Here is a 113,864-nt window from a genome sequence, read left to right on the forward strand (position 1 = left end):
CCGATGTATTCGGCCTGTTCCTTGGAGAGCTCGGAGAGGTGGGCGCCGATCTTGTCGAGATGCAGCTTGGCGACCTTCTCGTCCAGGTGCTTGGGCAGCACATAGACCTGACGCTCGTAGTTCTCGTGGTTCTTCCACAGCTCCATCTGGGCCAGCACCTGGTTGGTGAAGGATGCGCTCATCACGAAGCTGGGATGGCCCGTGCCGCAGCCCAGGTTCACCAGACGGCCCTCGGCCAACAGGATGATCTTGTGCCCGTCCGGGAACTCGATCTGGTCCACCTGCGGCTTGATCGACTGCCACTTCAGGTTCTTCAGCCCCTCGACCTGGATCTCGTTGTCGAAGTGCCCGATGTTGCAGACAATCGCACGGTCCTTCATGGCCCGCATGTGGTCCACCGTGATGACATCGGCGTTGCCCGTGGCGGTGACGAAGACGTCCGCCTTGGGGGCAGCCTCTTCCATGGTCACCACCTCGAAGCCTTCCATCGCCGCCTGCAGGGCGCAGATCGGATCGATCTCGGTGACCATCACGCGCGCCCCGGCATGACGCAGGGACTCCGCCGAGCCCTTGCCCACGTCGCCGAAGCCGGCCACGACAGCGGTCTTGCCCGCCATCATCACGTCGGTGGCGCGGCGAATGCCGTCCACAAGGCTCTCGCGGCAGCCGTACTTGTTGTCAAACTTCGACTTGGTCACCGAGTCGTTCACGTTGATCGCCGGGCACTTCAGCGTGCCCGCCTTGGCCATCTCGTAGAGACGCAAGACACCCGTGGTGGTCTCCTCCGAGATGCCCTTCACATCGTCCATGATCTCAACATACTCAGGCCGGTGCAGCATCTCGGTCAGGTCGCCGCCGTCGTCCAGAACCATGTTCGGGCGCCAGCCGTTCGGGCCCTCGATGGTCTGCTTGATGCACCACTCGTATTCCTCCTCGCTCATGCCCTTCCAGGCAAAGACCGGAACGCCAGAGGCCGCAATCGCCGCCGCCGCCTGGTCCTGCGTCGAGAAGATGTTGCACGACGACCAGCGCACCTCGGCGCCCAGCGCCGTCAGGGTCTCGATCAGAACACCCGTCTGGATCGTCATGTGAAGACAACCGGCAATCCGCGCGCCCTTCAGCGGCTGCGATGCCGCATACTCCTCGCGCGTCGCCATCAGGCCCGGCATCTCCGTCTCCGCTATCTCAAGCTCAAGACGACCCCAGTCCGCCAGGCTGATGTCCTTTACCTTGTAGTCGTCGAAGTTGGCTTCTTTCTTTACAGTACTCATGTGTAAGTCTCTTTATCCCTTGATTAATCCGTTTGCCTGGGTGCACCGAAGCGGCGGCCGGATTGCCCGACCACCGCTTCAGGAGTGCATGCCTCTACGGCCTTACTCGGCGGCCATCAGGCCGGCGTCGTTGGCCAGGGCTTCAGCCTTGTCGGTGCGCTCCCAGGTGAAGTCCGGATCGTTGCGGCCAAAGTGGCCGTTAGATGCGGTCTTGCGGAAGATCGGACGACGCAGGTCCAGATCTTCGACAATGGCCTTCGGACGCAGGTCGAAGTGCTCGCGAATGAGCTTTTCGATCTGGGTCTCATCGATGCGGCCGGTACCGAAGGTGTTCACGTGAATGGACATCGGCTCGGCCACGCCAATGGCATAGGCGATCTGGACCTCGCACTTGTCGGCCAGGCCAGCAGCGACGACGTTCTTGGCGACGTAGCGGGTGGCGTAGGCGGCCGAACGGTCAACCTTGGTGGAGTCCTTTCCGGAGAAGGCACCGCCGCCGTGACGGCCCATGCCGCCATAGGTGTCGACGATGATCTTGCGACCGGTCAGGCCACAGTCGCCAACCGGGCCACCGATCACGAAACGACCGGTCGGGTTGACCAGATAGCGAGTCTTGTCGCTGATCATGTGCTTCGGCAGGGCCGGCTTGATGATCTCTTCGACCACGGCTTCCTCGAGGTCCTTGTACTCGACATCGGGGTCATGCTGCGTCGAGAGAACCACCGTATCGATATGTGTCGGCTTGTCGTTCTCGTAGGCCACGGAGACCTGGGACTTCACGTCCGGGCGCAGCCAGCTGATCTTGCCTTCCTTGCGCACGATGCTCTGACGCTCGGTCAGCTTGTGCGACAGCAGGATGGGCAGCGGCATAAGCTCGTCGCTTTCGCGGCAGGCATAGCCGAACATCATGCCCTGGTCGCCAGCACCCTGGCTGCGATCCAGGCCGGCGCCCTCGTCGACACCCTGGGCAATGTCCGGGCTCTGCTTGTCGATGGACAGCAGGACGCCGCAGGTGTTGCCGTCATAGCCCAGCTCGCTGCGGTCATAACCGATGTCGAGAATGGTATCGCGTGCGATCTGGGTGTAATCGACTGTCGCATTCGCGGTGATTTCCCCGGAGAGAATGCAAAGGCCGGTGTTCACCAGCGTTTCGCAGGCGACGCGAGCGGCCGGGTCCTGCTTCAGAATTTCATCCAGAACGGCGTCGGAGATGTTATCGGCCAACTTGTCCGGATGGCCGGCACCGACGGATTCAGAAGAAAAGATATATTCCTTGGGCATCAGGGATCCCCTTTCTGTAGTTGCACTATGTTGTTCGCGATGAACCGCGATAAAAAATCGTCCGGGCCGCACAAACCTGGCAGCCCGGACGTGTTGTCTGGGCAATCAACCTCAGTGAGGTTTGGTTGCCAGGAAGAATTCCCAACCAATCTTGTTCGCGTTGCCGGAATCGACCCAGAACTTCAGGGCATCGGATGTCTTGTCGACGACCTGCTTGCCGATGCGGCGCTCGAATTCCTTGCGGCGAGTCTCGAGCTGAGTGCGGACCCAGTCATATGTCGGGGCTACATTCTCGGACCAATCGGCGTGGTGGGCCAGTGAAAAACCGGCCTTCTTCAACGCATTCATGTAGTCATCTGTATCCCACATGTCGGGCGATTTGACACGGTCATAAATCTTCTCGCGGTCCTCCTGGGGCGTGCCGTTACGAACCAAAAGGTCCGTGAAGACAAGCGTACCGCCGGGTTTGAGCACTCTATAAGCTTCCTCGATCACGCGCCCCTTGTCGACGGCATGCAGGAAGGCTTCCTGGGACCAGTAGCTTTCGAAGCTGTTGTCCTCGTACTGGAGATCGTGGAAATCGGCCCATTCAAAGGATACGAGCTCGTCGAGTCCTTCCTTGGCGGTCAACTCGCGGCCGTGGGCGAGTTCACGATCGGAAATGTTCGTCGCCAGAACTTCGCAGCTGAAGCGACGCGCCAGGAAGCGGGCGAGTGCTCCATAGCCGCAGCCCACGTCCAGGACCCGATCATTCGGACCAAGTGTGACGCGCTCTGCCATCTGCTCGTTTGAGCGGACCATCGCGTCGATCAGGCTATCATCGGGGCTTTCAAAGTAGCCGATGTGGATGTTCTCACCCCAGATGTCGCGGTAGATCTCATCCGCGGCGCCGTCATAGTAGGCTTTCGTTTCGCGAACGATCTTACCAATATCGGTATCCATAAATACCTCCGTTATTCAGGCTTCAGTGACGCAGTTCAAAAATGCGTCTTACTTGGCCTTGATGGCGACCTGCTGAATGAAGTCGACTTCATTCGTCTTGTAGGGTTTTGTGAAGTCGCCGTAGCTTTCCACATCCTTGAACCCGGCTTCCTTCATGGTTTTCACCATGTAGTTGTAGCGCAGCGGGAACAGGTTCAGGTGGTACTTGCTCTTGTCGGGGTAGGTATATTCGAAGCGCATAACCTGCGGAGAAATCTCCACCGGACGGGCGTCGACATTATCACCAGTGTAATAGAACTCGTGCTTGGTGGAGAAGCCTTCGTCCAGGATGCGATCATAATTACGGTGGTCCAACACCAGGATTCCACCTGGACGCAGGGCCTTGAACATGGCCTCCAGGGCTTCCACGCGCGCTTCATGCTCGAACAGGTGCGAGAAGGCGTTGCCCAGGCAGAGCAGGGCGTCGAAGGATTCCTCGCCATAGTGATCGGCAAGTTCGCGCCAGTCGACGACAGCGATGTCTTCCAGATCGGCATTGTGTTGCTTGGCGTTGCGCTTGGTCTGCTCGATCATGTTGGCAGAACCGTCGGTGGCGACAACATCCAGGTCGGTGTTCAGCGCCAGGGTCACGGCATGATAGCCGGTGCCGGTCGCAATGTCTGCCACGCGCTGGCAATTGTGTTGTTCGAGAAGCTTTTCAAAGAAACCGGCTTCCCCTTCCTGACGGCCTTCCCAGCCAATCAGGTCATCCCAACGCGATGCGAATTCCTCTGTATACTCGTGCTTGTAGTGTTCGTTATGCATGATTGCTCCCTCGGTCTTGTGCGTCCCGATAATGGGCGCACTTCTCAAAGCTCACGGTCGTGAGCATTACGATAAATTTTGCGCAAAACCGGAATCGTCGCTGATAAAACCAGTTAAATCAGCGGTTCAATTTCTACTCGAATAAGTAAAAACCTGTTCAACGATTTCCTAGTCGAGTCCTCTGAACTCTAAAAGCGAGTGTTTCAATAGAGCAGTGATTGCCTAAGTCGCTTCGAGGATATGTACGTCGTTCATAAGACATAGATGATTTTCGGTGATACTTGCAACCCCCTAGCCGAAGTTTTTTTGCTTAAAGCGTCATCCGTGTCGCAAACAGACATGTTTTCGGGCTGCACAAGCGCTTGTCATCTCTGGTGAATCTCTTGACCTTCCAGTTGGTGGAAGGGGCATATGCTGTGCAGTTCATTCATCGACGACGTCGCGAGCGCCAGGATTTTTGTTTCCACTGCGACATCCTTCATCAAGGAGCGACGTCGTTTAGAAAGAGAGCATGAAGCCATGATCTGCCCACACAGTCACAGAAACGACAGGGAATCGATGGAAACCGTACATTCACATGAGAATTGCTGTCGTGAAAGCGACAATGGGGTTTCTGGAAGCGACGTGACCGACCCGGTTTGCGAAATGTCCGTGAATCCCGAAACAGCGAAACACAGTTCCAGCTATCAGGGGGTAACCTACTATTTCTGCTCTGGGCGCTGCCTGGAAAAATTCCAGGCCGCTCCGGAAGACTATCTTGATCCCGACAAGCGCCGGAAGCGGGAGGAAGCCGTGCCGGCTGGTACGATCTATACCTGTCCGATGCATCCGGAAGTTCGGCAAGAGGGGCCGGGCAACTGTCCTGAATGCGGCATGGCGTTGGAGCCGGAAACGGTCAGCCTGGATGATGGTCCGAATCCCGAGCTCATCGACATGTCGCGTCGTTTCTGGGTGGCCTTTGCGCTGACCCTGCCTCTGGCGGTGGTAGAGATGAGTGCACACCTGCTTGGCCTGGAACTTTTAGCGCCACAGCTTTCGATCTGGATGCAGGTCGTATTGGCGACACCGGTGGTGCTGTGGGCAGGGTGGCCTTTCTTCCTGCGTGGCTGGCAGTCGATCAAGGCACGCAGTCTGAACATGTTCACGTTGATTGCCATGGGAACGGGTGTGGCCTGGCTCTACTCAATGGTGGCGGCTTTCCTGCCCGGCCTCTTCCCCGAGGTCTTCCGCAATGAACACGGCTTGGTGGCCGTCTATTTCGAGGCGGCAGCCATGATCATCACGCTGGTGCTGCTGGGGCAGGTGCTTGAGCTCAAGGCGCGTGAGCGAACTTCTGGAGCTCTGAAAGCCTTGCTGGGACTGGCTCCCAAGACGGCGCGCCGTGTCAGGGATGGACAGGACGAGGAGGTCGACCTGGAAGACATCCAGGTGGGCGATCATCTGCGGGTTCGACCCGGTGAAAAGGTTCCGGTCGACGGGCGCATTCTGGAAGGTACAGCGACACTGGATGAATCCATGGTTACCGGCGAGTCGCAGCCGGTCAGCAAGCAACCCGGCGACCCTCTGGTAGGCGGTACTGTGAATCGAAGCGGCTCACTGGTCATGGAGGCCGAAAAGATCGGGCGTGATACCCTGCTGTCGCGAATCGTACAGATGGTGGCCGATGCCCAGCGCAGCCAGGCACCAATCCAGAGGCTGGCAGACAAGGTTTCCGCCTGGTTCGTGCCCACCGTCATCGCAGTTGCGGTGGTTGCCTTTGTCGCCTGGTTCCTGGTCGGACCTTCCCCCGCCTTCTCGCATGGCCTGATTGCAGCAGTCAGCGTGCTGATCATTGCTTGCCCCTGCGCCCTGGGCCTGGCCACACCCATGTCCATCATGGTCGGTGTGGGGCATGGCGCCGGTGCTGGCGTGCTGATACGCAACGCAGAGGCGCTCGAGCGCTTCGAAAAGGTGGATACGCTCGTCGTGGACAAGACAGGCACTCTGACCGAAGGGCGCCCGCGTGTGACGCATGTCGAGGCTCTTTCCGAGGCGAGCGAGGAAGAGATCCTGGCCCTGGCGGCAGGATTGGAGCGTGCCAGTGAGCACCCCCTGGCTTTGGCGATCCTCCAGGCGGCACAGGATCGCGGCCTGGACACCCAGGAGCCGAAAGCCGTGGATGCGCCTTCCGGACGGGGAATCGTGGGCGAGCTTGCCGGCAGGCGGGTTGCCCTCGGCAATCGCATGCTGATGCAGGACGAGGAGGTCAGTCTTGGGGAAGCAGAACCGCGCGCGGACTCCCTGAGAGCCGATGGAGCAACCGTCATCTACATGGCTCGCGATGGACAGCTGCTTGGCTTGCTGGCCATAGCCGATCCGATCAAGGAGACTACGGCGGAGGCCATAAGCACCCTACGCCAGGCCGGCCTGCGGATTGTCATGCTGACGGGCGACAACACGCGGACGGCACAGGCGGTCGCACGGCAACTGAATATCGATGAAGTGAAAGCCGAAGTCCTGCCTGAACAGAAGAGCGAAGTCGTCGCGCAATTGCGCCAGGAAGGCCGTATCGTCGCCATGGCGGGCGACGGCGTGAACGACGCACCGGCCCTGGCCATGGCAGATGTCGGTATTGCCATGGGAAGCGGCACGGATGTGGCCATGGAAAGTGCCGGTGTGACACTGGTGAAGGGGGATCTGAGGGGCATTGTGCGGGCACGCCAACTCTCACTGGCGACCATGCGCAATATCCGCCAGAATCTGTTCTTTGCCTTCGTCTACAACTCTCTGGGCGTGCCGATTGCGGCCGGGGTGCTCTACCCCTTCATCGGGCTGTTGCTCAGTCCGATCTTCGCCGCGGCGGCCATGGCGCTCTCTTCGGCTTCGGTCATTGCCAACGCGCTGCGGCTCAGACGTCTGCGTTTCGAGTGAAAGCGGCCGAGTGACTCCGTCCGGAGATCCCGGGCGGGGTCACTCGAAGGCTTCTTCCCAAGTGCCGCGCGTGGCCGCCTTGGAATATTCAGTGGCCCTGTTCTCGAAGAAGTTGGTGTGCTCCATGCCGTTCAGCATTGCGTCCAGCCAGGGCAGGGGGTTCTGCTCGATGCGGTAGATGGGCTGCAGGCCAAGCTGGGAGAGCCGGCGGTCGGCAATGTAGCGGATATAGCGCTTCACCTCATCGGCCGTCAGTCCCTCGATATCATCCAGTTCGAAGGCCAGGTCGATGAAGGCATCTTCGTGGGTGACGATGGTCTCGCAGGCGCGATAGAGCTCGCGTTCCAAGCCCCCTTCCCAGACTTCCGGGTTTTCCTCCACGAAGGTGCGGAACAGCTGGATGATGGAAGCGGTGTGCAGGGATTCATCGCGTACCGACCAGGAGACAATCTGGCCCATTCCCTTCATCTTGTTGAAGCGTGGGAAGTTGAGCAGGATCGCAAAGCTGGCAAAGAGCTGGAGACCTTCCGTGAAGCCGCCGAAGACGGCGAGAGTCAACGCAATGTCCCGATTCGTCTCCACCCCGAAGTGCTGCATATAGTCGTACTTGTCGCGCATCTCCTTGTAATGAAGGAAGGCGCTGTACTCCGTCTCCGGCATGCCAATGGTGTCGAGCAGGTGACTGTAGGCTGCAATATGGATGGTTTCCATGTTCGAGAAGGCCGCCAGCATCATCTGCACTTCCGTCGGCTGAAAGACACGCGAATAGTGCTTCATGTAGCAGTTGTTCACTTCCACGTCGGACTGCGTGAAGAAGCGGAATATCTGGGTCAGGAGGTTGCGCTCGGCCTGGGTCAGGTTGCGCTGCCAGTCCTTGACGTCGTCAGCCAGCGGTACTTCCTCTGGCAGCCAGTGGATGCGCTGTTGGGTCAGCCAGGCGTCATAGGCCCAAGGATAGCGGAAGGGTTTGTAGATCGGGTCGGATTTCAGAAGCGACATGGAATGACTTTCCCGGTTCGGCTTTGCAAGTGGCCGTATGATGAGAGGGCGTGGCCTGCTATTGGCAGGACAGGCATTCCTCGTAATCGATGTTGCCGTCCTGGGCGGCCGGCTTATCCTCTCCATTCACCTTGCCCTGCAGGGGAACCATTGCGCCAGACATCAGGCCCATGGCCGATTCCGCGCGCTGAACCGAGCGCGAGCGGCAGTAGTAGAGGCTCTTAACGCCCCGCTTCCAGGCCATGAGGTGTATCTGGTGCAGATCGCGCTTGTGCACGTCGCCCGGCAGGAAAAGATTCAGCGACTGGGCCTGGCAGATATAGGGCGCCCGGTCACCGGCCAGTTCGATCAGCCAGCGCTGGTCCAGTTCGAAAGCGGTCTTGAAGACGTCCTTCTCGTGATCGTCCAGGCGGTCGAGATGCTGGACCGAGCCGTTGTTCAGCGTGATCGAGCTCCAGGTTTCCTCGTCGTTGAGCCCGCGTTCTTCCAGCAAGGCCATGAGGTGCGGATTTCGGACATTGAAGGAGCCGGACAGCGTCTTGTGGGTGAAGGAATTGCCGGCTGTGGGTTCGATGCCCGGAGACGCGCCGCCGCAAATGATGGAGATGGATGCTGTCGGCGCGATGGCCATCTTGTTCGAGAAGCGTTCTATGATCCTGTGTTCGGCCGCGTCGGGGCAGGGGCCGCGCTCTTCGGCCAGCTTGCGGGAAGCGGTGTCGGCCTGTTGCCGGATGTGCTTGAAGATGCGCTCGTTCCACACCTTGGCCATGACGCTTTCCCAGGGGATGCGGTTCTTCTGCAGGAAGGAGTGGAAGCCCATCACCCCCAGACCTACGGAACGTTCGCGCTGGGCTGAGTAGCGCGCACGGGCCATGCTGTCCGGTGCATTCTGGATATAATCTTCCAGGACATTGTCCAGGAACCGCATGACGTCCTCGATGAATCCCTCCTGGGTATTCCATTCCTCCCAGGTCTCCAGATTCAGCGAGGACAGGCAGCAGACGGCTGTGCGGTCGTTGCCCAGGTGGTCGATGCCCGTGGGCAGGGTGATCTCGCTGCAGAGATTGGACATCTTCACGCTGAGACCTGAGCGCTTCTGGTGCTCGGGAATCGCGCGATTCACGTGGTCGGAATAGATGATGTAGGGCTCGCCCGTTTCGACCCGGGCGGTCAGGATGCGGATCCAGAGCTGGCGCGCGGATATCCTGCGGATCACGGATCCGTCCTTCGGACTCTTCAGGGCCCAGTCCTCGTCGTCCGTGACCGCGCGCATGAAGGCGTCGGGAATGGTGATACCGTGATGCAGGTTGAGCGCCTTGCGGTTGGGGTCGCCGCCGGTGGGGCGGCGCAGTTCCACGAATTCCTCGATCTCCGGATGGTCCACAGGCATGTAGACGGCTGCCGAGCCACGGCGCAGGGAGCCCTGGCTGATGGCAAGAGTCAGGGAGTCCATGACGCGGATGAAAGGGATGACGCCGCTGGTCTTGCCGTTCATGCCGACCTTCTCGCCGATGGAGCGCAGGTTGCCCCAATAGCTTCCGATTCCGCCGCCTCGGGCAGCCAGCCAGACGTTCTCGTTCCACAGGTCGACGATACCGTCCAGGGAATCGCCGGCTTCGTTCAGGAAGCAGGAGATCGGCAGGCCGCGCTTCGTGCCTCCGTTGGAGAGCACCGGCGTGGCCGGCATGAACCAGAGTTTCGAGATGTAATCATAAAGCCTCTGGGCATGGGGGGAGTCGTCCGCATAATGGGCAGCCACGCGGGCGAAGAGATCCTGGTACGATTCGCCGGGCAGCAGGTAGCGATCCACCAACGTTGCCTTGCCGAAAGCGGTCAGGCGGGCATCGCGGTCGCGTTCCATCTCCACAGTGATACCCCGGTCGTTCTGAAAGCGATCGCGAATGGAATCATCCGGAAGAAGCTCCTCGGTGGTGGAATGGACGGCGTCCTCGACTGGCCCCCGGGGACTTTCGTCGTGGGAGGTGTTCCCTGCGGCGGCCCCTGCGCTTGCATCTGTCCCCATCTTGTCCACAGGTTCGGCGGACTCCGTGTTTGCCCGTCTCGCCTGCAATACTGCCGCGCCGTCCATTCCAGTCTCCATTTGTCCACAAGCTGTGAAAAGTTGACCTGTGCGCAAAATATTGCGCATTCCCCCAGCCAACCCACCAAATCTAGCAGAAGCGTATTTTCTGTCTATTGGAACATATCAGGAACATATTTTCGAGGGCAAGCCTGTGGCCAAGAGGGAACAGTCCAACTTGAGGCGACTCGTCACGGCGCCGTAAGCAGAGTGGTATGTGTGGACGTTACTTTCTTCTTTCCCCTGCGGAGCGTCTGCGAGAGCTTTTTCGCTTGGCAGATTTGCCGCAGCTTCGTCCCAGGGCCAATATTGCGCCGGGGAGCACCATTCCAGCTTTTCGCAATGAAGAGGGCCAGGGGCTGTCCTTCTTCGCGCCACAGTGGGGTCTTGTTCCCGACTGGGCAAAGGACGGGGAAATGGCCTTGCGCCTGAAGAACGCGCGCTGCGAAACGGCGCCTGAGAAACCGGCCTTTCGGGAGGCCTGGCAGCGGCGTCGTTGTCTGATCCCGGCGGACGGTTTTCTGGAATGGTCCGAAGGGCGTGGCCCGAAACAGCCCTATGGCGTGCGTCATTGCGCAGGCGACTTGCTGGTTTTTGCGGGGCTCTGGGAGCGCTGGTACGATCCTGCGGAAACGGCGCCGCGTGCCCTGGAAAGCTGTACCATCCTGACGACCGCCGCACGCGGGGCATTGCGAACGGTCCACCATCGCATGCCGGTCATACTCCAGCCCCGTGAGTTTGAACACTGGCTCGACCCGGCAACTTCAAGTGCGCACTTGATGCAATTGGTGGATCGTTATCCCGAGGATGAGCTTGTGATCGACGCCTTTCCGCAGGCACTCAACGATTCACGCGTGGAGGACCCTTCACTGCTGCGGCCGGTTCCACAGGAAGACACGGTCCCATTGCAGGGATCACTCTTTTAGATTGACCGGCTGATAGTCGGTTTGATCCGGGCGTCCCGGGGCGAAAAGCCAAACCGGGCGGCGTGGTGCCTCAACACTGTCGAGGCGAATGTCGGGCAGGGCCAGCAACGAACTGGAAAGCGTACCGAACCCATTCTCCAGAGAAAAGCACATTGCGGCTGAGTCCTTCTCGCCGGAAGAGACCTCGGTAGCGGCCAGGAGGCTTTGCCAGTCCTGCCAATCGTTGTTCTCCGGCTCGGGCCGGGTGGCGGCACGGAAACGAGGCAGGTAACGGCGGATTCGTCCACTGGAGGTGTCGTTCAGATCAAAAGCGCTCAGCATCGACAGGCCCGGTGGAAGTGGAAAAACCTCGATATCGGCATCCTCGGCGTCACTGTGACGTATCCAGAAGGCGTCCAGTGCATCGGCCACCACCAGATTGAAACTGCGGTAAGCGCGCGGGTCCAGATCGGCAAGGGCATCCGCAGCGGCAGTAGCTTCGGCATGATCCAGGGCCTCCAGGACCAGTTCGCCGCGGCTGCGCCGGTCCGGGGAAGGGCCGAGACTGCCATAGCGATTGAGCACGGCCGCCATCAGGCCGTCGTCGTTCACTCCCATCCAGGCGCCATCGGACTGCAGATCCTGTCCGGCAACCACGTGAGGACGGTCGGGCCAGTGGCGGCCAGGGGGCTTCCAGGGGCGGTCCTGCATCTCGTCGCGGTTGGCTGCGACCAGGATGGGCCAGTCGTGGCCCGGTGCGCGATCGATGACGAGAGTGCACATAGTCGAAAATCCATTTTCTGCTGGCTATTCACCTATCGGGTCCGAAACGCTATAACGGCGCTTCCAGATACATAAAGCGGGAAGGCCGTGATTTCGACAGCTTCCCCGGCCCGCAACAGTGAAAGGCAGACATTCATGAGTTTCAGTGACCGCCAGAAGGCTTTCGAGGACAAGTACAAGCATGATCAGGAGCTTCAGTTCAAGGTTATGGTGCGCCGGAACAAGCTTCTTGGCCTTTTCATCGCGGAATTGTTGGGCCTGACCGGGGAGAAAGCGGAAACCTATGCCCGCGATGTGATCAGCACGGATTTCGAGGAGCCGGGCGACGAGGATGTCGTGCGCAAGGTCATGGCCGATATCCAGAACAGTGACGTCGATTTTTCCGAGCATCGCCTGCGCAAGAAGATCGATGAACTGACGTCTGTGGCCAAGCAGCAGATCATGTCCGAATAGGCAACTTCGGCGGCCGATCAGGCATGAGAAAGGGGCGGATCCAAACGGGGTCCGCCCCTTTTTGTCGAATCCTCCTCAGCAAAACAGGGGTTATGCTTCGTCGAAAACCCGTCGAAAGATCGTGTCCACATGCTTGGTGTGGTAGGCAGGGTCGAACAGGGATTCCAGGTCATCATCGGAAATGGCGACCTCGGGGTCTGCTTTCAGCAGATCCAGGAAGTCTGCCTGCTCTTCCCATACCTTCATGGCATTGCGCTGGACCACGGCGTAAGCATCCTCACGGCTGAGTCCGGCCTGGGTCAGGCCCAGCAGAACCCGCTGTGAGTTCACGAGACCGCCCAGCAGGTCCAGATTGCGCTGCATGTTTTCCGGATAGACTAGAAGTTTCTCGATGACCCCGGCCATGCGGTTGAGGGCAAAGTCCAGGGTGACCGTGGCATCCGGGCCGATCATGCGCTCGACGGAAGAGTGCGAGATATCCCGTTCGTGCCAGAGGGCCACATTCTCCATGGCGGGTGTAACGGCCGAGCGCACAATCCGGGCCAGGCCCGTAAGGTTCTCGGTCAGGACGGGGTTGCGCTTGTGCGGCATGGCCGAAGAGCCCTTCTGGCCCGGCGAGAAGAATTCCTCGGCTTCTCGGACTTCAGTGCGCTGCAGGTGGCGGATTTCCACCGCCAGGTTTTCCATGGACGAGGCAATCACGCCCAGCGTCGCGAAAAAGGCGGCATGGCGATCACGCGGTATGATCTGTGTGGAGACAGGTTCGGGCACCAATCCCATCTTCTTCGCCACATACTCCTCCACAAAGGGATCGATATTGGCAAAGCTGCCAACGGCGCCGGATATGGCGCAGGTGGCGATTTCGCTGCGGGCCTGTTCCAGGCGCGCGCGATTGCGGGCAAAAGCGGCATAGTGACTGGCCAGTTTCAGGCCAAAGGTCACAGGTTCGGCATGGATGCCATGGCTGCGGCCCAGGCAGACGGTGTGCTTGAATTCGTAGGCCCGCTTCTTGAGGGCCTCCAGCAAGCGGTCCAGGTCGGCCAGCAGGATGTCCGTTGCGCGGGCAAGCTGGATGGCCAGACAGGTATCCAGCACGTCCGATGAAGTCATGCCCTGGTGCAGGAAGCGGGCCGGCTCACCCACGTGTTCGGCGACGTTGGTCAGGAAGGCAATGACATCGTGCTTGGTTTCTTGCTCGATCTCGTCAATGCGCTGCACTTCGAAAGCGCCCTTGTCCCAGATGGCTTTCGCGGCCTCCTGGGGAATGATGCCCAGCTCTGCCATTGCATCACAGGCATGGGCCTCGATCTCGAACCAGATGCGGAACTTGGCTTCAGGTTCCCAAAGGGCGGTCATTTCCGGGCGGCTGTAGCGGGGGATCATGGTTGCGTGTCCTGCTGCAAATGGGGATGGACGTCACTGCAGGGGCGGTAGCCGAGACCGCCCCAAAGGTCAAGCTGCTGCCTGTTCTTTGAGAGTAGCGGGCAGGAGAGGTGGATCAGTAGTCCCACTGCCAGCGGATACCCACCTGGCTGCCGCCATCCGAGCCAGTCTTACTGTTCACCTTGATGTTATCGGTGACATCCAGTTCCACGTTCAGTTCGGTGCTACCGGCCTGTGTACCCTGTTCCACACCGACAAATACGCCGTCCGCCAGGTAGCGACCGACGGTGACGCTGCCCAGGCCCTCACCCTCTTCTTCGCTTGGAGTGAAGGAAACCACATCAGCACCCAGCAGGTTGCGGGCAATATCCGTGATGCCCGGGCCACCGCTGGTCAGGGTGGCTGCAGTGTTGGCCAGCATCAGTGCTTCACCAGGAGACAGGCGGCTGCTGTTCTTGTTGAAAAGCACGCGCGAAAGCACCTCGTCCTCGGGGAGGATCGGGTTGGAGGTAAGATTGATTTTGGGTGAAGAGGCCGAGCCGGTCACCTTGATGATGGCCTGAATATCTCCGGCCTGTGTTGCCGCGGAAAGGTCCAGGCTCGGATCGAGGTTGTTTCCGGGCGGCAGGGATACACTGCCTTCCTGAAGCTGGAAGGACTTGCCCGCAATGGAGAAGCTGCCGCGTTGCGGCTCCAGGCTGCCTACAACACGTGGCGCGGAGGCCGTTCCTGAAACGGAGAAGTGGCCGCCCCATTCCGAGTCCAGGCCGCGCCCCCGAACGAAGACACGACGTGGCAGGTCGATCTCGACATCCAGGCTGATGACCGGGCCGCTCGAAGCTGTTTCCTCCTGTTGCTCGCTGTCCTCTGAGCTTTCTTCGCTGTCGTCCTGATCCTGCCCCAGTATAGTAACGTTATCCAGTTCGGTGACCGAGGGCGGCAGTTCGTCGACCAGACGGATCTCGATGGAGTCGTTGCGAATCTGCCCCGTCAGTTCGGATTGGCCGAGCAGGTCTCCCTGAAGGGATAGATTTCCGGAGAGATGGGCTGTTACGTCATCCCGATGCACAAAGCCCATGTTGTTGAATTCCAGGGAGAGGTCACTCAGCAGCTCCTCGCCGTCCCGAAATTGTACTGACCCCTGCCCACTGAACGTGCCATTGCCGCCATCGCCGGCTTCCAGCTTTGTTACTTCCAGGCGATCCCTGCGCCCCTCTATGATCAGGTCGAGTGGTTGCAGCCGGGTGCCGGAGAAGAAGTTTTCATAGACGGCATCGTTCAACTCGATGCGTCCACCCAAATCAGGTTCGGCAAGCGTGCCGGCAAGAGTGATATCGATCTCGCCGGCACCAGTGAGTTGAATGGTGTCAACTGGAAACAGACCGACTACGTTCTCGACGTTTCCGCTCCAGCTGAGCCGACCGTCCAGCGGTGCCGTATCAGCCAGTACGAAGGCAAAGGGCTGGAGTGACACCTGCACAGGCAGGTTGCCACGAAGCTGCAAGGCTTCCTCGGCAAAGCCCGAGAGATCGCCATTGATACTAAGTTGGCCATCCTGCAGCTGTGCGATGATCTGTCCCGACAGTTCAGGAATGCTGCCCAGTTGTTCTTCTTCCTGTCGCGTGACCTCGCTCAGGCGCAATTCGAAACGGCCCTGGGGATTGCGCGAGGCGCCTTGCAGCCTGAGGTCGGCAGAAGCCTGGCCGCGCAATGGAAATTCCGGATCCAGGGCTTCCAGTATTTCAAGTCGCAGGTCACGCAGGGCGAACTCCATGTCCGTACTTTCCGGACCAAGGGTGCCTCCGCCGGTCAGGCGTCCATCGCCGATGCCAAGTGCAAGGTCACGGATCTCCAGACTCTGGCCATAGGTGACACCAAGGGGTCTCTGAAGGCGAAGCGGTATATCCCCATAGTCTGCTTCCAGACTTTGAACGCGAACAGTCGGGGCTTCGGACGTGAGATCGCCTTCCGCATCGACCGTAAAGGAAAGTGGCTGGTCCAGCTCTCCGGAACCCGAAAGGGACAGGCGGATGGCCTCCAGGGGTCCCTGGACTCGGGCCTCAAGGCGGTCCATAGCTGCGCCGCCGGCTGCGACTTGCGTCAGGGAGAGCGTTCCGTCCATCGTGGGAGTGGCAAGGGCATCTGATATGGACAGTTGAAGCCGTGTTTGCTGCACGGCCAGCTCCGGGGCTGCTCTCGCGCCAACACGCAAGTCATCCAACTGACTTTCCACGACGATACGCTGCTGGCTTTCGGCCTTGTCCAGGGTGATATCCAGGTTGAGGGCTCCGCTCAATTGCTGACCGGCCAGTTCGGACAGGCTGGAAAGCTGTATTCCCTGTCCTTGCAGGCTGCCTTCAGCCGGCGTCCCGTCCAGTGGTAGTCCAATAGAGCCGGTCAGGCGCGTATCCTCACCCTGTGTCAGGGACAGGTTGCGCAGGTCCAGAATCCCATTCTCCTGCAGGTCGAAGTCGGTTTGCGCCGCAAGCGCACCATAGTCGGTCTGTGCCTGGAGTTGAAAGTTGCCACCCGGTCGACCGTCCGAGAGTGCCAGTTCCAGATTGCTCTCCAAGTCCTTGAAGCTATTGCCGACAAGATCGAGGCTTGGACTGGTCAAGGTTGCCGTTATCGTCGGCGCGGTGAAATTGCCTTCGGCTCTTCCTTTCAGGGCAAGTGCCCCATCCAGGGGCATGCCAAGACTGTTGCTCAAGGGATTCAGGGAAGGCAGGTCCAGGTTGTAGTCGAGCGCAAATGTTTCGGCCTGAAGGTCGCCGTTCCCTTCGATTGTGGCAGAGAGGCCCTGGCTGACCAGCATCATCTTGCCAGACAGGTTTTCACCTTCGGGAGGTTTTTCGACACGGCCGGCGAGGCGCAGCTCCTTGCCCAAAAGGCTGTCTGCCAGCGGTTGCCCGCTGGAGAAGTCTGTAAGGTCCAACTGAAGCTTTGCAACGAGTGGATCACCAGGGCGCTGGCGTGCGGTCAGTCGACCGTTAACACCCCCCGATATGTCCGGTGTTGCCAAAAGGCCGGAGAAATTGGCCAAGTCTGGGTGTGAAAGCGTGATCTCAAGGTCGGACTGTTCACTTGCCAGGTCGATGCCACCCTGGCCCTCCAGTTTGAAAACGCCGAAATCTCCCTGGAGGCTGTTCAAGCGAAAAGCCTGTCCGGAGGCTGTCGCACGGCCCGAGGCGACCAGTCTGGCTTCATCGGACAGTGTCCGGCTCATTTCTTCGGATCTGTAGTCAATACCGGTGGCCTCGAGATCCAGTTCGAAGTCAACCTTGGCTTCGGGATCGCTCAAGGGGCGGTCCGGTAGCAGGTTCATGGAGACCCGAGTTGCGGAGATCTCGGCCTCGCTCGTCGCAAGGTCGGACAGCTGTCCGTTCAGTTTGATGTTCGGTTCAGCTATGGTGCCGCTGACGTCCAGTTTCAGCCGCCCCTCGGCAAGGCTGGCCGGCGCGATGAAGGGCTCGATCAACCCGGTGTCGCGACTCTGCAATTCGGCCTGCGCGGTGATTTCCTGCCCATCATGGCCCAGAGTTCCCTGGAAGGTCAGCTGTGCCGCCTGGCTTTGAAGGTTTCCGTTCCTCAATGACAAGGTGCCATCGGACTGCCGTGTGGCACTGAGTGAGAGCTGGAGGTTCGGCCTTGCCAATGGCCGCAGGTTGTCGGGCAGGAGGCCGGAAAGATTCGCCGTGCTGTCCAGGTCGATACGCAGTGGGTCGAGGCCAACCACTGCCAGCCGGGATTCAATCCTGACGTTGCTGCCGGCCTCGGCCGTCAGATGCCCGCTCCATGCCTCGATTGGCCCCTTTCCCTCAAGTGACAAGTTGACCTCGGGATGGCCGTCAATCTGAAGGGCGCGGGCGATCAGACCGCCTTGTGGCTCTTCAGCCTTAACACTGGCTGTCAGCTCACGGCTTTCCGGCTGATAGAGCAGGTCAGCCTGAACCAGGCCGCGCGTTCCATCTATGCGCTCGACTGTCAGGTTGCTCTGCAGACTTCCTCCACGCTCAGCGTTGGCATCGCCGTTCACACGCAAGACGGCAGGCGTGCCCAGGACTGCGCGACCCAGGCTTATGCGTTCGGCGGCCAACCGCTCCAGCCGCAGCGACAACGGCAGTTCCGGCAAGTTGAGATCGATTTTCTCGGGCGGTTGGGCGGCCTCGTCCGTTGTCGTTTCCTCTGGTTGTGGCAGTCGTTCAATCTCCAGGTGACCCACCTCGACAAGGTCCAGTTTCAACCTTCGTTCCAGCAGCTTGAGTGGTTGCCAGCGCAGCTCGGCCTGGTCCAGGGAAAGCCAGAGTCCCTCGTCGTCGCTGATTCGAAGGTCACTCACCTGCAGACGCTGGGGCAGGGGGCCTCCGATCTCGCCAATGGTGATTTCCATGCGGCCCGGCTGGGAGGCCAGCTGTTCAATCGTCTCGCCCAGCAAGTCACGGCCGGCATCCGTTTGCAGCCCAAGCAGCAGGACAGCCAGCAACAGCACCGGCAGCAGGATGACGGTGGCAAGCGAAGCCAGCAAAAGGCGAAGCAGGAAGAACCTGCGCCGCTTCGGGCGGTCGGGCGTCTGCGCTTTGGCCTGGGTCATGATTCAGAAAGACTGCCCGATGGAGACATAGAACTGGAAAGGATCATCCACCTCGGGACGGCGGTTGAGCGGCACGGCAACATCCAGGCGCAGGGGGCCGATACCGGTATAGTAGCGTAACCCCAGGCCAGCGGCCCAACGGAGGTTATCAATTGTCGGCCAGGAGGTGTCATAGACCTGCCCTGCATCGATGAAGGGGACCACACCGATGGACTCCGTCACCCGGAAACGGGCTTCCAGGCTCATTTCAAACAGGGCACGGCCACCTTCCGGGTCATCATCCTCGTCCAGTGGGCCAATGGCCTGGTAAGGATAACCACGCACGGAACCGCCGCCGCCGGCGTAGAAACGCTGGTTTGCAGGTACGTCGCCGTGCGAGGAACCGACAATGCTGCCCAGGCGAACGCGTCCGGCCAGGACAAGGCGGTCCTCGTCCAGGACGGAAAGATAACTGGAAGCCGAGGCATCATTGATAATGTAGCGCGTGCTGTCGCCATAGAGGCTCATGAGCGGTGTCATGCTGTAGCTGAACCGCAGTCCCTTTGTCGGATTGAGCGGGTCATCCCGATTGTCGAAGATGGCCGAACCGGTCACTCCCGCGAGGAAGAACTGTTTATCCTCCTCGTTGTCCTCTTCGACCTGGGTCAAGGTCAGCCGCGGGCCAAATCGCGCCGTCCAGTTTTCGCCAATTGAACGTTCCAGGCCCAGGAACTGGTCAAAGGTCAACTCGTCATAGGCGTCGCTTGTTTCGCGGCGGAATGTGTTCTCGAACAGGAGGGCCTGGTCGCGTTGCAGGAAGTTGGGTTTGCGAAAATTGCCTTCCGCTTGCTGGCGCGATCGTGAAATGGATGCTTCCAGGCGCAGTTTCTCGTTTTCGCCGAAAAGATTGCGGTGTTCCCAGAAGGCATCGGCGCCCGGCCCATCGTCCGTGGAGTAGTTCACGCCAGCCCCAATGGACCTATGCGGGGCCTCGATCACTTCGGCAGAGACGGGAACTTCCTCGCCTTCCTTCTCATCTTCCTGCTTTCCAGGCTGCGGCTGTTCACTGCCATCCTGTGCCTGACTGCTGTCCTGCTCTTCGTCCTGCTTGCGATCGACAATTACGGAGGAGAACAGGCCTGTTTGGCCAAGTTCCTGCCGCACACGCTCCACCTCGCGGGAATCATAGGTGGCGCCTTCAGGCCAGTTTACGAGTTCACGAATATAGGACTCGCGGACGTCTTCCAAACCGCTGAGCTCCAAGCGTCCGAAGCGCGCACGCGCGCCGGTGTTTACCGTGATTTCGGCACGCAGCGTTTCATCTTCCGGATCTGCCAGATATCGCGCCTCCGCCAGTTCTGCATCCGGATAACCGTGCCGGGAGAGCAGACGGGTGATGCGTGTTTCTGCCTGCTTCAGGCTTTCGGCACGGGCCGGCTGACCGATTTCCAGCCCCAGGTCACTGGCGGTGCGGGGGACCTTGTCTCCCTCCGGTACGGTTGGATGGTAACTCAGGTCGTACTCGGACAGGGTGAACTGTTTGCCTGGATCGATTTCTATGGTGATCTGGATGGGCTGGGCTTCCTGATCGACCGAGGTCTCAACCGTCCCGTTGTAGTAACCTTCAGATCGCAGAATGCGTCGGAAGCGCCCAACATCATCCTCCATCCGTCGGCGCAACGCAGCTGGCGTTGCGGGCTGCCGTTCGCTCTGGTTCAAGAGGGCCGAGCTTTCATCGATCAGGTTGCGCAGGCGCGTGTTCAATTCGCCGGTGATGTCCGTATCGTAATCCATCCCCTGAATCAGGTTCTCGCGGGGTGGTGGAACATCGCTGCTTTCCGCACCAGGCCAGATATCATCCAGGATCGAGCAGCCACTGAGCGAAAGCGTGATCAATGCAGCGCATCCCCATCGCACTACGGACAGGATCTGTTTGTTCCTACGCATGCTGGCGGATGCACTCACTTGGTACTCACTGTCTGGGTCTTCTTCCCCTGATAGTTTTCAATAAAGAAATCCCGGAAGTCATGCATCTGCATAATGGCAGCAGACTTCTTCGGGTGCATGCCTTGTGTGAAGCCGTGATGATCGAAAGGTTCCAAAAGCTCTTCCCGGTTAGACAGAATGTGTACGGGAACCTCGCTGGCTGCATCGGGACCAGAAGCGATCGCCCCGGCCTCATGATCGCCGAGAACGACCATCAGGAAAGGATCCTTTTCAATCGAAACGTTCCGGATATAGCTTGCCAGCGTTCTGAGGACGTAGTCTATGGACTGTGCATAGTGTTCGCGCACGCGCCCCGGATCTTGCCAGAGTGAGGCCGGGCTTTCGCCCTGGTCTGCCCACCGGGAGAATATGGTCCCATCACCGATGTTCGTCCAGTCATCCAATACGGGTGCAATCGGGGTCCAGGGAGCGTGGCTGCTGATCAGGGCAAGCATGGCGAAGAAGGGTTGCGCCCCTTTGCGAACGGCCTGATCGAAATGCGACAGGGTGTATTGGTCGGGCATGGTGACCCAGTTATAGGGCTTGCCGGCATAGCCCATGTCTCGGGCAAAGATGTAACGGTCGAACCCCATGAACCCGGCTTCTGGCCAGGCTCTCGTAATGGCAGGCATGACAAGCGCGCTTTCGTGTCCACTGTCGGAAAAGGCCTTGGCCAGTGTCAGGCGTTCACTTTCGCTGAGCAGTTGGTACTTGATCTGGTTGTCGACCCAGAGGCCACTGAGGAAGCTTGCATGCGACAGCCAGGACTGCCCCCCGATGGTCGGTGCCTGCGCCCAGCCCGAAACGCTTTTAATCTCCTTGGCATCTGTTGCGTGCTGCAGGTCCTTGAGGGCGGCTGCAGTGGTCTCTGCATAGCCTGTATTCTCCAGCGCCTGCCGGCCATAGGATTCAACAAAGATCAGTATGACGTTGGTGTCGGACAGTGCACCCAGGGCATTCTCTGGAATGCCATCGTCATAGCGCTCACGTGCAAGAGCGGCTTTGAATTGTGGGCGTTCCCGGATGACAGCGGCCACCCTTTGTACCTGTCCCGTCAGGCTGTGTGTCAGTTCCGCCGTTATCGGTAGCTGGTGCCTCTGTGTGGCCGGCAGGTGACCAGCAACCAGGACCAGGGCAAGCACGCAAATGGCCATCCTTGGGGCCCGCACGGGTTCAAGGATCGAGAGTGCGCGCGAGCAGACGTAAAGGACGAGCAATAGAGCTGTGGCCAAGGCCAACAACAACAGACCTGACAGCAATGGGCCGGTTGCTCCCCACAGCAGTTCCAGTCCCGGCTGCAGAAGGTTGATGTCGAACATCAGGTTCAGAGGCCGCCCGAAGAAAACGCGCAAGGCCTGGTCAAGGAAGAGGACCAGGGCCGCAGAGAAAATCAGCAGGGCCAACGGCCAGCGAAGGTAACGGCTTGTGGATCGGGGCAACAAGGCATAGCCGGCCACGATCACCACGACCTCCAAGGGCAATCGGAAGGTGCGCCAATTCCAGCCATGAAGAAGCCCCGGCAAACTGAAGAGCAGCCAGAAAAAGCATATGGCCATCAGGAAGACGGGCAGGCCACCATTTTGCCCGGCGTCAGAAGACGCTGGCGCGGTCTCTCTCTCTAAGGTAGCCTTCTTGAAAAGTTTCATTTTCTCAACAGCTTCCGGATCTATGCATGTCGCATCCCATGGCTTCAGCTTATTGGATCACGGCGCCCCGCCGTGGCGAAATACGTGCCCAGGCCCTGCCAGCTTTGCGTCCGGGAGAGGTTCTTGTGAAAACCCTCTATGGCGCAATCAGCCGTGGCACCGAAAGTCTGGTCTTCAATAACCTGATCCCGGAAAGCCAGTATGATGCCATGGCCGCGCCCTTTCAGGAGGGGTCCTTACCCTTTCCTGTAAAATATGGCTACATTTCGGTCGGTAAAGTCCTGGAAGGATCCGGCGACCTGCTGGGGCGGACGGTATTCTGTCTGTATCCACACCAGTCGACCTATGTGGTGCCAGGCGAACATGTGGTTCCCTTGCCGCCCGGATTGCCTCCAAAACGTGCGGTTCTGGCCGCAAACATGGAGACGGCCCTGAACGGACTGTGGGATGCCACGCCCTGTCTCGGAGACCGGATTGCCGTCTTTGGGGCCGGCACGGTCGGCTTTCTTCTGGCCTGGTTGAGCCAGTCCATCCCGGGAACGGAAGTCACACTGGTCGATCCGGATACGGCCAAGGCTGAAGTGGCACAGCGCCTTGGCCTGTCACTCGTGCCTCCCGAAGAGGCCCCAAAAGAGTGCGACCTGGTTATTCATGCCAGTGGCGTTCCCGAAGCCTTGACGATGGCGCTGAGGTCGGCTGGCTATGAAGCCACTGTCCTGGAGATGAGTTGGTTCGGTGAGCGTAAGGTCACACTCCCCCTGGGGGAGGCCTTCCATTCCCGTCGCATCACTCTACGTTCCTCTCAGGTGGGCGGTGTTTCGCCGGCCAGGAACGCCAGGAAGGGATATCGCAGGCGAATGGAAATTGCCCTGGGCCTGCTCCGTTCGAGTGAACTGGATGCCTTGATTACCGGGGAAAGTACTTTTGAGGAGCTTCCGGCCGTGATGGAACGGCTTGCTGACAACGGGCGCGGGGTACTCTGTCACCGTATTCGCCATGAGAGCAACGAGTGAAGGATCGGGAAAAAGCCATGTATAGCCTGACCGTGCGGGACCATTTCATGATTGCGCACAGCTTCACCGGCGAGGTTTTCGGACCGGCGCGCAACCTGCATGGAGCAACCTATGTTGTGGATGCGGAGTTTCGGCGCCCGGAACTGGATGATGACGGCCTGGTCGTGGATATCGGGCTGGCCAGCGAGACCCTGAAGCACATTCTGGGCACCCTGAACTATCGCAATCTCGATGAAGAGGAGACGTTCCAGGGGCGAAATACCACCACCGAATTCCTGGCAGGCGAAATCCACCGCCGCCTGGCCGCGGCCATTGCGGAAGAACGTCTGGGAGACAGTGCCATGGGACTTCACGCGTTGAAGGTCACATTGCATGAGTCCCACATTGCCTGGGCGTCCTATGAGGGGCCTGTTGCCGCAGGGCGGGATTGAAGCGCCATGGCCTGTGTTTGCTTTGTGATTCCCGGCGATCCGGAGACCCGGACAGGTGGTTATCACTATGACAGGCAGATCATGAATGGCCTCAGAGAACGAGGTCTGGATGTACGCCTCACAAGCCTGAGCGCAGATTTCCCCTTTCCCAACCTTGAAGCCCTGGCCCGTGCAGAGGAAACCATTTCACGCCTGCCTTCGGGAGAGCCAGTTGTCATCGATGGTCTTGCATTCGGCGCCTTTTCCGAGCGCTTGGCTTCACTACTGGCACAGGGCCGACGATTGATTGCGCTGGTCCATCATCCGCTTGCCAGGGAAACGGGCTTGACGCGAACGCAACGTGAGCGGCTTCACTTCAGCGAACAACAGGCACTGGCTTTCGCAGATCATGTGGTGGTGACCGGGCCCGCAACGGCGCGGGAGCTCCATTCCGACTACCAGGTTCCTGAACCGCGCTTGCAGGTCATTCTGCCGGGAACAGAGCATCAGAAACCAGCCTCTGGAGGAAAAGGAGGCTGTTGCAACCTGCTTGCCGTCGCGACTCTGACCCCCCGGAAGAACCAGCTGCAGCTTCTGGAAGCCCTGGCATTATTGCAGCCGGTAGACAACTGGAAATTGACTTTGGCCGGCTCCGATCAGCGAGACAAGGCTTATGCCTCAGAAGTGCTGAAGGGGGTACGCAATCTGGGGATTGAGGACCGCGTGGTCGTGACGGGTGAGCTTGATCCTGTCGAACTGGACAGGTGCTACCAGGAAGCGGATGTCTTCGTTCTGCCGTCCCTGATGGAAGGGTACGGGATGGTTTTTGCTGAAGCCCTTGCGCGCGGACTGCCGATCGTGGCGCCGAAGTCGGCCGGCATCGTGGAAACCCTGCCTGACAATTGCGGCCTTTTTGTTGAACCGGGTGATCTGGCCGACTTGAGGCTGGCCCTGGGCAGGATATTGAGCGATGAGGGCTATGTTTCCTCTTTGCGACGGGGTGCCCTGGAGGCAAGGGAAACCTTGCCGCGCTGGGACAAGGCCATAGATCGGTTTCTACTCCTGCTCGAACCGAATCAGGATAGAGCAGAGAAATGAGTGGGCACTTCAATGCCGATTGGCTGGATCTGCGGGAGCCGGTGGACCTGGCAGCCCGCAGTGTTCCGCTTCAGAAGCATCTTGCCAGCATTCTTGCTTCGCTATCTGCTGAAGAATGCGTGATCCATGATCTGGGGGCCGGGACGGGCGCCAATTTGCGTGCGTTGGCCCCCATACTTGGCGGTATGCAGCGCTGGTTCCTGCTGGATCATGATGCCCAGTTGCTCAAGCTCGCCTCTGAGCGACTCGTGGACTGGTGTATCGAGTCCGGCGGAGAGGTTCGGGAAGCCAGAGCTGGACTTTCGTTGGCCACGGAAAACTGGACAGCAGAGGTGTCGATGATCCAGCAGGACCTGTCGAGCACGTTGTCCGAGGGAATGTCCAGGGCAGATCTGGTCACAGGGGCGGCGCTTCTGGACCTGGTTTCCGCCAAATGGCTGGAACAGTTGGCCGACTCAAGCGGCGGAGCCGTGTTGTATTTCCCCTTGAATTACAATGGGTCTATGCAGTTTCGGCCCGCGCTGGAAGCGGACAGTAAGATCACGGAGCTGTTCAATCGCCACCAGAGTGGGAACAAGGGGTTCGGGCCGGCTCTGGGGGGGCAGGCACCACGACGTTCAAGAGAAATCCTGACGTCCTATGGCTTTGAGTGCCGCCTTGATGAAAGCCCCTGGCACCTGAGCATCGAAGAGGAGCGACTGCAGCAGGAACTGCTCAAGGGCATAGCCAATGCCGCCTCGGAACTCAGTGACGCGCCGGGGCAGGTGGATGGCTGGCTTGCGCAACGTATGGCTAGCCTGGACCGGGGTCAGAGCCATTTGATCATCGGCCATGAAGACATCCTTGCCGTGCCGAAAGGATACTTGCCGTGATGCTCCGCGTTGCCCAGAAGATTCTTCCCTGGATCGTGACGCCGGGTCTCCTGATCTTCTTGTGGCTGCGGGTCGATGGCGAGCAGGCCTTGGCACGCCTGGGTGACCTGCATATAGGCTGGATGATTGCAGGCGTGCTGCTCGCCAGTGGGCAGGTTGTGCTGTCTGCCCTGCGTTGGCGCCTGACGGCCCACCATGTGGGAATCGTGATCCCACGGTTCTGGTCGATCAGGGAGTATTTCCTGGGCACATTACTGAATCAGCTGTTGCCGGGAGGCGTTGGCGGCGATGTGTTCCGTGCCTGGCGTCACGGTCGCAATGGCCATGAGAAACAGATGCGCACCGGATTCTTGCCAAGCCTGAGGATCGTCATGATCGAGCGGGGTGCCGGCTATCTGGCCTTGTTGCCCTTTGCGGCGGTCGGAGCTTACCTGTGGGTTCCGGAACCATGGAATCTGGTGGCAGGAACCCTGTTGCTGACGATCCTTGCCCTTCTGGTGATTCTACCTTTCCAGGCCAGGCATGTTCCATTGTTTCACAGCCTCAGGGTTTTCCTCATGGAGCTGCGGACTGCCTTGCTGGTGCGGGGGGTATGGGAAAAGCAGCTGCTGCTGTCACTTCTGATCCTGGGCAGTTATGTGCTTGTCTTTGCGTGCAGTGCACGTGCCCTGCAGGTCCAGTTGGCGCCACTGTTCCTGATAACAGCCGTGCCGCTTGTCCTTCTGTCGATGGCCATTCCCTTCACGATAGCCGGCTGGGGGTTGCGCGAGGCTGCCACCGTGGGGTTGTGGGGGATGACCGGGCATTCCATCGAAGAAGGCCTCGCTGTTTCTATCGGCTATGGTCTTCTGGTCCTGCTGGGCGCCTTGCCGGGTGTGCTCGTGCTTTTGCTCGATGCCGCCGGACGGCTTCAGGAGCGGAGGTCCAGATCGAACAAGACGTCCGCGCCCATCTCATAGTGTCGGGTCGGCGGGCGCAGGGCTTGGTCCATGTGCTCGCAGCCGGGCAGGTCTATGCCGCGTATACCCTCACCGATGATGACCGGTGCGATGCAGATATGAAGCCTGTCCAGGCAATCGGTCTGCAGGAAACGTGAAACCGTAATTCCACCACCTTCAATGAACAGGCGCCTGAGATCGCGCTCATGCAAAAGGGTAATGACGTCAGCAGGACGGAAGTGCCGCGCCCCTGATGCTTTGGGCAGGAACACTGTCTGGGCACAGGCAGTGGAGACGGCATGATCCGAAACACCGCTGACGAGAAGCGTTTCCGCCAACCCGTCCGTGAAGACGCCATGTGAAGCTTCCAGGCGCCCGTTCGGGTCAAGTATCACCCGCAAGGGGTTGGGGCCCTCGACACGCCGCACGGTCAGGCGCGGATTATCGTGTTCGACCGTTCCGGCCCCTACCACAATGGCATCCGCCAAGGCCCGCATGCGGTGCAGGTGATCCAGATTCTCGGCGGCCGTTACATAGCAGGACGCGCCGCTGAGTGTTGCAATACGTCCGTCCAGGCTCTGGCCTAGATGCCCCGTTACCCATGAGCCTGATTGTTCCAGTGGTGCGTAGAGTTCCGCCAAATGGTCGGGGGGTGGGGCGAAGGGCAGGGTCATCATTCAGGTCTTTGTAAGGTCTCGAGCAGAGCCGTTTCGCTCGACCGCACGGCATAGATATCACCGAAGGATTGACCTTCGGCGCCGGCGTCCAGCCAGGCCGTCATTTCCGTTGCAGACAGCCAAGATGCAAAGTGGAACGTCATGCTTTCACCGGGAGAAGCATTGTAGCGATAGTCGGCCAGTTCCTGCAGCCGCGTCAGTGCCTTTATGGCAGGCTGTGGGGTTTGGCCGAGATACTCTATGGAGAGGATTGTCAGAGGAACCGATAGGCCTTCGAGCACTTCGGCTTCATATCCCTCGACGTCGATCTTGCAGAAACGTGGCTGGCCATGCTGGGTGATCAATTGGTCCAGTGTCGTCTGGGGGACGATCAGGCGCTCTGTCCAGCGAACCTGGCGAAAGCCATCATTGTGCGTTGCGGCTTGTACGAACGCCTTGGAGGCAGTTGTCGTGGTTGGCGTGCGGGGACTGATATTCAGTTCCACTTCTCCTAGGTTTGCGCCAACAGCCCAAGGAATCACTGTAACAGACACCTGGTTGCGAAAGTACCAGGAGAGAAAACGTGCAAAAGGCGGCTGAGGTTCCAGAGCGACCACCTGTGCTCCCAAATGAGCCAAGCTTCTTGTTCGGTTGCCGGCATGGGCGCCGATATCGAAACAGAGGTCACCTGCCTTAATCAGAGATTCCAGAAGTGCCGTTTCACGTTTCAGTCGTCCAGGGCGGGCAAGATAGATCGCCAGCGAGCGCAGGAAGCCCGTAAGGCGCGTTAAGCGCTGCAGCACCACGGACTTGCCTGCTTCACCGGAGTTGTAATTATTGTCGGATTGCCTCGATTTCGATTTCGATATCGATGCTGTCGCCGATCATTCCGCCTTCGATCCCGTAGTTCATTCCAAAATCACTGCGATCAATGCTGGTGCTGGCAGAAGCGCCGGTCACGTAGTTGTCGCCGAAAGGATAGGGTTCACTGGCGTTCCAGGTTACGTCCAGAGTGACCTCCCGGGTTGTATCCAGGATTGTCAGGTCGCCCGTGATGGTGCCTGTTTGTTCGTCAATCTGTTCCGAACCGGTCATCACGAAGGTGATCTCGGGATAATTCTCCACATCCAGAAAATCGCCGCCTCGCAGATGCTCGTCCCGTTCATCGTGATTGGTGTCCACGGAGTCCGCCTGGATGGACACCTTCAGGTCTGAGATGCTGGGTTCTTCCTCATCGAAGACAAAGCTGCCGTCGACTTCGTTGAAGCGGCCGATGGCCTGATTGTAGCCGACATGGTCCACCTTGAAGATCACATAGGTGTGCGCCGGATCCAGCTTGTATTCCTCGGGTGCAGCCAGGGCTTCCAGGCTGAAAGCAGCGGTGGCAGCAAAGGCGGCCATTGCTGTGGCAGGCAGGGTTGCTCTCGTCAGGGTTTCCATTTGGGTGTCCTTTCCTTTTGGGTGTTCCTGTAAAGCCATGAGATGTCGATCATGAATGAGATCACAAGACCGGCGACGGCAACGGCGGCGATCACATGACTGAAGGGTGCTGTTACAACGGGTGCGAGTGCAAGGGTAACACCGCATGTCGATACGACGTAGAGCGCTTTCCGCCTGAAGCTTTCGGGCAGGGTGCCTTTCATCCATGGCAGCAGTCCCGTGCCAGCCAGAAAAAGGTAACGCAGGCCGCCGGCCAGCAGGACCCACGGCCCGGCCTTGTCCATCAACAGCACAGTGGCACAGAGCAGGAGGACGAGGAGGCTGTCCATCTCGATGTCAAAACGTGCACCGAAGGCCGAGGCCTGGCCTGTTCTGCGCGCCGCCCAACCATCCAGTCCGTCAAGCAACAGGATGGTGAGTGCTGCGGCAAGGGGCAGCCACCCAAGGCGTTCAGGCTCTGTCAGGGCAACCAGGCCGGCCAGCAGACAGGTCAAGACGGCACGTAGGAGGGTGATGCCATTTGCCAGACCGAAGCTACGCTGGGGCAGGTGCGCTGCCAGGCCCAACCAGACACTGCAGGCAATGCCAAGGTAGAGGGTGGCGGACAGGACCAGGCCTCCCGCCGGAATGCCAAACAGGAGATTAAGTAGGCTCTGGCCAAGCACCAGGCACACAGCGCCGGCAAGCAGCCACACCAGGCTACTCTGGCGCAATACCTTCAGTTCTTGACCCTGTTGCAGGGTGGGATTGTCGAAATCCGCCATTGTAACTGCTTTCTGACCAGGTGGCTGGATTCGTGCACCGGCCATAGATAATAATCTGTTTCAGATTTTCCGGTTGTCGAGGGGAGTCATGCTGCCTGTGCCATCCGGTTGGCTGCATTCTCCGTCAATTCTCTCATGGGAGCGAAAAGAAGCTGCAATGCCTCGGGACTGGAGAGGAAGGCATTCTCCTCTTGCCGTTCCAGTTCTTCACCTGCGCTGTATTTTTGCAGTGCACGGTTCAGGACTGTCTTGTCCGGTTGTTCCCGCACTGTGGCTGCCAACACGGCCTTGTGCAGGAAACATAGCTTCTGATCCTGACTCAAGGCCTGCAAAGCGCTTTCCGGAGGCGAGACAAGCGGGTGGGCGGCGAGCTCCCTGGCGCGCAGGACAACCTGTTCCGGGTGGATTTCGGCCGGACTGCGGAAGAGACTCAGTTGGTGGCTGATTCGTCCTGCAATCGGATGCGATGTCAGCCAGGTCAATAAAGGCGCAAGCAGCAATCCAGCCAAGATCGGTGAAAACCAGTAGGCGACCTGTAGCGGCAAGGCAAGCAGAGCTGCAGCCGCGAGCATGCCGACAAAGAGCTGCAGGCGACAGGCCTTGAAAGCCTGACGCAACGGAACGGGTTGCATCTCGTTTCGCTGCTGAGGGTTCCAGCCACTGTCGCGGCCCAACAGGACCTCCAGGATGAAGCGGCTGTGCAGGATCATCATCATGGGGGCCAGCAGGGCTGAGAACAGCATTTCAAGCCCCAGGCTCAACAGGGCCCTTGTGCGTCCACCGTAGGCCTGGGCCGAGATGGCAGTTCGAAGCACCCAGGCCAGTCCCAGCAGGCGCGGCGTGAAGAGCATGATCAGGATAAGGCCAATCAGGACAGTCATGAGCTCGCTTGACGCCAATCCAACTGCGGACAATGAAGATCCGGAAAGCCCCTGTCCGTCACCCTGCAGTGCAGCTCCGAGCCCAAGTACCAGAAAGCCTAGCCAGAGTGGCGAAGCGATATAGGAAAAGATACCTTGGAGCAGGTGGAAGCGGCTGACCCAGTGCAGACCCTTGGCGGGCAGGACCTTAAGGTGCTGCAGGTTCCCCTGGCACCATCGGCGGTCACGCAGCGCATGGTCCATGATGGAGGGCGGTGGCTCCTCGTAGCTACCCTCCAGATCCGGCAGCATCCAGACCTGCCAGCCGGCGCGACGCAGTAAGGCGGCTTCAACGAAATCGTGACTGAGAACCGTCCCGCCAAAGGGCTTGCGGCCTGACAACTCCGGCAAGCCACAGCTCTCCGTGAAGGCGCGAACCCTTATGATGGCATTGTGCCCCCAGAAATTCCCCTCGCTGCGGCTGAAGAGTGCCAGGCCGTGCGCAAGGATCGGTGTGGCCAATGCGCTGGAAAACTGCTGTATGCGGGCGAAGAGGCTGTGACGGTTTATGAGGACGGGGGGTACCTGCATGAGGCCGGCACGTGGATTGGCATCCATCCGGCGCACCATCTGCAGGAGTGTGTTGGCCGACATCAAGCTGTCGGCATCAAGCACGACCATATAGTCGTAATGATGGCCCCAGCGCTGGCAGAATTCGGCAATATTGCCCGCCTTGCGTCCGCTGTTGGACAATCGCTTGCGATAGTGGATCTGCCCGCCCCCCTTCAGCAGGCGCCGCACCATGTACCAGGCGGCTTCTTCAGCAATCCAAAGGCGTGGTTCGGTGGTGTCACTGAGGACGAAGAAGTCGAACTGTCGCCCCTGTGGGCTGCGGGCCAGATCTTCATACATGGCCGCCAGGTTGGCGTAGACGGGGTTGGGGTCTTCGTTATAGACGGGGATCAGTATGGCAGTGCGGCTGCGCAATGGCTGACTGGTGTCAGGTGGCGACAAGCCAGTTCCAGAACGGCCGGTGGCAAGGGAGGCAAACCCTGCGAGGCTGGTCCAGAAGGACAGGGTGATCCAGAACAGCAGAAGCGTGAAAAGCAAGAGCAGGGTCGCGCTTGCTGCTGGTGAAGCCTGCTCCTGGATCAGATTCAGGAATATCCAGCTACCCAGTCCTGTCATCACCAGGCTTGCAATCATGATCGACATGCGCGCTGACAGGGGCAGGCGCGAATTGCGATATGAAGTGGCGCTGGTCATGACCTGAAAGATCCTTCTGGATCAGTTGTTCGCTGTGGCTGGTCTCGGTGTCCCGAATGGTCTGTCCAACCAGTCTGATACGGAGACAGGCTCCAGGGACTGGGTGGGCATGGCTGACTGTTGTTCTTGCGGAACCGCGCTGGGCAGGGAAAGGCGCAACTCGTCGACCAATGCACGCGCAGGACGTTCACTGCGCGACAGGAAACGCTCCGGATCCCTTGCGGCAATATCGCTGAGCAGAATTGCAGCTTCGGCCATGGATAGACCCGCTTCATCCCGTGGCAGCTTCAGGTAACAAGTATCCTCGACCCAACCAGCCACAGCCTTGCGCAGCGCCTGCAGGGAGCCGAATTTCCATGCCACCTGACGCGACAGGTTTTCGAGGCGGCTTTCGTCATGCAGACCCAGTTGCTGTAGGTATCGTCTTGCCTGACTGGCAAGTTCGTAATCGAATGATGTTCGCTTCATTTTCTGATCTGGACTCCGGCCTTGGCCTGTCAAAAAGTCCTGCTTCAACCATGCAGGGGTGCAAAATCCTGAATTCACGGATTCTTAGCTAATACGCTTGCTGCAACTTTCCAGATCAGGTGGCTGGCAGGATCGGAGACAATTTTTGGACCCAGACGGATGGATTGGCGGTACCACCAATGATTCAGGTGACACGTGGTGCGGCGGCGCGCTGCAAACGGTCGTTGATCGCCTGGCCCAATCCCGTGTCGGGGATGGGCGCCACCGCGATCATTGAAATACCGGAGCGGTCCAGTTCCCTGAGTGCTGCAAAGAGGTTCGCGGCCGCTTCCCGCAGGTCGCCCGCAGGGCTCAGGTTGAAACAGGCTTTCCCTTTATCTTCGGGCTCACTTCCAAAAGCCAGATAAGCCTCTTCAGCTCCAACAGAGGTCGCGTTCAGACGCAGGATCGCTTGAGGGGCATAGTGACTCCTGAGCATGCCGGGAGAAGCCACCGGACTATCTGCAACCGGCAGTTCCAAGGGGGCGCCCAGGAGGTTCTCGAGTTCTTCGCGCGCCAGGCCTCCGGGCCGCAGCAAGGACGGCCTTTCATCAGCCAGGGAAACGACAGTCGATTCGACCCCAATCGTGCAGGCGCCGTCATCCAGGACGGCCGCAATGCGTCTGGAAAGTTCGTCCATGACATGTTCGGCCCGGGTCGGACTTATCTTGCCGGCCCTGTTCGCGCTTGGGGCTGCAACGGGACAGTCAGCCATTCTGAGAAGGGTTCTAGCTGTTTCAGGCGCCGGGACCCGAACGGCCAGGGTATCGAGTCCGGCCGAGCAAAGCAGGGATATCCGGCTGTCCTCCCGTCGCGGCAGGACCAACGTCAGGGGACCGGGCCAGAAGGCCTCCGCAAGCTCGAGGGCCATTGGCGAGAACAAGACTTCCTGGGCCGCGGCCTGCCGATCCGGGAAGTGTACGATCAGTGGATTGAACCTGGGGCGCCCCTTGGCCTCGAAAATGCCTGCCACGGCCTGATCGTCGCGGGCATTTCCACCAAGGCCATAGACGGTTTCGGTGGCAAAGGACACCAGTTCGCCTTGCTGAAGCAGCTCTGCCGCCTTTGCGATATCCTGGGGGCTGTTCGAAAGATGAAGTGTCATGATGTTTAACGTACCGAGGTTGGCGCAGGATTGTTGGCTTTGCCCGGAGCGTCAACGCCTTATCCTCTTCCGCGCAGTCTTCGCATGTGCAACAATTCACCTCTTGGAATAGGACAGGTTTCCCGATGACAGCGCATATTATCACTGTTGCACAGCAAAAAGGCGGCGCAGGCAAGACGACTCTGGCAGCCCACCTCGCGGTGGCCCTGACTTCGGGAAAGCGCAAGGTGGCCGTTGTGGATATCGACCCTCAGCAATCCCTGACTTACTGGTACCATCAGCGCCAGGCCTTGCTGGGAGATGCCGGAGCCGGCCTGCTGGTCAACCAGATCAATGGCTGGCGCCTGCGCAACGAGGTCCAGAAGCTGGCGGAAGACCATGATGTGGTCCTGATCGATTCGCCGCCCCATGCAGAAACCGAAGCACGCATTGCTGTTCGCAGCGCAGACTTGGTTATTGTGCCTGTCCAGCCGTCCCCCATGGATATCTGGGCTACGCGTCCCACACTGGAACTTGCAAAGGCAGAAGGCACACCTGCACTTGCGGTCTTGAACCGGGTTCCCCCGCGGGCACGCCTGACGGAGGAAATGCTGAACGCTTTGAAGGACCTTGGTGCCGATGTGGCCAAGAGCAGGATCGGCAATCGCGTAATTTTCGCGTCTGCTCTTTCCGAAGGACGTTCCGTTGGAGAAGTTCAGCCAAAAGGCAAGGCCGCTCAGGAAATGGCCAGTCTTAGTCGAGAGATTCTGCGACACGCGCGAAAGACAAAGTAACGAACGGACCTGCCGTATCAGATCCGATCAATAGGTCTCAGCTTGCTTCGCCGGCCTCTTCGTCCAGCAGGCTGTTGAAAGCGGCAACGGCCGCCTCCGGCCCATCAGTGTGTTGCCAGATCGCTTCGCCAACTGCGATGAAGTCAGCCCCGGCCCTTGCGGCCGCGGAGGCAGCCTCCAGATTATCCACGCCACCTGCGACCGAAGGCACCTCCATCAATTCTGCCCACCAGGCGATAAGATCAGCGTCGCTGGAGGCAAGCATGACGTAGTCCGCCGAGAGTTCACCGGCTTCCATTGCAGCATGCCGCGAGGGGCCGCAGTCAATTCCCAGAATCCTGTCGTCACCTAGCTTGCGCCGCAGTGTGCGCTGGTTATTCGGATCTGCGGTTATCTGGACGCCATCGCAGTCGGTTTCGATGGCCAGGCTGGGATCGCCCTCCAGAACCGCTGCCGCTTCGGCTTTCTGTATGATCGACACCAAGGCTTCCAGGGCTTCTCGGAACAGTGGGGGGCCATTCTCGTCGGAATGCAACAAGACGGCGGCCACATCACCGCCAGACAGTGCCCTTTCCAATTGCGAGCAGGCGTCAGGAATCTCGACGCCGCCCGCAAGGAACGCGGGCGGCGTAACCAGATAAAGGCGGCAGCGCATCCGGCTGCTCCTGCTCAGGCTTTGTTCTGGTAGATCTTGATGATCGTATCCAACATTTCCAAAGCCTCCTTGCGCGGACGCTGGAAGGTGTTGCGTCCGATAATGGACCCGTTGGCACCGCCATCGCGCAGAGCCCGGATCTCGTTCAGCATGTCGTCGGTACTTTTGGCACCGCCACCCGAAAACACGACGATGCGGCGATTGTTGAAGCTGGACTGCATGACATGGGAAATGCGGGCAGACAGGTTGGAGATGTCGACCTTCTGCTTCTCGTAAACCTTGCGAGCATCATCCTGCTCGATGTGCTCGGTGGGCGGCTTCACCTTGATGATGTGCGCGCCCAGCAGCGCTGCCATGTGTGCCGCATAGGCCGTGACGTCAATGGCCGTTTCGCCTTCCTTGGACAGCTTGCCACCGCGCGGATAGGACCAGATCACGACAGCCAAGCCGACGGATTTTGCTTCCTCGGCCATCTCCCGGATTTCCTCCATCATCTCGAAGGCTTCGTCTGATCCGGGATAGATGGTGAAACCAATGGCCGAGCAGCCAAGGCGCAGGGCATCGCCGACACTGCCGGTGATCGCCTGGTCCTTGGTGGTGGCATGGCTGTTGGAACTGTTGACCTTAAGGATTGTGGGGATGGCTCCGGCAAAACTGTCGGCGCCGGCTTCGATCATTCCCAGTGGTGCAGCATAGGCGTTCAGGCCGGCATCTACCGCAAGCTGGTAATGATAGTGCGGGTCATAGGCATCGGGATTTGGGGCAAAGCTGCGCGCCGGACCGTGCTCGAAACCCTGGTCCACCGGCAGAATCAAAAGTTTTCCGCTTCCCCCCAGTTTCCCGTGCATCAGGATACGGGCCAGATTGGACTTGGTCCCTGGATTGTCGCTCTCGTAGTTCGCCAGAATGCGTTTGACGCGCTGTGTCAGCCTCATGATCTTTCCTCACCATCTTCCATGCAGCGGACAACAAGACCAGGGAAGCATACCTGTCGCCCGGATTGATAACCGGACTTCTGAATAACGAAGCCCCCCGGGGAATGCAATTCCAGACAGCCTGCTGACTGGAAGCAGATCGGTCATTCCTGGAACCAGAACCATGTCCGGCACGCGGCCACAGGGTCGGGCTCCTCGTCGAGAAACAGGCTTCGGGGGCGTTCCGTGAGGAAAAGTGCGCCGTACTGCTCGGAAAGCTGTCGCAGTTGGTGACGGGCTGGTGTCAGTCCCCGGAAAACCACTCCAGTAGCGCCATTGTGCAGGGCTTCCAGCGTGTAACCGGCCGCATCCCCGCAATCCAGGGCCATAAGGACTTCTGCTTCCGGAACATCCGCCGTCGTTTGTCGAACGATTTCGATGAACCAGAGACTGCCGCCTTGTGCAGCCGCGTCGGGTGTGGAGAGCAGAAAGACCTGCTGTTTGCGCCGAGCCGCCTCTTGCGCGGCAATGGTCGCTGTGCGCAGCGATGCGACTTCAAGCGCCAAGGGCAGGTCAGCAGCGGTCATCACGGATCCGCCTTACGGTCTTGGAGGCGGCAGGCCAGCTCGCCGCCTCAAGAGGCCGCAATCAGAGCAGCTTGCCCATGGCAACGGCGGTGTCGCTCATGCGGCTGGAGAAGCCCCACTCGTTGTCATACCAGGACATGACACGGACCAGGCGCTTGTCGATCACCTGGGTCCCGTTCAGATCGAAGGTGGAACTGGCAGGGTTGTGATTGAAGTCCACGGAAACCAGAGGCTCGTCCGAGGTTTCGAGAACGCCTTTCAACTCTCCGGCTGCTGCCGTGCGGATAGCGTCGTTGATTTCCTCGGCCGTCACGTCCCGTGGGGCATCGAACTTCAGGTCCACCAGGCTGACGTTCGGGGTCGGAACGCGAATGGCGACGCCGTCCAGCTTGCCCTTGAGCTCCGGCAGGACCAGGCCGACCGCACGTGCGGCTCCGGTGGAGGTCGGGATCATGGACATGGCTGCGGCGCGGGCACGGTGCGGATCCTTGTGCAGCGTGTCCACGGTCTTCTGATCGCCGGTGTAGGCATGGATCGTGGTCATGAAACCGCGGTCGATCCCAACAGCCTTGTTCAGGACATAGGCAACGGGTGCCAGGCAGTTGGTGGTGCAGGACGCGTTGGAAACGACTTCGTGCTCGGCACTCAACTGGTCATGGTTGACGCCATAGACGACAGTCAGGTCGGCGTCGCCGGCCGGTGCGGAGATGAGTACCTTCTTGGCGCCACCTTTCAGATGCGCGGCAGCCTTGTCACGGCTGGCGAACAGACCTGTGCACTCCAGGACAATATCAACGCCCAGGTCGCCCCATGGCAGGTTGGCTGGAGCACGCTCGGCCAGAACCTTTATCCTGTGGCCGTCGATCTCGATGGCGTCATCCTTGGCTGTCACGATCCCCGGGAAGCGGCCATGCACCGAATCATACTTCAGGAGGTGCGCATTGGACTCTGCCGTCCCCAAGTCATTGATGGCGACAAATTCCAGGTCCTTGCGCCCCGATTCCAGAGCTGCGCGTAGAACCAGACGGCCAATCCGTCCGAAACCATTGATACCGACACGAAGAGTCATACGCCTATCCTCCAGCTTATCCTGTTATGTGTATAGGGTCACAGGCCGTTGCGAACAGCCGAGACAATGGCTTCGGTCGTGATGCCGAAGTGGTTGTATAGATCGCCTGCGGGGGCGGAGGCTCCGAAACCACGCATGCCAATGAAAATTCCGTCCAGTCCGGCCCAGCGTTCCCAACCAAAATAGGAAGCGGCCTCGATCACGACCGGCAGCGAACCGGGGCCCATCACCTCGTCACGGTAATGCGGCGGCTGTTCAAGGAAAACCTCCCAACAAGGCATGGAAACGACAGCGGTCGAGATACCGAGATCCCGCAATTGCTGTTGCGCTTCCAGGGCCAGGTGCACTTCCGAGCCGCTGGCAATCAGGGTTGCCTGACGGTCGCCATGGGCCGGGGACAGGATATAGGCCCCCAGTGCGGACCAGTTGTCGGTACCTTCCTTGCGCACGGTCGGCAGCCCCTGTCGGCTGAGTGCTAGAACCGAGGGGCCATCCTGGGAGCGCAGAGCCATTTCCCAGCATTCGGCGGTTTCAACCGTATCGGCCGGACGCAGCACCTTGACGTTCGGCATGGCCCGAAGTGCGGCGAGATGCTCGACCGGCTGGTGGGTCGGCCCGTCTTCGCCCAGACCGATGGAGTCATGGGTCATGACATAGACGACCCGCTGCTTCATCAGCGCCGACAGGCGGATCGAGGGCCGGCAATAGTCGGTGAACACCAGGAAGGTGCCGCCATAAGGAACCAGACCTCCATGCAAGGCGATGCCATTCATGGCCGCGGCCATGCCATGTTCGCGCACACCGTAATAGACATAACTGCCGTCATAATCTGGTGCGGATACAGGTTCCTGGGTCTTGGCCTTGGTGTTGTTGGAACCGGTCAGATCGGCCGAACCGCCCAGCAGTTCCGGCATGGTCTCTGCCAGCGCGTCGAGGACCTGGTTCGAAGAGACGCGCGTGGCCAGCTTGGGCTGCTCGGAGATGATGTTCTTCTTGAACGCGGCTATCAGCCCATCCAGACCTTCGGGCAGCTCACCCGCCATGCGGCGCTGGAATTCCTGACGCAGGGATTCGTCGGCCTTGGACAGGCGTTCGTCCCATTGACGGGAGAGTTCGCTGCCCTTCTGTCCAACCGTACGCCAGGCCTGAAGGATGTCCTGCGGAACCTCGAAGTTGCCGTGGGGCCAGCCAAGCTTTTCACGTGCAGCTGCGATCTCTTCGTCACCCAGGGGTGCGCCGTGTGTGGCAGCGGTGCCCTCCTTGTTCGGTGCACCGAAGCCGATCACCGTCTTGCAAGCGATCAGGGAAGGGGCGTCACTGTCCTTTGCAGCTTCGATGGCGGCGGCTACGGCTTCCGGATCGTGTCCGTCCACCCGCTGGCAGTGCCAGCCATAGGATTCGAAACGTTTCAGGTGATCATCGGAACAGGAAAGCGATGTCGGTCCATCAATGGAGATGCCGTTGTCATCGAAAAGCACGATGAGGCGCGAGAGTTTCAGATGTCCTGCCAGGGAACCGGCTTCATGGCTGATTCCCTCCATAAGGCAGCCGTCACCGGCAATGACGTAGGTGTGATGATTCACGAGCTCTTCGCCGAACTTCCGGGCCAGCAGGCGTTCCGCAAGGGCCATGCCCACGGCATTGCCAAGACCCTGCCCTAGCGGTCCCGTCGTCGTCTCGATACCCGAGGCGTGCCCGAACTCGGGATGGCCGGCGGTGCGGGCGCCGAGTTGGCGGAAGGACTTCAATTCGTCCAGCGTCATATCGGCGTATCCGGTCAGATGGAGCAGCGAATAGAGCAGCATCGAGCCATGACCGGCGGAGAGGACGAAACGATCCCGATCTGGCCAATCAGGGCGCGCAGGGTCAAACTTCAAGTAGCGTGTGAACAGGACCGTTGCGACATCAGCCATGCCCATGGGCATGCCGGGATGACCGGACTTGGCTTTCTGAACGGCATCCATGGACAAGGCCCGGATGGCGTTGGCCATGTTGTTGTGACCAACCTTGCCCACGGCCTGGGCCGCTTCGTTTTCGCGCGCAGCGCTCATTTCAGAATTCCATCTTTGTTTGAACATCAAAGAGTTATCCGGACACTTTCAGACATACCCCAAGCGCAAGTGACAGGGTGCGTCACGCAATAGCCGCCTGAATGCCCTTGATGCGATGCACAATGCCGCCGGCGCCGGAAAGGGTCAACCGACAAGCTGCCGTTTTGTACCGTCTGAAACCGGCTTGTGCCGGGTCTTTATGATCCTTTGTGACCGGCTTGGCTGGCCGCTTGTTGACCCCACTGCCTGGCGAAGCCTAAATTCAACTGTTTTCCATCGATAATATAATGGCGAGTGAAATGTCCTCGAACGAAAGCCCCATCTCCTCCGAAGCAGCAGCGGAGAGTGAAGCAGCAACGGAGAGTGAAGACGCGCCGGAGGGTACGGCGGATGCAACGCTGGACGATGCCGCCAGGCGGCTTGAGCAGGCGCTTGAAAGCCTGGAGAGCCTGATCGAGCAGAAGTCCTCGAAGATAACTGAACTTAGCGAGGCCCTGGAAGCTGCCAAAAGCGAGAACAAGGACCTAAGGTACAGGTTGGAGCAGGCGTCGGAGAAAGTGGACGGCGTGACCAAGCGCCTGCAGGAAACCCTGGAGGACAAGGGCTGATGGCACAGGTGACCTTGACCGTGAATGGTCGCAACTACGATGTGACTTGCGATGATGGGCAGGAAAGCCAATTACAGGAGCTCGCCGCAGAACTGGATGGTCGTGTGCAGCAGTTGGTGCGCTCTGTCGGGCAGCCTGGTGAGGCGCGCTTGCTGCTTCTCGCCGGGCTTCTCATGGTGGACGAGATGCGCGGGCTGCGGGCCAATGGTTCGGGCGAGGCCGCGACGACTAGCTCAACGTCAAGTCCTGCCGACGGTGCTAGCGAGGATGAATCCCAAGCGGAATTGCTGGGTGCCGTTGCCGATCATATCGAAACCCTTGTCGCGCGGCATCGCGACGTCTAGATACAGAAGAGGGCAAAGCAATACGTCTTTGCTGGGGTACGTGCTGCGGAGTGCGTCAGGTTCTTCGATCCCTGGGGCCAATAATCACCTCTAGGGAGCTGTCCCTGCCGGGATCGTGGTCTCGGTACTACGGCACCCACCTGTCGACGACAGGCCACAGAGGATGATCAGTAACCAACGGCTTCGCGGCACACCCTTTCCATCACTCACCTTGCGGGCTTGAGGCCTGCCATTATGCGCTCTGGAGATTTCCAGTGACGGGTAGCGCCGATTCCGATGAAAGTAAGAAGACTCTCAGGCGCAAGGCGGCAACGCGCCGCAAACGTGCCTTCGAAGAGTCGGGGCCGGATGTCGCCTTGCGCCTTGCGGAACATCTGCTGGGGTGCGCGGAGCTCGCCAGTGCCAATTGGGTTTCGTCCTATTGGCCGATGCGAGAGGAAATTGATCCGCGTCCGGTGATGGAGGCGTTGAATGCGAGAGGCGTTGGTCTCTGCCTGCCTGTGGTTACTGGTCATGCCCAGCCCCTGATCTTTCGTGCCTGGCAGCCGGGCGACCGATTGGTGACCGAGGCCTTTGGAACCTCAGTGCCCATGGCATCGGCACACGAGCGGGTGCCCGAAATCCTGCTCGTGCCCCTGCTGGCCTTCGACAGTGAAGGTTATCGTCTGGGCTATGGCGGTGGTTTTTATGACCGAACACTTGAAAAGCTGCGTTCCGAGCGCGGGGCTCTGGCCATTGGATTGGCATTTGCCGGTCAGCATATGGATTTTTTACCCCGAGGGCCGCATGATCAGAAGCTGGACATGGTCGTGACTGAACAGGGTGTCCAGGCTTTCTGAGATCCCATTTCTTTTAAAGGCACAAGCTGTGAAACTGCTGTTCTGTGGAGACATCGTCGGTCGCTCCGGCCGGGAAATCGTGCATGCGGAGTTGCCAAAGCTGCGTCGCGAACTGAATCCGGACTTCATCGTGATCAATGCCGAGAACGCAGCCGGCGGCTTCGGCATGACCGAAAAGATCTGTGCGGAGCTGTTCGAGCTGGGCGCCGATGTCATCAGCGGCGGCAATCACAGTTGGGACAAGAATGAATGTCTCGAATATATCAATCGCGAGCCGCGCCTGTTACGTCCAGCAAACTATCCAGCGGGTGCACCCGGGCGCGGGATCGGCGTTTACAATACCGTGAAGGGGCAGAAGGTGGCCGTGATGAACGTCATGGGGCGCCTGTTCATGGATCCGCTGGATGATCCCTTCGCAGCCGTGACGCGTGAGCTGGAACGCTATCGCCTGAAGGGGAATGTGGATGCCTTCCTTCTGGACGTCCATGCCGAGGCGAGCAGCGAGAAAATGGCCATGGCGCATTATCTCGATGGCAGGGTTTCATTGGTGGTGGGCACCCATACGCATGTTCCCACAGCCGACGCCCAGATCCTGCCGGGGGGGACAGCCTACCAGACGGATGCCGGCATGTGCGGCGATTACAATTCGGTTATTGGCATGAACAAGGAAGCGCCAATCGCGCGCTTTACCCGGAAGCTTCCGACCGAACGCCTGAGCGTTGCAACGGGACCAGCGGATCTCTGTGCCGTGCTCGTCGAGACGGACGACACCACGGGACTGGCCAAGAGGATTGAACCTGTTCGCCGGGGCGCGCGCCTCCAGGCGACAGCGCCCTGAAAGGGTGACCCGGGCTTCAGCTTTCCTGTGATGGGTGAAGCGAGAGGAAGCGGACAACTTCCTCGTTAAGCACCGTGGCCATTTCCGTGATGCGGTTGCTTTCACTCAGGGCTGCTTCGCTGTGAATTGCCTCGGCCCCCTCGAAGTTGTCCGAAAAGGCCAGCATGCGATCCAGGCTTGCGAGGCACTCCGTGCCCGCGAAATTCTCAACGGAGTCTACGGCGCGGGACAGGCTTTCCGGCGTGTCGCCTTCGGGTGTACGCAGGTTTTCCAGCAGCTTCTCGGGCAGGCCCATGGTGAAACTCCGCTTCGCGGCTCGAGGACGTTCTGTTAAACACAGTTGAGGCAGAGTATTTAACAGCCCTTAAAAGTGGGTTAATGCCACTGTACGACTTTATCGCTGTGAAGTTGAGTGCGGATTTCAGCCGGCGCGCACTTCGCAACCGGGGCTGACAGACAGCGCCAAAGTGACGATATTGCCGCACGAGACGACTTGAGTTTGCAAGAACATGAGGTTGAGGTGCCATGGCTGGCCATAGCCAATTCAAGAACATCATGCATCGCAAGGGTGCGCAGGACAAAAAGCGTGCCAAGGAATTTGCCAAGCTGACGCGCGAGATTATCGTCGCCGCAAAGAGCGGCTTGCCCGATCCGACAATGAACCCGCGCCTGCGCGGAGCCATTGCGGATGCACGCGCCGCGAACATGCCCAAGGACAATATCGACCGTGCCATCAAGAAGGCCACGGGCGAGGGCGAAGACGTCAACTACGAGGAAATGCGCTACGAGGGCTATGGCCCGGGCGGTGTTGCCATGATCGTAGAGGCCCTGACCGACAACAGGAATCGCACGGCTTCGGAAGTCCGTGCGGCATTCTCGAAACATGGCGGCTCGATGGGAGAATCCAATTCGGTCGCTTTCCAGTTCGAAAGGGCTGGTCAGATTGTTTATCCGGTGGATACAGCGGACTATGAGGAAATCTTCGAGGCCGCGGCCGAGGCAGGTGCCCAGGATGTTCAAAGCGATGAGGAGAACCACGCGATCCTCTGTGATCCAGATGATTTCTCGGATGTTCGTGATAGCCTGACCGAGAAGTATGGGGATCCGCGCGAGGCGCGCCTGGTCTGGCGGCCCATGAACACGACTCCCATTGATGAGGACCAGGCCTCGACACTCTTCAAGCTGATCGAGGTGCTTGAGGACAACGACGACGTGCGGGAAGTGTCGACCAACTTCGAGGTTTCCGACGAGGTCCTCGCCCGCCTGACAGCCTGAGGAGACGGCTTTGAAGCAGGGCGCTTATATCCATAAGCCTAGGCAGTCGCGGGAGAGGCAGCGATCATGCGGGTAATCGGCCTTGATCCAGGCCTGCGCCACATGGGCTGGGGCATCATAGATGCAGATGGCAGCCGCCTTTCTCATGTTGCCAACGGGACCCTGCGCAGTGACGATCGGTGTGACCTGCCGGCACGCTTGGTGCAGCTCAAGAGCGCCCTGGAAGAGGTGCTGGGACAACATGGACCTCAGGTCGCTGCCGTAGAGGAAACCTTGGCAAATCGAAATCCCGACTCGACCCTGAAGCTGGGCATGGCGCGGGGTGTCGCCTTGATGGTTCCGGCCATCGCGGGCCTGGAGGTGACGCAGTACCTGCCAATGATCGTCAAGAAGTCGGTGGTCGGGACGGGACATGCGAAAAAGGAGCAGGTGACCATGATGATCGAGCGCCTGCTGCCGGGCTGCAGCCCTCATTCTGCGGATGCAGCGGATGCTCTGGCCGTGGCGATCTGTCATGCCCATCACGCGTCCACCCGACAGAGCTGGGCGGATCGAAGGCATGAAGTGGCAGGGAGAGCTTCGTGATTGGCAAGTTGACCGGGACCGTGGACCAGCCGGCCGAGGACCATGTCATACTGGATGTCGGCGGAGTGGGCTATATCGTCTTCTGTTCCGCACGAACCTTGAGTGCCCTGCCTTCAATGGGCGAGAGCGCGAGTCTTCTGATCGAAACCCATGTGCGGGAAGACCACATTCACCTTTATGGCTTTGCGGAATCATTGGAGCGCGAGTGGTTCCGCCTGCTTTCAGGAGTCCAGGGGGTGGGTGCGCGCATGGCGTTGGCCATTCTTTCAATCCTGCCCCCCTTGTCTTTGGCACAGGCCATTGCGGCCCAGGATCGCGCATCTCTCACGCGTGCCAATGGGGTCGGACCTAAGTTGGCGGCACGAGTGATCAGCGAATTGATGGACAAGGCCGGGCAGTTTGCGACGACAGAAAGTCTGGCACACGAAGTCACCAGCGGTGCGGCTGCGGTTGCGCCTTCAGGAGAGGCGGGCATGGCCGGACAGGCCGAAGATGCCGTCTCGGCCCTGGTGAACCTGGGGTACCGACGAACAGAAGCCTTCGCGGCCGTTTCGAAAACGGCACGCGAACAGGGTGAGGGGGCCAGCCTTCAGGGCCTCATCCGTGAAGCGCTGCGGGAGCTGTCGTCATGAGCGAATCACGCATGGTTTCTCCGGAATCGGAAGGCGAGGAGCCGGACAGCGGCTTGCGTCCTGTCACCCTTGAGGACTTCATTGGCCAGCAGCAGCTGCGCGCCAACCTGCGGGTTTTCATTGAAGCCGCCAGGGCGCGTGAGGAAAACCTGGACCATGTCCTGTTTTATGGTCCGCCTGGCCTTGGAAAGACGACCCTTGCCCAGATCGTGGCCCGCGAGTTGGGGGTTGGCTTTCGCGCGACCTCCGGTCCTGTCATCGCAAAGGCGGGGGATCTGGCCGCGATTCTGACCAACCTGCAGCCCCGTGATGTGCTCTTCATCGACGAGATACACCGTCTCAGCCCCGCCGTTGAGGAAATTCTCTATCCTGCCATGGAGGATTTCCAACTGGATATCATCATTGGTGAGGGGCCGGCGGCCCGCTCGGTACGAATCGACCTGCCGCCCTTTACCCTGGTCGGAGCAACGACGCGAAGCGGCCTGATTACGCGCCCCTTGCGCGAACGCTTCGGAATTCCCCAGCGGCTGCAGTTCTATCTTCCCGAAGAACTTGAGGAGATCGTGCGACGGGGAGCAAGAGTGCTGAACTTCTCGTTAACTCCGGATGGTGCAGCCGAGATCGCGCGCCGCAGTCGTGGCACACCGCGCGTGGCCGGGCGCCTTCTTCGGCGTGTGCGCGATTTTGCAGCCGTGGCCGGGGACTCCACCGTGGATGCCGCTATTGCCGATTCGGCGCTGCGCCGCCTGGAAGTCGATTCGCGCGGCCTGGATGCCATGGACCGTCGCTACCTGCAGTGCATTGCAGAGCATTACGGGGGCGGTCCAGTGGGTGCAGAAACGCTGGCCGCAGCGCTTTCCGAACAACGTGACGTGATTGAGGAAGTGATCGAACCTTATTTGTTACAGCAAGGTTTTTTGCAAAGGACGCCGCGGGGCCGCTTACTGACCCCCGGCGGTTTCGGGCATCTGGGCCTGGAGCCTCCAGCCGCCCTTGTGGAGCAGCTGGACCTGATATCTTCCATGGAGCAGGAGGAAGACGGGTGAGCGCACCAGAGGGGGGGCAGGAGCATGACCTGTCCGGATGGTTCGATGGAAAAAGGCATGTTCTTCCCATCCGGGTCTATTACGAGGACACCGATGCAGGAGGCATCGTCTATTATGCAAATTACCTGCGCTTTGCCGAGCGTGCCCGCACAGAATTCCTGCGCAGTCTATCCTTGGATCAGAAGCGGCTGCGTGAAGACTACGGACTGCTTTTTGTCGTCCGTCGTGTTGAAGTGGATTATGAAGGGCCGGCACGTCTTGACGATCTTGTGCAGATCCATAGCAGCATGGCCCGTCTGGGCGGTGCGCGCTTGGACCTGGAGCAGGATGTCATGCTGGGCATTAGCCGGCTTGTGTCGCTGAAGGTGCAGGTGGTTACGGTGGATGCCGAGACCACGCGCGCACGGCGGCTCCCCGCCCATATACGCGACATACTCATGCCGTATTCACAATCCTAGCTGCAATCGATGAAATTCGGAGTACATCCCCATGGAGAATGAAGCGGTCGACGCAGCGATGCTGGCCGGGTCGGCTTCGGGTGACCTGAGTATCTGGGGTCTTTTCCTCCAGGCCGACATTGTCGTGAAGTTGGTCATGCTGATTCTCGTCTCGGCCTCCATCTGGAGCTGGGCGATCATCATCGAGAAGCTGATCAAGTTACGCCGGCTGAAGGCCCAGGCCGAGGCTTTCGAGGACGAATTCTGGTCCGGGCGGTCTCTTGATCGGCTGTATGATGAGATAGGCGAGGCCCCAAGCGATCCTTACGAATCGGTTTTTGTCACAGCCATGCAGGAATGGCGGCGCTTTGCGCAACGTGGCGGTGGAATGGCACAGGAACGGACTGCTGCCTTGAAAGAACGAATCGAGCGTGTGATGGGAATTACCATCGGACGCGAAATGGATCGTGTCGAAAAGCACATGATTTTCCTGGCCTCGGTCGGCTCCTCGGCTCCGTTTATCGGTTTGTTCGGGACAGTCTGGGGAATCATGAATGCCTTTACCGCAATTGCCGGTACAGCCAACACCAGCCTTGCCGTGGTGGCGCCAGGCATTGCCGAAGCCCTGTTCGCGACGGCACTGGGACTGGTCGCGGCGATTCCGGCCACCATCGGCTTTAACAAGCTGAACAATGACATTGGGCGCTATGGACAGCGGCTCGAGGCTTTCGCGGGCGAGTTCGATGCCATTCTGTCCCGCCAGCTCGAGGAGGCACGCTAGACATGGCCGGTGGTCCCATCATGAGCCGGCGCGGGGAGACACATGGGGGTTTCCGCCGGCGTCGCTGGCAGCCGATGAGCGAGATCAACGTGACGCCTTTCGTGGACGTCATGCTGGTTCTGCTGATCGTTTTCATGGTCACCGCACCTTTGCTGACTGTTGGTGTCCCAATTGACCTGCCCAAGGTTTCCGCACGACAGCTCAATGACCCTGGGGAACCCCTGGAAATAACCGTCACCAACGGAGGACAGGTCTATATTCAGGAAACTGAAGTGGACCTGGAAGCCCTTGTGCCGCGCCTGACGGCGATCACTGGCGAAGATTTCGAAAGTCGGATCCATGTGCGTGGCGACGAGAACGTCGCTTATGGCCAGGTGATGCAGGTCATGGGGCGTATCAATACGGCGGGCTTTTCGAGCGTATCACTGATCGTCGAGCAGCCCTCACGCCAGGAGTGACAGGAGTGCGGACGCCGCCATGACTGAGGCCGGCCCCCCAAACAGGAACTGGGACGATGGTGGAACAACGCGGCGGGCGCTTGCGGTTTCCCTGGCGCTGCATGCCGTGCTTGTTCTCCTGGCCGTTTTCGGCCTGCCTTTCCTGCATTCCAGACCCGAACCGGTCACCATCATTCCTGTGGAAATGATCGGTGAAGATGATCTGACGGCACAGCAGATAGACGAGACACCTGTCGAGGATGCCGAGGAATCGCCGCCGGAAGAAGAGGTGCTGGAGGATGCACCAGAACCGGAACCTGTACAGGAGTCCTTGCCCGATTCACAGGCACTCCAGCCGCCAGAGCCGTCCTCGGTGAGTGAGAGTTCAGCCCAGGAGAGAGAGGCAGCTGCCGAAGCCATACCCGAGCCTGAGGAAACAGCGCCCCAACCCGAGAGCGAAGTGGCGCAACCGGCACCTGAACCAGAAGCGCAGAATGCAGGCGATATGGAAGCCGAGCCTCAGGAAGAAACTGAGCCTGAGACGGCTGAGGCAGAGACGGCAGATGATGCCCTGGAGGAAGCGGAAGCCGTCGAGCAAGAGCAGGAAGATCGCTTGACCGAGACGATACCTCCAGCACCACGGGCCAAACCCGAAGAAACGCCAGATATTGCCGAGGAAGCGCAGCCCGTTGAAGAGCAGGTTGCTCAGGAACAACCCGAACCTGAGCCTGAGCCTGAGCCTGAGCCTGAGCCTGAACCTGAGCCTGAACCTGAACAGGATACTGCCGAAGAGGAGGCATCCGAACCCCAGGAAGACCGCTTGTCTTCGATTTTGCGCAATGTCGAGGAGATGGAATCTCAGTCCCGGTCTCAGTCCAGCCCGGAGGCCGAGGAGCGGTCGGAAGACGAGCCACGCTCACTGGATGACAGACGCAAGTCGCAGCAACTGGCGCAGGCCATCCAGGCACAGGTTGCGCGTTGCTGGCGCATAGATCCCGGTGCGCAGCGCGCCCAGGATCTGGTGGTGCCCATACGGGTTCAGCTTGCACCGGACGGTCGGTTGCGCCAACTACCTGAAATACAGGACAGCGCTCGGATGAACCGCGACCAGTATTATCGTGCTGCCGCGGAGAACGCGCGGCGCGCCGTTCAGGAATGCCAGCCGTTTGACCTGCCGTCAGAGGACTATGCGCTTTGGCGTGACATGATACTGAACTTCAATCCCAGGGAGATGTTCTGATGCGGACGATCCAAATGTTATTCCGCTTGCCTGGCCTGGTTTTCCTGGCATTGGCGACCTTCGGCTTGGCGGCGTCCCAAGCTCATGCCCAGTTGACGGTCGATATTACGAAAGGCTTTGTCGAACCCCTCCCGGTTGCCATATCGGACTTCTATTCCGAGGACAACGAGGGTGCCGAGGTCGGCTCGAACCTGGCGCAGGTGATTTCGGACAATCTGGAAAATTCCGGGCTTTTTGCACCGCTGGACCAGCGCGCCTTTATCCAGGACCCCGCTGCTCTAGATGCAGGACCGCGCTTTGCGGATTGGCGTCTGATCGATGCCCAGGCTCTGGTGAGCGGCCGCGTGCAAATGCAGAGCGATGGACGCATGCGTGTGGAATTCCGCCTGTGGGATGTTTTGGCGGAAGAGCAGATGCAGGGCTTGGCCTACACGACCTCGCCCGACAATTGGCGACGCATTGCCCATATCATATCGGACGAGGTCTACGAGCGCCTAACGGGTGAGGAGGGTTATTTCGACACCCGTATTGTCTATGTCGCTGAAAGCGGGCCACAGGATCGCCGGGTAAAGCGTCTGGCCATCATGGACCAGGACGGTGCCAATCATCGGTTCCTGACGGATGGGAGCAGCCTTGTTCTGACGCCGCGTTTTTCGCCGACATCACAGGAAATCACCTTCATGTCCTATGCGGGCGATTCGCCGCGTGTCTATCTCCTGAATCTCAACACTGGCCAGCAGGAGGTTTTGGGTCAATTTCCGGGCATGACCTTCTCGCCAAGGTTTTCCCCGGATGGCAACAAGGTCATCCTTTCCATGGCACAAGGTGGCAACTCGGACATCTATACCATGGACTTGCGGACACGCGAGATGCGCCAGCTGACCAACCATCCTTCGATCGACACTTCTCCATCCTACGCTCCGGATGGCGAGAAAATCGTCTTCAACTCGGACCGCAGTGGCCAGCAACAGCTTTACGTGATGAACGCGGATGGTTCGAGTGTCGAACGGATCAGCTACGGTGATGGGCGTTATGCCACACCGGTTTGGTCACCACGCGGAGACTTGATTGCCTTCACCCGAATGAGTCAGGGGAACTTTTACGTGGGTGTCATGCGTCCCGATGGCAGTGGGGAGCGTATGATCAGCCGTGGTTTCCTGGTTGAGGGGCCAACCTGGGCGCCCAATGGACGTGTCATGGCCTTCTTCAAGCAGGAGCCTACAGACAGTACCGGACGAGTCAGCAGCAAGCTGGTCAGCGTCGATGTGACAGGCTTCAACGAACGCGAATTGCCAACACCCATGGATGCCTCGGATCCAGCCTGGTCACCACTTTTGACACAGCCTGGAACCCCTTGATTGCGGGACAGGCGCTCCGTATGCTCAAGGCTCTCGATTCGGCCGATGCACGGGGTTTTCTTCGATCAGGCGCGGCGAGCAGTCGCATCACTATGATGTCTTGATTTCCTGACCGAGGGTCGGGGTAGCTCTTAAGGGGACCTACAATGCGTTTTGCTTTTCTTGGTGTTGCAGCAGCACTGCTGCTGGCAGCCTGTCAATCCACACCCAGTGAATCCGATTCGGCCAGCAGCGATGCTTCGGCAAGCGGCTCCGGCAGCGGCTCCGGTTCCAGCCTGACCCAGGACAATCTGGGTTCGGCCGACCCCGGTACCCAGGAAGATCTTGAGCAGCGGATCGGTGATCGCGTGTTCTTCGATTTCGACAGCAGCAGTGTTCGCCAGGATCAACGGCGAACCGTCGAGTTGCTGGCTGAATGGATGCAGCGCTATGACAACGTGCAGCTTAGTATCGAAGGGCATGCCGACGAACGCGGTACGCGGGAGTACAACCTGGCTCTTGGTGAACGTCGTGCAAATTCCGTTGAGGAAATGCTGGTTGCACTTGGTGTGCCCCAGTCTCGTCTGAGGACAATTTCCTATGGCAAGGAACGACCGGCTGAGATCGGATCTAACGAGGCAGCCTGGGCCGCCAACCGCCGCGCGGAATTCGTTGTCCGCTAAGCTTGGATGACAGCGTGACCTTCAGTAAATGCCTGGTTCATATGAGCCGGGCATTTACTTTTTCGAGGGCAGGAGGTTCAGGGCGCCGTCTTGCGATACGCTGGCCCAACTGGCCATGATGCCTCATTTGTGCCACGAATGTTCTAGAGTTGATGTGTACATCAAATGCATCGAAATGGACGTCATGATGAAAGCGCTATTCAGGGTTTCCGGTATCACAGAAATGCATTTGCGTGCAGGCTTTGGGCGGGCCTTGTCCACTGGCCTGATTGCACTTGCTATCGGGGTTGCAGCAGTTCCCGTCGCCGCCCAGGAGACATCCAACCAGTCGCGCATGATGGCGTATAGCGAACGGTTGGATTCATTCGAACGCCTTGTGCGCGATTTGACGGGACGTGTGGAGACACTGGAGCATCAGCTGCGCCAGGCCAATCGCCGTATAGAACAGCTGGAAGCCGAGCAGCAGCAAGCTGGTGATAGCGTCGACACCTCAGGTGTTGGTGAGCGTGAAGAGACACTGGAAGATTTCGACGAAACGGCGGGTCGGGAGAGCGGGCAGTCAGAGCCCAGGGACCTCGGGACACTAACGGATGACTCTGCAGGGGACAGTTCAGAAGCCTCATCTGGAGCGTCTGCTGACAGCGATGGAAATCTGCCCGAGGGCAGTGCCACGGATCAGTATAACTATGCTTTCGGCTTGCTGCAGGAAGCCGAGTGGGAGCAGGCCGAAGCCGCCTTGGCTGCATTTGTCGAGGAGCACCCGGATAACTCGCTGGCTGGCAATGCAAAGTACTGGCTGGGCGAGACGTACTATGTGCGTCAGGATTACATTGAGGCAGCACAGACTTTTGCCGAGGGGTACAAGGACTATCCTGACAGCAATAAGGCACCGGACAATCTGCTGAAACTTGGCATGTCGCTGGCGGCCCTTGAACAGGTGGAAGATGCCTGCGGTACCTTCGAGGAACTGGAAGCTCGATACAGTGATGCAGCCAGCCAAATTCTGGAACGCTCTCGTGCGGAAAGGGAACGTTTGGGCTGTTGACCCCTGCAGTCCTGCCTGGATCAGGAGGTTCTCTTGCAGGGTGTGAGCGTTCAGGATGCCAGAAGTTCGGCGATTTCGTCCGAAGAATTCGCGCGACTCATGCAACCATTCACGCCCTTCGAGCCCTGTGCCAGGATAGCCTGTGCAGTCTCGGGCGGAATGGACAGTACGGCTCTGCTGCTGCTGCTGGCGCAGTGGTGCCGGCATGCAGGACATGAGCTGCTGGTCCTGACCGTTGATCACGGCTTGCGCTCGGGGTCTTCGGAAGAAGCTGAAGCCGTCATGCGGCATGCGCGCTCGCTGGAACTCAAGGGGCGGATCCTTCGTTGGCAGGGAAGCAAACCCACGCGCGCTGTACAGGAGCCGGCCAGACAGGCACGCTATGAGTTGCTGTCGCGCTGTTGCCGTGAAGAGGCTGTTCTGCACCTTGCTCTTGCGCATCACGCCGAGGATCAGGCTGAAACAATGGGCTTGCGACTTCAATCGGGCAGCGGCCTGATGGGACTTGCTGGCATGTCGGCGGTGCGTTACCTGCCTGATCTGCGCCTGATGCGGCCATTGCTCGGCGTTCCCAAATCGCGTCTGGAAGCCACCATGCACCAACATGGACAGGAATGGTCCGAGGACCCTTCGAACCGGGACGAGAGGTATCGCCGAGTGCAGTATCGCGTTGTTCTGGGAACAGGAGATGAAGGCAAGGAGCTGACCCGTACATTGCTGTCCACTTCTGGCGTACTGGGTCGCTTGCGCGCCTGGTCGGAAGCCGAGATAGCCAGGCAGTTGGCATGCACTGTAGCGTTTTATTCCGCGGGATATGCCCTGGTGCACCTTGCTGCCTTGCAGGACGTTCCGGACTGGCTCTGGCATGGCATTTGGGCGCGACTATTGCGCACAGTTGGCGGTGCAGCCTATAGCGCTCGCAAGGCCACGCTGGATGAGGCGCGTGCGTTCCTACAAGAGAAGAGGCGCATGCCTGAGACAGTGGGGGGATGCAGGCTGAAGGATCTTGGGGCTGGGCGTTTGCTGGTCATGCGTGAACCCGTAGGCCTTCCGAATGTTGCCTTGAAGCCGGGGGAATCGCAAAGCTGGGACGGCCGGTTCCGCTTTGTGCGGAGTCAGGATTGTCGGGTGCAGGAAGCTGTGACGGTCCGTGGCTTGGGTGAGCATGAGGCTGCCAGGCTGTGGCGATCGGTACCAAGTCTGCAATTATCCCGCATGCCAAGAGTGACATGGGCGTCTTTTCCTGCGGTGTTCTGCCTTGACGGTTTGCTTGCGGTCCCCCACCTGAATTATAAATGTTATAAAATGCGGGGTAAGTACGGCATCTCGTGCGCTCCGCGCCCGCATCATTCCCTGGCTGAGTCCATTTTTCGGCCGGCAGTGAGTGGATCTTGATGGTTGAGACCGTCGTATGGCCCGTAAGAGCAACTACATGTTCTTGCTGGGTTTCGACAGGTTATAGTGAGGATATCGAGCTTTGAATTTCAGTCGTAATGCAGCGCTCTGGTTTATAATCATCCTGCTGCTGTTCGCGCTGTTCCACCTGTTCCAGGGCAGCACCGAGCAGTCTCCGCAGCAACAGCTGTCCTATTCCCAGTTCGTGAACTCGGTCGAGGAAGGCTCGGTCCAGGAAGTCACCATCCAGGGTCACAAGATCGAAGGCCGCATGCGGGATGGCCAGACTTTCTCGACTTATACACCACCGGAAGATCCAAATCTGGTCTCGCGCCTGGAAGATGCAGGGACCCAGATCAATGCCAAGCCGGAAGAAGGCGGCAACCCGCTGCTCTCAATCCTGATTTCCTGGTTCCCCATGCTGCTGTTGATCGCAGTGTGGATATTCTTCATGCGCCAGATGCAGGGCGGTGGCGGCAAGGCCATGGGCTTTGGCAAGTCCAAGGCCAAGATGCTGACCGAAAAGACGGGCCGAGTGACCTTCGACGATGTCGCTGGTATCGACGAGGCGAAAGGCGAGTTGGAGGAGGTCGTGGAGTTCCTGCGTGACCCGCAGAAGTTCCAGCGCCTGGGCGGTCGCATTCCCAAGGGCATGCTGCTTGTTGGTCCTCCAGGCACAGGTAAGACCCTGTTGGCTCGTTCCATTGCCGGTGAGGCCAATGTCCCCTTCTTCACCATCTCAGGCTCGGATTTCGTCGAGATGTTCGTGGGTGTGGGTGCCAGCCGTGTGCGTGACATGTTCGAGCAGGGCAAGAAGAACGCGCCCTGCATCATCTTCATCGACGAGATCGACGCCGTCGGACGCCAGCGTGGCGCCGGTTTGGGCGGTGGAAATGACGAGCGCGAGCAGACGCTGAACCAGTTGCTGGTTGAAATGGACGGCTTCGAGTCCAACGAGGGCGTCATCCTGGTGGCCGCCACCAACCGTCCGGACGTTCTGGATCCGGCGCTGCTGCGTCCAGGGCGTTTTGATCGCCAGGTAGTCGTGCCCAATCCGGACGTGGTTGGACGTGAGAAGGTTCTGCGTGTTCACATGCGCAAGGTTCCGCTGGGTCCTGACGTGGATGCCAAGGTGATTGCACGCGGCACCCCTGGCTTTTCCGGTGCCGATCTGGCCAATCTGGTGAACGAGGCCGCCTTGATCGCCGCCCGTACCAACAAGCGTGTGGTGACCCAGGGCGATTTTGAACAGGCCAAGGACAAGGTCCTGATGGGTGCGGAGCGACGCTCGATGGTCATGACTGAGGAAGAGAAGGAACTGACAGCCTATCACGAGGGCGGCCATGCGCTTGTCTCCCTGTTTGTCAAAGGGAACGACCCTCTGCACAAGGTGACCATCATCCCCCGTGGACGGGCCTTGGGCGTGACCATGTCCCTGCCGGAGCGTGACCGCTTGGGCTTTGCCAAGCGCGAGATCGAGGCCAAGCTGGCCATGATGTTCGGGGGCCGTGTGGCCGAGGAACTGATCTATGGCGAAGAGAACGTGACCACGGGTGCTGGAAACGATATCCAGCAGGCCACGGGTCTGGCACGCCGGATGGTGACGGAGTGGGGCATGAGCGAGAAGCTCGGCCCGCTGCGCTACAACGAAAACCAGGATGAGGTGTTTCTGGGGCATTCCGTGGCGCGCCATCAGAGTATTTCCGAGGCAACGTCGCAGATGATCGACGAAGAGGTGCGCCGTATCATCGATGACTCCGAAAAGAAGGCCCGTGAGATTCTGACGGAGCACCTCGACGATCTTCACAAACTGGCCAAGGCGTTGCTCGAATATGAGACGCTGAGTTCGGATGAGATCAACAAGGTGCTCAACGACGAGCCCATCGAACGCCCCGACTTCACGGAACCGCCTCGACCGGGTCCCGGCAAGAAGTCATCCGTGCCCTCAAGCGGCCGTTCCGGCCAGGGCAAGGAGAATCCGGGCGGCATGGGACCGGAACCCGAACCGGCTGGTTGAAGCCTATTATCAAGGCCAGAGAAAAGGGCGCCTGCTTGCAGGCGCCCTTTTTCGTGCTGGCATTCAAGGGACTGGGCGCTTTTTTGAGGTGGCGATCATCGCTATAAGCAGACTATGGCTGAGCGCAAATTCTATATTCAACCCGATTTTATTGTCCCGCAGCACCCCCCCGGCAGCTGTCCACTCGCCGGCGGGCCCTACAGCTTCTCGCGTTGCATCAGGGCCTTGCGCGATGGACACGGTGTGGTCATGCGCGAGAATGTTTCCCTGGACGAGCTGGAAGGCGAGGAGAGCATCGACCTTGAACGCCTTAGGGCGCCACGTACCCCTTTCGCAGGCGTGGACATGACGGGGCCCAGCGTAATGGGGATCGTGAATGTAACGCCGGACAGCTTTTCCGATGGCGGTGAACGCTTTGCCACGGAAAAGGCCATTGCCGATGGCCTTGCCATGTGGGAAGCGGGTGTTGCCTTCGTGGATGTGGGCGGTGAATCCACGCGGCCGGGTGCTGAACCGGTTCCAGATACTGAAGAAAAGCGCCGGGTTCTTCCGGTAATTCAAGAATTGAGCGCGGCCGGTGTGCGCGTATCCATTGACAGTTATCATGCTTCTGTCATCGAGGCGGCTATTGAGGCCGGTGCGGCAGTTGTGAATGACATCACGGCTTTGACCGGAGATTCGCGCAGTCTGAAGGTTGTCGCTGAGAGTGGGCTGCCGGTTATCCTCATGCACATGCAGGGGCGGCCGCAGACCATGCAGAAATCGCCTGCCTATGACGATGTGACACTGGATATCTTCGATTTCCTGGAGCAGAGAATCACCTGCTGCCTTGAGGCAGGTATTTCAAGAGACCGCATCGCAGTGGATCCGGGTGTCGGCTTTGGTAAGACGCTCGACCACAATCTGGTGCTTCTCAATCGCTTGGCCACCTTCCACGCACTGGGGTGTCCGGTTCTGCTGGGGGCAAGCCGAAAAACCTTTATTTCACAGGTTTGCGGAAAGCTGGAACCGGGCGAGCGCGTTTCAGGAACCATGGCAACGCTTCTGGCCGGATGGACGCGTGGGGTGCAGATGCATCGCGTGCATGATGTGGACGAGGCCCTGCAGACCCTTAAGGTATGGCAGGCCATCGAAGGCGCTGTGGAAGGGTGAAGAGTTGGATATGTTTCAGGGCCATAAGCCAGGATAGAGGAAGCAGGCATGGGACGACGGCTTTTTGGAACGGACGGCATTCGCGGCCGTGCCAATCAGGAACCGGTAACGGCCACGACGGCACTGAAGCTGGCCATGGCGGCCGGTGCCCAGTTTGCACGTGGGCCGAAGCATAATCTGGTCGTCATCGGCAAGGATACGCGACTCTCCGGTTATATGCTGGAACCTGCGCTGACCTCCGGTTTCATTTCTGTGGGCATGGACGTGGTTCTGCTGGGGCCGATTCCGACGCCGGCCGTGGGTATGCTGACGCGCAGCTTGCGGGCGGATCTAGGTGTGATGATCTCGGCTTCACATAACCCCTTCGAGGACAATGGCATCAAGCTGTTTGGCCCGGATGGGTTCAAGCTGTCCGACGCGGTGGAGACGAACATCGAAACCGGAATGGAAGAGGATCCGGACAGGATTCGGGTATCTGGGGGAGAGCTTGGCAAGGCGCGGCGCCTGGAGGATGCACTGGGGCGTTACCTGGAATTCGTGAAAAGCAGCTTTCCCAGAGGATTGCAGCTTGATGGCCTGAAGATCGTCGTGGACTGCGCGCATGGTGCCGCCTACCGCGTGGCGCCCGATCTCTTCTATGAACTGGGGGCTGAGGTGATCCCGCTTGGAGTCGAACCGGACGGCTTCAATATCAATCTTGATTGCGGCGCCACGGCTCCTGACGCCTTGGCCGAGCGCGTAAGGGCGGAAGGCGCCGATCTGGGACTTGCACTGGATGGCGATGCCGACCGTGTCGTCTTCTGTGACGAAACGGGCCACCTGGTCGATGGAGACCAGGTTATGGGCCTCATCGCCCGCACCTGGAAACAGGCCGGGCGCCTCAACAGCCCTGCGGTTGTCGCCACGGTGATGTCGAACCTGGGTCTGGAACGGAGCCTGCAGGGCCAGGGATTGCAATTGCTGCGTACGCCCGTGGGCGACCGCTATGTAGTCGAACGCATGCGCCAGGATAACTGCAACCTGGGCGGTGAACCTTCCGGCCATATGATCATGAGCGATTTTACGACGACGGGGGATGGCCTGATTGCCGCATTGCAGGTCTTGGAAGCCCTGGTCTGTGATGGTCGGCCTGCTAGCGAAGTCCTGTCCGTTTTTGAGCCTGTTCCCCAATTGTTAAGAAATGTGCGTTTCAATGGGGGGCAGCCGCTTGAATCCGGCCCTGTTCAAGACGCGATCCGCGACGGAGAGGACAGGCTGGGCCAGGGGGGGCGGCTTGTGATCCGGAAGTCAGGCACGGAACCCTTGATCCGCGTGATGGCCGAAGGAGACGACGCAAGTCTTGTAAAGCAGGTCGTGGACGACATTGTCCAGTCGATTGCCGAGGTATAGTTGCCTAGGAAAGGAACATGACACGATGACAAAAGGCAGGATCCTGCTGATAGGCCGTTCCGACTGCCTGGGGGAAAAGGGTGTTCAGGCTGGTATCTGGACAGCCGGCGTTCATGGCCTGGCGGCTTCGACCGTTATCATGAACCTGACCGCACGTGACGAGGGCCGGAATTTCGATGAAACCGAATTGCCGGGAACCTTTATCGTCCGACAGGCAGAAGCCATCCTGGAATCGCAGAAAATAGACGTCGTGAAAGTCGGACGCCTTTCCTCGGAGGAACAGATCGAGGCAACCGCCCAGATTTTGGACGACAGCCGCCTGGCTGGCTGCCCTGTCCTGATCACGCCAGCCTTCTTTCGCGCAAATGACGAACCGGCACTCGGGGTGCGCGCCATTGCCCACTGGAAACGGCGCTTGGCCCACAGGGCACGGATGGTGGTTGTGACCGAACGTGAGGCGGATGCCCTTGGTGGTTTCCAGGCCGAGGGGCGTGAGGAACTGCCGCATGTTGCCGAAACCCTGGCCACGCTTGGCAGCGAGACTGTCCTTCTCAGTGCCCAGGATCCGGGAGGGGACGGGGGCCTCGATATCTTCCTGGATGCAGAGGGTGTCTTGTACCAGCGGGAATTTCCGGTGATGCGAGAAGGTGAGGCGGGACTCGATACGCCCAATTTTTCCACAGCGATGGCCTGTCAGTTGGCCTTGGGACACGAAAGCCGGGAAGCCGCACGTCGTGCCCGGGATTTCATAGTCTCTGAACAGAATGAGAGCGCGGCCTTGACTGATTTTGCGAGGATTCATGGAGGTTGAGCAAAAGCAATGAAGGGACGCGTCCTTATCATCGCGGGGTCGGACTCCGGAGGCGGTGCCGGGATTCAGGCGGATATCAAGACCGTCACGGCCTTGCAGGGCTATGCTGCCACGGCGATCACGGCGCTTACTGCCCAGAATACGCAGGGAGTCCACGGGGTTTTTGGCGTCGATCCCGATTTCATAGCCCAGCAGATACAGGTAGTCCTGCAGGATATTGGGGCCGATTCCCTGAAAACAGGCATGCTGCACTCGCCAGCGGTTATCGAGACGGTTGCACGTGAATTACAAGACTACTTTAAGAAGATTCCACTGATCCTTGATCCCGTTATGGTGGCGCAAAGCGGAGCCAACCTTCTGGAGCCGGAAGCCGTTGAAAATCTGAAAAATATGCTGCTGCCACTGGCAGATATCCTTACGCCCAATGTGCCTGAGGCCGAGAAGCTTACCGGCATGCAAATCGTCTCACCCGAGCAGATGCAGGTTGCGGCACGCAGTCTGTTGGAAATGGGGCCCCGTTCGGTCCTGCTGAAGGGCGGGCACCTTGAAGGCGAAATCCTCTACGATGTACTCGCGACTCCTGAAGGCGTTGAGGTCTTCTCGGATATGCGCATTGATACAAGGCAGACTCATGGAACAGGCTGCACCCTGGCTTCTGCCATCGCTACAGGGTTGGCGCAGGGACTTACCAGAAGTCAGGCCGTGGCACGCGCGCGTGCCTACCTGCAGCGTGCTTTGAAGACAGCCCCTGGTTACGGGCAGGGCGAAGGGGGTGTCGATCACGCCCATACGGTTGGCGCGTTCCAGTTAAACTGAAGCACTGGATGTGCACACATGCACACAGCATCTTTTGCGGGTTTTAATGTAGCTTAAACATCTTAAGATCGTTTAACTTGTCGACGGATCTTTCAAGATTCGGGTTATTATCTAACTGAAAAATAGATGTTCTTTTTCGGAATTTATCCGGCCCGATTGCACCGGGGCGGATTCCGTCGTTTGCGGATTATTTCCCCGAGCTGCGTTGACGCACTGCAACATCGGGCCTAGTATCCAGCCCTCAGCTATCGCTGAAGCGACCTATAAGCGCGAAGGAGCGCCATTTCACATGAATATGACTGTAAGCGCGGCAAACAAGCCTGCGACACGTCCTGCGAATCCAAATTTCTCTTCTGGACCATGCGCCAAACGGCCCGGTTGGTCCCTTTCTGCGCTGGAAGATGCCTTCACCGGCCGCTCCCATAGGGCCAAGGCCGGCAAGGCAAAACTGCAGGAAGTGATCGATCGCTCAAAGAGCATTCTGGGTCTACCAGAAGACTGGCGACTGGGGGTTGTCCCAGCGTCCGACACGGGAGCTGTCGAGATGGGACTTTGGTCTCTGCTTGGCGCGCGCGGTGTCGATTTGCTGGCCTGGGAATCCTTTGGTTCGGGCTGGGTGACCGATGTGGTCAAGCAGTTGAAGCTGGACGATGTCCGTCGGCTTGAAGCTGATTATGGGCAGTTGCCTGACCTGTCCTCCGTGGACGGCGACCGTGATATCGTCTTTACCTGGAACGGCACGACCTCAGGAGTCTGCGTACCGGATGCAGGCTGGATACCGGCCGATCGAAAGGGCCTGGCCATCTGCGACGCCACTTCGGCGGCTTTCGCCATGGAACTGGATTACAGCAAGCTGGATGTTGTGACCTGGTCCTGGCAGAAGGTTCTGGGCGGTGAAGGCGGACATGGCATGTTGGCCTTGAGCCCACGTGCTGTAGAGCGCCTGGAGAACTATACGCCGACCTGGCCCTTGCCGAAGATTTTCCGCCTGACCAAGGGCGGCAAGCTGAACGAGGGTATATTCCGGGGGGCTACCATAAACACACCTTCGATGCTTTGCGTCGAGGATGCCCTGGATGCCCTGAAATGGGCGGAGTCCATTGGTGGCCTGGAAACACTGGTCGCACGCTCTCGCGACAACCTGCAAGTTGTCGCCGACTGGGTGGCACAAAGTGAATGGGCCGATTTCCTGGCCGAGGAAGCGGGAAGTCGCTCGTCCACCTCCATTTGCCTCAAGATCGTCGATCCCTGGTTCACGGCATTGCCTGAAGACAAGCAGGCAAGCGTGGCCGATGGCATCGCGGCAAAGCTTGAGGAAGAGGGCGTGGCCCACGATATCAATGCCTACCGGGATGCGCCGGCGGGACTGCGTATCTGGGGCGGTGCCACGGTTGAACAGAGCGACATGAAGGCGCTGATGCCGTGGCTTGATTGGGCTTATGCCGAGGTTAAGGCAGCCAACGCCTGAAGCAGACGTCGAAGCCTCTCTTGAAACAGAATGGAAACCATTGATTCATGCCAAAGATCCTTATTGCAGACAAACTGAGCCCGCTTGCTGTCGATGTCTTTCGACAGCGCGGCCTGGAAGCCGATGTCCTCACTGGACTTTCGGAAGATGAACTGGTCGAGCGCATTGCCGATTATGACGGACTGGCAGTGCGTTCCGCGACAAAGGCGACGGAACGCGTCCTGGAAGCCGGCGCCAAGGGCAACTTGAAAGTTGTCGGTCGCGCCGGTATTGGTGTGGACAACATCGATATCCCGGCTGCGACGGCCAACGGTGTGGTTGTGATGAACACGCCCTATGGAAATGCCGTCACCACGGCCGAGCATGCCATCGCCATGATGTTTGCCATGGCGCGCCAGATTCCTCAGGCCAATGAATCCACACACGCCGGCAAGTGGGAAAAGTCCAAGTTCATGGGCACCGAGCTGACTGGCAAGACCCTGGGACTGATTGGTTGCGGAAATATCGGCACCATCGTCGCCGAGCGTGCACAGGGCCTGAAGATGAAGGTGGTTTCCTATGATCCCTTCCTGTCACTGGAACGCGCAAAGGATTTGGGCATTGAGAAGGTCGAACTGGACGATCTGCTGGCCCGTGCCGATCTCATCACGCTTCATGTGCCCCTGAACGACCAGACACGCGGGATTCTGGATGCTGAGACCATGGCCAAGTGCAAGGAGGGCGTGCGTATCGTCAACTGCGCGCGCGGTGGCCTGGTCGTCGAGGAAGATCTAAAGCAGGCACTGGACTCTGGCCAGGTTGCCGCAGCGGCCCTGGACGTCTTTGAGGTGGAGCCGGCCAAGGAGAATGCGCTTTTCGGTCATCCGAACCTTGTCTGCACGCCGCATCTTGGTGCCTCGACCAGCGAAGCTCAGGAAAAGGTGGCCGTCCAGGTGGCCGAACAAATGTCGGACTATATCCTGACCGGTGCGGTGACCAACGCCATCAACATGCCCTCGCTCAGTGCCGAGGATGCCAAGCATCTGGGGCCCTATATGTCCCTGGCTGAACAGCTGGGCTCCTTCGCTGGCCAGCTGACACGCACGGGCTTGCAGTCGGTGCGGATCGAGTATGAAGGGCATGTCGCCGGCCTGAACACCAGGCCCTTGACACAGACGGTGCTGGTCGGGCTTTTGCAGCCGATGCTGGATTCCGTGAACATGGTCAATGCGCCGATCATGGCTCGGGAGCGGGACATCGATGTGGCCGAGGTGAAGTACGAGCGGGACTGTGACTACCAGACCCTAATCCGGGTCACGATCGAGACCGAAAACCAGGAACGCTCGGTTGCCGGAACCCTGTTCGGCGGCAGCAAGCCGCGCCTCGTTGAGATCAAGGGCATCCAGGTCGAGGCGCAGTTGGGCAAGCACATGCTCTATCTGACCAATCAGGACAAACCCGGTGTGATCGGTGCCTTGGGGCGTATTCTTTCCGATGCCGGCTTGAACATCGCAACATTCCATCTGGGCCGAACCGAATTCGGTGGGGATGCCATCTGCCTGCTTGAGCTGGATGGCGATGTGCCGGCCCCCATCCTGAAGGAAATTCGCGCGCTGCCACAGGTGCTGCGGGCAGAACCCCTGCGCTTTTGAGCCGTCAGGCCATTTGACAGCTTCTGCGCGTCAAAAAACGCTGGAGCAGGGCCGTTTCATGTGGGATCAATGCCCCCGATTTTTACGGTCTATGGCAGTATGAACAGTGAAGCTACGGGCCGCTTGCGTTAAAGCAGGTCCGTGGCTTCACGTTCGTGTGTGGCTGGACGGGGCACAGGGCTTTGAACGGGCCAGGTGCTGTGCGCCAGACGCCGAAAGGATGGGGGGTATATGCACTCCGGCGACCCAAACGGTGCGAGGCAGGCTTTGCTGCCTGCTGGCCTGCAGGACATACTCTATCCGAATGCGGCCCATGAGGCGGCCATTGTGGAGAAGCTGATTCGCCATGTGAGCCGCCATGGCTATGAGCGCATCAAACCTCCGCTTATCGAATTCGAGGACAGTCTGCTGGCCGGCCCTGGGGGGCAGGTTTCGGATCAGACCTTTCGGCTGATGGATCCGGTCAGCCAGCGTATGATGGGCTTGAGGGCCGACATGACGCCCCAAGTGGCGCGTGTTGCCATCTCGCGACTGGCCCGGGAACCGCGGCCGCTGCGGCTTTGCTATGCAGGAGAGGTCCTGCGTGTGCGCGGCAGCCAGCTGCGTCCGGAACGACAGTTCACCCAGGTCGGTATGGAACTCATCGGAAGCTCCTCCTCGCGCGCCGATGCCGAAGCTGTCTTCCTGGCAGCAGATGCCTTGCGGACACTGGGTGTCGAAGAGTTGTCGGTCGATCTGTCCCTGCCGACCCTGGTAGGGCGGGTGTTCGATGCACTGGAACTGCCGGACAGCATGCAGCAGGAATTGCGTGCCGCCCTGGACAGAAAGGATTCTGCAGCGGTGCAGCAGGCGGCCGGCACGCATGCTGCCCTTTTCGATGGACTGTTGCGAGCCTCGGGGCTGGCCGAAGAGGCGCTGGAGCGCATTGGAAATCTGTCTTTGCCGGCTGCGGTGCGTGAAGAGATCGAGCGCCTGGCCCAGGTGATCGACGAGGTGCGAGTGATGACTCCTGACCTTGTCATGACCGTGGACTGCGTCGACCATCGTGGCTTTGAATACCAGACAGGCCTTTCCTTTACCCTCTTTGCCTCGGGTGTACGCGGAGAATTGGGGCGCGGCGGCCGTTACGACGCTCCGCGCGGGGAACAAGAGGGAGAACCTGCTATTGGCTTCACCCTTTTCATGGACTCCGTCCTACGAGCTCTACCGGCGCCCGCCCATGCACGGCGGCTTTTCCTGCCTGTGGATGCAGAAAGCGCGATTGCGACGGCTTACAGAGCGGCCGGCTGGGTTACGGTGGCAGCATTGGATGACGGGATTCATCCCGAAAGCGAAGCGCGCCGCCTGAATTGCACCCACATTCTTGTGGGGGACAAGATCGAGGAATTGGAGGACTAGGGTTTCATGGCCAACGTTGTGGTTGTCGGCTCCCAGTGGGGGGACGAAGGCAAGGGCAAGATTGTCGACTGGTTGAGTGAACGTGCGGACGTGGTCGTGCGTTTTCAGGGTGGACACAATGCGGGCCATACGTTGGTCATTGATGATGTGACCTACAAGTTGTCGCTTCTGCCATCCGGTGTGGTGCGGTCGGACAAGCTGTCCATCATCGGCAATGGCGTCGTGGTGGATCCCTGGGCCCTGATGGAGGAGATCGAGCGCCTGCAAGACCAAGGCGTACAGATTTCTCCGGACAATCTGCGCATTGCCGATAACGCTGCACTGATACTGCCTCTGCATGGACGCGTCGACCGGGCACGTGAAACGGCACGCGGTGGCAAGGCCATCGGGACAACCGGCCGTGGGATTGGTCCTGCCTATGAGGACAAGGTCGGCCGACGTGCCGTGCGTCTGTGTGACCTGGCAGATCCAGATCTGATTGCAGAGCGTGTTGATGCTCTGCTGGTTCATCACAATGCTCTGCTGCGGGGATTGGGCGAAGAGGAAATGGAGCGCGATTCCCTGATCGCGGAATTGCAGGCGATAGCCCCCAGGCTTCTGCCCTTTGCCTCACGTGTGTGGGCAACCCTTGATACCGCACGTCGCCAGGGAAGGCGTATCCTGTTCGAGGGCGCGCAGGGGGCCATGCTCGACGTGGATCATGGAACCTATCCCTATGTGACCTCCTCCAACACGGTTGGCGGGCAGGCCGCAGCGGGGTCAGGGACAGGTCCGCATGCCATCGATATGGTGCTGGGTATCACCAAAGCCTACACAACGCGTGTGGGGGCGGGGCCCTTCCCAACGGAACTGGATGACGAAATTGGCCGTCAACTGGGTGAGAAGGGCCGAGAGTTTGGTACTGTGACCGGGCGCCAGCGGCGCTGTGGTTGGTTCGATGCCGTTCTTGTGCGCCAGACAATCAAGACCGGCGGGATCGATGGCATCGCCTTGACCAAGCTGGACGTCCTGGATGGCATGGATGAATTGAAAGTCTGCGTGGGCTATGAAATCGACGGACGCCGCTATGACTACCTGCCCTCCCAGTCGCGCTTGCAGGAACGCGCCCAACCGCTCTACGAGACCTTCGAAGGATGGCAGCAGAGCACCCAGGGGGCGCGCTCATGGGCTGAACTGCCAGCCACGGCGGTTAAATACATTCGCCGCATAGAAGAGTTGATCGAGGCGCCTGTCACGTTGCTGTCCACCAGTCCCTCACGCGACGACACCATCGTGATGCGGGATCCATACGCAGGTTGATAGCTGTCGCTTCCCACCAGGCGCAGTCACGTTAACACTTAATTATCTCTATTGCGGTAAGACGGGGAGGGCTTTGCATAAAGTTCTTTCTATCCCGGAATCGTGGCTGTATCGGCAATGAGTGAGGCAACCGCCCAGAAGCGCAGCGAAGAACCTTCCGGCCAGTCGGCAAGGGGGGTTCGGTTGGAACCAGTCTTGCTTGGCAAGAACTGGGAAATCGACCCGCGTCAACCTTTGCCGCACCTCAATCAGCCCCATGCACGTGCCTTTGCGGCCAGGGACAAGCGTTTCCTCTCTTCCGGCAAGGCAGACAATTATTTTGCCTTGGTTTGCGAGGAATTTCTGTCGCCGCGCCTGGATACCATGCGCCATCTGAAGGGCGAGGATCTGGATCACCTCTTGCAGCCTGTCACCTTCGGTCTGATCGACTGGGGCATGCAGGAGGGGATGCGCCGGCCCGCCGTGGTCTTTGAGGAGCCTGTCGGCGAAAGAGTCCAGCAGTCACCCGATGAAGCCTTCAGCGCTTTCAATGAAGATGCTCTGACGCGAAAGGTTGTGCAGCCCCTGGTGCCCTTGCTGGAGAACATGGCGGAACGTGGTGTGACGCATCGAGCCATTCGGGCCAACAATATCTTCTGGCGCGATGCCGCGCATAACAGTGTCATTTTGGGAGAATGCGTGACGTCCCCGGCGGGCCTGGATCAGCCGGATGTCTACGAGCCCATCGAAGGTGTCCTGTCACGACCATCGGGTCGGGGCCCGGGTTCAATTGCCGATGATCTCTATGCCTTCGGGGTCATGCTGGTTTTCCTGCTGAACGGAAAGAACCCGGTCGAGGGAATGACCCGTCATGCCCTTGTTCAATCGAAAATCTCCCAGGGCACCTATGCCACGGTCGTGCGCAATCTGCGAACATCGTTGCCCATCATGGAATTGCTGCGCGGACTGCTCTGCGATGATCCGCGCGAGCGCTGGAGCCTTGAGAACCTCTCTATCTGGGCCAACGGGCGGCACCTCAGCCCCAAGCAGCCCAGCCTGCCGCAGAGAGGCGCCCGTCCCTTTACCTACCGGGATACCAAATACTGGAATCTGCGTTCACTCAGTGCCGCGATCGGAAGCGATTGGAAGGCCGCGCAATCCGAAATCGATGCACATGAGATCGCGGTATGGATCCGCCGTAGCCTGGGCGATGAGACCATTTCGGACAGAGTTCTCGAAACCACGGGACAGGTCCGCAAGAGCAGTTTCTCCGGCGCTTCGGAGTCCCTTTCGGACAAGGCACTTAGCCGCCTGCTGATGATCATGGATCCATCGGCTCCGATACGCTATCGCGAACTGTCAGTGGAGCCTGACGGTCTGACTCAGGCATTGGCCGTGGAATTCGAGACTCCGGGCTTTCAGGAACTGATCAGCGAAGTCATTGCCCGTCGCTTGCCGCAAAGCTGGCTGGAGGCGCAGCCACATACCTCGGCAGAACTTGGAGTGATGCAACGCACCTTCGAGGATCTCTACAATTATATCTCCCGGCCCTTGCCCGCATACGGGATCGAACGGTGCCTCTATCAGTTCAATCCAGGTTGGCCTTGCTTGAGTCCGCTGGTGCGCGAGGCCTATGTCACGGATGTAAAGCGCTTGCTGCCGGCCCTTGAGGCGCGCGCTTCAAGCAGCAGGGATGCGGAGCCACTGGACCGGCACATTGCCGCCTTCGCCTGTTCCCAGTTGGGGGATATACCGGAGCGCACCATTCTGGCCCTGGGAGAAACGACGACCGAAGCCGCACGAATCAGCGGGATTGTTCTCTTCCTGGCCGAGGTGGCCCAGAGAACGGATCAGCACCATCTGCCCAAGCTTGCGACCTGGCTGTCCGATTATCTCAAACCCTTTGTTGATTCCTTTCACAGCCGGCAGTTGCGCGAGGAACTTCAGCGGGCCATCGATTCCGCCGTGAAAGCCGGCAGCCTGCCGGACCTTGCGCGTGCTGTGGGCGATCAGGAACGACGCGAACGGGATGAGCGTGGATTTGATCTGGCCCGCCGCGAATACCAGGCCCTGGAACGCGAATGTCAGGGGCTTGAAGATGGCAAGTTGACCGATAGCGTCTTTGTATCCGCCCGGGCACGATCTGCTTCGGCTGTAGCAGCCGGCTTGGCGTCCGGGGTCGGACTGTTGTTCATGACCTTACTGTATGTGACCTAAAGGTACGAATCTTATGGTAGCACGTACAAACAAGGCTTCAGCAAACACCATCCAGGGCATGGAAGGTCAGCAGGCAGGGAAAGGCAAGGGAATCAGCTGGATGCGGCTGTCGGCCGGTGTCCTGTTGGGTATCCCTGCAATTGTGGTTCTATTTCCGACATTCATCCTCATCTGCGTCACGATGCTGCCCAGTCTGGTGGCTTTCATCACTGACAGGCAGCCCGGCCGGCATACGGCTTTGACGGTTTCGCTTCTGAACTTCTGTGGCGCCTTGCCATCGCTGGTGAAGCTCTGGGCCATGGGCCAAAGCCTGTCTGCAGCCATGGTGCTGATGGGGGATCTGATGGTCTGGCTGACAGCATATGGGGCAGCGGCGACAGGGTGGATGATCTTGATGCTGGCCGTGCCGGTTTGCCAGACCTATTACGTCATGATCACACAGTCGCGCCTGAAGCAGTATCGCCAACGCCAGGAAAAGCTGGTCCACGAGTGGGGACAGGAAGTCAGCGGCCTGACCGTGACGGACGACGATCCGGACAGAAAAACGGCGGAGCCAAGCTGATTCGGCTCCGCCGTACTTCCAGTTTTTGTAAACAGCCAGTTCCTATAAACAGAACCTGTTCGGTCAGTTGGCGGCGAGTTTTTCGTCCAGGGCCGCGTTCTTGATGGCCTTTTGCAGTTTTTCGAAGGCACGCACCTCGATCTGGCGTACGCGTTCGCGGCTGATACCGTATTCCTGGCTCAATTCCTCAAGCGTGGTGGCTTCTTCCTTCAGGCGGCGTTCCTGAAGAATATGCTTCTCCCGCTCGTTCAGGTTCTCCATGGCTCCGGCCAGGAGCTGCCGGCGCTTGTCCATTTCCTGCTGGTCACCAAGCAGGGTTTCCTGGTCTTCGGTTTCATCGGTCAGCCAGTCCTGCCATTCACCTTCGCCATCGATCCGTAGAGGCGCATTCAGGGAATGATCCGGGCTGGCCAGCCGGCGGTTCATGTTGATGACGTCCTGTTCGGGAACGCTGAGTTGCTCCGAAATGTGCGAGACCTGATCCGGGTTCATGTCCCCGTCCTCGATGGCCTGCATCTGCCCCTTCAGTTTGCGCAGGTTGAAGAACAGTTTCTTCTGCGCGGCAGTGGTGCCCATCTTGACCAAGGACCAGGAATGCAGGATGTACTCCTGGATGGCCGCGCGGATCCACCACATGGCATAGGTGGCCAGACGGAAGCCGCGTTCGGGGTCGAAGCGCTTGACGGCCTGCATCATCCCGACGTTGCCCTCGGAGATCAGCTCCGAGATGGGCAGGCCATAACCACGATAGCCCATGGCAATCTTGGCGACCAGACGCAGGTGGCTGGTTACCAGCTTGTGAGCGGCTTCGGTATCCTCACGATCCTGCCAGCGCTTGGCCAGCATGTACTCCTCGTCCGCATCGAGCATGGGAAACTTGCGGATTTCCTGCAGATAACGGGTCAGGTTGCTGTCGCTTGTCAGCGCAGGCAATTTTGAAGCAGAAGGTAAACCGGTCATATCCACGACTCCTTTACGACCCGGATATTTTCCGGCCGGGTCGATTCAAACCATACCAATATGGTCATGATTATTTTATAAGCATTCCAGAAGTTTGATCAAGTTTTTTAGGTCGCAAGGCAGATCTGTCGTAAAATCAATCCATTCTCCAGTTTCCGGATGTTCAAAGCCCAGCGTGCGGGCGTGCAGGGCCTGTCGCGGAAAGGCACACAAGGCAGTGGATAGCTGTTCGGGCAATTGTTTCAGAAGCGCCGGACGCCGGCGTCCGTAAAGGGGGTCTCCCAAAAGTGGATGTCCCGCGTGGGCCAGGTGAACGCGAATCTGGTGTGTCCGACCACTGTCGAGACGGCAGGACAGTTGGCTGACAGCTTCTGCGCCATAGCTGCGGATGCTGCGATAATGGGTGCGCGCCGGCTTCCCGCCTGTGCGCAGGACAGCCATTTTCTTTCGGTTGATCGGGCTTCGTCCGATATTGCCTTCAATCTCTCCCTCCCGCGGGTTCAGTGCACCCCACGCCAAGGCCATATATTCGCGCGACACCTGTCGGCTCGAAAACTGGCTGACCAGACTGTTGTATGCCGCCTCGCTCTTTGCTGCGACAAGGACACCGCTGGTGTCCTTGTCCAGTCGATGAACGATGCCGCAACGTTCCTCACCTCCCACCTGCCTGAGGCTGTCGCCGCAATGGGCCAGCAGGGCATTGACCAATGTACCATCAGGTGTTCCTGCTGCCGGATGGATAACCAGACCGGCAGGCTTATTGAGGACAAGAAGTTCCGAATCCTCGTGAAGGATATCCAGCTCCAAGGGCTGAGCTTCCAGACTCTGCTTGCGAGTCTCGGGGATCTCTATGGCAAAAGTTTGGCTGGATTTGACCCGCAATGAGGCCTCGACTATCGTCCTGCCATCATTCTTCAGGGCGCCCTGGGCGATCAGGGACTTGATCCGCCGGCGCGAAAGAGTGGGAAGCCTGTTCGCCAACAGCCGGTCGAGACGCATGCCGGCTTCCTCAGGTGCCACAAAGATTTCATGGCGCCCCGTTTCCGTCTCGCAGGCATTCGGCTTTTCGGTGTCGTCGGACATGCTTGACGGGTCGTGTGTGCGGTGCGCGAATGGGGGTTGTGATGACACGGCTTCGCCGGTGGCGCTCACTGATCTGATTATTCCGGAGAACAGGGATTCATGCACGCATTAAAGGCACTGGTCATCGCAATGGGCCTTCTGATCATTGTTGGGATGGGACTGGTCGTATGGGGCTTTGCGCGCCAGGCGACCCAGATGACCGAGAAAAGCGAAGATGCCAGGTCATCCGAAGACAGTTATTTTGAAACCCAGGTCGACTTGCCCAATGGCTGCACTGTGGACAGCCTCAAGAGTGACGGGCAGGGCGGCTTGCTGCTCCTGCTGAAAGGTCAAGGACGGGCAGGTGAGGCCTGCGCGCAGATCATCCTGTTGGATGCCGGTAACGGCGAAGTTCGTGGCCGTATAGGGCTGCAAGACGGCCAGTGAAAATTCTTGCAGTTGGCCAAGCGAAAGCGGTTGCCGAGCCCCAAGGATTTCTGTATATCCTCGCTCCCGGCCTGGACACAGCGTCCCCTTCGTCTAGAGGCCTAGGACACCGCCCTCTCACGGCGGCAACAGGGGTTCGAATCCCCTAGGGGACGCCAATTACCATAACGTTGCTGATAGCCTCTGGCCACCTGTAGGCCACAGCGACCTCCTAGCTTATTCCCGAAGATTACGGCCCCGGAATTGTCAGCGTCACAAGTATCGTGTTCTGCTCGTAACTGAATGAGGCTGGGATGTTGGAGTCCTTATCGAGATAGCTGTAGCGCAAACCGACAGTTGCCCAGTCCGTCGCTCTATACCGAACGCCGGCCCTCGCGTGCCAGGTTTCATCCTCGCGCTCAAAGGCGAAGTTGGTCCGAACGCTGGGGTTGTTGTAGTTGTATTTGCGATAGCCGCCGCCTGCGAACAAGGTGAGCTTGTCGAGCGGCCGTACGCGGCCGTCTAGACCAACGCCCCAACCGTGGTTCTCCGCGGAGGCACCTTCAGTCTGTTCCCGGGACAGGGAAACGTAGGGTGACAACTCTGCGCCTTCAGCCAACCCGTCAAACCGAAAGTTTTGCGAGAGGACTCCGCGGTGCAAGAGACCGTCGCGGTCTTCCTCTGCCACCGTATCGAACATGAAGTCTCGATGCGACAGCGTATAGCTTAGTGAAGTCTCGCTCCAATCCGTCTGCTGCCAGTGGAGCCCTATTTCTCCGCGCGTGCTAAAGACGTAGCTGTCGCCGTCGATGTTGCCGTATTCGGCCCCGATGCCAGCTGAGACCCGCCACGAGTCATCCAAATCATGTTTGGCCCTAAGGCCCAGATCGGTGAAGACCTCGTTGAATTCTTCACGGTCGGCGTGCAGCGCCCCATAAACGTTGCCTTCTGCTATGACACGGGTTGACTGGTTGTCGAACAGCACGCCCCAGGCGCTGAGGGCCGGCTCCAACTGGTAGTCGGATTCGTCCGGCGCCGAGCCCGGCGCGCTGTCCGAACGCAAGGCAACGTTGTCGTTGTAGCCAGCTTTGAGGGAGGCGCTGTAACCCCAGGAACCGGTTCCTCTCGAAGGATATGGCCGCGCAATCCGATCATAGCTATCCAACAACTCGCGGTCCTGTGCGAGAGAGCGTCCGCGGGCGATTTCTTCCTCGGCCTCCTCCTGACGATTCGCCAGTTTCAATGCGCCCGCCCGCACCGCCCGCACGCGGGCTTCAAGTTCCGGCGTAAGCTTTTCCGCTTCATCCAGCAAAGGCAGCGCTTCTTCCACCCTCTCCAGGCGGATCAGCGCGGTCGCCTGTCCGAGCCGGTTACGGCCGGTATCGGGTCCCTGACGCAGCTGGTCGAGCGCCGCACCAGGCTTGTCCACGCCCAGCAGCGCATCCCCGAGCGCCTGACGGACCAGAGGCTTGTCGCGACCGTGTTCGATCGCGAGCCGCAAGGCGCCCACCGCTTGTCCGTAACCCTCGACACTCAGCTGCGCAGCCCCCAGCAGTTGCCACAGTCGCCCGTCGTTTGGATTGGTTTCGGTAAGCTGGTCCAGTTCATTGATTGCAGCCTGCGGGTTCTCGCCCAGCAATGTTGCCAGTTCGCCATATGCGGGCGTTTGCGCCCGTTGTTGCCGGCCGTCGCGGGCCGGGTTGGCCGACGCCAACTGAATGCCGGGCGTGGCCTGTGCGCGTTGATCGTTTCGTCGAGCGCCCTGGTCGGTTGGCACGGCATCGGCCGCAAGCTGGGACGGCTGCACCGTCGCTAGATAGAGTTGACGCAATTCGGCCCGGATCGCCGAAACGTTGGGGCCCGAGCCGGGCGGCCCGCGCTCCTCCCATCGGTCCCCACGCTCTTCCCATCGGTTCATGTCAGGGAAACGGTCGAACTGATCTGCCCGGTTCTGATTGAAGGTCAGCCGCCCTAGGTTCGGACTCTCAAGCAAGGCCCGCGTGGCCGGGGACTGATCCGGTATTTCGGGCGGCAATTCCTGACCCTGCGCAAGGGATGCAACGACGGTTATGAAACCGGCTGCAACCGCGGCGATACTATTGGTTCCCTTTAATGGTGGTCTCGAACCGGCAAAAAAATCGAAACCAATGACTTCCAGACGGTCATCTTGTTTTGTTCCAACCGCCAAATGCACCCCCCAAGCAATATCTTTTATCGCAGGCTGAACCGAACGGCTTGATGGCTCACTGGTTTCTGAACTGTATGGACGATCTTTGGTTAGTACCCCGCTAGGGATCAGTTGCCGCGATGCGGATCAATGTAGCCGGGGTTCCAGACCGACAGCGGCAACGGCATGGCCGATTGCTGCATGGAGCCAGGCCGAACCGGCATCGTGGTCTTGTCCAGTTGGTTTAGGATATTCCACGGCAAGTCGAGATCAATCTTACCACCCTCCGGCTGGGCCGGCATCGTGGTGTTTGAGTTGTTTGCAGCGCGCTTGATATCCTCATCCGTATCATCGAAACGGTTGACAAGTTCCTTTTCTCCCTCCGTCAAGGGCGGACCACCGCGCTGACCGGGGGCCGGCAACGTATCGCCTTCATCTTTGTCGGCCTTGTCTTTTTCCTCGCTATCGTCGCTGCTATCGGAACTCGATGTGGAATTTGATTCGGACTCCGAATCGGATTCGTTATTGTCCTCCTGATCTGAGTCTGAATTGTCTTCGTTACTGCTCTCTTGCCCCGACTCTGAATCGTTTTCGTTACTATCCTCGTCACCTGACTGGGCTTCCTCGGCTTCTTCTTCTCCAAACACCATCGTTTCTTCGTCTTCGTCGCTACCGCCCTCCTGACCTGACTCCGATCCAGATACGGCTTCGTCTTCTCCAAACTCCATGACGTCACCGCCGGTGCCTTGGTCACCGGAATTATCCGTCGCTGTGATCTCTATTTCGCCGGTGTTCTCGTTGAATCCCCAGTCGTATTCGTCTCCTGTGATGGTATCGAGTTCACTGGCCTTGAATTTGTTGACGATGTTCCCCTCGCCGTCGGTTATAACAATGGTTTCGTCGCCCTGCATACGGCCGGACTCAGCCCCTGACGGGGCCTTGACACCGGACAGGCCGCCAAAGATTCCGCCGTAACCTGCACCGATGCGTCTACCGCTCTGTTTGCCAACGCCTGGCACAGCTAAGTACTTGCCAAGTTCACCTGTTGGATTGCCGGCTTCCCCCATCGGTCCTGATGGGATGACCTGATTGGCTAGCCGCCCGACAACCTCGGCTCCATAAATGTCGGGCTCAACACCGGGGTAAGGGCCCCAGCCCAGTTCGGTGCTGCCGATAGCGCCCGGTATGCCTGTCTCTTCAATATCCGCATCGCTATCCCAGTTCGGCTTGACCCCAGGGATTGCCACGTCGAATGCGGCCTCGCCTTCACCCTCGGCGGAGTCGTTGTCCTGGTTCTTTTTGTCTTCGTCATTGTCTGAAGAGCTGTCGTCATTCACTGCATCACGAGCGGTTTCCGAGCCGTCTTCGCCGCTCAGGTAGGCTTTGGTGACCGCGTCCTTGATTTCCTCACGGGCACGTTCCTCCTGGCGTTCCTGGATCGAGCCGTCTTCGCGGCTCTCCTGGTCGGCCCGGTTCTGCTGGCGGGTGTCGCTTTCCTGCCGTTCATCCAACCCTTCCTTGGCATCACGGGCGTATTCGGAGGCGGCATCCGACGCCAATTCCTCAGCCAGACTCCCTTCAGCCGTATCGCCATCTTGCGCCGTGGCCGGCACTGTTCCGGCGCCCATCAAGGCGACAACTGATGCGATGGTGATCGCGCTTCGCAGGGCACGTTGCGGCCGCGTAAACGCCGAACTCGCTCGCAGGATTTCACTTCGGGATGTCACCATGGCGCATCGGTGATCGCCACGCTGCGCCAGATCAGCATTTGGAGGGCCCGTCGTCCGCGTCATTACGATCCTCCCATCCGGCTCCTGTGCCGTTGATGGTGATCAGACAATACAAAAATCTATAAAAATTTATGGAATTGTGCTTACGAAACAGTGCGATGTCAAATATACTGTGAAACAGTGTATATAAGTGACAGCATGACAGATCTTGCAGGAAAGTGAAGATCACGGCCTCATTTTCCTTAGGAATAGCTGATCGCCGAATGCATCCGGCGCTAACGATGCGCGGTGCGCTCGGACCCTCGCGGGCGACCGGTTTGGGCCCAATCTTCGCTGCCAGTGATGTTTGTCGCACCGCATTCGAAGCAATACCAGGAACTGTCAGGGTCAAGCTTGGTGGGTGTTGGCTCGTCCGGCAGGCCACAGAGTCTCTAGTGCGCAGAAAACTTTACATTTCAGAGCTACAGGGGCTTTCCTCTGAGGGCCACGGATTCGCCTAAGTCATTGTTTATATTTATCTCCTGAAGCGTACAGGAATAGCTTGGCGCTAGGAGCTTGGGGGCGTGGCATACTTGTAACCAAGGTTGTGAAATGGACTTTGCCTCTGCATATTCGTCGTCCTGCCACCGAAACCGAGTCGATGGGAGATGGAGAGATGACTGCAAGCGCCGACACGCGAGACAGCCGCAAGACTGCCTATCAGCAGCCCCAGCCCACGGCGATGGTGCCCGACATCTTCGTGCAGGGTGCGCTCGCGTTGGATGGCAACGACGAGGCCTGGGTTCCGCAGGCCGATGGCGTCTGGTTCCGTCCTCTCGTGCTTTCGGTGAGTCAGGGGTATTATGTGAACCTGCTGCGTGTCCGTCAGTCCGGCATCCTGTCCCGTCACCGGCACACGGGGCCGGTGCATGCCTTCACCTTGCGGGGTGAATGGCACTACCTGGAGCACGATTGGGTTGCCCGCGAAGGGGACTATGCATTCGAACCCCCGGGAGAGACGCATACGCTGGTCGTTCCCGAGGGGGTCGATGAAATGGTGACGCTGTTTCATGTCACGGGCGGCTATACCTATGTCGATCCGAAAGGCAACGCGCTCGACTACGAGGATGTCTTCACCAAACTCGACAACGCGACCCGGCACTATGAAGCCATCGGCTTGGGGCGCGCGTACGCCGACAGCCTCATTCGCTAGGCGCGGCCGTGTAGAGCGTCCGCTCTGCTGAGCGGCGAGGCCGCAGAAGGCGCATGTTCCACAAGACGATCAGTGGTGTGATCAGGGCTGTTGGGCCCAACCAGCCGACCAGCTCGGGCAGGAAGGTCAGGTTGACCACCACCGCCGCGGTGATTGTCGCAATCGTCCCACCCAGCATGCGGGTCAGATGATGCGCGATGCGCTGCTTACCGGTCAAAGGTCCCTTGCGCCACTGGCGCAGGTCCGAGATGGCCATGCTCAATCCGATGGCCCCGAACACCAGCAGGATGATCGCACGGTCACTTCCCCCCGGTTCGGACATGCCCAGGAGGCTCCAACCTGTCATCGCCAGGGATGTTACGGTCATGAGGAGCGCCGCGCCAACATCGATTGGCCGGGTTTTTCCGTCACGCTGTTTGGCTGTCCGCCAACCGGTAAACACAAAATAGAAGCTGAATATCCCGATCCCCAACAGGAAGGCATTGGGGTGGACGAATACCAATGCGAGGGCCGTCAGTGATACGACCAGCATCGCCAGTACATAGATTGCTCCGGCCCGGCGGTGCAGGCGTGCTCCCTTGTTTGCCGCGACAGCCACGCCGGCGGCGCCTAGAGCCAGGAATCCCGAGAGGATATGAGGTACAAGCAGCAACTCGATCATGTCATCTTGTCCTTTGAAGCAACAGCTGTGGTCATTGGCGCGCATGGGCAGCGGCCGAACTGTGCGCCAGGGAATGCCGGGGGTTGAGGGTTTGGCTCAAGCAAAGCTGCGGGAAAGTCTTGTGAATTTCGTGAACGGCATCTCAGGTTCATTCGCGAAGCGTGAAGGGAAGGGGGGCTGGCTGATGCGTCTGGGGCCGCCGGTTGCTGTCGGTCTTTTACTGGGGGTGCTGGGGCCATTTGGCACCTACGATGCGATCGCCGTCCTGCCTCGATTGGTCTATTGGCTTTCCGTTGTCTCGCTGAACTGGTTGCTGTGCGACCTGGCGATTCGGCAAATAGATACGCGACTTTCCGACAGTCTGCCCGGGCGCCATCTGCTTGTTCCCCTGGGGGGTAGTTTCCTGGTTTCCCTGCCAGCGACCGCTGTCGTTCACATGGCAAGTTCCATTGCCGGCCTGGCTCGAGACAGCAATCTCCTGGAGCTATACGGAAAGGTGCTTCTGCTGTGTGCCGTGATTTCAATGGTGGGCTATAGAGCAAGCCGACGTGAAAGTGACGATAAGGCTGGCCTGGCGCCTGTGGCAGGTCAGCGAATCGATGACAGGGAGGCCCCGCTGTTCTTCGATCGCTTGAGCAAGCCGTTGCAAGGAGAGCTGTTGTGCCTGGAGATGCAGGATCATTACCTGGCTGTTCATACCAGCGAAGGCAGCGAATTGATTCTCTGCCGCATGGAGGATGCGGCCCGCGAACTGGATGGTGTGGGCCAGCGTGTCCACCGTTCGTGGTGGGTTGCAAGCGCCGCCGTTGCTGGTGCGGAACGACATGGCCAGCAGCAACGTCTCAGGTTGACTGATGGCCGTCTTGTCCCCGTTGGCCGAACCTATCGCACGAGACTGAAGGAACGCGGATTTCTGTGACGACTCCCTCTAGGCCAGAAGAGTGGGCTTGCACGTTCGAATACGCCTTTGCATGCGCAGGTGAGGGCCTATCCGTCATTTTTTGAAGGAAGGCTCTGGTTTGAGTGCCTTGCTGTGGCTAGACTGGAAATCAGTTCACTAAAGGCCATTTCAGTAAGCTGTGCAGATCGGCTGCATGGCGATCCGCAGATGGCAAATCCTTCTCCGGACAAGAACACAGGGAGAATCCGGATGACTTTCAAGAGTTTCAAGACCGCCCTTTTCGCAGCGACCCTGAGTGCAGGGTTCGCAACATCCGCAGTCGCCCAGGACAGTGTCACGGTGGCGTCCAAGATCGATACGGAAGGCGAACTTCTGGGCAACATGATCCGGGTTCTCCTGGAGGATGCAGGGATCGAGGTCGAAAACCGCATCCAGCTGGGGCCAACGAACGTGGTGCGTGAAGCCATTACCGCTGGCGAAATCGATATCTATCCCGAGTATACCGGCAATGGTGCCTTTTTCTTCGGCATGGAAGACAGTGATGTCTGGAACAACGCGGATGAGGCCTATGAAACGGTAAGCGAGCTGGATCTGGAGGAAAACGGGATCGTCTGGCTTCAGCCGGCCCCGGCCAACAACACTTGGGCCATCGCCGTACGCCGTGATGTGGCCGAGGCAGAAGGTCTGGCAACTATGGAGGATTTCGGGCGCTGGGTGTCCGAAGGCGGTGAGGTGAAGCTGGCGGCATCGGCCGAGTTCGTGACCACGCCGAATGCACTGCCGGCTTTCCAGGAAACCTATGGTTTTGAACTGGATGGGGACCAGCTCCTGGAGCTGTCCGGTGGAAATACGGCCACCACGATTCGTGCGGCCGCTGAAGGCATGAATGATGCAAATGCGGCCATGGCCTATGGCACAGACGGCGCCCTGTCCGCTGTTGGCCTGGTGGTGATGGAGGATACGAAGGGTGTGCAGTTCGTTTACGAGCCGGCCCCCATCGTGCGCCAGGAAGTCCTGGATGCCCATCCGGAAATCGCGGACCTTCTCAACCCCGTATTCGAAAGCCTCACTCTTGAAACCCTGCAGGGTCTGAACTCCCAGATAGCCGTTGATGGCCTGGATGCGCAGCAGGTGGCACAGGACTATCTCGAGGAGAACGATTTCCTGGATTGATGGACGACATTTCCGGACCAAGGTTTTGGCAGTGAGTGAGCCGCTGGCCCGTTTCGTCGAAACCTTGGTCTTCAGCGTTCCATGAAGCCAAACCGTGTCATCGTAACCCTGCTGGTTCTTGCGCTGGCTGCGACGCTGTTGCTGCCTTTCACCAACCTGGCGGAAAATCGTCTGGTTTCCGGGACTCCATACAGTTTCTGGACGGCCCTGACGACCGGCCAGCTGGTGGGGGTCCTGGTGCTGCTGGCCTGCCTGATCGGTATGGCGGTCAGTTGGCACGCGCGACCTGTGCTTAATGGAAATGCCGCGCTTGTCTGTTGTCTCTGCCTCCTACTGCTGGTCATATACGCAGCCGGGGATTTTGCCAGGCGCAGCCTTGAGGATGCAGGACCGGCCTCACGTGTGTCCCTGAGCAGCGCTTTCTGGATCCAGATCTTCTGTCTTTGCCTGATGATGATCGATGTGCTGCAGCGCATGACCCGGTCCATCTTCACGCAGGTCTTCTTTGCTCTTTTCGCCTTCGCGGCCGTGATGCTGATGTTTGTCAGCGGTGCGCTGGACCAGTTGTCGATCATGCGGGAGTACGCCAATCGACAGGAGGCCTTCGCAGGGGAGCTGGTCCAGCACATGATGCTGGTGGTTTCGGCACTGGGGCCGGCACTCCTTATCGGGGTGCCACTGGGTGTGTTGGCCTTGCGCCGGCTGCGTCTGCGCAGTGGCCTTTTCAGTACGCTGAATGTCTTCCAGACCGTGCCCAGCATCGCTCTGTTTGGTTTGCTGGTTGCACCGCTGTCCGCACTTGGCGAAGCCGTCCCATTGTTCCGCGACCTGGGGGTTCGAGGGATTGGAGCGACCCCGGCCATTATCGCCCTTGTGCTTTATGCTCTGTTGCCCATTGCGCGAAACACCTATGCAGGCTTTGCCCAGGTTCCGGCGGCTGCCATAGAGGCGGCGCAGGGCATGGGAATGACTCCACGTCAGATTCTCTGGCGCGTCGAGGTTCCCCTGGCCCTTCCCGTTTTGCTTTCGGGCCTAAGGATCGTGGTCGTCCAGTCCATTGGCCTGGCCGTTGTGGCCGCCCTGATCGGTGCCGGAGGCCTGGGGACCTTCGTTTTCAATGGCTTGGGGCAGTATGCAATAGATCTCGTATTACTGGGCGCAATTCCCACTATAATACTGGCTGTCCTTGCTGACTGCCTGCTTCAGCTTCTTGTTTCGCTCAGCCGACGGAAAGGTGTCACATGATCGAGCTCGACCAGGTTACCAAGACCTACGATGGAAAGAATGTCGTCGATTCCGTCACGCTTTCTGTCGGCAAGGGCGATTTCTGTGTCCTGATCGGACCATCGGGCAGTGGCAAGTCGACAACGCTGAAGATGATCAATCGCCTGATCCCGCTGTCCGGGGGGACGATTCGTATCGAAGGCCAGGACATCGCCTCTGTCCGGGCCGAGGAGCTTCGCAGGCGCATAGGTTATGCCATCCAGTCCATCGGCCTGTTCCCACACTGGACTGTCGAGCAGAACATCGCCGTGGTGCCGCGCCTGCTGAAATGGTCTCCACAGCGCGTGCGCGAGCGGGTCGAGTCGCTGCTGGCGTTGTTTCATCTGGATCCCGGTCAGTTTCGGGACAAATATCCCCATCAGTTGTCCGGAGGACAGGCGCAGCGGGTTGGTGTCGCGCGGGCCCTGGCCGCGGATCCGGAAGTGTTGCTGATGGACGAACCTTTCGGGGCATTGGACCCGATCACGCGCGATTCCCTGCAGGAAGAAATGCGGCGCGTGCACGAAGAAACCGGAAAGACCATCGTGTTCGTGACTCATGACATGGACGAAGCCCTCAAGCTGGCCTCGCGCGTTGCCATCATGGATGAAGGTCGCCTGGTACAGGTCGGTTCCCCAAGAGAAATTCTCAACAGCCCGGCGAACGACTTCGTGCTCGATTTCGTGGGTCAGTCCGACCTGGGTCTGAAGATGCTGGCTTGCGAGTCGGTGGAAACGCGCCTGGAACCGGCAGCCTCGATTTCACGCAGTGAGCCGATCGAGAATATCCGGAGCCAGTTCGGGCAGGCTGACCATGTGTGGCTGCTTTCGCCCGAAGGGCAGGTGGAGGGCCTGCTGACGGAAGCACCTGGAGGACAGGATGATCTTGATCGAAGACTTAGACCTCTGGGCCAGGAAAGTCATGCCACCCCAGAGATGAGCCTGAAGGAGGCCCTGTCGCACATGGTCTGGCGCAAGACAGGCTGGTTGCCTGTGGTGGATGGAGACGGCCGCCTTACGGGTGAGGTCGGATTGAGCAAGGTCATGGAGCGGCCGTGATAGGAAGTCGCAGCCTTTCAGCCAGCCTGCCGCGAACAGGCGCGCTCCCCTGGTTGGCAGCGCTGTTTGTTGCGCTGACGCTTTTCATGGGTCAGGCCGCCCCTTTGTTTGAATGGTTGCTGCCGGGACTGGACAATCCGGTCTATGACCGGCACAGCTTCCCGGACCTGGTGCTCGATCATGTTGTGCTTGTTGCCGCATCCAGCCTGATCTCGGTATTCATCGGCGTCAGTGCTGGCATCTTTGCGACACGTCCGGTCGGCCAGGAATTCAAGCCCGTGATTTCGGCTGTTAGTGCGATTGGGCAAACCTTTCCCCCAGCGGCTGTTCTGGCTGTGGTGGCGCCCCTGGCTGGCTTTGGGTTCAAACCGGCACTTGTGGCCCTGGCGCTTTATGGCTTGCTGCCTATTGTGCAGAACACCATGGCGGGCCTGGAGACAGTGCCCTCTGCCACACTGGAAGCGGCCAGGGGTATGGGCCTGTCGAAGCGCGAAATCCTGACACGCGTCGAGCTGCCGCTTGCCATGCGTGTAATCACCGCTGGGATCCGGGTTTCGGTCATCGTCAATATCGGCACGGCCACCATAGCTTCCACGGTTGGGGCCCGCAGCCTGGGAACACCGATCATCTCCGGCCTTGTCAGCCAGAATGTCGCCTATGTCCTGCAGGGGGCCATCCTGGTGGCCCTGCTGGCGATCGTGACCGACCTGTTCTTCGAGAGGCTGGAGCGCTTCTTTTCCGTTGATCGGAATTGAGACGGGGTTACTTCAACTCTACCCAGGCGCTGATGCCCGAGTCCTCGGCGTGCCAGCGCGCCCGTGGTCCTGCCTGGGAGGGAAGGTCCAATTCCAGCCAGTTCCGTTCCGCCAGATAACGCCGGCCGAAGCCCGGGATGACCTGCATGTGGGTGCGTATTCCCCGCGTTGATGGCTTGAGGATGCGACTGAGCAGCGAGAGGGCACTGGCGAAGGCTTTTGGCGGGGGCGGATGCACGATTCCCGAGGAGATCAATTGGTGGATCAAATGTTTTCCGTTGCTGGCCCGTCCGAAGGCGCCCAGATGGATTTCGCCTGATGTAACCAGGATGCGGGCATCATTGCGTTTTGCATAGACGAAAAGCTGGCTCATCATGCGTGTCCATTCTCTTCGGTGGGCAAAGGATTGCCACTGGTCGCGCAGGTCATCCTGGTAGTCCTGCTGCTGTGGGATCCAGACCATCAGGCGCTCGAGCATGCTCAGGTCCAGATTGATGAGCGGGACACTAGACAGCAGAACCAGGTTGCGGCAGCCGTCAAGATGGTCCAAGGCCGCTTCGAATCCCTGCCAGGCTGCAGGCGACATGACCTGCTGTTTTGTGCGCGTGCTGCGCAGGTCGGGCGCCAGCAGCCCCGTGTCTCCCACGCGGAAGACCCATCCGAAATGTGACAAGCTGCGGCTGAAGAAGCCATCACTCTGGCTGTCGTTACCGCCTTCGGGAGGCAGTCCGAGTTGGAAGATACGAAAGGCGCGGCGCGCACCTTCATACACGCTTTTGTAAGGTTCGCTGGCCTGCCACGCGGAGGGATGCGATCCCCAGCCGTCGAAGATGTCGTGGTCGTCCCACATCATCAGGGATGGAATGCTGGCCAGAAGGGGCGCGAGTTCCTTCTGGGACCAGAGCTGTAGATAGCGATCGAAATAGTAATCCTGGATATCAGCGATGGTTTCCTGTGTGACGTGGGGGCCCAAGGTGTCCGGCTTCTGTTTTCGGATGCGTCTGGCCAGTTCCGGCACCTTCTGCCAGACCGTATCGGCATAGAGTTGATCACCGCCTTGCAACAGAAGGTGGAAGGACGTGACGCGGTGGGCATCCTGCAAACGGTCCCAAAGCCGGTTTCGATCTGCTTCCGGCGTATCCAGGTCGCCGGATTCAGATCCATTGCAGGCGGTGAAAGCGAGGTGCAGGCCGCTGTCTTGTCCCGGAACGGCTACGATCCAGGAAGCCCCACCTATTCGATAGGTTGCTTCGTGATCGGAGGGCCCGCGCGGCAGTACCAGATCATAGGTCCATATGGTAATCCCGAGACGCGAGTCCAGCCGCCGCGCCTGTGCTTCCTGCAGATCGGTTGCGGCCGCTGGGGGGTCGATTCCGTCGTCCAGCCCGATCAATGCCCTGACATGCCATTCGGCCTTGTCTGCACCCCGGAAAAAGAGAACGGGACCCAGGCGTCTTTCAGTCGGCATGGTGGGCTCTATCCGGTGTCATGGTGTTTCCCGCAATGCCTGGTCCGGGCTCAAGGAATGGAGGTTTGCCCAAAGGGATGCATACCTATCGGTTCGGGATACTGTCATTATGCCAAGCTTTACAGACATATAGAATTTCCAAATCAAACGACAGCCTATTTGTCCAGTCATGGCGCAAGCGTGAAAAAGAGGGTCAGTACAAGGGCTACCAAAAACAGGATGGCGATCAGGGTTCGTTTGCGTATGCGCCATTTCTTCAGAAGACCTTCGATCCTCTCTCCGAAAAGAAAAACCAGTAGAGCCAGACCGAAGTAGCGAATGCCTCTGGCGATACCCGAGGCGAGCAAAAAAAGAGGCAGGGAGTATTCACTGGCGCCAGCCGTCAACATGGCAATCTGGAAAGGCACGGGGGTGATTCCAACCAACAGGATTGCCAGGAAACCGTTCTGCCTGATTTCGCTTTCAAACTCCTGTGCGACCTGCTGCCAACCGAACTGCTCGATTATCCAGATGCCCACGGTGTTATAGGCCGCCATGCCAGCCAGGTAGCCACAGAGCGCGCCCACCAGGCAGCCAAGAGTCACCAGCGTGGCAATCCACCAGAGGCGATGACGGTTGGCCAGAAGATAGGGAACCAGAATCAGTTCCAGCGGTACGGCCAGGACGGTGCTTTCCAGGAAGGAGAGTCCGCCCATGGCAAGTGGCGAATGGCGTGATTTGAGGACGCGATCCAGCCAGGACTGGACATCATCGCGATCATGCTGGCTGGAAGATGTCATTCAGGTCTGCGCATTCAGTCCACCTTTGACCTGGCCTATGCGGGTTCCGAGATCCTCGGCTTCCTGTTTCGAGAAGACCTTGCGCGCGAGCGGAAAGATATCCTCTTCCTCCTCTTCCAGGTGGTGTAGAATATCGTGTTCGAGTTCGTCAAAGCGTTCCCACCAGTTGTCGCTGCCCGGACGCATGTCATCCATCTGTTCCAGGACTTTCTTGTGCTCGCCGTGCTCCTGCAGGGCGTGCATGCCTTCGTGCCGGGCTTTTCTGTCGTCGAGAAGGGCATGGAAGAATGTGCGTTCTTCAGCTTCGTGATGAAGGAGCAACAGCTCCTTGAGCTCCTCGAAGGCCTTTTCCTGGTTCGTGCGGTCATTCTCCTCCAGGCCCTTGAGGCGATGTATCAGGCGGCGGATTTCCTGGTGATCCAGTTCAATGGCTTCAAAGATATCCAAGGCACTCTCCTGTGATGATTGTTCTTGATCTTGTGGCATATCGCTTGGAAGGGTGGCGTGCATCATCAGATAGGCAATCTGTGGGTAAGGACAAGCTTGTCGTTCGAAGATCGAGACATCTACCGGTACATCTAGCAAAGCTTTTGAATTGAGCCGTCCTTGCCGGCTAGAATGGCTGTGAAGGAGGACTCCATGACAGGCGACAATCACATACACGACCATCCGCACAGTCTGCTGCCATCTGATCCAGAGCTGCGCGTCAAGACATTGGAATCCCTGCTGGTGGACAAGGGATTGGTCGATCCGGCCGCGCTCGAGGCCTATATTCAGGTCTATAGCGAGGAAGTCGGCCCCATGAATGGCGCGCGCGTGGTGGCACGTGCCTGGTGCGATCCGGATTATCATGCGCGCCTGCTTGCAGATGGTACGGCCGCTGTCTGGGAGCTGGGCTACAGCGGCCGCCAGGGTGAACACCTCAAGGTCGTGGAGAACAGCCCTGAGCTTCAGAACGTTGTCGTCTGTACACTCTGCTCCTGCTATCCGTGGGCTGTCCTGGGCTTGCCGCCAGCCTGGTACAAGTCCTCGGCCTACCGCGCACGGGTCGTCCGCGAACCGCGTGCCGTCCTCAAGGAATTCGGCCTGGAGCTTTCAGAAGACGTCGAGGTGCGGGTCTGGGACAGCACCTCGGAGATGCGTTATCTGGTCCTGCCTGAACGTCCGCAAGGTACGGAGGACTGGTCTGAAGAGGCGCTGGCCAGTTTGGTAACGCGGGATTCCATGATCGGTGTTGCCAAGGCGATTGAACCGGGGAGGGCGGGCCAATGAACGGTGTGCACGATATGGGCGGCATGCACGGCTTTGGCCCCATCCCGATTGAAGAGGACGAACCGGTTTTTCATGAAGACTGGGAGGCCAAGGTCCTTGCCATGACCCTGGCGCTTGCCGGATGGCAGCGCTGGAACCTGGATCGTTCGCGGTATGCGCGCGAGGCCTTGCCTCCAGCCGCGTATCTTTCAATGTCCTACTATGAACGCTGGATTGCCGCCCTTGTTGATCTGGCGGTTGAAAACGGACTGCTGTCTCGCGAGGAACTGCGAGAAGGGCGGCCGGCCTCGGATTCAGAGCGATGCGACCCGCCTGTTCCGGCCGAGCGGGTGCGGGATATCCTCTCGCGGGGTGGGCCGACAGTCCGTGAGACCTCGGCGCATCCGCGGTTTTCCGTCGGCGACGCTGTCCGTACCCGGAATATTCATCCTGCCGGCCATACCCGCTTGCCACGCTATGCACGTGACAAGTGCGGCGAAGTGGTCCTGCATCATGGGGCCCATGTCTTCGCCGATGCCCACGCGATGGGGCAGGGCGAACAGCCGCAGCATCTCTATACCGTTCGTTTTGCGGCGCGCGAACTTTGGGGCGACCAGGCCTCGCCGAAGGATTCCGTTCACATTGACCTATGGGAGCCACACCTCGATGCGCAGTGAAGATCGTGGCGGTAAGGATCGTGGCAGTGAAGGCCGTGAGGGGTCACAAAGTCAATCGCACCCACCGCCCTTTGACTATCCCTGGCAGGCCCAGGCCTTTGCATTGGCCGTCAGCCTTCAGGAGGCCGGGTATTTTTCCCGATCGGAGTGGAGCGATGCCCTGGGACGCGCCATAGCCAGGGATGAGACATTGAAGGGCCCGGACATGTCAGGGGCACGCTATTATGACTGCTGGCTTGCGGCCCTGGAGGCGTTACTTCAGGACAAGGGCCTGATGGCAGAGCACCTGCTCCAGCAGCGCCGTCGTGAGTGGGAACAGGCCTATCTCAGCACGCCGCACGGGCAGCCAGTTGAGTTACATCAATCCACCAAATAAACATAATAACTATGTAATTATTTTTCCTTAATGCCATTCTACTAATAATCTGTTTTTATTATATTATTCGCTTTTTTTATAGCGTACGCATGACAGAAAAGTGCATAAACTGCGCTTTTATGTAGTGAAATATGTTGATCTGTGAAAAATTATTCATAATAATTGAGTTAATATAATATTTCACAGTTAATAAAGAGTATATACCATGAGTAATATCACTCTGGGCGGTGCGGGTGATTTTGTCGCGCCGCTGCGTGCCGTAGACCTGCGGATCGTCACGTCCGGACTGGCCTTACTGCTTCTGGGGATAATTTTCCTGAACGAAGTGATCGATGGACGTCAGGCCTGGTTGTTCCTGGTGGGGGGCGCCTTGGGTTTGGTGCTCTATCATGCGCTCTTCGGATTTACTTCGGCTTTTCGCGTGTTCTTTTCCGATCGACGCGGCGCAGGTTTGCGTGCACAGATGATCATGCTGGCCTTGGCTTGCGTCTTGTTCTTTCCCGTCCTTGCCTCAGGTGACCTGTTCGGTCGCGAAGTGTCCGGCTTCATTGCTCCGGTCGGTATTTCGGTCGTGATCGGGGCCTTTCTTTTCGGGCTGGGCATGCAGCTTGGGGGCGGCTGTGCTTCAGGCACACTCTTCACCGTCGGCGGTGGTAGCACGCGTATGGTCATCACCCTGCTCGGCTTCGTCGCGGGCTCCGTTCTTGGCGCCTATCATCTGCCCTGGTGGCAAGAGCAGCCTGCTTTTCAGCCGGTTTCACTGATTGGCAGTTTCGGCTGGCTGCCGGCTCTGATCGCAAACCTGGCAGTCTTTGTTGCCATTTATCTTGGGACGATCTGGCTCGAGAAGCGCCGGCACGGCAAGCTGCTTGAAGGTGCAGACGGTCAAGCGCGCGGCTGGCAGCGTTTCCTGCGCGGCCCCTGGCCGCTTGTCTGGGGCGCTGTCGCGCTGGCGTTTCTGAACTTCATTACCCTCGCGCTGGCAGGACGGCCCTGGGGCATCACCTCGGCGTTCGCGCTCTGGGGCAGCAAGGCCCTGGCTGCCGGTGGCGTGGACGTGGCCTCGTGGGGGTACTGGTCTTCTGCTGGTCGCGCCGCCTCTCTGGAGCAGACGGTCTTTTCCGACATCACCAGCGTGATGAACTTCGGGATCATCATCGGTGCTTTCCTGGCTGCCGGTCTTGCGGGCAAGTTTGCGCCGATCTGGAAGCTGCCTCGGCGTTCCGTGGTGGCGGCCATCGTTGGTGGACTGCTTCTGGGCTACGGAGCGCGGCTGGCATTCGGCTGCAACATCGGCGCCTATTTCAGCGGCATTGCATCTGGCAGTCTGCATGGTTGGGTCTGGATCGTGGCGGCTTTGGCCGGTAACTGGCTGGGAATGCGCCTGCGCCCCTGGTTCGGCCTGGTTGTTGAACGTACACCGCAGAATAGCGCCTAGAAACGGTCGGCTCATGCTGCCGGGTCATGGCGACCTGCTCGTGACCCGGCGCTGCTATTGCGTAAACTGTTGGGTATGACCTTCCTTTACTTTGCTTATGGCTCCAACATGCTGACCGCGCGCCTTCAGGCGCGCTGCCCCTCGGCGCAACCGGTCGGGCGCGCAGAAGCACGAGGTTGGTCTGTGGATTTCGTGAAGCCGGCCCTGGATGGATCGTCAAAGGCGGGTCTCGTGCAGCAACATCAGACGAGTATGCAGGGGGTCCTCTTTCGTCTGGACAAGGCCGACCTGCCCGCACTCGATCGGGCCGAGGCAGTCGGCAAGGGCTATGATCGGGACGATAGCTTTGAGGTCTGGTCGTTCGTGGAGGGCAGGGTTCAGTCGGTCGTCACCTACCTGCCGCTTCAGATCCTTGACGGACTGCAGCCCTATGACTGGTACCACCGGCTCTGCAGGGAAGGGGCACGGCAGCATGGCTTGCCTTCACATGCTCTGGAATGGCTGGAGAATGTCAGCATTACAGTTGATCCCATGCCAGATCGTCCCGCGCGCTTGCAGGCGCTCGAGGCCTTGCGCCGTTCGGGACTCGAGACCTGACCTCCAAACCGCTTCCAGAAGCGCCAGGCTATTGCCTTTGATCGCCTGGCCTACAGTTCCTCTTCTTGTGAGAAGAGGAACTTCATAATGGCAAATCATCTGACATCCTTTCCCGAGGGCGGGTTGGCCCTGGTCGTCGGGGCAACAGGCGGCATTGGTAGCGCGCTGGTTCAAGCCCTTGATGTTTCAGGGCGCTTTGAAGGCGTTCTGAAGGTATCGCGCAACAGTTCACCGGCAGTGGATATCGTGGAGGAAGCTTCCGTTCGCGCCCTGGCCGGGACGGTGTCGGACAGTGGCCTGCCCCTTCGTCTGGTCATAGATGCCACGGGATTTCTTCACGACGAAACCTATCGCCCGGAACGGAGTTGGCGTCACATCGAACCGGAACACCTTCACTATTCCTTTCTGGTCAATGCTGTGGGGCCGGCGCTTTTGATGAAGCATCTGCTGCCACTCTTGCCACGCCAAGGCAAGGCTGCCTTGGCGACACTCTCTGCACGGGTTGGCAGTATCGAGGACAACGGCTATGGCGGCTGGTATGCCTATCGTGCCTCTAAGGCAGCACTGAACCAGCTTGTTCGAACGGCGGCGATCGAGTTGTCCCGCAGGTGGCCGGAGGCTATCTGTACTGCCTTACATCCCGGCACGGTCGATACGCGTTTGACAGCGCCATTCTCGAAACAGGGCCTGAATGTGCGTTCCCCTGAAGAGGCAGCAGTCGACCTGATCAAGGTGATCGATGAGCTGACGGTGGCGCAAAATGGAAGTTTCCTGGATTATCGCGGAAACAAGATTTCCTGGTAGGTTTTGCAGACTCGTACCCAGGGCAAATTCACCAGCTCCGCCGACTCTATTCGTAGGCAGGCGTGGTGAAGTCCGGATCATCGTGCAGGGCCCAATAGGCGTCCATGAGGTCCTGTGTGATCGGTCCCGGAGTATCCTGTCCCAAGGACCGGCCATCGATTGTTCCAATCGGCATGATCCCGCCGGCCGTGCTGCTGATGAAGGCCTCATCCGCATCGCGCAGGCCTGCGGCGGGCAAGGGGGCTTCGACGATGTCCAGGCCGCGACTTGCAGCAAGCTCAAGGACCGTGCGTCGGGTTATCCCCTCCAGCATGCCACTGGCCGGAGTTGTCAGGCGTTTGCCCTGTATTGCAAAGATGTTGAACCCGGGACCTTCAATGACATTGCCTGATCCATCAACCAGAACGGTTGTTTCCGCGCCCTGGTCATAAGCCTCGAAAAGGCCGCGTACAAAATCGAGCCAATGATAGTTCTTGATGACCGGATTGACGGCCTTCGGGCTGATCCGCTCGGTGCCACTGATGGCTAGGCGCAGGCCGCGCGTGCGCTGTTCCTCATCGGCCAGCCAGATAAAGGGCACCGCAAAGGCATAGAACTGATTGCGACAGGTTCTGAGGTCACGCGAGCCAGGTGCCGGCAGACCGCGCGTACAGATCATTTCCACGTAAGCGTCCTGTAGGCCACTGCGCTGCACGCATTCCTTCAGGATCTCACGAATTCCGTCTCTGTCGTGGGGACAGGACAGCCGCAGGCCGGCCACACTGTCCTCGAAACGCTTGAGATGGTCTTCCAACCGAAAGAAACGGCCTTTCCAGAGATGGACGACGTCATAGGTAGCGTCGGAATGCAGGAAACCCCAGTCCTCGATAGGGATTCCAGCTTCTTCAATGGGTGTATACTTCCCCTGGATATAGGCAACACCGCTCATGTTCATTAAAACCTTTCTTAAGCTAGGTTCTTACCTTATTCGTTCGAGGATGCTGCTGTCATTCCCCCATCTCCATTCTCTCTAATAGAGGATTCACATGTCGGCACACCTGTCGTATGGGACAGTTGCTACAATCGAGGCCGTTCCCCTCGCGCATCCGCAGGACAAACGGAACCTAGAGTTCGTCACGCGTGCGAAGGAACGGCTTGCACAGCAGTCACCGGAAGAGTTCCGAGCCGCCATACCCTTCGATTTCAGAGACTTCATAGATGGTCTCATGCTCTACAATCGCGAGGGAGACGATTTCCATCTGCGCGTCGTGGGGAACAGTATTGGCATGATGTTGTCCGAGGAACCAACCGGCAAGACCATCAACCAGGTTTTTGCGCCTTGGCCAGACTTCTGCAAAACACTGCTGGGATGTGCGCAAAAGGTCATGGAGCAAGGCGTCGTTTCAGGCCTGCATGGAAGGTTGCACTACAGTGAGCGTACACCGCAAGCATTCGAAACTATTACCGTGCCGATCCCACCGGGCAAGACGACGCCTGCGCTCGCCCTGGCTCACATTTGTGTTGTCGAGGACAGGGGATGAGGTGCCGTTCTACGTTGTAGGAGCGTGTTTCGGTATCGTCTTACACGTCAGAAGTGAAAGCTGACCGGTGTTTTGCTTCAATTTCAGCAATTAAAAGCCTCTCCGGTCATGACCGGAGAGGCTTTCATCCGCTTGAGTTCGCAACTTTTCTGCTGCTGTCATCCACCTCAGCGCGGAACCTTATATCCTTGATATGGCGGGCTTTTACTTTGGAGAGGCAAATCTGGAGGTCTCCTCGTCAAAGTGGGTTTCTCATCCAGAATACCTGGAGGAGCAGTATGAACAGGCAGAAGGCTGCCAGAGCCACTGCGCCACCCAGTCTGTCTCGCAGATGAATGGGAAGAACCTGATGAAGGAGTGGGGCTGCAAGAAGCGCGAGCCCGGAAACAATGATAAAGACCGGCCAGGTGCTTGAGGTCAGCGTCAGGTAGATAACCCCGGCTATGGAAACCATGCCGGCGAGAGCAAGGCACAGGACGAGCAAATCCCCGGCACCGGCGGCAAGAGCTTTGGGGCGATTGATGCGCCGCCCCGAATAGGCAAGGTTCAATCCCAGCAGGCAGGAGGCCAGAACGGCACCTGCGCTGGATGACCAGACCAGAATGTGGGCGAACGTCATTTCATAGGGTTCCCTGATAATCCTCTGTTCCTGTGCTGTTTTTCCAGCATCGGCTTGATCGCCAAGCGACAGCTTGACCACCGCAGCGGCAAGCTTTAAGCATGTTACTAATATATCAAGCATCTATCAGTAAACAGCAATTCAAGAGGAGGCCTGTCGTGGCGACAGATAAAAAGAAGCGCAGCATTACGGAGATTCGGGAGGCCAAGAAGACCGGCGAGAAGATGGTCTACACCTCGGTGCCGGATTACACCTCGGCCCGCTGGGCGGAAATGGCCGGGGTCGATGTCTGTGTCGTCGGAGACAGCCTTGCAATGGTGGCCCATGGCCACGCGAGCACCATTCCGGCCAGTATGGACATGATGGTCATGCATTCTCTGGCCGTGCGCCGGGGCGCGCCCAACACATTCGTGCTCGGCTGTATGCCCTATCAGAGCTACAACACTGTGGATCGCGCCCTGGTCAATGCGACCCGATTCATGCAGGAAGCTGACTGTGATGCCGTGAAACCCCAAGGCGGCAAGAGCCAGGCGCATATCCTCAAGGCCCTGGTCGATGCGGGGATTCCCACAGCCTCGCACATTGGCCTGACACCGCACACCATTGCCATGTTCGGCGGCTTCAAGATCCAGGGCAGGACAGCCGAGGCGGCTATGAAGATTCTCGAGGACGCATTGGCCATACAGGATGCAGGCTGTTTCATGCTGGAATTCGAAGCTGTCCCCGCGACGATTGCCAAGGTCATTTCCGAGCAGTTGGAAATCCCGACCATTGGAATCGGGGCTGGTGCGGGAACGGATGGGCAGATCCTGCTGTCCTATGATCTTCTCGGCGTCTTCACCGACTTCAAGCCGAAGTTCACGAAGCGCTATGCCAATCTGACGGAAGTGGCGGTCGATGGCTTGCAGAAGTATGTGGATGAGGTCAAATCCGGTAGTTTCCCGGATGATGATCACTCCTACAGCATAAATGAATCTGAATACGAATCTTTTCTCACTATGGTTGAAAAGCGCAAGCAGCATTAGTAATGAATTGAATCTGGATGAAAAGTTTGAGCCCATAGTTGTGATTGGTTAGGCATCTGGAGGAGCGCGACGAGGTGAGCTTGAGCGAAGAGAGGCAGACACTGGGTCTAGACGAAGCCACTGACAGTGAGCAGGGCAAGAGCCTGACCGAAAAGGCTTACAAACGTCTGGAGGAGTTGATCGTAACTCTACAACTGGCCCCTGGTGCGGTTCTCTCCGAAGCACAGCTTGCAAAGCAACTGGGGATCGGCCGAACACCCATTCGAGAAGCTCTGCAACGACTCTCACGTGAAGGTCTGATCGTCATATTGCCGCGGCGTGGCATTCTGGTGTCCGAGATCAATGTCACGAGACAACTCAAGTTGCTGGAAGTGCGTCGGGAACTGGAGCGCCTTATGGCGAGTTGCAGTGCCCGCCGCGCCAGCACCAGCGAGAAGCAGGAGTTCCAGAAACTGGCCGAGGGCATGAAAAAGACGGCGGAAGAGGATGACGACATCACCTTCATGCGACTGGACCTCCGATTGAATCATCTTCTTTGCGAAGCATCGCGCAATGAATATATCACCAATGCAATCGGTCTGATCCAAAGCCTTTCCAGGCGCTTCTGGTATTCGCACTACAAGGAGGTCCTGGATCTGCCGCTTTGTGCGCGGCTTCACGCATCCCTGGCCTTGGCCATTTCCGAAGGAAAACAAGAGGAAGCCATTCAGGCCAGTGATGATCTCATGGACTATATCGAAGACTTTACGCGCGCCAGCCTGGATGCGCCCACGCGCTACTGAACCATCCTGATATTCCATTTTGATGTTGTATGGCCCAGGTTTTTCTTGGCGCTACGTCTGCGTGTAATCTGCAGTCTCCAGTAAAGATATATATTAAATACATTAATACTGTCTATAGTGAAGCGCAGTTGCGCAATTATCAAAAAAGCTTGGGTGGAGTGACTTGACGTCTAAACAAAGCTGCAATAGCGTACCTCTCAATAGATATATCAGTAATATCTAATCTGTCTGCATCAGAATCATCAGGCAGCATAACTCTGAAAAGGGAAAGGGAGGACAAAGTTCAATGAATTCCATCGTGAAGACGACATCACTGGCCGCTGCTTTCGCTGTCGCCGCTGTGGCAGGCAGCGCACAGGCTCAGGATAGCTATGAATGGCGCATGGCGACGGGTTGGGGGGGCGGTCCCCTCATGGACATTGGTGCCCAGGCTTTCGCGGATCGCCTTGAATTGCTCAGCGACGGCCGGATGAAGGTCGAGGTTTTTCAGGGTGGCGCCATCGGTGAACCTCTCAAGGTGACCGATTCCGTGCGCCGCGGTATCGCAGACATGGGCCATACTTGGCCGGGCTACGACTGGGGTCGTGATACAACGGCTGTCGTCTTCGGCGGTTTTGCCGGCACCATGGACGACGAGCGCATGATGCATTGGCTCTACGAGGGCGGCGGCGTCGAACTCTGGAAGGAGTGGCGACAGGAAGAGTTCGGCGTGGTTGGCATGCCGTTGTTTTCCCGAACCGCAGAGATCTTCCTGAATTCCAGGAAGAAGGTGCAGACTCTCGAGGATCTCGAGGGATTGAAGATGCGTACGGCCGGCGCCTGGATCGATATGGCCAAGGAACTTGGCGCCTCGCCGGTGACCACCGCTGGGGATGAGATCTATCCCATGCTTGAGCGTGGTGTCATCGACGCAACCGAGTGGGGCACGCCTTGGGAAGACACCTATCCCAAGTTCTACGAAGTAACCGATTACATCATCGTGCCAGGCGTGCACCAGCCGGTTGCACCCTTCGAGCTTCAGGTCAATCAAGAGGTTTGGGACAGTCTCAGCGAGCGTGATCGTGAACTGATCGAAACGGCAGCAGAGCTGACAACTCTTAAATCCTGGATGAGGGTTGGCCACGAAAGTGCCGAGGCCATGAGGTTCTTTGAGGAAGAGGGTCTCGAAATCGTTGAGCTCGATACCGAAGTCCAGGTCAAGGCGCGTGAGATCGGAATCGAGTGGGCCGCAGAGCAGGCTGCGGAGAACGAATGGTTCAAGCGGGCCTGGGAGTCCCAGCGCGAGTTCGAAAAGCTTTGGGCCGATGCAGAGACGTATCGCCGTCTTTCACCTGAAACACGGTCCATTGGCCTTGATGCCGAATAAAGCCTGAACAGTATACCTTCGGGCGGAGCCTCTACGGAGCTTCGCCCGAAGCTCTGTTCAGTTATTCCTTTTCAGACCATAGTGCTGCTTCCTGCAGCGAACGGGACCGCTCTTGATGCGCTTTCCTTATAGTGCATAGCGGGACGGAGAAGGCCTGAATGCGTATTGTCGTGCGTTTTCTCGAGAAGATCACCCATAGCAGCGGTATCATCGCCGCGCTCATCATTATCCCGCTTATTGTAACAACCTGCTACGAGGTCTTTGCCCGTTACATGTTCGGAGCACCGACTATCTGGGCCTATGAGCTGGGTTACATGGGCATGGGCGCACATTTCCTGCTCGGTATGGCGTACACACTGAAGGAAAAGGCGCATATCCGCATTGACCTCATCTATGCCTTCAGGACGCCGAAAACCAAGGCGGCAATCGATTTCCTGGGTTATGCGGTCATCATGCTGCCATTCACTATTTGGCTCTCCTGGGGACTGTTCATGTATTACGAAGAAGCCGTGATGTTTGGCGAGACGTCTGGCCAATCCGCATGGAACCCGGTGATCTGGCCGTTTCGCCTCTGCATGATGATTGGCTTCGTCCTTCTGGCCATACAGTTGTTGGCAGAGAGTTTGAAATGCCTGTCGGTGCTGTTTGGTTTCTCTGCCAGCCTTGAGGAGGCCGAGTAATGGAACTCGCAGCCTTTCTCATGTTCATAGCGCTTCTGGCGCTTATTTTTCTTGGCATCCATATCGCATTTGCTCTTTTTGGTGTTGGCCTTCTCTTCGGCATATTCATCTATGGGGATGCGCTGATCTGGCAGTTTGTCGGACGTGTCGAAAGCCTGGCTAGCAACTACATCCTGGCTGCCGTACCGCTTTTCGTCTTCATGGGCTCGCTGCTGGAACGCTCGGGCATAGCTGAGCGCCTGTTCGATGCCATACAGCTCTGGGTCCGCCGCTTGCCTGGTGGATTGGCAGTCGGCACGATTCTCATGTGCATCATCTTCGCGGCATCAACGGGGGTTGTGGGGGCCACGGAAACCGTTGTGGGGCTTCTCGCCATCCCGGCGATGATGAAATACAACTACGACAAGGGCCTGATTGCCGGTTCGATCTGCTCGGGCGGCTCGCTGGGAACGATCATTCCGCCATCGGTCGTGCTGATCGTCATGGGGCCATTGGCCGATGTTTCCATTGGGTGGCTGTTCGCCGGCTCTATGATTCCCGGTCTGATCATGGCGTTGCTCTACATCGTCTATGCCATTGGGCTCTGCACGCTCCGTCCAGAAGCAGGCCCGCACCCCGAGGGTGAGGATGAGGTTCCGCTTGGGCAGAAGCTGGTGATTTCTGCCAAGGCTCTCTTGCCACCCCTTATTCTGATTATTGCTGTTCTGGGGTCGATTCTGGCTGGAATCGCATCTCCCACCGAAGCTGCCGCTATCGGGAGTGCAGGTGCCGTCATCCTGGCCATGAGTTATGGCTCGCTGACGCTTGCCCTGTTCTGGGAAGCTATCATGAAAACCCTGCGGGTGACCTGCATGATCATGCTGATCCTTTTGGCTGGCACAGTCTTCACAGGGGTCTTCTTCTCCATGGGTGGTGGCAGCATGATCTCGGAGTTCCTTTTGGGAATGAACCTCAGTCCCTGGCTGCTGCTGCTTTTCATTCTGCTGATGGCCTTTGTTCTGGGATTCTTCCTGGAATGGATCTCGATTCTGCTGATTTTCATTCCGATCTTTACGCCGGTCGTGGTGCAGATGGGATTCGATCCGGTCTGGTTCTGCATCCTCTTCCTCATCGTCATCCAGACGGGCTACCTGACGCCGCCCATGGCCCCTGCAATCTTCTATCTGCGCGGCATTGCGCCTCCGGAGTTGAAGTTGACCGACATGTATCGAGGCGTGGTGCCATTCCTCGTCTTGCAGGCGATCACCCTTGGCATCGTCATGGCCTTTCCACAGACAGTGCTCTGGCTACCGGAAGTCATCTTCAACTGAAAGCAGTCTTTGTAATAAAGCAGGGAGCCCGGTGAATAGTGGAAGAGGGTCAAAAAATATGATATATCAGTTGAATATAAAAGGAGCTGAGGTGTGAAGACTTACCTTGGACAGCGCACGATGGACGGCCCGCAGGTCACTGTGGACGGCAATCCGTTGGACCCTCGGTTTGACTTGAAGACCCTTTCTGAAGAGGGCTTCGAGTGGACCTATGAGGGGGAAGCCCCCGCGCAGCTGGCTCTGGCCATTCTGGCGGATCATTTCCAGGACGATCACAAGGCTCTGGAGCATTACGACAGCTTCATGCGAAAAGCCGTCGCAAATTTCAATAACGACTGGGAAATGACCAGCCAGGATATTGATAACCTGCTGGCTGGATAGGCCGCTCAAGGGCGGCGGCAAAGCAGCCGGACAAAGACTCCGGCAGGAGAGGAGACGCCATGACACCCGAGGATATCTTGTCTCATTCCCCCCGAATTCTGACCCAGAAGCAGAGGGAATCCTATTTCGAGAACGGCTACCTGCTGGTCGAGAAGTTTCTTGAGGATGAATGGCTGGAGCGTCTTCGGGCCTCCGTCGACGGTCTGGTCGAGCGCAGTCGAGCCGTCACCCAGTCTGATTCCGTGTTTGACCTGGAGCCAGGCCATACAGCGGAGTCTCCGCGCCTGCGTCGGGTCTCAAGCCCGAATGACGAGGACGTGACTTTCTGGAATTACGTTGTCGAGTCCAAGCTGGGAGATCTTCTGGCCGACTTGCTGGGACCGGACGTGAAGTTCCATCAATCCAAGTTGAACTTCAAGTGGGCCAAGGGCGGCACTGAAGTGAAGTGGCATCAGGATGCGCCTTTCTTTCCACATACGAACCCGGCGGTATTGACTGTCGGTACCTATCTCTATGACTGCGGGATGGATCAAGGCCCGTTGGGGGTGGTGCCGGGCAGCCATGAAACTGAAATCTATGACCATTATGACAGCGAGGGAAACTGGACCGGCCATATCGGTGAAGAGGACTTGAAGCGCGTGGCGACGGACAAGGCGGAGTATCTCTGTGGCCCGGCTGGCTCGTTGACGCTTCACAATTATCGCGCAGTCCATGGTTCGGAACCGAACCGATCGGATGCAGGCAGGCCCCTGCTGCTCAATGTCTTGTCCGCGGCCGATGCCATGCCCTACACTTACAACCCGCTGAAGACCAAATACTATCAGCAGTGCGTACGGGGAAAACCGGCCAAGTGGGCTCATCATGACGGTCGGCCTCATCTGATCCCGCCGGACTGGAGTGGGGGATATACCTCAATATTTGCGTTGCAGCAGAAGGAAAAGAGCGACGCGGCATGACAAACACGAGCGGTGTGGCAAGGCTACGTAATTTCATCAAGCAAGTGACCAGCTGTGCCGAATCAGTGGGGGACACGGACTCCGAGGCGTTCGTTGATTTTTGTCGGGCTCAATTGGTGGATTTGATCGCCAAGGATGACTGGTTGCCTGAAGAGTTTGCCGCCCCCCATCCTGAGCATTACCAGCAGTACCTTTTGCACTGTGATCCTTTGGAGCGCTTCAGTCTGATCTCTTTTGTTTGGGGACCGGGACAGAAAACTCCGATTCACAACCATGGAACCTGGGGTTTGATCGGCATGCTGCGCGGCTCCGAGATCTCGCAAGCTTACGAGGTGGCCGAGCAGGAGCCGGGCTTGATCCCGGCGCGACATGAAGTGCTCAATCCAGGGGATATAGCTTTTGTATCACCGGAAGCCGGCGATATTCATGAAGTCATAAATGCCTTTGACGATCGTGTTTCCATCTCGATCCACCTCTATGGTGCGAACATTGGGCTGGCCGAACGGTTTGTCTATGAACCGGCCAGTGGGCGCAGCCGACCATTCGTGTCGGGCTATTCGTCATCCCTGACCCCGAACATCTGGGGTCTTTCAGTTTAATCCATCGAATCGAGGCCGTTTATTGCCTCCTTCAACGAGAGGGGAAGCAGCAATCTATGGGTTGGCAGCTGATCTATCTGTGATATATTAGATGGAAGGTCAAACGGAAACTAAGGAGATTCACGTCATGATGCCAGAACGCCAGGCGCGTTTCCGCGAGGAATACCGCAGCCGTATTGCAAGTTGGTACAATGGCCCTCTACATGTTGCCGTCATCTACGGTATCGGCATTTCGGCCATGGTTCTCTATATCTCCAATATACAGAACGTTCAGTGGTGGGAATGGCTGGCCGTACCGGCCGTCTTCCTGTTCTGTAATTTTTTCGAGTGGTTCCTGCACCGCCACATCATGCATCGCCCACAGAAGAACAAGCTTCTCCGCGCGGTCTACACGCGTCATACCCTGATGCATCACCAGTTCTTCACGGACGAGGAGATGCGTTTCGATGGGTCTCGTGACTGGCGTGTGACCTTCTTCCCGCCCTATGCCCTGGCGGTCTTCATCTTGATGACAATTCCTGGGGCTCTGCTGTTGGGCTGGATCTTTTCGCCCAATGTCGGTTGGCTGACCATGTGCACCACGACCAGCATGTACATGATCTATGAGTTCATGCACTTTTGCTGCCATGTGGACGAGAATGCCTTCGTGCGCAACATGCCTCTCGTCAACACACTGCGCCGTCATCATACGGCGCATCATAACCAGTCGATCATGATGGAAAGGAACATGAACCTGACGTTCCCGATCATGGACTGGCTGTTCGGGACTTCGGACCTGGACCGTGGGTTGATTGGCCATCTTTTCAATGGCTATAGCGACAAGCACGTGAAAACGAACATGCGCAAGACTTCACGGACTCCTGGTCGCAAGCCGGATGGAGTTGAAGCGACAGCCTGACCCGGCTGCGGCTTCGGAAACATAAATGGCGGGCAATATGAGCGCCCGCCATTTTTGTGCTTGCCTCAGGCGTTCAAGCTCGCGAGCTTTGCCGCTCATGGAAGATGTTGGCCTGCAAACGAAACAAGATCGATTGAGATGAATACAGTTCGTTACGGCCTGTTCATCATGCCGGGCTTCGACCTCGTGAGCTTCTCCGTCTGTTGCGAGGCACTACGGCTTGCAAATGAGGTGGCCCAGCAGCGTCTCTATGGCTGGGAGGTCGTAACGGCAAGTGGACAGTCTGTCGAAAGCGCCAGTCGAATCGCTGTATCAGGACGCTCCCTTGCCGGGGAATCCACGGGATATGATCGCCTGGTTCTCTTCGCTGGCAGTCAGGGGACATCCTACAACAATCGAAATGTCCTGGATTGGCTGCGTCAGCTTTCCCGGCGTGGGTGCCAGATGGGCGGGGTGGATGCAGGCGTATGGATTCTTGCACGTGCGGGCCTGCTTGGCGGGTATCGTTTTGCGCTTGGCGGCGGCTATCATCTGGCCTTTCGGGAAACCTTCGATCTTGTGCCCGAGCCAGCACACCCCTTCGTGCTGGATCGCGAACGCCTGACCTGGTCCGGAGGTGGCAGTGCCTTCGAGGCGATGTTTGAACAGCTGCGCCAGGATCATGGTCGCAGTCTGTCCAGTAGTGTGGCCCGCCGCAGCCGATATCCTGTTCTGCCGGAGGCGCCGGAGCCGGAAAGTACGGCCTTGCCCGAAAAACTGGCGGCTTGTCTGGAAGTCATGAAGCAAAACATTGAAGAACCACTCTCAAGCGCGGATTTGGCTGAGACAGTAGGTCTGTCGGTCCGCCACCTGGAGCGGTTGTTTCACAGTACCTTCCAGACGGCGCCCCAAAAGGTCTATCGCTCGATACGCCTTCAGGAGGCACGACGGCTGGTTCACTTCACTGATCTTTCGATTACCGAAATCTCGATTGCTACTGGCTTTGATTCCTGCTCGCATTTTGCGCGCTGCTTCCGCAGCGAATTCGAGATGACCCCTTCCAGTTGGCGCCGGCACCACAAGGGACAGCAGATAGAGGTGCAGGGCGCCTTATAAGGATGAGGCGACGCGTTTGGGGGTGGTCCCATCATCCTGCGGTTCCTGGACCATGCGCTCTGCAGGCAGGATCACCCGCACCGTTGTGCCCTGTTCGGGTTTGCTTTCAATTTCCATTCTTCCACCATGCAGTTCGATCAGGCTCTTCGTGAGGGGCAGTCCAAGTCCCGTGCCCTCGTATCCGCGGCTGCTGGTCGAAAGGGCCTGGTAGAAAGGCTGCAGAACCTTCTCAAGGTCTTCGCGCGCGATCCCGATTCCGGTATCCTTGATGATGAAGGCCACTCCCTCGTCCAATTCGTGCAGGCTTGCATGCACACGTCCACCTTGTGGTGTGAACTTTACGGCATTGGACAGCAGGTTGAGCAGGATTTGAAGCAACCTGACACTGTCGCCACGAAAGAGCAGTTCCTCTGCCGGCAAGGTGTGTTCCAGGGTAACCTGTTGTTGCCGGGCACGTGGTCCGACCATGGTGATCGCACGAACCAGCAGGTCGTTCAGTACGACCGTTTCATCACCGATCTCCAGCTTTCCGGCTTCGGCTTTGGACATATCCAGGATCTGATTGATGACCTGGAGTAGATGCTGGCCGCTATTGTGGATGTCCGTGGCATAGACCTTGTAGCGCGCAACCGGGATTTCGCCGAAAACTTCGTTCTGGATGATATCGGAAAAGCCTATGATCGCATTCAGGGGTGTACGTAATTCGTGACTCATCATGGCCAGGAATTCGGATTTTGCGATGCTGGCGTGTTCGGCCGCACGATTGGCCTGCTCCAGCTCAAATTCCCGATACTTGAGTTCCGTGATGTCGGTGGCAAAACCCGCAATGGCACCGCTTGCAGTCCGTTTCTTGAGGATGCGGAACCAGCGGCCGCTTGGATAGAGACTGTCGCTCGGCCGGCCGTCAGCTACTTTGTGAAGCTTGAGCCGGTTTGCAATTTCCCGGTCGGCTTCTATCGGTGACAATTCCTCACTCAGGGTGAAGCGCAGGAGGTCTTCATAGTAGACAGGCCGCGGCAGTTTGGAGAAAGCCTCATCATGGACCTCCTCATAGGCCTTGTTCCAGGCCAGCAACCGGTTGTCATGGTCGTAGAGCGCAAAGGGGCTGGGCGTGATATCCAGTGCTTCACGAAGATTCTGAAGTTCCTTTCGGACGTCCCGATTCTGCTGTTCTTCGTATGCGATGCTTCGTTCGAGGTCATGTTTGCGTTGGGCAAGGCGGACATGGAGCGCCAGCAGCGCCAGCATGCAGGCTGTTGCCAAGGCCAACAGTATTGTCTGTATTGTCTGCGAGTTCAAAGCGTTGGGCAGGAAGCTGGCGCCCAAAATGAGGAGAATTGCGCCGCCGCCAAGGACAAGCGGCAGTATGAAGTCATTGTGATGATGTGCGAACTCGTCCTGATTCTTCACATCGGATCCTGATAGGCGCCACTGCAACGCCCTATAGTCTATCGGTTGGCTCTTAAAAAGGTGTGAAAATTCTAGCCTCGAGAGAAAAACGTCACAATATCTGCCTGCTTGGCGGGGTGCCGTCCTTCAGCGAAGGCACCCCGCCCGTTCAATCAGGCAGCTGAAAGAGCGTCCTCGGCGCGCAGCTTTTCGTAGACTTTGTCAACCGCCTTGCGGGTGTTGTCCACGATCTCGTCGACCTCGTTCCGAGTGATGATCAACGGCGGGGCAAAGCCCAGGATATCGCCATGCGGCATGGCCCGGGCGATGATCCCGTTTTCCAGACAGGCGCCCGACAGGGTAGGACCGGCCTTGAGCGAGGGGTCAAGCGGCTGCTTCTTGTCCTTGTCTGCCACCAGCTCCAGGGCTGCCAGCAGGCCTACGCCACGCACTTCACCGACCAGTGGATGGTCGTCGAAGGCTTCATGCATGCGTTGCTGGAAATAGGCTCCGGTGCGCTCCGCATTGCCTGTCAGGTCTTCACCGTCGACAATGTCCAGGTTGGCGTTCGCTGCAGCCGCGCAGATCGGGTGTGCGGAATAGGTCCAGCCGTGCCCGATGGCGCCCATCTGGTCGGAGCCCTGCTCCAGGACCTTCCAGACCTTCTCGCCGACGATGACGCCGGAGATCGGCAGGTAACCGCTGGACAGGCCTTTGGCGACAGTGATCAGGTCGGGCTTCATGTCGTATTTCTGGGACCCAAAGTAGGCTCCGGTGCGTCCGAAACCGGTCACCACCTCGTCGGCAATCAACAGGACATCGTATTTGTCCAGGACCGCCTGGATTTCCTGCCAGTAGCCTTCGGGTGGGGGCACGATGCCGCCGGTGCCGAGAACCGGCTCCCCGATGAAGGCGGCGACGGTATCCGGGCCCTCCTGTAGGATCATCTCTTCCAGTTCTGCAGCACAGCGGCGCGAGAAGGCACGCTCGTCCTCGCCATCCTCTCCTTGCCAGTAGTGATGCGGGGTGCGGGTGTGCAGGATGGGGGAGCGTGGCAGGTCGAAAGCCTTGTGAAAGAGCTCCAGCCCCGTCAGGCTGCCGGTCATGACGCCCGAGCCGTGATATCCGCGCCAACGCGAGATGATCTTCTTCTTCTCGGGACGTCCCAGAATGTTGTTGTAATACCAGACCAGCTTGATCTGGGTTTCATTGGCATCCGAACCCGACATGCCGTAGTAGACGCGGCTCATGCCTTCCGGAGCCTTGCGGATAATGCGCTCGGACAAGCGGATCGCGGGCTCGTTCCCGTGCCCTGCATAGCTGTGATAATAGGCCAGCTTGCTGGCCTGCTCGGCAATCGCATCCGCGATTTCCTGCCGGCCATAGCCCACGTTGACACAATAGAGCCCGGCGAAGGCGTCCAGGCTGCGCTTGCCCTCAGTGTCCTCGATATAGACGCCTTGTCCGCCGGAGATGATGCGGTTCGGGCTCTCCCCGTCGGCGTGCTGGCGCATGTGGGTCGAGGGATGGAAGAAATGTGCGCGATCGAGTTCCTGCAATTCAGGTGTGGGATTGTTGCGCATGGTCTTTCCTTTCTCTTTCTTGTCGGTTGTCGCAGGCGTTCGGAGTCACACCGAACTGCAGACGTACTGGATCTCGGTGAATTCCTCCATTCCATGGCGGCTGCCCTCCCGGCCCAGGCCGGATTGTTTCATGCCGCCGAAGGGAATGGGCGCGCCGGTCATCTTCACGCGGTTCACGGCCACCATGCCGTACTCGAGCTGGCTGGTGATGCGCTTCACGCGCCCGTGATCCTGCGTATAAAGGTAGGCGGCAAGTCCGTATTCCGTATCGTTCGCACGATGCACCACTTCCTCTTCACTTGCAAAGGAACTGACGGCCGCAACAGGACCGAAGGTTTCCTCGCGATAGATCTTCATCTCAGGCGTGACATCAGCAAGCAGAGTTGGCTGGAAGAACAATCCGCCTCTTTCGTGCAGGCTCCCTCCAGCCAGGAGGCGGGCGCCCTTGGACACTGCGTCGTCCACGTGCTCCTGGCACTTGGCGACGGCCTTCTCGTTCATCAGGGGACCAAGGTCTACATTGGCCTCCAGACCGTTTCCTGTCTTCTGAGCAGAGACGGCTTCGGCATAGGACTTCAGGAAGGGCTCATAGATGTCCTGATGGACGTAAATGCGGTTGGCGGCCAGGCAATCCTGTCCCGTGGTTGCGAACTTGGCTGCCAGGGCCCCCGAGATGGCTTGGTCCATCGAGATATCCGGGAAGAGGATGAAAGGGGCATGGCCGCCCAGCTCCATTGACATGCGCTTGACGGTGGACGCGCCCTGAGCCAGCAGCTTGCGCCCGACTTCCGTTGAGCCCGTGAAAGACAGAGCACGAACCCTGGAATCACGATTGAATTCTCCAACGATGGCTTCCGGGTCTCCTGTCAGGACAGAGAAGAGTCCGGCCGGCAGACCGGCCCGCTCGGCCAATTCAGCAAGGGCAAGTGCAGAGAAAGGGGTTTCCGTGGCGGGCCGGACAACCACGGGGCAACCAGCCGCAAGTGCAGCTGCAGCCTTGCGCGTGATCATGGCGGCCGGAAAGTTCCAGGGCGTGACCGCTGCCACGACTCCGATGGGTTGGCGTCGAATCTCCATATCGCAGTCCGGGAGGTGCGGCGTTATGGTCTCCACGTTGATGCGACGGGTCTCTTCAGCATACCAGTGTAGGAAAGAGGCAGCATAGTCGATCTCACCACGGGACTCGGTGAGTGGCTTGCCCTGCTCGAGTGTCATCAGGATAGCGAGATCCTCGCGGTTCTCGTGCATCAACTCGTACCAACGATACAGGATGGCGCTGCGATCCTGGGGCAGGCGCTCTTTCCAGGCCGAAAAGGACGCTTGTGCAGCGTCGATCGCCTGGCCGGCTTCGCCTGCGCCCAAGGAAGGAACGCTGCCGATATAGCTCTGGTCAGCGGGGTTGGTGACGGCCAGAACCTTGCCGTTGGATGCCGAACACCACTTGCCGTCGATATAGGCCTGCTCGCGAAACAGACGGGCATCGCGCAGAAGTGGCAGGACCGAAGTCTGCTGGAATTTTTCCTGTGTCAGCATGCTGTGCACTCCCTAACTGCTTGAGGGCGCGTCCGAAAGGTTTCGCCCTATCGGAACGGCGCCGGGCTCTCGAGGTCTGCACCTGCCTGCCGGATATCGACAGGTGGAATGTGCAGGTCCACAATCGAGGGTGACGCTAACAGGGAAGGCGGGGAGAGGGTTTTTGAACTTGTCCGGTCAGCTAGAGAGTCTATCGCCCGAAGCCCAGAATCTCAGGAGAGTTTCTCTTCCGATTTCAGGCTGCCGCTCATCAGGGCCGTCAGTGGAAGTTCGCGACTTTCCTTGATGGGCTTGGTCACGATGTAGGTGAAATAACGGTCGATTCCGATGTCGAGGGTCAGCAGGCGATCAATCAGGCGCTGATAATGATCGATATCACGCGCAATGACTTTCAGCAGATAATCTATACCCCCACCTGTTGCATAGCATTCGAGAACCTCCTCCGTTTCCTGCATTGTCTGCTCAAAATGCTTGAAGTCGGCTTGCTGGTGACGATGCAGGGTGATTTCGGTCAGAACCAGCGTGAAACGTGCAAGCTGGGTCAGATCAAGACTGGCGTGATAACCCGCTATGATGCCCTTTTTCTCCAGCCGCCTGAGGCGCTCCCAGCAAGGCGTGGCCGAGAGATTCACCATCTCGGCAAGCTTCAGTTTTGTTATGCGCCCTTCACGCTGCAGGGCGGAGAGAATTCTGATGTCGGTCTCGTCGAGTTTCATGGAGCCCAGCATGTCGGGATTTGCAAGACGTCAAGAAGGCTTCAAATAAAGAACGCCCCGACTGTCATCAAGAAACAAGCCGGGGCGTTCAGTTCCGGATATTCGGAAGTTCAGAAAGACGTCAGTTGGCGCCCATCTTCTCTTCCGTCTCGGCAATCTCGGAGCGCAGCTTGTTCACCACCTCCTCGGCATTGCCGCCGACTTCGTTGATATAGAACTGATCCAGTTCCTTGGCACGCTCGGCAAAGGCCTCACGCTCATCAGCAGTAAGTTCAATGAACTCAATGTCGTCTGCTGCTTCCTTGATGTTTTCGCGGCTGGCATCGTTCAGCTTCTTCTGTTCTTCATAGATGAAGTCCGTCAGTTCCGAACGAACTTCCATCAGCATATCCTGACGGTCTTCGGACAGACCACTCCAGAAATCCGCATTGGCCACGACCGTTGTGGTGTACTCCTGCTCGCCAGTCCAGATGAGGTAGTCGGTCACCTCGTAGAACTTGGCGCTTTCGATGAAGAAGATCGGATTGACCTGTGCATCGATCGTGTTGAGCTGAAGGCCACTATAAACCTCGCCCCAGGGCAGGGCCACCGGATCAGCGCCGAAGGTGTCATAGGCTTCGACCAGCAATGGCGAGGTCATGACGCGGAACTTCACGCCGCTCAGGTCCTCCGGAGTGCGAACTTCCTTCTTGGTGGTCCAGACCATCTCGCCTTCCGGATAGATGTCAAACAGCTTCAGCCCCTTGCTTTCGAAGTCGTCCGAAAGCTCACCATAGAGGGCTTCACTGTTGCTGAGAACTTCCTTGTTCACATCCTCGTTTTCCGAAAGCAGGTAGGGAATCAGGAGGACCTGAATTTCCGGTACGAAGCTTCCGAGATGCCCCGGTGAGGCGTTGGAGAACTGGACGGCTCCATTCGCGGTCAGTTCGGTGATGTCGTTTTCGTTGCCCAACTGACCGTAGGTGTAGATCGTGACGGTGACGTCGCCGTCCGTCTTTTCTTCGATCAGGCGCTTGAATTCCTCGGCGTAGATATCCTGGACGTCGCCATCACTTTCCTCGTGGGCGAACTTCCATTCCTCGGCAGCCAAAGAACCGGCTGCAAACATGACGGAAGCTGCTGTTGTAACAGCGAGCAACGCTTTCCTGTGCATCTCCTGTGCCTCCTAGATTTTATCTGTAAAAACCTCACGCACCGCCAGGCTGAAGACAGCCCTACGCTGCGCAGGTCGGACTCAAACTACAATTGCCAGGAAAAGAGTTGATTGCATATTGAAACGTGTCAATAAAAGTATTGTCCTAGATCAATCCGACAAGGTGAGGAAAATGACATGGACTCCGAACCTGGAGCGCTTGCATCCGGGAGTTCCAAAGCACAAAGCGTTGGCCGAGGCGATTGTCTCGGACATCGACAAGGGGCTTCTGAACAGCGGGGATCGCATGCCGACACACCGGGCCTTGGCGCAGCGCCTGAAGGTAAGTGTTCAAACCGTCAGTGCTGCCTATCGTGAAGCGGAACGCCTGGGCTACCTGCAGGGGGAGGTCGGGCGCGGCACCTTCGTTCGTACCCGCCTGACCGAGGGCGCCGGCTCCTATATGCTGGACAATCGCCCTCAGGGTCTGGTCGACCTTTCCATAGTTCGCGCCGCCTACGGATTCGAGCAGGAGAAGGCGTCGCGTCAGATTTTCAGTGAGCTGTCCGAGAGTGAGAATGCAGCCTGGATGCGAGCCTGCAGGCCTGTGGCCGGTAGTGAATGGCATCGCAATGTTGGCAGGAAATGGCTATCGAGCCACGGACTGGAAGTTCCGGGCGAGCGGCTGGTCATAACAAACGGAGGCTCGCAGGGGCTTTTTCTCGCCCTGAGTTCGATCATCCAAAGAGACGACGTTGTCCTGACAGAAAGTCTGACGGATCACGGCGTGATTGGCTGTGCAAATGTACTGGGGTTCACCCTCAGGGGGCTGCCCACGGATGAACAGGGCATCATACCGGAGGCCCTGGATGATTATTGCCGCCATACAAAGGTGCGCGCGTTGGTTTGCACGCCCACCTACAGCAATCCGACAGGTGCCCTGGCTGGTATGCAGCGTCGCAGGAAGCTTGCAGAGGTGGCGGCACATCATGGAGTCTACGTGATCGAGGACGAAGTTTATCGCCCCCTTTGTCCTGACGCCTTGCCAGCTATAGCCAGCTTCATTCCCGAGTTGGCATTCTATTGCACGAGCTTCACGAAATCCGTTCTGACCGGACTTCGCTGCGGTTATCTGGTTGTGCCAACGTCCCTGACGTTGCGGGTTGCCAGTATCCTCAGGGTGACTGGCTGGATGGCCACCCCCCTGCTGGCGGAGATCGCCTCGCGCTGGGTTGAGGACGGAACTGCCATGCATCTTGTAGATGTGCAAAGGCGCGAAATGAGGGCCCGTCAGCAACTGGTCATGAAAACTTTGGGCGAACAGGTAATCCGCGCCCCCCATAACTGGCTTGCTGCCTGGGTTTCGGTGCCTGATTACTGGTCGGAGGAAGCGCTGCTTCAGGCGCTTCGGGAACGGGGAGTGGCCGTCACTATTTCAGATCCCTTCATGACGTTTGGCGCGCACCGGCCGAATGCCATACGAATCTGCCTGGGTGGCCAGATAGACAGAACACGTCTGGAGGCGGCTCTGGAGGTTATCCGCGACACCTTTCAAAGATATCCGGCCATCAACGCCACAGGATTTCTCTCCTGAATTGTGTCAGGACAATATAATGATTGAATCGCTTTAAAATAAGAAGGCATGCTGTCCCGCGATAAAAGCCGCATGAAATGACCAAGAGCGCTGGTCGTTCGGAAATTGCGGAACTTGAGGGCAACAGGGAAAAACAGGGAACTCATGTCGGAAAATGCGCCTGCCGGAAGATCGGCCGCAATCCGCTGTCTGACTTCTATCGACAGTGGGATAGCCTTTGTGGAGCGCCAGATATTGGCGATCTCGGTCATGCTTATGGCGATCAACACCGTTGCCAATGTCATCGCCAGGATTGGCTTCAGCTCCAGCCTGTTCTTTGCTGAAGAATTCAATCAGTTTCTGATCGTTCTGGTCACCTTCGTGGGAGCCAGCACGGCCGCGCGCTATGGGCGCCATATCCGCATGTCAGCAATCACGGACATTCTTCCTGAGAAACCCCGCAAGGTGATGATGACGATCATAGCCATCGTGACGGCGGCTCTTCTGTTCGCCCTGATGGTATTCTCGATCAGTTATCTGCTGAGCCTCTACGAATCAAATCGGCTGACGCCGTCGCTGCGCCTCCCTGTCTATATCATCTACAGTTTCGTGCCGCTGGGATTGTTCCTTACGGCCATACAGTATGTCTTTGCGGCGGCCGCTAACATCCTGAGCCCCGGTGTTCATCTTTCCTATACCGTCAAGGACGTTGAGTCTGACGGTCAGTCATCGATGTAAGGGGGCGCATCATGGAAGTTACCATTCTCGCTGTCATGATCGGGTTGCTCCTACTGGGCTTTCCCATGATGGTTCCGTTGCTGGCCGCCGTTTTCGTTGGCTTCTTCATCTTCATTCCCTCGCTCAATCCCACGATCATCGTTCAGCAGATGATCAGTGGTATCAGCCCGGTGGCCCTGATCGCGGTGCCGATGTTCATTTTCGCGGCGGATATCGTCACGAAGGGTCATACTGCCGATCGGCTGCTTGACCTGGCCATGTCCTTTGTCGGTCATGTGCGCGGCGGTCTGGCCATCACAACAGCACTGGGCTGTACAATGTTTGGTGCTGTCTCCGGGTCCACTCAGGCGACCGTGGTTGCCATGGGCAGCCCCTTGCGGCCCAAGATGCTGGATGCCGGCTACAAGGACAGTTTCACGCTGGCCCTGATCATCAATGCCAGTGATATTGCCTTCCTGATTCCGCCATCGATCGGCATGATCGTCTATGGCGTGGTGGCTAAGACCTCCATTGGCGAACTGTTCCTGGCCGGGGTCGTCCCTGGACTCATGATTCTGGCGATGTTCTCTGTTTTCTGCTGGATCTATGCCAGGGTCAATAATATCCCGACTCAGCCCAAGGCAAGCTGGAGCGAACGTATTCGCATTGCCAAACGGGCCGGGCTGGCAGCCTTCTTCCCGATCCTGATCATCGGCGGCATTTATGCCGGCTTATTCAGTCCGACTGAAGTGGCGGCCATTGCCGTGCTCTATGCCTTTATTCTGGAGGTTTTCATCTTCCGGGCGGTGAAGCTTTCGGAAGTTCCCTCGATTGCCTTTTCCACGGGTATGATCACGGCTGTTGTCTTCATTCTGGTCGGAGCGGGTGCCGCTTTCTCATGGGTTATCTCCTTTGCCCAGGTGCCGCAGGCCGTCATCGGCGGACTGGGCCTGGAGGGTGCCGGACCTACGATGACGCTGATCGCGATCACGATCGCCTATTTCATCGGTTGCATGTTCGTGGATCCGATCGTGGTCATCCTGGTCCTGACCCCGATTTTTGCACCGCTGGTTGCCGCAGCTGGCCTGGATCCGGTGCATGTGGGAACGCTGGTCACCCTTCAGGTGGCGATCGGATCTGCAACGCCGCCCTTTGGCTGCGATATCTTCACGGCCATGGCTGTGTTCCGGCGACCCTACATGGACGTGATTCGTGGAACACCGCCATTCATCTTCATTCTTGTTTTGGCAGCAGCGCTTCTGATTGCCTTCCCGCAGATTGCGCTCTTCCTGCCGACGCTCGCACTGAGATGAATGGGTGGCACGGGGAAATCGCGACGCTGAGGACAGCTCCGTCTAGCGGGGATGGGACACGCCGTGCTCGCATAGGCTTGTTGGCTCTGGCCACGGACCTGGCCAGCGAGGCCGACCTGCCGCATCTGCTGCCCTCGGACGCGGATGTCTATGCAGCACGCCTCGATTATCGCAATCCGGTGACGGTTGAGTCGCTTCGGGCCATGGCCGGCTCGATTGAAACGGAAACCGCCAAACTACTCCCCGGTGGTGAACTGGATGCGGTGATCTATGGCTGCACTTCCGGAACCGCGGCGATTGGTGAAAGTGAAATCGCACGCCTGATTCACCAGGTGCGTCCCGGGATTGCCGTGACCACTCCACTGGGTGCTTGTCGTGAGGCTTTGCGAAGTCTGAAGGCGCGTCGCGTCGCGGTCCTGACTCCCTACACGCCCGAAATCACAAGGTCCGTAGTCGCTCAGGTGGAAGCTTTTGGTTGCAGCGTCACCAATGTGGCCTGTTTTGACCTTGAGAGCGATTACGATATGGCCGCACTTTCTCCGGAAACCCTGCTTGACGGGGGCAGGCAGGTGCTTGACGCAAGCGCCGATGCCTTGTTTGTCTCTTGCACTGCGCTGCGTGCGTCCGAGTTCGTGGCTCTTCTCGAAAGTCGGCTGGAGCGACCGGTGGTGGCCAGCAACCAGGCACTGGCTTGGCATGCTGTCCGGCTGATGGGACGCGATGATGCTGTGACGGGTGCCGGGCGCTTGATGCAAATGCCTTTGCCTGGGGACACTGCATGATGGAGTATGGAATCAGCCTGGCGGACATTGAACGAGCGCGGAACAGAATTGCGGGTACTGTGACGCGAACTGCCCTAAATCCCTCTCTGGCGCTTGAACGGCAGGCGGCTGTGCCCGTTCACCTGAAACTGGAACACACGCAGATCACCGGAAGCTTCAAGCTGCGCGGTGCCGCCAATGCGATCGCCAGCCTATCAGATGAACAACGCTCAAAAGGTGTGGTTGCGGTTTCAACAGGCAACCACGGCCGCGCTGTTGCCCATGCCGCAAGAGTGGCCGGCGTCAGGGCTGCGATCTGTCTGTCCGAACTGGTTCCACGCAACAAGGTCGCGGCCATCGAGGACCTGGGGGCAGACCTGCACATTAGCGGGCGTAGCCAGGATGAGGCCGAGCAGGAGGTTTTGCGCCTCGAGCGCGAGGGCATGACCTACATTTCGCCGTTTGATAACGCCGACGTGATTGCAGGGCAGGGGACCTTGGGCCTGGAGATACTCGAGGAGATGCCCGAAGTCGAAACCGTTGTTGTGCCTCTTTCTGGTGGAGGCCTTCTGTCGGGAATCGCACTGGCAATGAAGGCCCACCGTCCGGACATTCGCCTGGTTGGCGTGACCATGTCCAGGGGGGCGGCAATGTATGAGAGTCTGAAGGCCGGGCAGCCGATCGAGGTTGAGGAGGTTGAAAGCCTTGCCGATTCCCTGGGTGGGGGAATCGGGCTCAACAATCGCTACACCTTTGCGATTGTGCGTGATCTTGTGGAGAGCTGCCTGCTGGTCGAGGAGGAAGAGCTGGCTGCGGCCATCCGTTTTGCCTATCAGGAAGAGCAGCAGGTGCTGGAGGGGGGTGCTGCGGCTGGCATTGCTGCGCTTCTTAGCGGTCGGCTAAAGCCGCAGGGTCCCACCTTGGTTGTTCTGAGTGGACGTAACCTGGATATGGACCAGCATCGCCGCCTGGTTTGTGAGGAGGATGGTGAAACTCAGGAGGGTAAGGATGCCTGAGATATCGATCCTGAGTGAAAGCGATCTGCGCACGCTGGTGCCGCTCGATGCAGAAGCTGTGGACTGTGTCGAGGAGGCTTTCTTACGTCTGGCAGGGGCGGGTGTTGTCATGCCGCCTGTCATGCGCCTTGATATCGAGGACGCCAATGGCGAGGTCGACGTCAAGACCGCCTATGTGCCGGGCCTCGACTCCTTTGCCATCAAGATGAGTCCGGGCTTCTTCGACAATCCAAAGCTTGGCTTGCCGAGCCTGAATGGCCTGATGGTCGTGTTTTCCGCTCGAACGGGAGTGGTGGAGGCCCTGTTGCTGGACAACGGGTACCTGACGGATGTGCGTACGGCCGCCGCTGGCGCGGTTGCTGCCCGGCATCTGGCTCCCCGCAATGCCACACAGGCCAGCATTCTTGGGGCAGGCATTCAGGCAAGACTGCAACTGAAGGCCCTGACACTGGAAAGACCTGTTCGTCATGTCAGTATCTGGGCACGGCATACGGAAAGCGCGGCAGAGTTCGCTGAATGGGCGAGAGATGAGCTGCAGCTCGAGGCGGAGGTATGCGAAACGGCCAGACAGGTTGTCGAACAGGGTGAGATCATCGTCACGACGACGCCAAGCCGCGAACCATTGATCGAATCGGGATGGTTGAAGCCCGGTCAGCATGTGACGGCCATGGGCTCTGATTCCGAGCACAAGAATGAAATTGCGCCAAACGTACTTCTGGAAGTGGATCGCTATGTCTGCGATCGTCAAAGCCAGTGCGCCCTGATGGGGGAGCTTCACCATGCGCTGAGGGAAGGGATAGTTCCTGAAAGCAAGGTATTTCCGGAACTTGGTGCCATTGTTGCAGGTGGCGAGCGAGGACGGGAGAGTGACGGTCAAATTACATTATGTGACCTGACCGGTACCGGAGTTCAGGATACTGCCATTGCCACCCTGGCTCGCAGGCGTGCGGCTGCAACAGAACTGGGGGCGAGTTTTTCTTCATGAATCCTGTGATTGGAGTCAATTGAATGACGCACGTTTCATTGCCTTTTGAACGTTCGGAGTATGATCAGCGCTTGGCTGCGTCCCGGACAGCAATGGAAAGAGAAGGCATGGATCTGCTGATCGTCAGCGATCCATCGAACATGGCGTGGCTGACAGGCTATGACGGTTGGTCCTTCTATGTTCACCAGTGCGTGGTTCTGGGCCTGGAGGACGAGCCGGTCTGGTATGGCCGCATGCAGGACGCGAATGGCGCCCGGCGCACAGTCTTCATGCGTGAAGAAAACATCCTGTACTATCCCGATCACTATGTTCAGTCTCTTGAACGCCATCCCATGGACCTCCTGTCCAGTATCATTGAGGATCGCGGCAAGGGTGCTGCATCGATCGGTGTGGAGATGGACAATTACTACTTCAGTGCGGCCTGTTTCCGTTCCCTGCAGCAGCACTTGCCCAATGCCGCCTTCAAGGATGCGACGGGGCTTGTGAATTGGCGGCGTGCCATCAAGTCAGCGCAGGAACTGGAGTACATGCGCCGGGCCGCCCGAATCAGCGAAGCCGCGCAGCAGCGAGTCTGGGAGAAGGTCGAGCCCGGCTTGCCAAAGAACCAGTTGGTGGCAGAGATTTACGATGCCCAGATACGCGGCGTTGATGGATATGGTGGCGATTATCCGGCCATCGTGCCTCTGTTGCCATCTGGCGCGGATGCCTCGGCGCCCCATCTGACCTGGGATGACAAGCCCTTCAAAGAAGGGGAAGGCACCTTTTTTGAGCTTTCCGGCTGCTACCGGCGCTATCACTGTCCACTCTCACGCACGATTTTTCTCGGCAAGCCGCCACAGAAGTTCCTGGATACTGAAAAAGCAGTTCTGGAGGGCATCGAGGCGGCTCTGGGCGCAGCACGGCCAGGGAATCGCTGCGAGGATATTGAGACCGCCTGGCGTCAGGCCATTGCCCGGCATGGGCTGGAAAAGGAAAGCCGTTGCGGGTATTCAATAGGGCTATCCTATCCTCCCGACTGGGGTGAGCGCACAATGAGTCTGAGACCGGGCGATCGGACCGAATTGCGTCCTGGCATGTGTTTTCACTTGATTCCCGCGATCTGGCAGGATGACTGGGGACTGGAAATCACGGAAAGTTTCACCATCACCGAAGCGGGAGCCGAAGCCTTCTGTAACTACCCCAGGAAGCTCTTGATCAAGGACTGAATTCGCCATGCTGGCTAGTGTTGAGTTTCTGCCGCCCAATCCAATCTCGACCTCACTGGATTTCGATTACGACGGAATTCAGCACGGGTTCCTGAAGCTGCCATATTCCCACGATGATTCGGCCTGGGGCGCGATCATGATCCCCATCACCGTGATCCGTAACGGTGAAGGGGAAACAGCCCTGTTGACCGGTGGCAATCATGGCGACGAGTACGAAGGTCCCGTCACTCTGTTCAAGCTGGCCAATAGCTTGACGGCGGACGAGATCCGTGGGCGCGTCATTATCCTGCCCGCCATGAATTATCCGGCCTTCAATGCGGCACGCAGGACTTCGCCCATCGATGGCGGAAATCTCAACCGGATCTTTCCAGGGCGCCCGGACGGAACCACCACTCAGAAGATTGCGGACTATTTCCAGCGCTACCTCCTGCCCATGGCGGACTATGTTCTGGATTTTCATTCCGGTGGCAAGACGCTTGAATTCGTGCCTTTTGCCGCTTGCCACATCCTGCCTGATAAGGAACAGGAGGATAACTGCCGCGCTGCTATGGAAGCCTTCTCGGCCCCTTATTCGATGCAGATGCTCGAGATGGATAGCCGCGGCATGTATGACACGGCCGCAGAGGCCCTGGGCAAGATTTTTGTCACGACAGAACTTGGCGGCGGGGGGACGGCGTCAGCCAGGAATGTGCGTATTGCCGACCGAGGTGTGCGCAACTT

Annotated in this window: 107 protein-coding genes, 1 tRNA gene and 1 other RNA gene (1 of these 109 running past the window's edge); 70 read left to right on the top strand and 39 right to left on the bottom strand. The window is 58.6% G+C overall.

From position 1 onward, the window contains the following. The 4 genes from ahcY to G502_RS0115185 form a co-directional block, all read right to left on the bottom strand. The coding region (ahcY, locus tag G502_RS0115170) for an adenosylhomocysteinase (protein ID WP_022729531.1) at positions 1–1,271 on the bottom strand (1,271 nt) is incomplete at its 3' end. A gap of 102 nt (positions 1,272–1,373) precedes the next feature. Next, positions 1,374–2,555, bottom strand: coding sequence for a methionine adenosyltransferase (gene metK / locus G502_RS0115175; protein ID WP_437123812.1), 1,182 nt, complete (start codon positions 2,553–2,555; stop codon positions 1,374–1,376). A gap of 108 nt (positions 2,556–2,663) precedes the next feature. Further along, entirely contained in the window at positions 2,664–3,494 is an 831-nt protein-coding gene (locus G502_RS0115180) for a methyltransferase domain-containing protein (RefSeq protein WP_026989548.1), read from the bottom strand. A 48-nt stretch (positions 3,495–3,542) separates the two neighbouring features. Further along, positions 3,543–4,298, bottom strand: coding sequence for a class I SAM-dependent methyltransferase (locus G502_RS0115185; protein WP_026989549.1), 756 nt, complete (start codon positions 4,296–4,298; stop codon positions 3,543–3,545). A 558-nt stretch (positions 4,299–4,856) separates the two neighbouring features. On the opposite strand from G502_RS0115185, the gene G502_RS20595 reads away from it, so the two are divergent. Continuing rightward, entirely contained in the window at positions 4,857–7,208 is a 2,352-nt protein-coding gene (locus G502_RS20595; RefSeq protein ID WP_022729533.1) for a heavy metal translocating P-type ATPase, read from the top strand. Between the two features lie 39 nt (positions 7,209–7,247). Here G502_RS20595 and G502_RS0115195 read toward each other — a convergent pair whose 3' ends face one another. Both G502_RS0115195 and G502_RS20600 read right to left on the bottom strand, forming a co-directional pair. After that, entirely contained in the window at positions 7,248–8,207 is a 960-nt protein-coding gene (locus G502_RS0115195) for a ribonucleotide-diphosphate reductase subunit beta (protein WP_022729534.1), read from the bottom strand. Positions 8,208–8,265: 58 nt separating this feature from the next. After that, positions 8,266–10,068, bottom strand: a complete 1,803-nt coding sequence (locus tag G502_RS20600; RefSeq protein ID WP_051152322.1) for a ribonucleoside-diphosphate reductase subunit alpha — start codon at positions 10,066–10,068, stop codon at positions 8,266–8,268. Between the two features lie 434 nt (positions 10,069–10,502). Between G502_RS20600 and G502_RS0115205 the strand changes: the two genes are divergently transcribed. Beyond that, positions 10,503–11,213: an SOS response-associated peptidase gene (locus G502_RS0115205; RefSeq protein ID WP_022729536.1), complete on the top strand. Its 711-nt coding sequence runs from the start codon at positions 10,503–10,505 to the stop codon at positions 11,211–11,213. Here the strand turns inward: G502_RS0115205 and G502_RS0115210 are convergent. Next, positions 11,202–11,975 carry an NRDE family protein gene (locus G502_RS0115210; protein WP_022729537.1) on the bottom strand — a complete coding sequence of 258 codons (774 nt, stop codon included), beginning with the start codon at positions 11,973–11,975 and terminating at the stop codon, positions 11,202–11,204. The two genes, G502_RS0115205 and G502_RS0115210, sit on opposite strands and share 12 nt — an antisense overlap. 135 nt (positions 11,976–12,110) lie before the next feature. On the opposite strand from G502_RS0115210, the gene G502_RS0115215 reads away from it, so the two are divergent. Then, positions 12,111–12,428, top strand: a complete 318-nt coding sequence (locus G502_RS0115215; protein WP_022729538.1) for a DUF1476 domain-containing protein — start codon at positions 12,111–12,113, stop codon at positions 12,426–12,428. 90 nt (positions 12,429–12,518) lie between these two features. Here G502_RS0115215 and purB read toward each other — a convergent pair whose 3' ends face one another. From purB to G502_RS20605, 4 genes are all read right to left on the bottom strand, one after another. Further along, the gene (gene purB, locus G502_RS0115220) at positions 12,519–13,811 is read right to left on the bottom strand and encodes an adenylosuccinate lyase (RefSeq protein ID WP_022729539.1); all 1,293 of its coding nucleotides are present in this window, start codon (positions 13,809–13,811) and stop codon (positions 12,519–12,521) included. Positions 13,812–13,926: 115 nt separating this feature from the next. Continuing rightward, entirely contained in the window at positions 13,927–18,402 is a 4,476-nt protein-coding gene (locus tag G502_RS0115225) for a translocation/assembly module TamB domain-containing protein (protein ID WP_022729540.1), read from the bottom strand. 3 nt (positions 18,403–18,405) lie between these two features. Beyond that, positions 18,406–20,277 (bottom strand): autotransporter assembly complex protein TamA, encoded by a 1,872-nt coding sequence (locus tag G502_RS0115230; protein WP_022729541.1) that lies wholly within the window; start codon positions 20,275–20,277, stop codon positions 18,406–18,408. Between the two features lie 65 nt (positions 20,278–20,342). Further along, complete coding sequence (locus G502_RS20605; protein WP_022729542.1) at positions 20,343–22,013, bottom strand: sulfatase-like hydrolase/transferase; 1,671 nt, start codon at positions 22,011–22,013, stop codon at positions 20,343–20,345. 26 nt (positions 22,014–22,039) lie between these two features. Here G502_RS20605 and G502_RS0115240 point away from each other — a divergent pair, with 26 nt between their 5' ends. The 5 genes from G502_RS0115240 to G502_RS20615 are packed head-to-tail and all read left to right on the top strand — an operon-like array spanning position 22,040 to position 26,365. Further along, the gene (locus G502_RS0115240) at positions 22,040–23,026 is read left to right on the top strand and encodes a zinc-dependent alcohol dehydrogenase (RefSeq protein WP_022729543.1); all 987 of its coding nucleotides are present in this window, start codon (positions 22,040–22,042) and stop codon (positions 23,024–23,026) included. A gap of 17 nt (positions 23,027–23,043) precedes the next feature. Then, entirely contained in the window at positions 23,044–23,457 is a 414-nt protein-coding gene (locus G502_RS0115245; RefSeq protein ID WP_022729544.1) for a 6-pyruvoyl trahydropterin synthase family protein, read from the top strand. Between the two features lie 6 nt (positions 23,458–23,463). Further along, positions 23,464–24,534 carry a glycosyltransferase family 4 protein gene (locus tag G502_RS0115250; RefSeq protein WP_022729545.1) on the top strand — a complete coding sequence of 357 codons (1,071 nt, stop codon included), beginning with the start codon at positions 23,464–23,466 and terminating at the stop codon, positions 24,532–24,534. Beyond that, positions 24,531–25,406, top strand: coding sequence for a small ribosomal subunit Rsm22 family protein (locus G502_RS20610; protein ID WP_022729546.1), 876 nt, complete (start codon positions 24,531–24,533; stop codon positions 25,404–25,406). Before G502_RS0115250 ends, G502_RS20610 begins: the two co-directional genes overlap by 4 nt. After that, positions 25,406–26,365 carry a lysylphosphatidylglycerol synthase transmembrane domain-containing protein gene (locus G502_RS20615; protein ID WP_022729547.1) on the top strand — a complete coding sequence of 320 codons (960 nt, stop codon included), beginning with the start codon at positions 25,406–25,408 and terminating at the stop codon, positions 26,363–26,365. Before G502_RS20610 ends, G502_RS20615 begins: the two co-directional genes overlap by 1 nt. Here G502_RS20615 and G502_RS20620 read toward each other — a convergent pair. From G502_RS20620 to G502_RS0115295, 7 genes are all read right to left on the bottom strand, one after another. Beyond that, positions 26,317–27,021: a RibD family protein gene (locus tag G502_RS20620; protein ID WP_245560778.1), complete on the bottom strand. Its 705-nt coding sequence runs from the start codon at positions 27,019–27,021 to the stop codon at positions 26,317–26,319. The two genes, G502_RS20615 and G502_RS20620, sit on opposite strands and share 49 nt — an antisense overlap. Continuing rightward, positions 27,018–27,803, bottom strand: coding sequence for an FkbM family methyltransferase (locus G502_RS0115270; protein WP_162140992.1), 786 nt, complete (start codon positions 27,801–27,803; stop codon positions 27,018–27,020). The genes G502_RS20620 and G502_RS0115270 overlap by 4 nt, the downstream gene beginning before the upstream one ends. Before the next feature lie 31 nt (positions 27,804–27,834). After that, positions 27,835–28,440, bottom strand: coding sequence for a YceI family protein (locus G502_RS0115275; protein ID WP_022729550.1), 606 nt, complete (start codon positions 28,438–28,440; stop codon positions 27,835–27,837). Further along, positions 28,428–29,204: a CDP-alcohol phosphatidyltransferase family protein gene (locus G502_RS20625; RefSeq protein ID WP_022729551.1), complete on the bottom strand. Its 777-nt coding sequence runs from the start codon at positions 29,202–29,204 to the stop codon at positions 28,428–28,430. Before G502_RS20625 ends, G502_RS0115275 begins: the two co-directional genes overlap by 13 nt. An 86-nt stretch (positions 29,205–29,290) precedes the next feature. Continuing rightward, positions 29,291–31,330, bottom strand: coding sequence for a glucans biosynthesis glucosyltransferase MdoH (gene mdoH / locus G502_RS0115285; protein WP_022729552.1), 2,040 nt, complete (start codon positions 31,328–31,330; stop codon positions 29,291–29,293). Between the two features lie 21 nt (positions 31,331–31,351). After that, positions 31,352–31,798: a hypothetical protein gene (locus G502_RS0115290; protein WP_022729553.1), complete on the bottom strand. Its 447-nt coding sequence runs from the start codon at positions 31,796–31,798 to the stop codon at positions 31,352–31,354. A 184-nt stretch (positions 31,799–31,982) separates the two neighbouring features. Next, complete coding sequence (locus G502_RS0115295) at positions 31,983–32,942, bottom strand: L-threonylcarbamoyladenylate synthase (RefSeq protein WP_022729554.1); 960 nt, start codon at positions 32,940–32,942, stop codon at positions 31,983–31,985. Between the two features lie 125 nt (positions 32,943–33,067). On the opposite strand from G502_RS0115295, the gene parA reads away from it, so the two are divergent. Beyond that, complete coding sequence (gene parA, locus G502_RS0115300; RefSeq protein ID WP_022729555.1) at positions 33,068–33,715, top strand: ParA family partition ATPase; 648 nt, start codon at positions 33,068–33,070, stop codon at positions 33,713–33,715. 37 nt (positions 33,716–33,752) lie between these two features. Here the strand turns inward: parA and G502_RS0115305 are convergent, their stop codons facing one another. From G502_RS0115305 to tkt, 5 genes are all read right to left on the bottom strand, one after another. Then, positions 33,753–34,370: a thiamine phosphate synthase gene (locus G502_RS0115305; protein WP_022729556.1), complete on the bottom strand. Its 618-nt coding sequence runs from the start codon at positions 34,368–34,370 to the stop codon at positions 33,753–33,755. A gap of 14 nt (positions 34,371–34,384) precedes the next feature. Then, the gene (locus G502_RS0115310; RefSeq protein WP_022729557.1) at positions 34,385–35,305 is read right to left on the bottom strand and encodes a class I fructose-bisphosphate aldolase; all 921 of its coding nucleotides are present in this window, start codon (positions 35,303–35,305) and stop codon (positions 34,385–34,387) included. A 143-nt stretch (positions 35,306–35,448) separates the two neighbouring features. Then, entirely contained in the window at positions 35,449–35,871 is a 423-nt protein-coding gene (locus G502_RS0115315) for a hypothetical protein (protein ID WP_022729558.1), read from the bottom strand. A gap of 61 nt (positions 35,872–35,932) precedes the next feature. Beyond that, positions 35,933–36,940: a type I glyceraldehyde-3-phosphate dehydrogenase gene (gene gap / locus G502_RS0115320; RefSeq protein ID WP_022729559.1), complete on the bottom strand. Its 1,008-nt coding sequence runs from the start codon at positions 36,938–36,940 to the stop codon at positions 35,933–35,935. A 38-nt stretch (positions 36,941–36,978) separates the two neighbouring features. Then, on the bottom strand, positions 36,979–38,991 hold the full coding sequence (gene tkt / locus G502_RS0115325) for a transketolase (RefSeq protein WP_022729560.1): 2,013 nt from the start codon (positions 38,989–38,991) through the stop codon (positions 36,979–36,981). Between the two features lie 299 nt (positions 38,992–39,290). Between tkt and G502_RS0115330 the strand changes: the two genes are divergently transcribed. The 5 genes from G502_RS0115330 (at position 39,291) to G502_RS0115345 (ending at position 41,620) form a co-directional block, all read left to right on the top strand. After that, positions 39,291–39,599, top strand: coding sequence for a hypothetical protein (locus G502_RS0115330; protein WP_022729561.1), 309 nt, complete (start codon positions 39,291–39,293; stop codon positions 39,597–39,599). Then, positions 39,599–39,943, top strand: coding sequence for a cell division protein ZapA (locus G502_RS0115335; RefSeq protein WP_022729562.1), 345 nt, complete (start codon positions 39,599–39,601; stop codon positions 39,941–39,943). Before G502_RS0115330 ends, G502_RS0115335 begins: the two co-directional genes overlap by 1 nt. A gap of 37 nt (positions 39,944–39,980) precedes the next feature. After that, a non-coding RNA gene (gene ssrS, locus G502_RS22090) (6S RNA) lies at positions 39,981–40,139 on the top strand. Between the two features lie 58 nt (positions 40,140–40,197). Then, positions 40,198–40,782, top strand: coding sequence for a 5-formyltetrahydrofolate cyclo-ligase (locus G502_RS0115340; RefSeq protein ID WP_022729563.1), 585 nt, complete (start codon positions 40,198–40,200; stop codon positions 40,780–40,782). 28 nt (positions 40,783–40,810) lie between these two features. After that, the gene (locus G502_RS0115345; protein WP_022729564.1) at positions 40,811–41,620 is read left to right on the top strand and encodes a TIGR00282 family metallophosphoesterase; all 810 of its coding nucleotides are present in this window, start codon (positions 40,811–40,813) and stop codon (positions 41,618–41,620) included. A 16-nt stretch (positions 41,621–41,636) separates the two neighbouring features. Here G502_RS0115345 and G502_RS0115350 read toward each other — a convergent pair whose 3' ends face one another. After that, positions 41,637–41,915, bottom strand: a complete 279-nt coding sequence (locus G502_RS0115350) for a hypothetical protein (protein ID WP_022729565.1) — start codon at positions 41,913–41,915, stop codon at positions 41,637–41,639. Positions 41,916–42,145: 230 nt separating this feature from the next. Between G502_RS0115350 and G502_RS0115355 the strand changes: the two genes are divergently transcribed. The 23 genes from G502_RS0115355 (at position 42,146) to G502_RS21635 (ending at position 67,252) form a co-directional block, all read left to right on the top strand. Next, the gene (locus G502_RS0115355; protein WP_022729566.1) at positions 42,146–42,895 is read left to right on the top strand and encodes a YebC/PmpR family DNA-binding transcriptional regulator; all 750 of its coding nucleotides are present in this window, start codon (positions 42,146–42,148) and stop codon (positions 42,893–42,895) included. 66 nt (positions 42,896–42,961) lie between these two features. Then, a complete protein-coding gene (gene ruvC / locus G502_RS20630) occupies positions 42,962–43,480 on the top strand; it encodes a crossover junction endodeoxyribonuclease RuvC (protein ID WP_022729567.1) in 519 nt (172 codons plus the stop codon). Continuing rightward, positions 43,477–44,112 (top strand): Holliday junction branch migration protein RuvA, encoded by a 636-nt coding sequence (gene ruvA / locus G502_RS0115365; protein WP_022729568.1) that lies wholly within the window; start codon positions 43,477–43,479, stop codon positions 44,110–44,112. Before ruvC ends, ruvA begins: the two co-directional genes overlap by 4 nt. Continuing rightward, positions 44,109–45,158, top strand: a complete 1,050-nt coding sequence (ruvB, locus tag G502_RS0115370; protein ID WP_022729569.1) for a Holliday junction branch migration DNA helicase RuvB — start codon at positions 44,109–44,111, stop codon at positions 45,156–45,158. The genes ruvA and ruvB overlap by 4 nt, the downstream gene beginning before the upstream one ends. Continuing rightward, a complete protein-coding gene (gene ybgC / locus G502_RS0115375) occupies positions 45,155–45,616 on the top strand; it encodes a tol-pal system-associated acyl-CoA thioesterase (RefSeq protein WP_022729570.1) in 462 nt (153 codons plus the stop codon). The genes ruvB and ybgC overlap by 4 nt, the downstream gene beginning before the upstream one ends. 31 nt (positions 45,617–45,647) lie before the next feature. After that, positions 45,648–46,376 (top strand): protein TolQ, encoded by a 729-nt coding sequence (gene tolQ, locus G502_RS0115380; RefSeq protein WP_022729571.1) that lies wholly within the window; start codon positions 45,648–45,650, stop codon positions 46,374–46,376. Between the two features lie 2 nt (positions 46,377–46,378). Further along, on the top strand, positions 46,379–46,834 hold the full coding sequence (tolR, locus tag G502_RS0115385) for a protein TolR (RefSeq protein ID WP_022729572.1): 456 nt from the start codon (positions 46,379–46,381) through the stop codon (positions 46,832–46,834). A 19-nt stretch (positions 46,835–46,853) separates the two neighbouring features. Further along, positions 46,854–48,053 (top strand): cell envelope integrity protein TolA, encoded by a 1,200-nt coding sequence (gene tolA, locus G502_RS22325; protein WP_022729573.1) that lies wholly within the window; start codon positions 46,854–46,856, stop codon positions 48,051–48,053. Continuing rightward, positions 48,053–49,411, top strand: a complete 1,359-nt coding sequence (tolB, locus tag G502_RS0115395) for a Tol-Pal system beta propeller repeat protein TolB (protein WP_022729574.1) — start codon at positions 48,053–48,055, stop codon at positions 49,409–49,411. The genes tolA and tolB overlap by 1 nt, the downstream gene beginning before the upstream one ends. A gap of 146 nt (positions 49,412–49,557) precedes the next feature. After that, positions 49,558–50,073: a peptidoglycan-associated lipoprotein Pal gene (gene pal / locus G502_RS0115400; protein ID WP_022729575.1), complete on the top strand. Its 516-nt coding sequence runs from the start codon at positions 49,558–49,560 to the stop codon at positions 50,071–50,073. A gap of 184 nt (positions 50,074–50,257) precedes the next feature. Next, positions 50,258–51,118 (top strand): tol-pal system protein YbgF, encoded by an 861-nt coding sequence (gene ybgF / locus G502_RS21630; protein ID WP_162140993.1) that lies wholly within the window; start codon positions 50,258–50,260, stop codon positions 51,116–51,118. 99 nt (positions 51,119–51,217) lie between these two features. Continuing rightward, positions 51,218–52,513, top strand: coding sequence for a tRNA lysidine(34) synthetase TilS (tilS, locus tag G502_RS20645; RefSeq protein ID WP_155957875.1), 1,296 nt, complete (start codon positions 51,218–51,220; stop codon positions 52,511–52,513). An 82-nt stretch (positions 52,514–52,595) separates the two neighbouring features. Beyond that, positions 52,596–54,530 carry an ATP-dependent zinc metalloprotease FtsH gene (gene ftsH / locus G502_RS0115415; protein ID WP_022729578.1) on the top strand — a complete coding sequence of 645 codons (1,935 nt, stop codon included), beginning with the start codon at positions 52,596–52,598 and terminating at the stop codon, positions 54,528–54,530. 114 nt (positions 54,531–54,644) lie between these two features. After that, complete coding sequence (gene folP / locus G502_RS20650) at positions 54,645–55,682, top strand: dihydropteroate synthase (RefSeq protein ID WP_022729579.1); 1,038 nt, start codon at positions 54,645–54,647, stop codon at positions 55,680–55,682. A 48-nt stretch (positions 55,683–55,730) separates the two neighbouring features. Further along, positions 55,731–57,071: a phosphoglucosamine mutase gene (glmM, locus tag G502_RS0115425; RefSeq protein ID WP_022729580.1), complete on the top strand. Its 1,341-nt coding sequence runs from the start codon at positions 55,731–55,733 to the stop codon at positions 57,069–57,071. Between the two features lie 25 nt (positions 57,072–57,096). Beyond that, positions 57,097–57,882, top strand: a complete 786-nt coding sequence (locus tag G502_RS0115430; RefSeq protein ID WP_022729581.1) for a bifunctional hydroxymethylpyrimidine kinase/phosphomethylpyrimidine kinase — start codon at positions 57,097–57,099, stop codon at positions 57,880–57,882. A 9-nt stretch (positions 57,883–57,891) separates the two neighbouring features. Further along, complete coding sequence (gene thiD / locus G502_RS0115435) at positions 57,892–58,698, top strand: bifunctional hydroxymethylpyrimidine kinase/phosphomethylpyrimidine kinase (protein ID WP_022729582.1); 807 nt, start codon at positions 57,892–57,894, stop codon at positions 58,696–58,698. A gap of 295 nt (positions 58,699–58,993) precedes the next feature. Further along, entirely contained in the window at positions 58,994–60,166 is a 1,173-nt protein-coding gene (locus G502_RS0115440; protein ID WP_026989557.1) for a phosphoserine transaminase, read from the top strand. A gap of 47 nt (positions 60,167–60,213) precedes the next feature. Continuing rightward, positions 60,214–61,797 carry a phosphoglycerate dehydrogenase gene (gene serA, locus G502_RS0115445; RefSeq protein WP_022729584.1) on the top strand — a complete coding sequence of 528 codons (1,584 nt, stop codon included), beginning with the start codon at positions 60,214–60,216 and terminating at the stop codon, positions 61,795–61,797. A 231-nt stretch (positions 61,798–62,028) separates the two neighbouring features. Beyond that, complete coding sequence (locus tag G502_RS0115450) at positions 62,029–63,195, top strand: ATP phosphoribosyltransferase regulatory subunit (protein WP_022729585.1); 1,167 nt, start codon at positions 62,029–62,031, stop codon at positions 63,193–63,195. A gap of 6 nt (positions 63,196–63,201) precedes the next feature. Continuing rightward, positions 63,202–64,494, top strand: a complete 1,293-nt coding sequence (locus G502_RS0115455) for an adenylosuccinate synthase (RefSeq protein ID WP_022729586.1) — start codon at positions 63,202–63,204, stop codon at positions 64,492–64,494. 117 nt (positions 64,495–64,611) lie between these two features. Next, the gene (locus tag G502_RS0115460; protein ID WP_022729587.1) at positions 64,612–66,690 is read left to right on the top strand and encodes a protein kinase family protein; all 2,079 of its coding nucleotides are present in this window, start codon (positions 64,612–64,614) and stop codon (positions 66,688–66,690) included. Between the two features lie 13 nt (positions 66,691–66,703). Next, positions 66,704–67,252, top strand: coding sequence for a hypothetical protein (locus G502_RS21635; protein ID WP_022729588.1), 549 nt, complete (start codon positions 66,704–66,706; stop codon positions 67,250–67,252). A 63-nt stretch (positions 67,253–67,315) separates the two neighbouring features. On the opposite strand, the gene rpoH is transcribed toward G502_RS21635, so the two are convergent. Beyond that, a complete protein-coding gene (rpoH, locus tag G502_RS0115470) occupies positions 67,316–68,212 on the bottom strand; it encodes an RNA polymerase sigma factor RpoH (RefSeq protein WP_022729589.1) in 897 nt (298 codons plus the stop codon). A gap of 75 nt (positions 68,213–68,287) precedes the next feature. Beyond that, entirely contained in the window at positions 68,288–69,295 is a 1,008-nt protein-coding gene (locus tag G502_RS0115475) for an RluA family pseudouridine synthase (RefSeq protein ID WP_022729590.1), read from the bottom strand. Between the two features lie 99 nt (positions 69,296–69,394). Between G502_RS0115475 and G502_RS0115480 the strand changes: the two genes are divergently transcribed. Beyond that, complete coding sequence (locus G502_RS0115480) at positions 69,395–69,721, top strand: hypothetical protein (protein ID WP_026989560.1); 327 nt, start codon at positions 69,395–69,397, stop codon at positions 69,719–69,721. A gap of 82 nt (positions 69,722–69,803) precedes the next feature. Then, positions 69,804–69,879, top strand: a tRNA-Glu gene (locus tag G502_RS0115485). Between the two features lie 71 nt (positions 69,880–69,950). Here G502_RS0115485 and G502_RS0115490 read toward each other — a convergent pair. Together G502_RS0115490 and G502_RS0115495 are read right to left on the bottom strand one after the other, a co-directional pair. Then, a complete protein-coding gene (locus tag G502_RS0115490; RefSeq protein WP_026989561.1) occupies positions 69,951–71,888 on the bottom strand; it encodes an outer membrane beta-barrel protein in 1,938 nt (645 codons plus the stop codon). 107 nt (positions 71,889–71,995) lie between these two features. Beyond that, positions 71,996–73,660, bottom strand: a complete 1,665-nt coding sequence (locus tag G502_RS0115495) for a hypothetical protein (RefSeq protein WP_022729593.1) — start codon at positions 73,658–73,660, stop codon at positions 71,996–71,998. 592 nt (positions 73,661–74,252) lie between these two features. Between G502_RS0115495 and G502_RS0115500 the strand changes: the two genes are divergently transcribed. Further along, complete coding sequence (locus tag G502_RS0115500; protein WP_026989563.1) at positions 74,253–74,789, top strand: 2,4'-dihydroxyacetophenone dioxygenase family protein; 537 nt, start codon at positions 74,253–74,255, stop codon at positions 74,787–74,789. On the opposite strand, the gene G502_RS20660 is transcribed toward G502_RS0115500, so the two are convergent. Beyond that, positions 74,779–75,450: a DUF2306 domain-containing protein gene (locus G502_RS20660; RefSeq protein WP_022729595.1), complete on the bottom strand. Its 672-nt coding sequence runs from the start codon at positions 75,448–75,450 to the stop codon at positions 74,779–74,781. The two genes, G502_RS0115500 and G502_RS20660, sit on opposite strands and share 11 nt — an antisense overlap. A gap of 91 nt (positions 75,451–75,541) precedes the next feature. Here G502_RS20660 and G502_RS0115510 point away from each other — a divergent pair, with 91 nt between their 5' ends. The 5 genes from G502_RS0115510 (at position 75,542) to G502_RS0115530 (ending at position 80,600) form a co-directional block, all read left to right on the top strand. Then, on the top strand, positions 75,542–76,369 hold the full coding sequence (locus G502_RS0115510) for a LytTR family DNA-binding domain-containing protein (RefSeq protein WP_162140994.1): 828 nt from the start codon (positions 75,542–75,544) through the stop codon (positions 76,367–76,369). A gap of 231 nt (positions 76,370–76,600) precedes the next feature. After that, on the top strand, positions 76,601–77,524 hold the full coding sequence (osmF, locus tag G502_RS0115515) for a glycine betaine ABC transporter substrate-binding protein OsmF (protein ID WP_022729597.1): 924 nt from the start codon (positions 76,601–76,603) through the stop codon (positions 77,522–77,524). An 81-nt stretch (positions 77,525–77,605) separates the two neighbouring features. Beyond that, complete coding sequence (locus G502_RS0115520) at positions 77,606–78,769, top strand: ABC transporter permease (RefSeq protein ID WP_022729598.1); 1,164 nt, start codon at positions 77,606–77,608, stop codon at positions 78,767–78,769. After that, on the top strand, positions 78,766–79,845 hold the full coding sequence (locus G502_RS0115525; protein WP_022729599.1) for an ABC transporter ATP-binding protein: 1,080 nt from the start codon (positions 78,766–78,768) through the stop codon (positions 79,843–79,845). The genes G502_RS0115520 and G502_RS0115525 overlap by 4 nt, the downstream gene beginning before the upstream one ends. Further along, positions 79,842–80,600 carry an ABC transporter permease gene (locus tag G502_RS0115530; RefSeq protein ID WP_022729600.1) on the top strand — a complete coding sequence of 253 codons (759 nt, stop codon included), beginning with the start codon at positions 79,842–79,844 and terminating at the stop codon, positions 80,598–80,600. Before G502_RS0115525 ends, G502_RS0115530 begins: the two co-directional genes overlap by 4 nt. A gap of 7 nt (positions 80,601–80,607) precedes the next feature. Here the strand turns inward: G502_RS0115530 and G502_RS20665 are convergent, their stop codons facing one another. The 3 genes from G502_RS20665 to G502_RS0115545 all read right to left on the bottom strand — a co-directional run bounded on the left by G502_RS20665 (position 80,608) and on the right by G502_RS0115545 (position 83,294). Beyond that, positions 80,608–82,068, bottom strand: a complete 1,461-nt coding sequence (locus tag G502_RS20665) for an alkaline phosphatase D family protein (RefSeq protein ID WP_022729601.1) — start codon at positions 82,066–82,068, stop codon at positions 80,608–80,610. 167 nt (positions 82,069–82,235) lie between these two features. Next, entirely contained in the window at positions 82,236–82,847 is a 612-nt protein-coding gene (locus G502_RS0115540; RefSeq protein WP_022729602.1) for a YqaA family protein, read from the bottom strand. Beyond that, entirely contained in the window at positions 82,848–83,294 is a 447-nt protein-coding gene (locus G502_RS0115545) for a hemerythrin domain-containing protein (protein ID WP_162140995.1), read from the bottom strand. It lies immediately after the preceding gene. A 192-nt stretch (positions 83,295–83,486) separates the two neighbouring features. On the opposite strand from G502_RS0115545, the gene nthA reads away from it, so the two are divergent. The 6 genes from nthA to G502_RS0115575 all read left to right on the top strand — a co-directional run bounded on the left by nthA (position 83,487) and on the right by G502_RS0115575 (position 87,990). Next, positions 83,487–84,119 carry a nitrile hydratase subunit alpha gene (gene nthA / locus G502_RS0115550; protein WP_022729604.1) on the top strand — a complete coding sequence of 211 codons (633 nt, stop codon included), beginning with the start codon at positions 83,487–83,489 and terminating at the stop codon, positions 84,117–84,119. Next, positions 84,116–84,775 (top strand): nitrile hydratase subunit beta, encoded by a 660-nt coding sequence (nthB, locus tag G502_RS0115555; RefSeq protein WP_022729605.1) that lies wholly within the window; start codon positions 84,116–84,118, stop codon positions 84,773–84,775. Before nthA ends, nthB begins: the two co-directional genes overlap by 4 nt. Continuing rightward, a complete protein-coding gene (locus tag G502_RS20670; protein WP_022729606.1) occupies positions 84,765–85,151 on the top strand; it encodes a nitrile hydratase accessory protein in 387 nt (128 codons plus the stop codon). The genes nthB and G502_RS20670 overlap by 11 nt, the downstream gene beginning before the upstream one ends. Before the next feature lie 205 nt (positions 85,152–85,356). Further along, entirely contained in the window at positions 85,357–86,589 is a 1,233-nt protein-coding gene (locus G502_RS0115565; RefSeq protein ID WP_022729607.1) for a YeeE/YedE family protein, read from the top strand. Between the two features lie 75 nt (positions 86,590–86,664). Further along, positions 86,665–87,186, top strand: a complete 522-nt coding sequence (locus G502_RS0115570) for a gamma-glutamylcyclotransferase family protein (RefSeq protein ID WP_022729608.1) — start codon at positions 86,665–86,667, stop codon at positions 87,184–87,186. Positions 87,187–87,273: 87 nt separating this feature from the next. Further along, positions 87,274–87,990, top strand: coding sequence for an SDR family NAD(P)-dependent oxidoreductase (locus tag G502_RS0115575; RefSeq protein ID WP_022729609.1), 717 nt, complete (start codon positions 87,274–87,276; stop codon positions 87,988–87,990). Positions 87,991–88,036: 46 nt separating this feature from the next. On the opposite strand, the gene G502_RS20675 is transcribed toward G502_RS0115575, so the two are convergent. Then, positions 88,037–88,924 (bottom strand): aminotransferase class IV, encoded by an 888-nt coding sequence (locus tag G502_RS20675; RefSeq protein ID WP_022729610.1) that lies wholly within the window; start codon positions 88,922–88,924, stop codon positions 88,037–88,039. 91 nt (positions 88,925–89,015) lie between these two features. Between G502_RS20675 and G502_RS0115585 the strand changes: the two genes are divergently transcribed. Next, entirely contained in the window at positions 89,016–89,510 is a 495-nt protein-coding gene (locus tag G502_RS0115585) for a hypothetical protein (protein WP_022729611.1), read from the top strand. A gap of 238 nt (positions 89,511–89,748) precedes the next feature. Here the strand turns inward: G502_RS0115585 and G502_RS0115590 are convergent, their stop codons facing one another. Next, positions 89,749–90,210, bottom strand: coding sequence for a hypothetical protein (locus tag G502_RS0115590; RefSeq protein ID WP_022729612.1), 462 nt, complete (start codon positions 90,208–90,210; stop codon positions 89,749–89,751). A gap of 77 nt (positions 90,211–90,287) precedes the next feature. On the opposite strand from G502_RS0115590, the gene panB reads away from it, so the two are divergent. The 10 genes from panB (at position 90,288) to G502_RS0115640 (ending at position 99,221) form a co-directional block, all read left to right on the top strand. Continuing rightward, on the top strand, positions 90,288–91,154 hold the full coding sequence (panB, locus tag G502_RS0115595) for a 3-methyl-2-oxobutanoate hydroxymethyltransferase (protein ID WP_022729613.1): 867 nt from the start codon (positions 90,288–90,290) through the stop codon (positions 91,152–91,154). Between the two features lie 74 nt (positions 91,155–91,228). Next, on the top strand, positions 91,229–91,936 hold the full coding sequence (locus G502_RS0115600) for a GntR family transcriptional regulator (protein ID WP_211217848.1): 708 nt from the start codon (positions 91,229–91,231) through the stop codon (positions 91,934–91,936). Between the two features lie 286 nt (positions 91,937–92,222). Then, complete coding sequence (dctP, locus tag G502_RS20680; RefSeq protein ID WP_022729615.1) at positions 92,223–93,302, top strand: TRAP transporter substrate-binding protein DctP; 1,080 nt, start codon at positions 92,223–92,225, stop codon at positions 93,300–93,302. A 158-nt stretch (positions 93,303–93,460) separates the two neighbouring features. Beyond that, on the top strand, positions 93,461–93,982 hold the full coding sequence (locus tag G502_RS0115610; RefSeq protein ID WP_022729616.1) for a TRAP transporter small permease subunit: 522 nt from the start codon (positions 93,461–93,463) through the stop codon (positions 93,980–93,982). Beyond that, a complete protein-coding gene (locus G502_RS0115615) occupies positions 93,982–95,292 on the top strand; it encodes a TRAP transporter large permease (protein ID WP_022729617.1) in 1,311 nt (436 codons plus the stop codon). Before G502_RS0115610 ends, G502_RS0115615 begins: the two co-directional genes overlap by 1 nt. A gap of 93 nt (positions 95,293–95,385) precedes the next feature. Further along, positions 95,386–95,673, top strand: a complete 288-nt coding sequence (locus tag G502_RS0115620; protein WP_022729618.1) for a DUF6166 domain-containing protein — start codon at positions 95,386–95,388, stop codon at positions 95,671–95,673. Positions 95,674–95,732: 59 nt separating this feature from the next. Further along, positions 95,733–96,629 carry a phytanoyl-CoA dioxygenase family protein gene (locus G502_RS0115625; RefSeq protein ID WP_022729619.1) on the top strand — a complete coding sequence of 299 codons (897 nt, stop codon included), beginning with the start codon at positions 95,733–95,735 and terminating at the stop codon, positions 96,627–96,629. Then, entirely contained in the window at positions 96,626–97,228 is a 603-nt protein-coding gene (locus G502_RS0115630; RefSeq protein ID WP_022729620.1) for a cysteine dioxygenase family protein, read from the top strand. Before G502_RS0115625 ends, G502_RS0115630 begins: the two co-directional genes overlap by 4 nt. Positions 97,229–97,355: 127 nt before the next feature. Continuing rightward, positions 97,356–98,126 carry a sterol desaturase family protein gene (locus tag G502_RS0115635; RefSeq protein ID WP_022729621.1) on the top strand — a complete coding sequence of 257 codons (771 nt, stop codon included), beginning with the start codon at positions 97,356–97,358 and terminating at the stop codon, positions 98,124–98,126. A gap of 138 nt (positions 98,127–98,264) precedes the next feature. Next, a complete protein-coding gene (locus tag G502_RS0115640) occupies positions 98,265–99,221 on the top strand; it encodes a GlxA family transcriptional regulator (RefSeq protein WP_022729622.1) in 957 nt (318 codons plus the stop codon). On the opposite strand, the gene G502_RS20685 is transcribed toward G502_RS0115640, so the two are convergent. The 5 genes from G502_RS20685 to G502_RS0115665 form a co-directional block, all read right to left on the bottom strand. After that, entirely contained in the window at positions 99,216–100,631 is a 1,416-nt protein-coding gene (locus tag G502_RS20685) for a sensor histidine kinase (protein ID WP_022729623.1), read from the bottom strand. The genes G502_RS0115640 and G502_RS20685 overlap by 6 nt on opposite strands. Positions 100,632–100,783: 152 nt before the next feature. Continuing rightward, complete coding sequence (locus tag G502_RS0115650; RefSeq protein WP_022729624.1) at positions 100,784–102,193, bottom strand: aspartate aminotransferase family protein; 1,410 nt, start codon at positions 102,191–102,193, stop codon at positions 100,784–100,786. A 45-nt stretch (positions 102,194–102,238) separates the two neighbouring features. Beyond that, positions 102,239–103,726 carry an NAD-dependent succinate-semialdehyde dehydrogenase gene (locus G502_RS0115655; protein ID WP_022729625.1) on the bottom strand — a complete coding sequence of 496 codons (1,488 nt, stop codon included), beginning with the start codon at positions 103,724–103,726 and terminating at the stop codon, positions 102,239–102,241. 212 nt (positions 103,727–103,938) lie between these two features. Beyond that, positions 103,939–104,454 (bottom strand): Lrp/AsnC family transcriptional regulator, encoded by a 516-nt coding sequence (locus G502_RS0115660; protein WP_022729626.1) that lies wholly within the window; start codon positions 104,452–104,454, stop codon positions 103,939–103,941. A gap of 109 nt (positions 104,455–104,563) precedes the next feature. Beyond that, positions 104,564–105,550, bottom strand: coding sequence for a TRAP transporter substrate-binding protein (locus G502_RS0115665; RefSeq protein ID WP_245560779.1), 987 nt, complete (start codon positions 105,548–105,550; stop codon positions 104,564–104,566). Between the two features lie 217 nt (positions 105,551–105,767). Here G502_RS0115665 and ehuR point away from each other — a divergent pair, with 217 nt between their 5' ends. The 8 genes from ehuR to doeB all read left to right on the top strand — a co-directional run. After that, complete coding sequence (ehuR, locus tag G502_RS0115670; RefSeq protein ID WP_022729628.1) at positions 105,768–107,168, top strand: MocR-like ectoine utilization transcription factor EhuR; 1,401 nt, start codon at positions 105,768–105,770, stop codon at positions 107,166–107,168. Positions 107,169–107,387: 219 nt separating this feature from the next. Then, entirely contained in the window at positions 107,388–107,885 is a 498-nt protein-coding gene (locus tag G502_RS0115675) for a TRAP transporter small permease (protein WP_245560780.1), read from the top strand. An 11-nt stretch (positions 107,886–107,896) separates the two neighbouring features. Next, positions 107,897–109,177 (top strand): TRAP transporter large permease, encoded by a 1,281-nt coding sequence (locus G502_RS0115680; protein ID WP_022729630.1) that lies wholly within the window; start codon positions 107,897–107,899, stop codon positions 109,175–109,177. A gap of 80 nt (positions 109,178–109,257) precedes the next feature. Further along, positions 109,258–109,959 carry a maleate cis-trans isomerase family protein gene (locus tag G502_RS20690; protein ID WP_155957877.1) on the top strand — a complete coding sequence of 234 codons (702 nt, stop codon included), beginning with the start codon at positions 109,258–109,260 and terminating at the stop codon, positions 109,957–109,959. Then, entirely contained in the window at positions 109,956–110,954 is a 999-nt protein-coding gene (eutB, locus tag G502_RS0115690) for a hydroxyectoine utilization dehydratase EutB (protein ID WP_022729632.1), read from the top strand. The genes G502_RS20690 and eutB overlap by 4 nt, the downstream gene beginning before the upstream one ends. Beyond that, the gene (locus tag G502_RS0115695; RefSeq protein WP_022729633.1) at positions 110,947–111,939 is read left to right on the top strand and encodes a cyclodeaminase; all 993 of its coding nucleotides are present in this window, start codon (positions 110,947–110,949) and stop codon (positions 111,937–111,939) included. The genes eutB and G502_RS0115695 overlap by 8 nt, the downstream gene beginning before the upstream one ends. Before the next feature lie 23 nt (positions 111,940–111,962). Then, complete coding sequence (gene doeA / locus G502_RS0115700; RefSeq protein ID WP_022729634.1) at positions 111,963–113,144, top strand: ectoine hydrolase DoeA; 1,182 nt, start codon at positions 111,963–111,965, stop codon at positions 113,142–113,144. Between the two features lie 7 nt (positions 113,145–113,151). Further along, a protein-coding gene (gene doeB, locus G502_RS0115705) for a N(2)-acetyl-L-2,4-diaminobutanoate deacetylase DoeB (RefSeq protein WP_022729635.1) crosses the window boundary here: on the top strand, positions 113,152–113,864 show its 5' portion. 298 nt of this gene lie beyond the right edge of the window; only the first 713 of its 1,011 coding nucleotides appear in the window; its start codon is at positions 113,152–113,154; the stop codon falls past the right edge of the window.

Source organism: Fodinicurvata sediminis DSM 21159 (assembly GCF_000420625.1).
GTDB classification, from domain to species: Bacteria; Pseudomonadota; Alphaproteobacteria; order Kiloniellales; family DSM-21159; genus Fodinicurvata; species Fodinicurvata sediminis.

Excerpts from the sequence above, each read along its gene's own strand:
- G502_RS0115305 (WP_022729556.1), bottom strand. The coding sequence starts at position 34,370 with ATGCGCTGCCGCCTTTATCTGGTTACGCCGCCCGCGTTCCTTGCGGGC.
- G502_RS20610 (WP_022729546.1), top strand. The coding sequence starts at position 24,531 with ATGAGTGGGCACTTCAATGCCGATTGGCTGGATCTGCGGGAGCCGGTG.
- ehuR (WP_022729628.1), top strand. The coding sequence starts at position 105,768 with ATGACATGGACTCCGAACCTGGAGCGCTTGCATCCGGGAGTTCCAAAG.
- G502_RS0115570 (WP_022729608.1), top strand. The coding sequence starts at position 86,665 with ATGACCTTCCTTTACTTTGCTTATGGCTCCAACATGCTGACCGCGCGC.
- G502_RS0115250 (WP_022729545.1), top strand. The coding sequence starts at position 23,464 with ATGGCCTGTGTTTGCTTTGTGATTCCCGGCGATCCGGAGACCCGGACA.
- G502_RS0115500 (WP_026989563.1), top strand. The coding sequence starts at position 74,253 with ATGACTGCAAGCGCCGACACGCGAGACAGCCGCAAGACTGCCTATCAG.
- G502_RS20665 (WP_022729601.1), bottom strand. The coding sequence starts at position 82,068 with ATGCCGACTGAAAGACGCCTGGGTCCCGTTCTCTTTTTCCGGGGTGCA.
- G502_RS0115440 (WP_026989557.1), top strand. The coding sequence starts at position 58,994 with ATGACTGTAAGCGCGGCAAACAAGCCTGCGACACGTCCTGCGAATCCA.
- G502_RS0115180 (WP_026989548.1), bottom strand. The coding sequence starts at position 3,494 with ATGGATACCGATATTGGTAAGATCGTTCGCGAAACGAAAGCCTACTAT.
- G502_RS0115210 (WP_022729537.1), bottom strand. The coding sequence starts at position 11,975 with ATGTGCACTCTCGTCATCGATCGCGCACCGGGCCACGACTGGCCCATC.
- G502_RS20595 (WP_022729533.1), top strand. The coding sequence starts at position 4,857 with ATGGAAACCGTACATTCACATGAGAATTGCTGTCGTGAAAGCGACAAT.
- G502_RS0115625 (WP_022729619.1), top strand. The coding sequence starts at position 95,733 with ATGACACCCGAGGATATCTTGTCTCATTCCCCCCGAATTCTGACCCAG.
- mdoH (WP_022729552.1), bottom strand. The coding sequence starts at position 31,330 with ATGACCAGCGCCACTTCATATCGCAATTCGCGCCTGCCCCTGTCAGCG.
- G502_RS0115275 (WP_022729550.1), bottom strand. The coding sequence starts at position 28,440 with ATGGAAACCCTGACGAGAGCAACCCTGCCTGCCACAGCAATGGCCGCC.
- G502_RS0115655 (WP_022729625.1), bottom strand. The coding sequence starts at position 103,726 with ATGCTGACACAGGAAAAATTCCAGCAGACTTCGGTCCTGCCACTTCTG.
- parA (WP_022729555.1), top strand. The coding sequence starts at position 33,068 with ATGACAGCGCATATTATCACTGTTGCACAGCAAAAAGGCGGCGCAGGC.
- tilS (WP_155957875.1), top strand. The coding sequence starts at position 51,218 with ATGCAACCATTCACGCCCTTCGAGCCCTGTGCCAGGATAGCCTGTGCA.
- G502_RS0115460 (WP_022729587.1), top strand. The coding sequence starts at position 64,612 with ATGAGTGAGGCAACCGCCCAGAAGCGCAGCGAAGAACCTTCCGGCCAG.
- G502_RS0115355 (WP_022729566.1), top strand. The coding sequence starts at position 42,146 with ATGGCTGGCCATAGCCAATTCAAGAACATCATGCATCGCAAGGGTGCG.
- G502_RS0115525 (WP_022729599.1), top strand. The coding sequence starts at position 78,766 with ATGATCGAGCTCGACCAGGTTACCAAGACCTACGATGGAAAGAATGTC.
- G502_RS0115430 (WP_022729581.1), top strand. The coding sequence starts at position 57,097 with ATGACAAAAGGCAGGATCCTGCTGATAGGCCGTTCCGACTGCCTGGGG.
- thiD (WP_022729582.1), top strand. The coding sequence starts at position 57,892 with ATGAAGGGACGCGTCCTTATCATCGCGGGGTCGGACTCCGGAGGCGGT.
- G502_RS0115450 (WP_022729585.1), top strand. The coding sequence starts at position 62,029 with ATGCACTCCGGCGACCCAAACGGTGCGAGGCAGGCTTTGCTGCCTGCT.
- G502_RS0115245 (WP_022729544.1), top strand. The coding sequence starts at position 23,044 with ATGTATAGCCTGACCGTGCGGGACCATTTCATGATTGCGCACAGCTTC.
- doeA (WP_022729634.1), top strand. The coding sequence starts at position 111,963 with ATGACGCACGTTTCATTGCCTTTTGAACGTTCGGAGTATGATCAGCGC.
- osmF (WP_022729597.1), top strand. The coding sequence starts at position 76,601 with ATGACTTTCAAGAGTTTCAAGACCGCCCTTTTCGCAGCGACCCTGAGT.
- folP (WP_022729579.1), top strand. The coding sequence starts at position 54,645 with ATGGCTGAGCGCAAATTCTATATTCAACCCGATTTTATTGTCCCGCAG.
- gap (WP_022729559.1), bottom strand. The coding sequence starts at position 36,940 with ATGACTCTTCGTGTCGGTATCAATGGTTTCGGACGGATTGGCCGTCTG.
- G502_RS0115185 (WP_026989549.1), bottom strand. The coding sequence starts at position 4,298 with ATGCATAACGAACACTACAAGCACGAGTATACAGAGGAATTCGCATCG.
- purB (WP_022729539.1), bottom strand. The coding sequence starts at position 13,811 with ATGATCCCCCGCTACAGCCGCCCGGAAATGACCGCCCTTTGGGAACCT.
- G502_RS20605 (WP_022729542.1), bottom strand. The coding sequence starts at position 22,013 with ATGAAACTTTTCAAGAAGGCTACCTTAGAGAGAGAGACCGCGCCAGCG.
- G502_RS20620 (WP_245560778.1), bottom strand. The coding sequence starts at position 27,021 with ATGATGACCCTGCCCTTCGCCCCACCCCCCGACCATTTGGCGGAACTC.
- G502_RS0115635 (WP_022729621.1), top strand. The coding sequence starts at position 97,356 with ATGATGCCAGAACGCCAGGCGCGTTTCCGCGAGGAATACCGCAGCCGT.
- serA (WP_022729584.1), top strand. The coding sequence starts at position 60,214 with ATGCCAAAGATCCTTATTGCAGACAAACTGAGCCCGCTTGCTGTCGAT.
- rpoH (WP_022729589.1), bottom strand. The coding sequence starts at position 68,212 with ATGACCGGTTTACCTTCTGCTTCAAAATTGCCTGCGCTGACAAGCGAC.
- G502_RS0115330 (WP_022729561.1), top strand. The coding sequence starts at position 39,291 with ATGTCCTCGAACGAAAGCCCCATCTCCTCCGAAGCAGCAGCGGAGAGT.
- tolR (WP_022729572.1), top strand. The coding sequence starts at position 46,379 with ATGGCCGGTGGTCCCATCATGAGCCGGCGCGGGGAGACACATGGGGGT.
- G502_RS20615 (WP_022729547.1), top strand. The coding sequence starts at position 25,406 with ATGCTCCGCGTTGCCCAGAAGATTCTTCCCTGGATCGTGACGCCGGGT.
- G502_RS0115475 (WP_022729590.1), bottom strand. The coding sequence starts at position 69,295 with ATGTCCGACGACACCGAAAAGCCGAATGCCTGCGAGACGGAAACGGGG.
- G502_RS0115480 (WP_026989560.1), top strand. The coding sequence starts at position 69,395 with ATGCACGCATTAAAGGCACTGGTCATCGCAATGGGCCTTCTGATCATT.
- eutB (WP_022729632.1), top strand. The coding sequence starts at position 109,956 with ATGATGGAGTATGGAATCAGCCTGGCGGACATTGAACGAGCGCGGAAC.
- G502_RS0115540 (WP_022729602.1), bottom strand. The coding sequence starts at position 82,847 with ATGACATCTTCCAGCCAGCATGATCGCGATGATGTCCAGTCCTGGCTG.
- G502_RS0115495 (WP_022729593.1), bottom strand. The coding sequence starts at position 73,660 with ATGACGCGGACGACGGGCCCTCCAAATGCTGATCTGGCGCAGCGTGGC.
- nthA (WP_022729604.1), top strand. The coding sequence starts at position 83,487 with ATGACAGGCGACAATCACATACACGACCATCCGCACAGTCTGCTGCCA.
- tolA (WP_022729573.1), top strand. The coding sequence starts at position 46,854 with ATGACTGAGGCCGGCCCCCCAAACAGGAACTGGGACGATGGTGGAACA.
- glmM (WP_022729580.1), top strand. The coding sequence starts at position 55,731 with ATGGGACGACGGCTTTTTGGAACGGACGGCATTCGCGGCCGTGCCAAT.
- G502_RS0115195 (WP_022729534.1), bottom strand. The coding sequence starts at position 8,207 with ATGTCGCTTCTGAAATCCGACCCGATCTACAAACCCTTCCGCTATCCT.
- G502_RS0115225 (WP_022729540.1), bottom strand. The coding sequence starts at position 18,402 with ATGACCCAGGCCAAAGCGCAGACGCCCGACCGCCCGAAGCGGCGCAGG.
- tolB (WP_022729574.1), top strand. The coding sequence starts at position 48,053 with ATGCGGACGATCCAAATGTTATTCCGCTTGCCTGGCCTGGTTTTCCTG.
- tkt (WP_022729560.1), bottom strand. The coding sequence starts at position 38,991 with ATGAGCGCTGCGCGCGAAAACGAAGCGGCCCAGGCCGTGGGCAAGGTT.
- G502_RS21635 (WP_022729588.1), top strand. The coding sequence starts at position 66,704 with ATGGTAGCACGTACAAACAAGGCTTCAGCAAACACCATCCAGGGCATG.
- G502_RS0115565 (WP_022729607.1), top strand. The coding sequence starts at position 85,357 with ATGAGTAATATCACTCTGGGCGGTGCGGGTGATTTTGTCGCGCCGCTG.
- pal (WP_022729575.1), top strand. The coding sequence starts at position 49,558 with ATGCGTTTTGCTTTTCTTGGTGTTGCAGCAGCACTGCTGCTGGCAGCC.
- G502_RS0115680 (WP_022729630.1), top strand. The coding sequence starts at position 107,897 with ATGGAAGTTACCATTCTCGCTGTCATGATCGGGTTGCTCCTACTGGGC.
- G502_RS0115610 (WP_022729616.1), top strand. The coding sequence starts at position 93,461 with ATGCGTATTGTCGTGCGTTTTCTCGAGAAGATCACCCATAGCAGCGGT.
- G502_RS0115295 (WP_022729554.1), bottom strand. The coding sequence starts at position 32,942 with ATGACACTTCATCTTTCGAACAGCCCCCAGGATATCGCAAAGGCGGCA.
- G502_RS0115335 (WP_022729562.1), top strand. The coding sequence starts at position 39,599 with ATGGCACAGGTGACCTTGACCGTGAATGGTCGCAACTACGATGTGACT.
- G502_RS20675 (WP_022729610.1), bottom strand. The coding sequence starts at position 88,924 with ATGAACATGAGCGGTGTTGCCTATATCCAGGGGAAGTATACACCCATT.
- G502_RS0115455 (WP_022729586.1), top strand. The coding sequence starts at position 63,202 with ATGGCCAACGTTGTGGTTGTCGGCTCCCAGTGGGGGGACGAAGGCAAG.
- G502_RS20660 (WP_022729595.1), bottom strand. The coding sequence starts at position 75,450 with ATGATCGAGTTGCTGCTTGTACCTCATATCCTCTCGGGATTCCTGGCT.
- G502_RS0115585 (WP_022729611.1), top strand. The coding sequence starts at position 89,016 with ATGTCGGCACACCTGTCGTATGGGACAGTTGCTACAATCGAGGCCGTT.
- tolQ (WP_022729571.1), top strand. The coding sequence starts at position 45,648 with ATGGAGAATGAAGCGGTCGACGCAGCGATGCTGGCCGGGTCGGCTTCG.
- nthB (WP_022729605.1), top strand. The coding sequence starts at position 84,116 with ATGAACGGTGTGCACGATATGGGCGGCATGCACGGCTTTGGCCCCATC.
- G502_RS20670 (WP_022729606.1), top strand. The coding sequence starts at position 84,765 with ATGCGCAGTGAAGATCGTGGCGGTAAGGATCGTGGCAGTGAAGGCCGT.
- dctP (WP_022729615.1), top strand. The coding sequence starts at position 92,223 with ATGAATTCCATCGTGAAGACGACATCACTGGCCGCTGCTTTCGCTGTC.
- G502_RS0115665 (WP_245560779.1), bottom strand. The coding sequence starts at position 105,550 with ATGTTTGCAGCCGGTTCTTTGGCTGCCGAGGAATGGAAGTTCGCCCAC.
- G502_RS0115695 (WP_022729633.1), top strand. The coding sequence starts at position 110,947 with ATGCCTGAGATATCGATCCTGAGTGAAAGCGATCTGCGCACGCTGGTG.
- G502_RS20600 (WP_051152322.1), bottom strand. The coding sequence starts at position 10,068 with ATGGAACGCGACCGCGATGCCCGCCTGACCGCTTTCGGCAAGGCAACG.
- G502_RS0115315 (WP_022729558.1), bottom strand. The coding sequence starts at position 35,871 with ATGACCGCTGCTGACCTGCCCTTGGCGCTTGAAGTCGCATCGCTGCGC.
- G502_RS0115660 (WP_022729626.1), bottom strand. The coding sequence starts at position 104,454 with ATGCTGGGCTCCATGAAACTCGACGAGACCGACATCAGAATTCTCTCC.
- G502_RS0115640 (WP_022729622.1), top strand. The coding sequence starts at position 98,265 with ATGAATACAGTTCGTTACGGCCTGTTCATCATGCCGGGCTTCGACCTC.
- G502_RS0115310 (WP_022729557.1), bottom strand. The coding sequence starts at position 35,305 with ATGAGGCTGACACAGCGCGTCAAACGCATTCTGGCGAACTACGAGAGC.
- G502_RS0115205 (WP_022729536.1), top strand. The coding sequence starts at position 10,503 with ATGTGTGGACGTTACTTTCTTCTTTCCCCTGCGGAGCGTCTGCGAGAG.
- G502_RS0115215 (WP_022729538.1), top strand. The coding sequence starts at position 12,111 with ATGAGTTTCAGTGACCGCCAGAAGGCTTTCGAGGACAAGTACAAGCAT.
- ruvB (WP_022729569.1), top strand. The coding sequence starts at position 44,109 with ATGAGCGAATCACGCATGGTTTCTCCGGAATCGGAAGGCGAGGAGCCG.
- G502_RS0115290 (WP_022729553.1), bottom strand. The coding sequence starts at position 31,798 with ATGAAGCGAACATCATTCGATTACGAACTTGCCAGTCAGGCAAGACGA.
- ybgF (WP_162140993.1), top strand. The coding sequence starts at position 50,258 with ATGATGAAAGCGCTATTCAGGGTTTCCGGTATCACAGAAATGCATTTG.
- ruvC (WP_022729567.1), top strand. The coding sequence starts at position 42,962 with ATGCGGGTAATCGGCCTTGATCCAGGCCTGCGCCACATGGGCTGGGGC.
- G502_RS0115350 (WP_022729565.1), bottom strand. The coding sequence starts at position 41,915 with ATGGGCCTGCCCGAGAAGCTGCTGGAAAACCTGCGTACACCCGAAGGC.
- G502_RS20625 (WP_022729551.1), bottom strand. The coding sequence starts at position 29,204 with ATGGCGGATTTCGACAATCCCACCCTGCAACAGGGTCAAGAACTGAAG.
- G502_RS0115630 (WP_022729620.1), top strand. The coding sequence starts at position 96,626 with ATGACAAACACGAGCGGTGTGGCAAGGCTACGTAATTTCATCAAGCAA.
- G502_RS0115240 (WP_022729543.1), top strand. The coding sequence starts at position 22,040 with ATGTCGCATCCCATGGCTTCAGCTTATTGGATCACGGCGCCCCGCCGT.
- G502_RS0115650 (WP_022729624.1), bottom strand. The coding sequence starts at position 102,193 with ATGCGCAACAATCCCACACCTGAATTGCAGGAACTCGATCGCGCACAT.
- G502_RS0115575 (WP_022729609.1), top strand. The coding sequence starts at position 87,274 with ATGGCAAATCATCTGACATCCTTTCCCGAGGGCGGGTTGGCCCTGGTC.
- G502_RS0115520 (WP_022729598.1), top strand. The coding sequence starts at position 77,606 with ATGAAGCCAAACCGTGTCATCGTAACCCTGCTGGTTCTTGCGCTGGCT.
- G502_RS0115615 (WP_022729617.1), top strand. The coding sequence starts at position 93,982 with ATGGAACTCGCAGCCTTTCTCATGTTCATAGCGCTTCTGGCGCTTATT.